This is a genomic window from Amycolatopsis sp. NPDC005961 (assembly GCF_040629235.1).
Taxonomy (GTDB): domain Bacteria; phylum Actinomycetota; class Actinomycetes; order Mycobacteriales; family Pseudonocardiaceae; genus Amycolatopsis; species Amycolatopsis camponoti.
Genome location: NZ_JBEXVF010000038.1, coordinates 1 through 82,634, shown reverse-complemented (window position 1 = coordinate 82,634; position 82,634 = coordinate 1). Strand labels below are relative to the sequence as shown.

87 protein-coding genes and 6 pseudogenes are annotated in these 82,634 nt (G+C 70.0%); 52 read left to right on the top strand and 41 right to left on the bottom strand.

The genetic code is table 11. The features are described 5' to 3' along the window. Positions 1–184: 184 nt before the first annotated feature. Both ABZ342_RS29625 and ABZ342_RS29620 read right to left on the bottom strand, forming a co-directional pair. Complete coding sequence (locus ABZ342_RS29625; protein WP_360479680.1) at positions 185–613, bottom strand: OsmC family peroxiredoxin; 429 nt, start codon at positions 611–613, stop codon at positions 185–187. 93 nt (positions 614–706) lie between these two features. Beyond that, entirely contained in the window at positions 707–1,456 is a 750-nt protein-coding gene (locus ABZ342_RS29620) for an SDR family NAD(P)-dependent oxidoreductase (RefSeq protein WP_360479677.1), read from the bottom strand. A 315-nt stretch (positions 1,457–1,771) separates the two neighbouring features. Between ABZ342_RS29620 and ABZ342_RS29615 the strand changes: the two genes are divergently transcribed. From ABZ342_RS29615 to ABZ342_RS29600, 4 genes are read left to right on the top strand one after another with little or no spacing between them, the layout of a single operon-like run. Next, a complete protein-coding gene (locus tag ABZ342_RS29615; RefSeq protein WP_360479674.1) occupies positions 1,772–1,951 on the top strand; it encodes a hypothetical protein in 180 nt (59 codons plus the stop codon). Positions 1,952–1,960: 9 nt separating this feature from the next. Beyond that, positions 1,961–3,169: an MFS transporter gene (locus ABZ342_RS29610; RefSeq protein WP_360479671.1), complete on the top strand. Its 1,209-nt coding sequence runs from the start codon at positions 1,961–1,963 to the stop codon at positions 3,167–3,169. Next, positions 3,169–3,543, top strand: a complete 375-nt coding sequence (locus tag ABZ342_RS29605; RefSeq protein WP_360479668.1) for a UBP-type zinc finger domain-containing protein — start codon at positions 3,169–3,171, stop codon at positions 3,541–3,543. Before ABZ342_RS29610 ends, ABZ342_RS29605 begins: the two co-directional genes overlap by 1 nt. Before the next feature lie 16 nt (positions 3,544–3,559). Next, complete coding sequence (locus ABZ342_RS29600; RefSeq protein WP_360479665.1) at positions 3,560–4,399, top strand: enoyl-CoA hydratase/isomerase family protein; 840 nt, start codon at positions 3,560–3,562, stop codon at positions 4,397–4,399. Positions 4,400–4,404: 5 nt separating this feature from the next. On the opposite strand, the gene ABZ342_RS29595 is transcribed toward ABZ342_RS29600, so the two are convergent. Next, positions 4,405–5,727, bottom strand: coding sequence for a ParB N-terminal domain-containing protein (locus ABZ342_RS29595; protein ID WP_360479662.1), 1,323 nt, complete (start codon positions 5,725–5,727; stop codon positions 4,405–4,407). Positions 5,728–5,983: 256 nt separating this feature from the next. Here ABZ342_RS29595 and ABZ342_RS29590 point away from each other — a divergent pair, with 256 nt between their 5' ends. Next, positions 5,984–7,654: an FAD-dependent oxidoreductase gene (locus ABZ342_RS29590; RefSeq protein ID WP_360479659.1), complete on the top strand. Its 1,671-nt coding sequence runs from the start codon at positions 5,984–5,986 to the stop codon at positions 7,652–7,654. A gap of 49 nt (positions 7,655–7,703) precedes the next feature. Here the strand turns inward: ABZ342_RS29590 and ABZ342_RS29585 are convergent. After that, positions 7,704–7,879, bottom strand: a pseudogene (locus ABZ342_RS29585) (LLM class F420-dependent oxidoreductase); the annotation flags it as partial. A 149-nt stretch (positions 7,880–8,028) separates the two neighbouring features. Next, the gene (locus tag ABZ342_RS29580; RefSeq protein ID WP_360479656.1) at positions 8,029–8,814 is read right to left on the bottom strand and encodes an isocitrate lyase/phosphoenolpyruvate mutase family protein; all 786 of its coding nucleotides are present in this window, start codon (positions 8,812–8,814) and stop codon (positions 8,029–8,031) included. A 211-nt stretch (positions 8,815–9,025) separates the two neighbouring features. Here ABZ342_RS29580 and ABZ342_RS29575 point away from each other — a divergent pair, with 211 nt between their 5' ends. Both ABZ342_RS29575 and ABZ342_RS29570 read left to right on the top strand, forming a co-directional pair. Beyond that, on the top strand, positions 9,026–9,886 hold the full coding sequence (locus ABZ342_RS29575; protein WP_360479653.1) for an alpha/beta hydrolase: 861 nt from the start codon (positions 9,026–9,028) through the stop codon (positions 9,884–9,886). Next, complete coding sequence (locus tag ABZ342_RS29570) at positions 9,883–10,704, top strand: alpha/beta fold hydrolase (protein ID WP_360479650.1); 822 nt, start codon at positions 9,883–9,885, stop codon at positions 10,702–10,704. The genes ABZ342_RS29575 and ABZ342_RS29570 overlap by 4 nt, the downstream gene beginning before the upstream one ends. 24 nt (positions 10,705–10,728) lie before the next feature. Here the strand turns inward: ABZ342_RS29570 and ABZ342_RS29565 are convergent, their stop codons facing one another. The 6 genes from ABZ342_RS29565 to ABZ342_RS29540 all read right to left on the bottom strand — a co-directional run bounded on the left by ABZ342_RS29565 (position 10,729) and on the right by ABZ342_RS29540 (position 16,131). Further along, positions 10,729–12,624, bottom strand: coding sequence for a Na+/H+ antiporter NhaA (locus tag ABZ342_RS29565; RefSeq protein WP_360479647.1), 1,896 nt, complete (start codon positions 12,622–12,624; stop codon positions 10,729–10,731). 57 nt (positions 12,625–12,681) lie between these two features. Then, a complete protein-coding gene (locus ABZ342_RS29560) occupies positions 12,682–13,734 on the bottom strand; it encodes an aldo/keto reductase (protein ID WP_360479644.1) in 1,053 nt (350 codons plus the stop codon). A 5-nt stretch (positions 13,735–13,739) separates the two neighbouring features. Continuing rightward, the gene (locus ABZ342_RS29555; protein WP_360479641.1) at positions 13,740–14,603 is read right to left on the bottom strand and encodes an enoyl-CoA hydratase/isomerase family protein; all 864 of its coding nucleotides are present in this window, start codon (positions 14,601–14,603) and stop codon (positions 13,740–13,742) included. A gap of 60 nt (positions 14,604–14,663) precedes the next feature. Continuing rightward, a complete protein-coding gene (locus ABZ342_RS29550) occupies positions 14,664–15,128 on the bottom strand; it encodes a helix-turn-helix domain-containing protein (RefSeq protein WP_360479638.1) in 465 nt (154 codons plus the stop codon). Positions 15,129–15,245: 117 nt separating this feature from the next. Continuing rightward, positions 15,246–15,671 carry an OsmC family peroxiredoxin gene (locus tag ABZ342_RS29545; protein ID WP_360479635.1) on the bottom strand — a complete coding sequence of 142 codons (426 nt, stop codon included), beginning with the start codon at positions 15,669–15,671 and terminating at the stop codon, positions 15,246–15,248. 22 nt (positions 15,672–15,693) lie between these two features. Then, positions 15,694–16,131: a TIGR03618 family F420-dependent PPOX class oxidoreductase gene (locus tag ABZ342_RS29540; RefSeq protein ID WP_360479632.1), complete on the bottom strand. Its 438-nt coding sequence runs from the start codon at positions 16,129–16,131 to the stop codon at positions 15,694–15,696. A gap of 127 nt (positions 16,132–16,258) precedes the next feature. On the opposite strand from ABZ342_RS29540, the gene ABZ342_RS29535 reads away from it, so the two are divergent. From ABZ342_RS29535 to ABZ342_RS29515, 5 genes and pseudogenes are all read left to right on the top strand, one after another. After that, a complete protein-coding gene (locus ABZ342_RS29535) occupies positions 16,259–16,960 on the top strand; it encodes an SDR family NAD(P)-dependent oxidoreductase (protein ID WP_360479629.1) in 702 nt (233 codons plus the stop codon). 121 nt (positions 16,961–17,081) lie between these two features. Next, positions 17,082–17,366: pseudogene (locus ABZ342_RS29530) on the top strand (alpha/beta fold hydrolase); the annotation flags it as partial. A 40-nt stretch (positions 17,367–17,406) separates the two neighbouring features. Next, the gene (locus ABZ342_RS29525) at positions 17,407–17,859 is read left to right on the top strand and encodes an alpha/beta hydrolase (protein WP_360479689.1); all 453 of its coding nucleotides are present in this window, start codon (positions 17,407–17,409) and stop codon (positions 17,857–17,859) included. A 51-nt stretch (positions 17,860–17,910) separates the two neighbouring features. Beyond that, positions 17,911–18,369, top strand: a complete 459-nt coding sequence (locus ABZ342_RS29520) for a helix-turn-helix domain-containing protein (RefSeq protein ID WP_360479626.1) — start codon at positions 17,911–17,913, stop codon at positions 18,367–18,369. Between the two features lie 222 nt (positions 18,370–18,591). Further along, entirely contained in the window at positions 18,592–18,972 is a 381-nt protein-coding gene (locus ABZ342_RS29515; RefSeq protein ID WP_360479623.1) for a hypothetical protein, read from the top strand. 47 nt (positions 18,973–19,019) lie between these two features. On the opposite strand, the gene ABZ342_RS29510 is transcribed toward ABZ342_RS29515, so the two are convergent. Beyond that, positions 19,020–19,934: a LysR family transcriptional regulator gene (locus ABZ342_RS29510; RefSeq protein ID WP_360479621.1), complete on the bottom strand. Its 915-nt coding sequence runs from the start codon at positions 19,932–19,934 to the stop codon at positions 19,020–19,022. A 60-nt stretch (positions 19,935–19,994) separates the two neighbouring features. Between ABZ342_RS29510 and ABZ342_RS29505 the strand changes: the two genes are divergently transcribed. Beyond that, positions 19,995–20,885 (top strand): LLM class F420-dependent oxidoreductase, encoded by an 891-nt coding sequence (locus ABZ342_RS29505; protein ID WP_360479618.1) that lies wholly within the window; start codon positions 19,995–19,997, stop codon positions 20,883–20,885. 491 nt (positions 20,886–21,376) lie between these two features. On the opposite strand, the gene ABZ342_RS29500 is transcribed toward ABZ342_RS29505, so the two are convergent. The 3 genes from ABZ342_RS29500 to ABZ342_RS29490 all read right to left on the bottom strand — a co-directional run bounded on the left by ABZ342_RS29500 (position 21,377) and on the right by ABZ342_RS29490 (position 24,740). Next, complete coding sequence (locus tag ABZ342_RS29500) at positions 21,377–22,030, bottom strand: response regulator transcription factor (RefSeq protein WP_360479615.1); 654 nt, start codon at positions 22,028–22,030, stop codon at positions 21,377–21,379. Beyond that, the gene (locus tag ABZ342_RS29495; RefSeq protein WP_360479612.1) at positions 22,027–23,193 is read right to left on the bottom strand and encodes a histidine kinase; all 1,167 of its coding nucleotides are present in this window, start codon (positions 23,191–23,193) and stop codon (positions 22,027–22,029) included. Before ABZ342_RS29495 ends, ABZ342_RS29500 begins: the two co-directional genes overlap by 4 nt. Before the next feature lie 77 nt (positions 23,194–23,270). Further along, on the bottom strand, positions 23,271–24,740 hold the full coding sequence (locus tag ABZ342_RS29490) for an alpha/beta hydrolase (RefSeq protein ID WP_360479609.1): 1,470 nt from the start codon (positions 24,738–24,740) through the stop codon (positions 23,271–23,273). A 239-nt stretch (positions 24,741–24,979) separates the two neighbouring features. On the opposite strand from ABZ342_RS29490, the gene ABZ342_RS29485 reads away from it, so the two are divergent. The 3 genes from ABZ342_RS29485 to ABZ342_RS29475 all read left to right on the top strand — a co-directional run bounded on the left by ABZ342_RS29485 (position 24,980) and on the right by ABZ342_RS29475 (position 26,121). Continuing rightward, positions 24,980–25,285: a hypothetical protein gene (locus tag ABZ342_RS29485; protein ID WP_360479606.1), complete on the top strand. Its 306-nt coding sequence runs from the start codon at positions 24,980–24,982 to the stop codon at positions 25,283–25,285. A gap of 111 nt (positions 25,286–25,396) precedes the next feature. Next, positions 25,397–25,888 carry a nitroreductase family protein gene (locus ABZ342_RS29480; protein ID WP_360479603.1) on the top strand — a complete coding sequence of 164 codons (492 nt, stop codon included), beginning with the start codon at positions 25,397–25,399 and terminating at the stop codon, positions 25,886–25,888. Between the two features lie 83 nt (positions 25,889–25,971). Beyond that, positions 25,972–26,121 (top strand): hypothetical protein, encoded by a 150-nt coding sequence (locus ABZ342_RS29475; protein WP_360479600.1) that lies wholly within the window; start codon positions 25,972–25,974, stop codon positions 26,119–26,121. Between the two features lie 7 nt (positions 26,122–26,128). Here the strand turns inward: ABZ342_RS29475 and ABZ342_RS29470 are convergent, their stop codons facing one another. Next, positions 26,129–26,338 carry a helix-turn-helix domain-containing protein gene (locus ABZ342_RS29470; protein WP_360479686.1) on the bottom strand — a complete coding sequence of 70 codons (210 nt, stop codon included), beginning with the start codon at positions 26,336–26,338 and terminating at the stop codon, positions 26,129–26,131. A 34-nt stretch (positions 26,339–26,372) separates the two neighbouring features. On the opposite strand from ABZ342_RS29470, the gene ABZ342_RS29465 reads away from it, so the two are divergent. Together ABZ342_RS29465 and ABZ342_RS29460 are read left to right on the top strand one after the other, a co-directional pair. Then, positions 26,373–26,621, top strand: coding sequence for a hypothetical protein (locus ABZ342_RS29465; protein ID WP_360479597.1), 249 nt, complete (start codon positions 26,373–26,375; stop codon positions 26,619–26,621). 6 nt (positions 26,622–26,627) lie between these two features. Continuing rightward, positions 26,628–27,434: pseudogene (locus ABZ342_RS29460) on the top strand (P1 family peptidase); the annotation flags it as partial. Positions 27,435–27,560: 126 nt separating this feature from the next. Here the strand turns inward: ABZ342_RS29460 and ABZ342_RS29455 are convergent. Next, positions 27,561–28,184, bottom strand: coding sequence for a nitroreductase family protein (locus ABZ342_RS29455; RefSeq protein ID WP_360479594.1), 624 nt, complete (start codon positions 28,182–28,184; stop codon positions 27,561–27,563). 28 nt (positions 28,185–28,212) lie between these two features. Here ABZ342_RS29455 and ABZ342_RS29450 point away from each other — a divergent pair, with 28 nt between their 5' ends. After that, positions 28,213–28,872 carry a TetR/AcrR family transcriptional regulator C-terminal domain-containing protein gene (locus ABZ342_RS29450; protein WP_360479591.1) on the top strand — a complete coding sequence of 220 codons (660 nt, stop codon included), beginning with the start codon at positions 28,213–28,215 and terminating at the stop codon, positions 28,870–28,872. On the opposite strand, the pseudogene ABZ342_RS29445 reads toward ABZ342_RS29450, so the two are convergent. After that, a pseudogene (locus tag ABZ342_RS29445) lies at positions 28,832–29,032 on the bottom strand (YceI family protein); the annotation flags it as partial. The gene ABZ342_RS29450 and the pseudogene ABZ342_RS29445 sit on opposite strands and share 41 nt — an antisense overlap. 35 nt (positions 29,033–29,067) lie before the next feature. On the opposite strand from ABZ342_RS29445, the gene ABZ342_RS29440 reads away from it, so the two are divergent. Then, the gene (locus ABZ342_RS29440; RefSeq protein ID WP_360479588.1) at positions 29,068–29,217 is read left to right on the top strand and encodes a hypothetical protein; all 150 of its coding nucleotides are present in this window, start codon (positions 29,068–29,070) and stop codon (positions 29,215–29,217) included. 342 nt (positions 29,218–29,559) lie between these two features. On the opposite strand, the gene ABZ342_RS29435 is transcribed toward ABZ342_RS29440, so the two are convergent. Together ABZ342_RS29435 and ABZ342_RS29430 are read right to left on the bottom strand one after the other, a co-directional pair. Then, positions 29,560–30,231, bottom strand: coding sequence for an alpha/beta hydrolase (locus ABZ342_RS29435; RefSeq protein WP_360479585.1), 672 nt, complete (start codon positions 30,229–30,231; stop codon positions 29,560–29,562). Beyond that, positions 30,228–31,391, bottom strand: a complete 1,164-nt coding sequence (locus tag ABZ342_RS29430) for a YbfB/YjiJ family MFS transporter (RefSeq protein ID WP_360479582.1) — start codon at positions 31,389–31,391, stop codon at positions 30,228–30,230. The genes ABZ342_RS29435 and ABZ342_RS29430 overlap by 4 nt, the downstream gene beginning before the upstream one ends. A gap of 78 nt (positions 31,392–31,469) precedes the next feature. Between ABZ342_RS29430 and ABZ342_RS29425 the strand changes: the two genes are divergently transcribed. Beyond that, positions 31,470–32,057, top strand: a complete 588-nt coding sequence (locus ABZ342_RS29425; protein WP_360479579.1) for a TetR/AcrR family transcriptional regulator — start codon at positions 31,470–31,472, stop codon at positions 32,055–32,057. A gap of 33 nt (positions 32,058–32,090) precedes the next feature. On the opposite strand, the gene ABZ342_RS29420 is transcribed toward ABZ342_RS29425, so the two are convergent. Then, a complete protein-coding gene (locus ABZ342_RS29420) occupies positions 32,091–32,339 on the bottom strand; it encodes a hypothetical protein (RefSeq protein ID WP_360479576.1) in 249 nt (82 codons plus the stop codon). Positions 32,340–32,447: 108 nt separating this feature from the next. On the opposite strand from ABZ342_RS29420, the gene ABZ342_RS29415 reads away from it, so the two are divergent. From ABZ342_RS29415 to ABZ342_RS29390, 6 genes are all read left to right on the top strand, one after another. Continuing rightward, on the top strand, positions 32,448–33,047 hold the full coding sequence (locus ABZ342_RS29415; RefSeq protein WP_360479573.1) for a GTP cyclohydrolase II: 600 nt from the start codon (positions 32,448–32,450) through the stop codon (positions 33,045–33,047). A 108-nt stretch (positions 33,048–33,155) separates the two neighbouring features. Further along, positions 33,156–33,983, top strand: coding sequence for an SDR family NAD(P)-dependent oxidoreductase (locus ABZ342_RS29410; RefSeq protein ID WP_360479570.1), 828 nt, complete (start codon positions 33,156–33,158; stop codon positions 33,981–33,983). Positions 33,984–34,069: 86 nt separating this feature from the next. Next, positions 34,070–34,945, top strand: a complete 876-nt coding sequence (locus ABZ342_RS29405; RefSeq protein ID WP_360479567.1) for a helix-turn-helix transcriptional regulator — start codon at positions 34,070–34,072, stop codon at positions 34,943–34,945. After that, positions 34,942–35,841, top strand: a complete 900-nt coding sequence (locus ABZ342_RS29400; protein WP_360479564.1) for an aldo/keto reductase — start codon at positions 34,942–34,944, stop codon at positions 35,839–35,841. The genes ABZ342_RS29405 and ABZ342_RS29400 overlap by 4 nt, the downstream gene beginning before the upstream one ends. Positions 35,842–36,005: 164 nt before the next feature. Further along, the gene (locus ABZ342_RS29395) at positions 36,006–36,491 is read left to right on the top strand and encodes an alpha/beta fold hydrolase (RefSeq protein WP_360479561.1); all 486 of its coding nucleotides are present in this window, start codon (positions 36,006–36,008) and stop codon (positions 36,489–36,491) included. A 96-nt stretch (positions 36,492–36,587) separates the two neighbouring features. Further along, positions 36,588–37,967: an MFS transporter gene (locus ABZ342_RS29390; RefSeq protein ID WP_360479558.1), complete on the top strand. Its 1,380-nt coding sequence runs from the start codon at positions 36,588–36,590 to the stop codon at positions 37,965–37,967. Here the strand turns inward: ABZ342_RS29390 and ABZ342_RS29385 are convergent. Further along, complete coding sequence (locus ABZ342_RS29385; protein ID WP_360479555.1) at positions 37,964–38,566, bottom strand: helix-turn-helix domain-containing protein; 603 nt, start codon at positions 38,564–38,566, stop codon at positions 37,964–37,966. The two genes, ABZ342_RS29390 and ABZ342_RS29385, sit on opposite strands and share 4 nt — an antisense overlap. Positions 38,567–38,654: 88 nt before the next feature. Here ABZ342_RS29385 and ABZ342_RS29380 point away from each other — a divergent pair, with 88 nt between their 5' ends. Beyond that, positions 38,655–39,383: an SDR family NAD(P)-dependent oxidoreductase gene (locus tag ABZ342_RS29380; protein WP_360479552.1), complete on the top strand. Its 729-nt coding sequence runs from the start codon at positions 38,655–38,657 to the stop codon at positions 39,381–39,383. Positions 39,384–39,422: 39 nt separating this feature from the next. Here ABZ342_RS29380 and ABZ342_RS29375 read toward each other — a convergent pair whose 3' ends face one another. Next, entirely contained in the window at positions 39,423–39,683 is a 261-nt protein-coding gene (locus ABZ342_RS29375; RefSeq protein WP_360479549.1) for a DJ-1/PfpI family protein, read from the bottom strand. Positions 39,684–39,754: 71 nt separating this feature from the next. On the opposite strand from ABZ342_RS29375, the pseudogene ABZ342_RS29370 reads away from it, so the two are divergent. Together ABZ342_RS29370 and ABZ342_RS29365 are read left to right on the top strand one after the other, a co-directional pair. Continuing rightward, positions 39,755–39,979: pseudogene (locus ABZ342_RS29370) on the top strand (AMP-binding protein); the annotation flags it as partial. 129 nt (positions 39,980–40,108) lie between these two features. After that, positions 40,109–40,317 (top strand): annotated as a pseudogene (locus ABZ342_RS29365) (3-hydroxyacyl-CoA dehydrogenase family protein); the annotation flags it as partial. Between the two features lie 256 nt (positions 40,318–40,573). Here ABZ342_RS29365 and ABZ342_RS29360 read toward each other — a convergent pair. Next, positions 40,574–41,032, bottom strand: coding sequence for a MarR family transcriptional regulator (locus ABZ342_RS29360; protein WP_360479546.1), 459 nt, complete (start codon positions 41,030–41,032; stop codon positions 40,574–40,576). A gap of 95 nt (positions 41,033–41,127) precedes the next feature. On the opposite strand from ABZ342_RS29360, the gene ABZ342_RS29355 reads away from it, so the two are divergent. Beyond that, on the top strand, positions 41,128–42,195 hold the full coding sequence (locus tag ABZ342_RS29355; protein WP_360479543.1) for an SDR family oxidoreductase: 1,068 nt from the start codon (positions 41,128–41,130) through the stop codon (positions 42,193–42,195). Here the strand turns inward: ABZ342_RS29355 and ABZ342_RS29350 are convergent, their stop codons facing one another. Continuing rightward, positions 42,196–43,185 (bottom strand): adenosine deaminase, encoded by a 990-nt coding sequence (locus ABZ342_RS29350; RefSeq protein ID WP_360479540.1) that lies wholly within the window; start codon positions 43,183–43,185, stop codon positions 42,196–42,198. Positions 43,186–43,742: 557 nt separating this feature from the next. Between ABZ342_RS29350 and ABZ342_RS29345 the strand changes: the two genes are divergently transcribed. The 3 genes from ABZ342_RS29345 (at position 43,743) to ABZ342_RS29335 (ending at position 47,003) form a co-directional block, all read left to right on the top strand. After that, on the top strand, positions 43,743–45,038 hold the full coding sequence (locus ABZ342_RS29345) for a serine hydrolase domain-containing protein (RefSeq protein ID WP_360479537.1): 1,296 nt from the start codon (positions 43,743–43,745) through the stop codon (positions 45,036–45,038). Positions 45,039–45,118: 80 nt separating this feature from the next. Next, complete coding sequence (locus ABZ342_RS29340) at positions 45,119–46,345, top strand: histidine kinase (protein WP_360479534.1); 1,227 nt, start codon at positions 45,119–45,121, stop codon at positions 46,343–46,345. Next, positions 46,338–47,003, top strand: coding sequence for a response regulator transcription factor (locus tag ABZ342_RS29335; RefSeq protein ID WP_360479531.1), 666 nt, complete (start codon positions 46,338–46,340; stop codon positions 47,001–47,003). The genes ABZ342_RS29340 and ABZ342_RS29335 overlap by 8 nt, the downstream gene beginning before the upstream one ends. Before the next feature lie 33 nt (positions 47,004–47,036). On the opposite strand, the gene ABZ342_RS29330 is transcribed toward ABZ342_RS29335, so the two are convergent. Both ABZ342_RS29330 and ABZ342_RS29325 read right to left on the bottom strand, forming a co-directional pair. After that, on the bottom strand, positions 47,037–48,305 hold the full coding sequence (locus tag ABZ342_RS29330; RefSeq protein WP_360479528.1) for an alpha/beta fold hydrolase: 1,269 nt from the start codon (positions 48,303–48,305) through the stop codon (positions 47,037–47,039). Next, positions 48,287–49,189, bottom strand: a complete 903-nt coding sequence (locus tag ABZ342_RS29325) for an EamA family transporter (RefSeq protein WP_360479525.1) — start codon at positions 49,187–49,189, stop codon at positions 48,287–48,289. Before ABZ342_RS29325 ends, ABZ342_RS29330 begins: the two co-directional genes overlap by 19 nt. Before the next feature lie 35 nt (positions 49,190–49,224). Here ABZ342_RS29325 and ABZ342_RS29320 point away from each other — a divergent pair, with 35 nt between their 5' ends. Then, a complete protein-coding gene (locus ABZ342_RS29320) occupies positions 49,225–50,109 on the top strand; it encodes a LysR family transcriptional regulator (protein WP_360479683.1) in 885 nt (294 codons plus the stop codon). A 508-nt stretch (positions 50,110–50,617) separates the two neighbouring features. On the opposite strand, the gene ABZ342_RS29315 is transcribed toward ABZ342_RS29320, so the two are convergent. The 3 genes from ABZ342_RS29315 to ABZ342_RS29305 all read right to left on the bottom strand — a co-directional run bounded on the left by ABZ342_RS29315 (position 50,618) and on the right by ABZ342_RS29305 (position 53,916). Then, positions 50,618–52,483, bottom strand: a complete 1,866-nt coding sequence (locus tag ABZ342_RS29315; RefSeq protein WP_360479522.1) for a hypothetical protein — start codon at positions 52,481–52,483, stop codon at positions 50,618–50,620. Positions 52,484–52,636: 153 nt separating this feature from the next. After that, a complete protein-coding gene (locus ABZ342_RS29310; RefSeq protein WP_360479519.1) occupies positions 52,637–52,996 on the bottom strand; it encodes a hypothetical protein in 360 nt (119 codons plus the stop codon). Further along, a complete protein-coding gene (locus tag ABZ342_RS29305) occupies positions 52,993–53,916 on the bottom strand; it encodes a LysR family transcriptional regulator (RefSeq protein WP_360479516.1) in 924 nt (307 codons plus the stop codon). Before ABZ342_RS29305 ends, ABZ342_RS29310 begins: the two co-directional genes overlap by 4 nt. A gap of 89 nt (positions 53,917–54,005) precedes the next feature. On the opposite strand from ABZ342_RS29305, the gene ABZ342_RS29300 reads away from it, so the two are divergent. Genes ABZ342_RS29300 through ABZ342_RS29280 form a run of 5 tightly spaced genes read left to right on the top strand, consistent with a single transcriptional unit; the run spans position 54,006 to position 58,949 of the window. Further along, positions 54,006–55,160 carry an acyl-CoA dehydrogenase family protein gene (locus tag ABZ342_RS29300; RefSeq protein WP_360479513.1) on the top strand — a complete coding sequence of 385 codons (1,155 nt, stop codon included), beginning with the start codon at positions 54,006–54,008 and terminating at the stop codon, positions 55,158–55,160. Further along, positions 55,157–55,954 carry a CoA ester lyase gene (locus ABZ342_RS29295; RefSeq protein ID WP_360479510.1) on the top strand — a complete coding sequence of 266 codons (798 nt, stop codon included), beginning with the start codon at positions 55,157–55,159 and terminating at the stop codon, positions 55,952–55,954. Before ABZ342_RS29300 ends, ABZ342_RS29295 begins: the two co-directional genes overlap by 4 nt. A gap of 24 nt (positions 55,955–55,978) precedes the next feature. Then, positions 55,979–57,124: a CaiB/BaiF CoA-transferase family protein gene (locus ABZ342_RS29290; RefSeq protein WP_360479507.1), complete on the top strand. Its 1,146-nt coding sequence runs from the start codon at positions 55,979–55,981 to the stop codon at positions 57,122–57,124. After that, positions 57,121–57,927, top strand: coding sequence for a MaoC family dehydratase N-terminal domain-containing protein (locus ABZ342_RS29285; protein ID WP_360479504.1), 807 nt, complete (start codon positions 57,121–57,123; stop codon positions 57,925–57,927). The genes ABZ342_RS29290 and ABZ342_RS29285 overlap by 4 nt, the downstream gene beginning before the upstream one ends. After that, complete coding sequence (locus ABZ342_RS29280) at positions 57,924–58,949, top strand: zinc-binding dehydrogenase (protein WP_360479501.1); 1,026 nt, start codon at positions 57,924–57,926, stop codon at positions 58,947–58,949. The genes ABZ342_RS29285 and ABZ342_RS29280 overlap by 4 nt, the downstream gene beginning before the upstream one ends. A 3-nt stretch (positions 58,950–58,952) precedes the next feature. Here the strand turns inward: ABZ342_RS29280 and ABZ342_RS29275 are convergent, their stop codons facing one another. From ABZ342_RS29275 to ABZ342_RS29260, 4 genes are read right to left on the bottom strand one after another with little or no spacing between them, the layout of a single operon-like run. Further along, complete coding sequence (locus ABZ342_RS29275; RefSeq protein ID WP_360479498.1) at positions 58,953–60,239, bottom strand: MFS transporter; 1,287 nt, start codon at positions 60,237–60,239, stop codon at positions 58,953–58,955. A gap of 12 nt (positions 60,240–60,251) precedes the next feature. Next, positions 60,252–61,394 carry a M20 family metallopeptidase gene (locus ABZ342_RS29270; RefSeq protein WP_360479495.1) on the bottom strand — a complete coding sequence of 381 codons (1,143 nt, stop codon included), beginning with the start codon at positions 61,392–61,394 and terminating at the stop codon, positions 60,252–60,254. Continuing rightward, positions 61,391–62,590 (bottom strand): membrane dipeptidase, encoded by a 1,200-nt coding sequence (locus ABZ342_RS29265; RefSeq protein WP_360479492.1) that lies wholly within the window; start codon positions 62,588–62,590, stop codon positions 61,391–61,393. The genes ABZ342_RS29270 and ABZ342_RS29265 overlap by 4 nt, the downstream gene beginning before the upstream one ends. A gap of 25 nt (positions 62,591–62,615) precedes the next feature. Beyond that, on the bottom strand, positions 62,616–63,734 hold the full coding sequence (locus ABZ342_RS29260) for a CapA family protein (protein WP_360479488.1): 1,119 nt from the start codon (positions 63,732–63,734) through the stop codon (positions 62,616–62,618). 124 nt (positions 63,735–63,858) lie between these two features. Between ABZ342_RS29260 and ABZ342_RS29255 the strand changes: the two genes are divergently transcribed. Then, positions 63,859–64,662, top strand: a complete 804-nt coding sequence (locus ABZ342_RS29255; RefSeq protein ID WP_360479485.1) for an IclR family transcriptional regulator — start codon at positions 63,859–63,861, stop codon at positions 64,660–64,662. On the opposite strand, the gene ABZ342_RS29250 is transcribed toward ABZ342_RS29255, so the two are convergent. Next, positions 64,637–65,464, bottom strand: coding sequence for an alpha/beta hydrolase (locus ABZ342_RS29250; RefSeq protein ID WP_360479482.1), 828 nt, complete (start codon positions 65,462–65,464; stop codon positions 64,637–64,639). The genes ABZ342_RS29255 and ABZ342_RS29250 overlap by 26 nt on opposite strands. Before the next feature lie 101 nt (positions 65,465–65,565). On the opposite strand from ABZ342_RS29250, the gene ABZ342_RS29245 reads away from it, so the two are divergent. Next, positions 65,566–66,750, top strand: coding sequence for an NADH:flavin oxidoreductase/NADH oxidase (locus ABZ342_RS29245; RefSeq protein ID WP_360479479.1), 1,185 nt, complete (start codon positions 65,566–65,568; stop codon positions 66,748–66,750). A 1,625-nt stretch (positions 66,751–68,375) separates the two neighbouring features. Here ABZ342_RS29245 and ABZ342_RS29240 read toward each other — a convergent pair. Next, on the bottom strand, positions 68,376–69,167 hold the full coding sequence (locus tag ABZ342_RS29240; protein ID WP_360479476.1) for a hypothetical protein: 792 nt from the start codon (positions 69,165–69,167) through the stop codon (positions 68,376–68,378). 387 nt (positions 69,168–69,554) lie between these two features. Next, a complete protein-coding gene (locus ABZ342_RS29235) occupies positions 69,555–70,346 on the bottom strand; it encodes an isocitrate lyase/phosphoenolpyruvate mutase family protein (protein WP_360479473.1) in 792 nt (263 codons plus the stop codon). Between the two features lie 59 nt (positions 70,347–70,405). Here ABZ342_RS29235 and ABZ342_RS29230 point away from each other — a divergent pair, with 59 nt between their 5' ends. The 5 genes from ABZ342_RS29230 (at position 70,406) to ABZ342_RS29210 (ending at position 74,930) form a co-directional block, all read left to right on the top strand. Then, complete coding sequence (locus ABZ342_RS29230) at positions 70,406–70,705, top strand: hypothetical protein (RefSeq protein ID WP_360479470.1); 300 nt, start codon at positions 70,406–70,408, stop codon at positions 70,703–70,705. After that, positions 70,702–71,013, top strand: coding sequence for a zinc ribbon domain-containing protein (locus ABZ342_RS29225; RefSeq protein WP_360479467.1), 312 nt, complete (start codon positions 70,702–70,704; stop codon positions 71,011–71,013). The genes ABZ342_RS29230 and ABZ342_RS29225 overlap by 4 nt, the downstream gene beginning before the upstream one ends. Beyond that, positions 71,010–72,602 (top strand): ATP-dependent acyl-CoA ligase, encoded by a 1,593-nt coding sequence (locus ABZ342_RS29220; protein ID WP_360479464.1) that lies wholly within the window; start codon positions 71,010–71,012, stop codon positions 72,600–72,602. The genes ABZ342_RS29225 and ABZ342_RS29220 overlap by 4 nt, the downstream gene beginning before the upstream one ends. 100 nt (positions 72,603–72,702) lie before the next feature. Continuing rightward, positions 72,703–74,052: an MFS transporter gene (locus ABZ342_RS29215; RefSeq protein WP_360479461.1), complete on the top strand. Its 1,350-nt coding sequence runs from the start codon at positions 72,703–72,705 to the stop codon at positions 74,050–74,052. An 80-nt stretch (positions 74,053–74,132) separates the two neighbouring features. Next, entirely contained in the window at positions 74,133–74,930 is a 798-nt protein-coding gene (locus ABZ342_RS29210) for an alpha/beta hydrolase (protein WP_360479458.1), read from the top strand. Between the two features lie 76 nt (positions 74,931–75,006). On the opposite strand, the gene ABZ342_RS29205 is transcribed toward ABZ342_RS29210, so the two are convergent. After that, complete coding sequence (locus ABZ342_RS29205; RefSeq protein WP_360479455.1) at positions 75,007–75,609, bottom strand: TetR/AcrR family transcriptional regulator; 603 nt, start codon at positions 75,607–75,609, stop codon at positions 75,007–75,009. Positions 75,610–75,729: 120 nt separating this feature from the next. Between ABZ342_RS29205 and ABZ342_RS29200 the strand changes: the two genes are divergently transcribed. Beyond that, positions 75,730–76,347 (top strand): stage II sporulation protein M, encoded by a 618-nt coding sequence (locus tag ABZ342_RS29200; RefSeq protein WP_360479452.1) that lies wholly within the window; start codon positions 75,730–75,732, stop codon positions 76,345–76,347. Here ABZ342_RS29200 and ABZ342_RS29195 read toward each other — a convergent pair. Genes ABZ342_RS29195 through ABZ342_RS29185 form a run of 3 tightly spaced genes read right to left on the bottom strand, consistent with a single transcriptional unit; the run spans position 76,314 to position 79,323 of the window. Continuing rightward, positions 76,314–77,243: an MBL fold metallo-hydrolase gene (locus tag ABZ342_RS29195; protein WP_360479449.1), complete on the bottom strand. Its 930-nt coding sequence runs from the start codon at positions 77,241–77,243 to the stop codon at positions 76,314–76,316. The genes ABZ342_RS29200 and ABZ342_RS29195 overlap by 34 nt on opposite strands. Further along, positions 77,240–78,475, bottom strand: coding sequence for an MFS transporter (locus tag ABZ342_RS29190; protein ID WP_360479446.1), 1,236 nt, complete (start codon positions 78,473–78,475; stop codon positions 77,240–77,242). The genes ABZ342_RS29195 and ABZ342_RS29190 overlap by 4 nt, the downstream gene beginning before the upstream one ends. Then, complete coding sequence (locus tag ABZ342_RS29185; protein WP_360479443.1) at positions 78,472–79,323, bottom strand: alpha/beta hydrolase; 852 nt, start codon at positions 79,321–79,323, stop codon at positions 78,472–78,474. Before ABZ342_RS29185 ends, ABZ342_RS29190 begins: the two co-directional genes overlap by 4 nt. A 200-nt stretch (positions 79,324–79,523) precedes the next feature. Between ABZ342_RS29185 and ABZ342_RS29180 the strand changes: the two genes are divergently transcribed. Genes ABZ342_RS29180 through ABZ342_RS29165 form a run of 4 tightly spaced genes read left to right on the top strand, consistent with a single transcriptional unit; the run spans position 79,524 to position 82,613 of the window. Continuing rightward, on the top strand, positions 79,524–81,002 hold the full coding sequence (locus ABZ342_RS29180; protein WP_360479440.1) for a 2-hydroxymuconic semialdehyde dehydrogenase: 1,479 nt from the start codon (positions 79,524–79,526) through the stop codon (positions 81,000–81,002). A gap of 44 nt (positions 81,003–81,046) precedes the next feature. Further along, positions 81,047–81,808 (top strand): fumarylacetoacetate hydrolase family protein, encoded by a 762-nt coding sequence (locus ABZ342_RS29175; protein WP_360479437.1) that lies wholly within the window; start codon positions 81,047–81,049, stop codon positions 81,806–81,808. After that, positions 81,805–82,245 carry a RidA family protein gene (locus ABZ342_RS29170; protein WP_360479434.1) on the top strand — a complete coding sequence of 147 codons (441 nt, stop codon included), beginning with the start codon at positions 81,805–81,807 and terminating at the stop codon, positions 82,243–82,245. The genes ABZ342_RS29175 and ABZ342_RS29170 overlap by 4 nt, the downstream gene beginning before the upstream one ends. After that, positions 82,242–82,613: a hypothetical protein gene (locus ABZ342_RS29165; RefSeq protein WP_360479431.1), complete on the top strand. Its 372-nt coding sequence runs from the start codon at positions 82,242–82,244 to the stop codon at positions 82,611–82,613. The genes ABZ342_RS29170 and ABZ342_RS29165 overlap by 4 nt, the downstream gene beginning before the upstream one ends. The last annotated feature ends 21 nt before the right edge of the window (positions 82,614–82,634 follow it).

The following is an 82,634-nucleotide window of genomic DNA, read 5'->3' as shown; positions in this document are numbered from 1 at the left end:
GTCGTCGCGGGGTCGACCTTCACCTCCGACGGCCGCCGTCCGGTGTTCATCTTCGGCTCCCGCGGCGATGGCCGCCGGAGCCGACAGACTGCTGGTGCCGCCGGGCAGGTGAGTGTGTTCGAGTACTTACCTGCCGGGGCGCATCATGCGCACGCGCGACCGGTCGCTCGGATCGGCTTCTCTGCTACTGAGAAAGTGTTGCCTTCATCGTGATGTCCACCGCCGAAAGAGCCTTTGAGAACGCGCACCACGCACGGGCGCCTTCGGCGATCTGCTGGAACTTCTCCTCGGACGCACCGGGCAGCGTGGCTTCGACGGCGAAGTGGATGGCGGCGATGGAGGGCCCGTGGTCGTCGGTGCCCATCGTGAGCTGGACGGTGGTGTGCACCGCGTCCAGAGTCAGGTCGTTCTGTCCGGAGATGTTGGCCAATGCGTGGTTGAAGCACCCCGCGTGGCCGGCGGCGAGCAGCTCCTCCGGAATCGCGCCGGGTGCACCCTCGAACCTGCTGGCGAAGGTGTAGGGCGCATCCCGGAGGGTATCGGTGGTTGTCGAGACGATTCCGGTCCCTTCCCTGAACGAACCGCTCCAGTCGGAATAAGCATTGACGATCATTCTTTCCCCTTGCTTGGTTTATCGAGGTGGTCGAGACCTCACAGTACCCATCTAAGTTGGCGACCCCAACTCAGATCGGTGATGTCGGAGAAACTACGTTGCGGAGACACCGCCGTCGACGAACAGGACGGTTCCGTGGACGAATGACGCGTCGTCGGAGGCGAGGTAGGCGACCGCGTCGGCGATTTCGTGCGGCTGTCCGATACGGCCTGCGGGAGTTCCTGTGTAGTACAGCGATCGGTCGTCACCCACGACGCGGTCGACGCCTTCCGTCTCGATGATGCCGGGCGATACCGCGTTGACTCGTACGCCGCTGCTTCCGAACTCGGCCGCCCATGACTTCGTCAGCAGGTTGATGGCGGCCTTGCTCGACGAGTAGGCGGCTGCGCCCGCCGTGCCCTTGACCGCGAGCGACGTCGATATGTTCACCACGGCGCCGTTGCCTCGGATTGCCATCTGGGGGGCCAAAGCGGCGACCAGGAAGTACGGCACTTTGACATTGATGTCGTAGGTCGTGTCGAACTCCGCCTCGGTCGTGTCGGCCGTTGCCGAGAAGCCGTAGATGCCCGCGTTGTTCACCAGGATGTCGATCTTGCCGGTGACGGCCGCTGCTGCTGCCGCCAGGGAGCGGGCGCTGGCGGCGTCGGACAGATCCGCTTGGACGAAGTCGGCCTTGCCGCCGGTGGACCGGATTTCGCCGACCGCCTTCGCGCCACGGTTCGCGTCCCTCCCGGACACGATGACGTGGGAGCCGAGCTCGGCCAGCCGGCCGGCGATGGCGCGGCCGAGGCCGCTCGTGGATCCGGTGACCAATGCGGTCGTTCCGGTCAAAGATGCAGACACGGTTTCTTCTTTCTGCTCAGGGATGCCGTCGCGCTGATCACCGACGTGGCGCTGTCTCTTGGGAGTGCAACGGAGGAGGCCCCGCGCAGACGGCTGGGATGCGTTGCTCTACAACGAATAAGCTAGGACGACGTAGGCCGGGGCGCATCCACTTGAGAGGTTGACGACAGCGGATGCCGGGCGATTCCGCAGAATCGCCGCAATTCCCGATAGGAGTGACGCGTCTGCTTGCTGGCCCGTTGTGCCCCTGGGTACTGTCTCCTGAGTTGTGAATGACAACGTAGGCGACGTCGCTGGACCTCGGAGGAGAGCATCGTGCCGGAAGCCCCGAAGCTGAACCTCGGTGCCCTGACGCTGGCGGCGCCTGCTTTCGGCCACGGCGAGCGGATCCCGGACGAGTACGCGGACACGGCATTGTGCGCGGATCTCTTCGCGAAGAGCCGGTCAGCTGGATCACCGCTCTGGGGCGACCGCTCCGGCTCGAGATGTGAATGAGAGGTCCTTGTGGCCATTACTGCCACACGTCAGGCGCTCCAGTCGCCGCGGAGAACGGCCTGGTGGACGGGAATTGCTCTCATCCTCTTCGCCGTCAACCTGCGGGCAGCGGTCGTCGGAGTCGCGCCGTTGCTCGGCGAAATCAAGCTGTCCGAGGGGCTTTCGGGCACCACTGCCGGGATCCTGACCGCTCTTCCGATTCTGTGCTTCGGATTGCTGGCACCGGCCGTTCCGCGGCTGGCCGGTCGAGTCGGCATGGAACGCGCGCTCGTCGTCGCATTGCTGCTGCTGTGTGCGGGTATCGCGGTCAGAGCCCTCGACGGCCGGGTCGCGCTCTTCGCCGGCACGGTCTTGGTGGGTGGCGCGATCACGATCGGCAACGTCCTCCTGCCCGCGATGATCAAGCGCGATTTCGCCGACCGGGCCGGCCTGATGACCGGCCTCTACACCATGGCGATTTCGGCGGGAGCCGCGCTCGCGGCCGGTCTGACGGTCCCGATCGCCCGGGCCGGCGGCATGAACTGGCGCGGGGCGCTCGCGGTGTGGGGTGGCTTGGCAGTCCTCGCCCTGTTCGCGTGGATCCCGCGAGCCCTGCGTGCGGGGCTGCCGGGGCGAGGCGCACGATCGGGCAAGGCCGTGCTGAGCCGGCAGCCGCTGGCCTGGCAGGTCACCGGCTTCATGGCGCTGCAGTCGCTGAGCTACTACTCGCTGGCCTCCTGGGTGCCGCAGATCCTGGCCTCGCGCGGCGTCGATCCGGCGGTCGCCGGGCTCATGCTCTCGATCGCCAGCCTGACGGGTATCGCCGGGGCGCTGGTGGCTCCGGTGCTGGCGACCAAAACGCGGAAGCAGAGCTGGGCGGTACTCGCGATCACCGGGACGACTGCCCTCGGTGTATTCGGCATCCTGGTGTTTCCGGGTCTCGACGTCGTGACGACTGCGGTCATGGGGTTCGGCCAAGGGGCGGCGCTCGCCCTGGCATTGACGCTGATCGTCCTCCGGTCCCCAGACGGCGCCACGGCGTCTCAGCTGTCCGGAATGGCGCAGAGTCTCGGGTACACGTTCGGCGCGACCGGTCCGTTTCTGCTGGGTGTGGTGCACGACGCGAGCGGCGGGTGGACGGTTCCGCTCGTCGTGCTTCTCGTGCTGTTCGTTCCTCAGGCTGTGGTGGGCGCCGTGGCCGGCCGGGATCGGCAAGTCGAGCAGGGAAGAAGTTCTTGATGGTGGAGGAGAGAGAAAACATGCAAACCATTCCCGGGATCGAGCCGGCCGTCGCGCCGTCAGGTACTGGATGCGTCGAGTGCCTCGCGGAAGGGGGGTGGTGGTTCCATCTGCGGCGGTGCGCGGCGTGCGGCCACATCGGCTGCTGCGACAACTCACCGTCGCAGCACGCCACCCGGCATTTCGAAGACACCGGACACCCCTTCATCCAAAGCTTCGAGCCGGGCGAAGAGTGGTTCTGGAACTACGCCGAACAGACGGTGTACGAAGATGGGCCGGCGCTGGCGCCCCCGCGGTCGCACCCGCTTTCCCAGCCCGTGCCAGGGCCGGCGGATCGTGTCCCGCGTGACTGGCAGCAGAAGCTCAACCCCTGATCGGAAGGTGAACGAGATGAATCCCTACACCACACTGCGAACAGATCTGGTCGATGGCGTCTTGACGGTCGATTTCGACTCCCCGCCGCTGAACCTGGTGGGACCGGAACTCGTGCGGGACCTCGTCAGCCTGGTGCTGAGCCTGCCGGAACGGCCGGAAGTGCGAGTAGTGGTCTTCGGCTCGGCCGACCGGGAGTACTTCCTTCCCCACGTCGACCTGACGAAGGTGCCGCAGTACGTCGCTGAGGCGGGCAAAGCGGGCGGCGGTCCCGAAGACGCGTCGCTGGGGGTGCTGTGGCGCCGGTTCAGTGAGGCGGGTGTCGTCACGATCGCGAAGATCCGGGGCCGGGTCGGCGGCGCGGGCAGCGAGTTCGTGCTCGCTTGTGACATGCAATTCGCGTCGCGCGAATCCGCGACGTTCGGGCAGCCGGAGGTCGGCATGGGCGCCCCACCGGGGGCCGGCGCGCTGCAGCACCTGACGCGGTTGCTCGGTCGCAACCGGGCGCTGGAGGTCGTGCTGACCTCGTCGGACTACTCCGCGGAGCACGCCGAGCGGTACGGGTGGATCAACCAGGCGGTTCCGGACGGCGAGCTGGACGACCTCGTCTCCGCCATCGCGAGACGCATCGCTTCCTTCCCCAGGGAGGCGGTGCTGAGCGCCAAGCGGGCGATCAACGCCCTCACGCTCCCGCCGATCGACCAGGTGCGCGCGGACGCGGCGCGCTTTCAGGAGTTCGTGCGGACCGACCAGCTGCAGGGTCGGGTCGCGGCACTCTTCGCGCAGGGGCTGCAGAAGCGTGGCGATCTGGAGTCGAACCTGGGATCGCACCTCGAAGATCTGCCGGGGGAACAGTAATCCCGTCAGCCGTGCATCAGGCTCCGTTCTTCGTCGCTGGGGACGTACCCGTGTTCCCGGGTCAGCGCGCGGAGGTATTCGAGGACGTCCGCGCTCCAGGAGTCGGGGTCCTGGCGCGCCCCGAGTTCGAGCCGTGCCCATCCGTAGGCGACGGCGGCCTGCTCCCTGACGCGCGTGTCCGTGCTGGTCCGGACGGCACGCTCCCACCCTTCCGCGGTGGCCCCGGCGGGTCCGAAGCCGAGAGATCCCAGCCATCGATGCGCCAGCGCGCGGACTTCCGCGTGCTCGGTCTCGCGGAGCACGTGGTCGGCCAGGACCTTGGCGGCCTCCGCGGCGCTCGGCCGTTGCCCGACCAGAAGCCGGCAGATCGACTCCCGCCGACGCGCGGCCACGACCCGCGCATGCGAAGGGCTCGAGGAGGGATGCGCGGGGAGCTGCCGGTGGCGAGTGCGGTCGCGGGCCGCGGGGTCCTCGGTGCCGATTTCCGCGGCGTCGTTCGACGCGGTGCCGGCAACCGGGCGATCGGTCGCCGGTTCGTCTGTCGTCCGGCGGTGCCATGCCAGGTGAGCGATCGCGCCCTTGGCCGTCCACTTGTTCTCACGCATGAGTCGCCAGGCTTCCTCCTGCGCGGCCCAGCGGGCCTCGTCGTCGGCGTCGTCTTCGGGGATCACTGCTTGAGGTGCCTTGACGAGCGCCAGCGCCTGCCCGACTTCCAGCTGGTCGGTGTTGACGGCCGCTTTCAGCGTGTCCGACAGGGCGAGAAGGCTGAGGCGTTTGCTGATGTGGCTCTGGCTGAACGGTGTCGCGGCCTCGATCTGCCGTTGTGACATCCCCAGGTCCACCAGGACCTGGAACTGCACGGCCTGGTCGATCGGGCCGAGATCTTGCCGTTCGGCGTTCTCGATGATGGGGATCAGCGCCGAGGTGAGCTTCCCGCCGTGGTTTTCCCGGAGCACCGCGGAGATCGAACCCAGCCCGGCGATCTGGTGCGCCAGGTGCCGCCGGTTGCCTGCCGATACGACGAAGCCGGTACCGGCCAGGTCGGGGTGCCCGGCGTGGGCCGGGTGCTCGGCGAGCCAGGCGTCGATCGGGACGACGGCGATCGGCTGGATGAGTCCCCAGGTCTGGACGCTGTTCGCCAGGCGGTCGATGTTGCGGTACCGGGACGGCGGGTTGTCGGGGTTTCGGCCCACCTGCGCGAGCGGAAGCTCGACCCCGCCGAGCGTGCCTTCGAACGCCCCGGTGCCTTTCCGGCGGAGCAGGCTGACGACGTCCTGTCCGCCGCTCGGCATCGTCTCGTCGGTGGTCCGGGTAGCGGTGACGCTCATGGTGATCTCCTGCGTGCTGCCGCGGGCTGGAAGGTGCGAAGGGGTGCAGAGCATCTGAATTGGTAAAACCAAGCTAGCAAGACTGCGTTCGGTGGGCAATAGGCGCCCAAGAGCGCACTTCATCTGTTCACTGTGGGCGGACTCATCTGAGTTGGTTTCTGCAACTCACCTTGCTAAGTTGGAAACTCCAGCTCAGAGGGACTTCGGGCGCTGCCCAGCGGCGGCCGGCACCGTCCGACGACGAATCAGGAGCGACATGTCGGCACCACAGGCGAACCCCGCCTCCCCGACCTTCACCCGCACTCAATGGGAGCGGCTGAAGACCTACGGCGAAGCCCACGATGTCCAGGCCGGCGAATGGCTGTTCCGCGCCGGCGAGGTGTCCTGCGACCTGATCCTGGTCGAGCGGGGACGCACCGAAATCCTCCGTCGCGGCCAAGGCGACGATCCGGGCACCGTGGTCGCGAGCTACGGCCCGGGCCAGTTCAGCGGCGAGCTGAACCTGCTGACCGGGCAGGCGACCTATCTGGACTCACGCGTCGCGGAGGCCGGAGCCGTGTATCGCGTCGGCCCGGACGCGTTCCGCAGGCTGATGAGTTCCGATGGCGAACTCTCGGACGTCGTTCTTCGCGCGCTGCTGGCCCGCCGGCAGGTCCTGCGCGCGAACGAGGGCGCGCGGAGTGTCGAGCTCCTGGGCGCGGAGACGTCGGCCGCGGCGCTGGCCCTGCGCACTTACGTCGCCCGCCAGCAGCTCCCGCACACCTGGACGGACATCGAGTCGCCCGCAGGGCGTGCTCTCGCCCTCGCGGCGAACCTGACGGCCGACGATCTCCCCGCGGTGGTGACGGCCACGGCGGTGCTTAAGCGGGCGACTCCCGGTGAGCTGGCCGAGCACCTCGGCTACTCCTACCACCCCAGGCCCGGTCAGCTGCTGGACGTGGTGGTGGTCGGGGGTGGGCCCGCCGGTCTGGCCGCGGCCGTCTACGGCGCGTCCGAGGGGCTGGACACGCTCCTGCTCGACACGGTCGCCACGGGCGGCCAGGCGGCCGCGAGCTCGCGGATCGAGAACTACCTGGGGTTCACCTCGGGCATCAGCGGCGCCGAACTGACCGGGCGCGCGACGATCCAGGCGCAGAAGTTCGGCGCGCGCATCGCGAGCCCCTGCCAGGTCGCCCGCCTGGACACCGAAAGCGGGGACCACCTGCGGGTCGTGCTCGAGGACGGCACGCCGATCGACACCCGCGCGGTGGTGATCGCCAGCGGGGCCCGGTACAAAGCCCTGCCGCTGGAGCGGTGGAGCGAGTTCGAGGGCGCCGGCATCTACTACGCGGCGACGGAACTCGAGGCGCGAGCGTGCGGCCCGAATCCGGCGGCCGTGGTGGGCGGGGCGAACTCGGCCGGCCAGGCCGCGCTCTACCTCGCCGAGCGGGGAAGCCCGGTCACGCTGGTCGTGCGGGGCGCCGACCTCTACGCCGGCATGTCCGCCTACCTGGCCGACCGGATCGTGGACCACCCCCGGGTCAAGGTCCGGACGAGCGCGCAGGTGACCGCTCTGCACGGAGACACCAGCCTGGAGCGCATCGACATCAGCGGCACCGACCCGGACGGCAACGCCTACACCCGGGAGCAAGCCTGCGTCGGCCTGTTCTGTTTCATCGGCGCGACCCCGGCCACGGAATGGATGACCGGCATCGCCGCGGACCGGCGGGGTTTCATCCTGACCGACGCCCGGGTCGACGACACCGAGCTGGGGGAGGCCTGGCAGAAGCTCGGGCGCCGTCCCCTGCCCTTCGAGACGAGCCAGCCGGGGGTGTTCGCCGCCGGAGACGTGCGAGCCGGATCGATGAAGCGCGTCGCGGCCGCCGTCGGCGAAGGGGCCAGTGCCATCAGCTCCGTGCATTCGGCGCTGGGCACGACCGGCGTGTGAACCACCGAGCCGGCGTGGTCCGCCCAGCGGGCCACGCCGGCTCGGTTCGTCAGAGAAGGACCTCTGCCAGCGCTCGAGCGAGGGCCAGGGGGTCTCATCGAGGACCTGGATGTTCACGTGGTCGGCACCGGCGTCGAGGTGCGCGGTGATTCCTCGGGCGATCTTGTCGGTGGTTCCGTGCAGGATCAAGGCGTCCACCAGCCAGTCGCTGCCGTCACCGCCGACCGAGAAGCGGCTCGACGCCGGGGACCCGACGAGCCCGCTGGGAGTGGGGCAGGTACACCACGGCCACCGCGACGGCCGAGGTCGCCGCCAGGGCGATCAAGTCAAGCGGCCAAGCGCGGTCGGTCATGACTGCTCCAGTGGGTGAATCCTCAGTTGAGTGGCCGGGTGCCGGCGGGAATGCGGCCACCGTCGCGAATGGACTCGGTGAGCTCGGCGAGGGCGGTCAGCGCGACTCGCTGGGAAAGGGGTCCGTAGGAGATCCGGGCGACACCAAGTTCGGCGAGACGGTCCTGAGCCGGCAGCCCGGGCAGGCCGACGACGGTCAGCCGCCGGGGACCGAACGCGTCGCTCAGCGTGGCGATCTGGTCGTCGGACAGGTTCCCGGGCACGAAGACGACGGGCGCACCGGCGTCGAGGAACGCCCTGCCGCGCCGGACGGCGTCGGCGAGCACGTCCGCCGGGTCGCGGTCGCCGGCCTTGGCGAACGCGTCGGTGCGGGCGTTGAGGACGAAGTCCGGCACCCCTTCGGCCGTCGCGGCTTTCATGATCGCCTCGACCTGGGCCGCGGCCTCGGCGAGCGGCTTCATCTGGTCCTCGATGTTGGCGCCGGCCACCCCGACGGCGATCGCGCGGCGGACGGTCTCCGGCGCATTGCCGTAACCGCCTTCGAGATCGGCCGTGACCGGCAGCTCGGTCGCGGAGGTGATCCTCCCGACTTCGTCGAGCATCTCGGCCACGGGGATGTTCTCCCCGTCCTCGTACCCGCGGGATGCCGCGATCGAATGGCTCGCGGTCGCGAGCGCCGTGGTGCCGTCGGTTCCACTGACGACTTTCGCGCTGATCACGTCCCAGACGTTGACCACCCTCAGGAGCTGGGGATCGCGGTGCAGCCGGAGCAGCTCGGTGGCTTGGGCCGCAACGTCTTTGCCGGTCATAAGGGCCCTTCTCGGAGTGGGGAAGTGACGTCACGTTAGCCGATAAGTTGTCATTACAAACTTAGCCAGAAGTGGAATCGCAATACTCATGGGTATCGGAATCACGATGCGAGACGCTGACTTGGTTTGACAGAGTCAGCTAGCGATGTTTGTCTGCAAGAGGGAGAACAAACGTTCTTCGTGAAAACGCCCCCTCCCCAGGAGAACCCCGATGTCCCTCTTCCCGATCCGGCCGCGCGTGCGAACCGCCGCGCTCACCGTCGTCGGCCTGGCCGCCGCCGCGGTGGTTGCCAGTGGCCCGGCGAGTGCCGAGCCGTCCGCGTCTCCCGATACGTCGAGTCCTCCCGCAGCCGGCAGGCCGACCGTCGTTCTCGTGCACGGCGCGTGGGCGGACGCGTCGAGCTTCGCGCCGGTGACCGAGCGGCTGCAACGCGACGGCTACACCGTGCTCGCCGCACCCAACCCGGTACGCGGTCTCGTCGGCGACGCCGCGACCGTCGCCGCGTTCGTCAACCAGGCCACCACCGGGCCGGTGGTGCTCGTCGGCCACTCCTACGGCGGCGCGGTGATCACCAACGCGGCCACCCAAGCGCCGCGCGTCCAGGCCTTGGCCTACATCGACGCGTTCGCGCCCGCGGAAGGGGAGTCGACCGCGCAGCTGAGCGCGGCCAAGCCCGGTTCGCGGCTGGCCGGTGACCCGGCCACCGTCTTCGACGTCGTCCAGGACCCCTCGGCGCCCGCGGGCGACCCCGACCTGTACGTCAAGCGCCCGCTGTTCGCCCAGGCCTTCGCCGGCCGGCTGCCGCGGCAGACCGCCCGGCAACTGGCCGCCGCACAGACGCCCGCCGCGGCAGGCGCGCTCGGCGAGCCTTCGGGCGTGCCCGCGTGGAAGACCATCCGCAGCTGGTTCCTCGTCGGCACCGCCGACCAGATCATCCCGCCCGCCGAACAGTTCGCCGAAGCCGCCCGCGCACACGGCGTCGTCGTCACCGCGGCGACCGGGCACCTGGCCATGCTGGAAGTGCCGGCGGCCGTGGCCGCACTCATCGAGCGCGCCGCCTCGGCGCGATGAAGGAGAAAGAGTCCACAGTGGCCATTCCCGTCGTTTTCATCCACGGCCTGTGGGTGCACGCTTCGGCGTGGCAGCCCTGGGTCGACCTGTTCACGGCCGAGGGCTACCAAGCAGAAGCCCCTGCTTGGCCCGGAGAGTCGGACACCGTCGAGCTGACCCGGCGTGACCCGGCGCGAGTGGCGGGCTTCGGCGTCCGCGAGATCACCGAGCACTTCGAGCGGCTCATCAAGGGGCTGCCCGAACTTCCGGTCGTCATCGGACACTCCTTCGGCGGCCTCGTCGCGCAGAAACTGCTCGCCTCGGGCGCGGCCGTGGCGGCGGTCGCGATCGATCCGGCGCCGGTCAAGGGCGTCCGGGCACTGCCGTTCCCGCAGATCCGCTCGGCACTTCCGGTGCTGCGCAAGAAGTCCAACGCGACGGGCGCGGTCACCTTGAGCCGGCGGCAGTTCCGCTACGGCTTCGGCAACGCCCTCGAGCGCGCCGAGTCCGACCGCCTCTACGACCGGTGGATCATCCCCGGACCGGGAAAGCCGGTCTTCGACCTCACCGGGGCGAAGAAGGACCCGCTGTCGCCGACCGAAGTCGACCTCGACGACAGCGGACGCGGGCCGCTGCTGATCCTCGGCGGCGAGCGCGACCACACCATCCCCGAGGTCGTGGCCCGCCAGGCCGCCGAGCTCTACCGGCCCGGCACGAACACCGAATACCGGGCCGTACCGGGACGCGGTCATTCACTGGTGTTCGACAGCGGCTGGGCTGAGGTCGCCCGGATCACGCTCGAGTGGCTCCGGCACACCGAATCCCGGCTGAGGGGCTGAAGAACGCCGGCGGTGGCCGGCCCGCTACCGGCGTCGTCCACTTCGACCGGCCCGGGTGGTCACTTCGGTGGCCACCCGGGCCAGGGCGACGTCCACTTCGGCGGTGAGCGCGGCGATGTCGTAGGCCCCGTGGTGCCGCCGGCCGTTGACGAAGAACGTCGGCGTGCCGGAGACGCTGCTGCGGTCGGCCGAGTCGATGTGCTCCGCGATCACGTCCTGCCCGTGGCGCTGCGCGAGATCTCCGCGGAAGCGCTCGACGTCCAGGCCGGCTTCCCCGGCGTAGCCGACCAGCGCGGGGAACGTGAGGTCGTCCTGGTGGGCCAGCAGCAGGTCGTGCATCGCCCAGAAGGCACCTTGCCGCCCGGCGGCCTCGGCGGCGTAGGCGGCGAGCAAGGCCTGCGGGTGGACCTCGGCCAGGGGGAGGTGGCGCCAGACGTACCGGACGTCGGCACGCTCCGCGAGCAGCTCGCGCACCGCGCCCTCCGCCCGGCCGCAGAACTCGCACTGGAAGTCGCCGTACTCGACGACGGTGACCGGCGCGTCGGCCGGCCCGCGGACGTGGTCACGGCCGGGGTCCACCGGGTCCGTCAGGTCGATCAGCGCCGGAGCGGTGCCCAGCAGCGCCCGCGAGCCGAGCCGGCTCCCGACGGCGAAGACCAGCCTGCTGATCGCGAAGGCGAGCACGGCGGCGGAGAGCACGCCGAGCTTCGCCTCGTCGAGCTCGGGACCGCGGAACGCCAGCGTGGCGATCAGCAACGTGACCGTGAACCCCACGCCGGCGATCGCGCCCAGCCCGGCGACCGCCACCCAGCCGACCGGCGGTCGCAGCCGGCCCCGCGAAACGAAGGTGACCACCGCGGACATCCCGAGCACGCCGAGCGGCTTCCCGGCCACATAGCCGAGCACGATCCCGAGGACGATCGGCGACGTGACGGTCTTGGCCAGCAACTCCGGCGTCACGGTGACGCCCACGTTGGCGAGCGCGAACAGCGGCACCACCACGTAGGTCACCCAGCGGGAGAACTGCCGCAGCATCCGGTCGTTGGGGGAGATGGCCGACCGCAGTCCCAGCCGGGCCGAGCGGGCCAGGTCGGCGGTGGGCTGCTCGCGGAACGCGCGCACCAGGCCGATGGCCTCCTCGAGGTCCGTGCGGGCGGCCGGGTACGCCCAGGTCAGCAACCCGAGTACCAGGCCGGCGGTCACCGGGTCGATGCCCGATTCGAGCAGGCCGATCCACCCGGCGATGCCGATGACGAAGTAGACGACACCGTTGCGGACCCCGGCCGTCCGGACGACGACGAGCACGACCACGACGGCGACGACGAACAGCAGCGCGGTGACCCGGAGCCGGTCGGTGTAGGCGACGGCGATCACGACCAGGGCCACGATGTCGTCGACCACGAGGATGGCGAGCAGGAACGACCGGAGCGGCTTCGAACCGACCCCGGACAGCGCGAGCAGACCCAGCGCCAGCGCGGTATCGGTCGAAATCGCGGCGCCCCAGCCCCGCGCGGCGGGGCCGCCGGCGGTGACCAGCAGGTAGACGAGGGCGGGCACCGCCATCCCGGCGAGCCCGGCCGCGAGGGGCAGGATCAGCCGGCTGCGGTCGCGCAGCTCGCCGAGGTCGAATTCGCGGCGAGCTTCCAGCCCCACCACGAAAAAGAAGAAGGCCATCAGTCCACTGTTGACCCATTCACGCAGGCTCAGGTCGATGCCGTGACCGTCCCACGACACCGACAGCGGGGTGCGCCACACGGCCTCGTAGGTGCCCGGGCCCAGGTTCGCCCACAGGAGCGCGAGCGCGGCACACGCCAGCAGCGCCACCGCGCCACCGGCTTCGGATTCGGCGAAACGCCGCACGCGGCGGGACACGGCGTGCCGCCACGCGGTCTGTCCCGCGGAGTCGGAGACCTGGGACAACGGCCGTCCTCTCTCGATGTCTTGGCCGGCTGTGGGGATTACGTGACAGGATCGTCCTCAGGCGACGGGCGCCGGACGGTCGAAGTCGGCGCCGTGGCCGCCGAGAAGCGCGTCGGCGGTCTGCGTGACGATGTCATGCGGAACGCCGCCGCGCACGGCACTGACCTCGTCCAGCTCGCGGTACTGCTGGTCGGACAGCTCGAGGTCCAGCGCCGCGAGGTAGCTGTCGAGCTGGCCTACGGTCCTCGGGCCGATGATCGGCAGCACCGTGGTCGCGGCCCGCCGGCCGCGTTCGCGCACCCAGGCGGTGGCGACCTCGGCCGGCGGCCTGCCGAGATCGGCCGCGACCTTCAGGAGCGTGTCCACGACGGACACCTTCTGCGCGTCGTCTTCGACGTGGATGACCGACTTCCAGGTGGTGAGCCTGCCCTCGGCGCCCGAGCGGTACTTGCCGGTGAGCAGGCCACCCGCGAGCGGGGAGTAGAGCACGACGCCGAGCCCGAGGCCTTCGGCCATCGGCAGCAGATCGCGTTCGGCGGTCCGCTCGGCCAGGCTGTACTCGGCCTGGACACCGACCAGGGGTGCGATGCCGCGCAGCTCGGTGATCGTCGCGGCCCGCGCGACACGCCAGGCGGGGAAGTTGGACAGCCCGCCGTGCAGGATCTTTCCCGCGCGGACGAGGTCGTCGAACCCCCTGACGATCTCCTCGGTGGGCGTCACGGAATCGGGAGCGTGCACCCAGTACAGGTCGAGGTAATCCGTCTGTAGCCGCTCGAGACTCGCTTCCACGGCACGCACCATCTTACGCCGGCTGTTGCCGGTGCCCGAGATCCCGGGATCCGCCTCGGCGCCGAAGCCGAACTTGCTGGCGAGGACGAAGTGCTCCCGGTCGGCGCGAAGCAGGTCGCCGAGGAACTTCTCGGACTCGCCGGCCTGGTAGTTCTCCGCGGTGTCGAGGAAGTTCCCGCCGGCTTCGGCGTAGCGGTCGAGCATCCGCTTGGACTCGGCGGTGTTGGCCCCCGAACCCCAGCCGGTGCCGAAGTTCGCCGTGCCCAGCGCGAACTCCGACACCCGGAGACCGGTGCGCCGCCCGAACGTCGAGTAGCGCACGTCCGCTACTTCCCTTCCGCCGCGGCCTTGGCCGAGATCTCGGCGATGTCGTCGCCCAGGTTGTACTCGAGCGGGCTGCGCTGCTGCAGGCCCGCCTCGAACAGCCGCGCCGCGATCGTCTGGAACCCGGGAAGGGCCGCGGCTTCCCAGAACTTGTCCGAGTGCAGCGGGTACTCCTCGTCGGGCAGGCGGGTGTACTTGTTGATGAAGTCCTTGAGCTCACCGAGGACGCGGTGGTCCCACTTCGACACGCGCGTGGCGTAGGCGTCGACGAAGGCGACGAACTCGTCGTCGGGGATCGCGCGGTTCACGTAGCCGTACTCGGCGGCCTGGACGCCGTCGAAGTCACCGCCGCCGAGCAGGATCTCGAACGCCCGGCCGCGACCGACCAGTGCGGGGAGCCGGCCGGCGGCGCCACCTCCGGGAACGGCCGTGAACCCGACCTCCATCTGGCCCAGGATCGCCTTTTCCCGGCTGGCGAAACGGATGTCGGTCGCGAGGACGAACTCGCTGCCCGCGCCCCGGGCGATCCCGCGGATGGCGCTGATCGTGACGGCGGCGAGCTTGCTGATGCGGACGGTGATGTCCACCCAGGCCGGGTAGCCGGTGGGGCTGGGCAGCGCCTCGGCGATCGCGGGATCCGGTGCGAGGTCGTAGTGCGCCAGGTAGAAGTCCGGGTCGGCGCTGTCGAAGACGACGACGTTGACCGTGTCGTTGGTCTCGAGCTCGGTGAGCAGCTGCTTGAGGTCGCTCATCAGGTCGGGCCCGATGACGTTGACGGGCGGGTTGTCGAACGTGACGCGCCAGAACGTGTCGGATTCGGCGGTGAGCCGGAAGTGCTTGGGAGTGAAGTCGTCGAGGAAGGTCATGGCCTCAGGCTACCTATCTGAGTTGGCAATAACTACTCAGATGGTTTTCGCGATCCGGATTCAGCCACGCGAGGGGTAGCCGTTCGTGTGGAGGGTGCGAACCTCGTCGAGGGGCACCGCCCGGCCCTTCTGATCGACGAACGCGACGCGCAGGGCCTCGCCAGTGCGGGCCGATCGGCGGAACGTGCTCGGGCCACCGGGCCAGGGAAGGTGGGAGTCTCCCCACAGCTGGAGGCCGCCGACGATCACGTGCAGCTCTCGTCCGGCGTCGGTCAGGTGGTACTCGTGACGTGCTCGGTGACCTGGTTCCCGATAGGAGACGCGGGTCATCAGCCCGTACTCGACCAGCGTGCTCAGCCGGTCACTGAGCACGTCGGCCGCGAGCCCCAGGGAACCGCGGAACTCCTCGAAGCGGGTGAAGCCCTCCAAGGCGTCCCGGAGAATGAGCACGGTCCACCGCTCGCCCAGGATCGCCAGACTTCGTGAGACCGAACAGCTGGTGTTCTGCAGTTTCGCGATCGGCATGCGGTGTCCGCCTTCGGGTGTGGGAGCGGCGCGGCGACGGAAGCTGAATCCTGTTCACCAACTCTACTCCGCGATCGACCCGGAGGGCAGAGCGGCAAAGCTGCCGAAGGCTCCGGTTCAGTTCTCGAGCACGGAGTCGAGGGTGACGGGCACGGACAGGGCCTTCGAGATCGCGCAGGTGCGCAAGGCGCGTTCGGCGATCTCCTGGAACTGCTCCGCGGTCACTCCGGGCAGTACCGCGTGGACGATGAGATGCACACCACGGATGCCGGGTGTCACCGCGTCGGAGCCCATGTCGACCTGCGCGATCGTCGTCAGAAACCCGGCCGGCAGTTCACGCTTGAGCAGGATGTTGGCGACCGTGTGGTTGTAGCAGGCCGCGTGCGCGGCGGCGAGCAGCTCTTCCGGATTTCCGCCTTCGGCTCCCTCGAATCGGCTCGCGAAGGTGTAGGGGTGATTCCGCAATGTCGTCGACGACGTCGAGATGGTGCCGTCGCCCTGGTGGAAGGTGCCTTGCCAGGATGCTGTCGCGCTGGCGATCACGGTCGTTCCCTCGATTCCCGGGTCAGTTGCTGTAGATCCGCGTCGGGCGGACCAGGACGACGGTGCGACGCTGTTCCGCCATGACGCGGTCGTACTCGTCCCAGTCGTCGTGCTCGCCGCCGGCCGCGGTGAAGACATCGCGGAACAGCCGGCGAAGTCCTTCCGGGTCGAGCCAATCCTGCGGCGAGTCGGCGCCGGCGAGCTCCGCGGTCCCGTCCACCGTCGCCCAGGTCCCGCCCGTGCGGAAGGTGACCGCGATCTGGGGACGGGCGCGGAGGTTGGCGATCTTCACCCGGCCGTAGGTGACGAACGCCAGCACCTTCTCGGCGGTCGAAGGGTGGGCGAGCACACCGGCGTTCACCAGAGACGATTGAATGGTCGAATCCGCCCTCAGGGTGGCTGCCACGGCGATGCCGTTCTCGCCTTCGGCGATGCTCACCGCTTCTTCCAGAGTCAGCATTCCAGGCTCCTTTCCGGCCGCCCGGCGAACGCTACAACAGCATTTCTTGCGGTGCGGCCGATCCGGCGTCCTGCTGGGCCGGAATCGTGAGTTCTGTGCTGTGCTGTTTCACCGGATCCGTACTTCCTTGGCCCAGAAAGGCCCCTTTCCCATGACATCGAACCTCGCAGGAAAAACGGCCGCGGTGACCGGCGCCACCCGCGAGGTCGGCCGGACGGTGGCGGGAAAGGGACGCCGGGTCAGCACTCACGTCGCCGATCTCGCTGTCGCCGCCCAGGTGCAGTGGGTCGCGGGCAAGCTGCGCCACGAAGACGCCGACATCCTGATCAACAACGCCGCGACGGTCGCGCCGCTGGGGCCGACGGCCGACCTCTCGCCGGCGGATGTCCTCGACGCGTTCACGATCAACGCCGTCGCCGTCGTGGCGCTGAGCGCGGCGGCGATCCCCCCGATGGTCGAACGAGGGTGGGGTCGCATCGTCAACGTGTCGTCCGGCCTGGCAGTGCGTCCGGCCGACATGATCGGCGGAACCACCTACGTGGCAACCAAAGCCGCGCTCGAGGCGCACACGATCAATCTCGCCGCCGAGCTCGTGGGTACCGGCGTCACCGTCAACGCGTACCGGCCGGGGGTGGTCGACACCGGCATGCAGGCCTGGATCCGCGATCAGGCGCCGGAAGCCATCGGTCCGGAGCTGCACGCGCGCTTCATGCACTCCTACGAGTCCGGCCGGTTGATCTCCGAGGAGCGAGCGGCCGCCGGCTTGCTCGCCCGGCTGGAGTCGGGGACAAGCGGACAACTGTGGACTGTGGACGGTCTTGCGGCCTGACCGCGTCGGCTTCGGTATTCCACGGAATCAGCGACCGCCGGCCGGGGTCTGGATCGTGAATTGACCTGCCTGAGTTTGACACTTCGCCACCGAAGCGTAGGAATGGCTCAGCTGGATCCTGATGGGCGATGCAGCCCGGTTCGTTCGTCATGGTTGCCCGCCGCCAGGAGCGGCTCGGAAGAAGAGGTCCCGGATGTCGCCGATAGTTCTCCTCGTTCACGGTGCCTTCGCCGACGGATCTGCCTGGTCCGGCGTCATCGCCCGGCTCGGCGTGGCCGGGGTGCAAGCCCGCGCGGTGGCCAACCCGCTGCGAGGGTTGACCGCCGACGGTGAATACGTCGCCTCTCAGGCGGCGCAGACCGGCGGAGACGTCGTCCTCGTCGGCCACAGCTACGGCGGCCCGGTGATCACCTACGCGGGCACCAAGGCCCCCCAACGTCAAGGGACTGGTCTTCCTCGCCGCCTTCGGACTCGGCGAAGGCGAGAACGCGCAGAACGCGACGGCGGACTACCCGGACACCGGACTGGGGGAGGCGCTTCGGCCGTGGACCTACCCCGGAGCCGATCTTCCCGAGTTCACCCTGGCTCCGGACAAGTACCGTGAGCTCTTCGCGGCCGACCTGACCGAAGAGCAAGCAGCGGTCGGGGCCGCGACCCAGCGCCCCGCCTCGGCGCTCGCCTTCGGTGAACCACTCTCGGTCGAACCGGCCTGGAAGAGCCTGCCCAGCTGGTGGATCATTCCCACCGCGGACCGCACCATCCACCCCGGCTACCAGCGTGATCGGGCCAAGGCGATCGGTGCCAGGGTCACCGAACTCGACGGCGGGTCCCACTCGAGCGCCGTGTCCCGGCCGGACGACGTCGCGTCGGTCATCGTCGAGGCCGCGCGGTCGCTGTAGCGTCGTGTCCCAACTGGGACCGGAACACCGACCTAGGTGTATCTTCGAGGTATGGCTGACGTCAGGATGCAGGAGTCGACGTGCTCCGTCAGCAGGAGCCTGGGGGTCCTCGGCGAGAAGTGGACGTTGCTGATCATCCGGGACGCACTGGTCGGGATCACCAGGTTCGCGGACTTCCGGCAGTCACTCGGTGTAGCAGCCGACGTCCTGAGCGACCGGTTGACCACCCTTGTCGAGTTCGGGGTGATGACCCGCACGCCGTACCAGGAGCCGGGCAGCCGGATCAGGCACGAGTACCACCTCACCGACGCGGGCCGTGCCCTCCACGTCGTGGTCGGCGCGTTGCAGCAGTGGGGTGACGCTCATCTGCCGTGGTCCGACGGGCCGAGCATCGAGCGCCGGGCCCGTCGGACGGGCCGGCCGGTGCACGTGGCGTTCATCGACGACCTGGGCTACGAGGTTCCCGCGGACGACGTCGACACGATCCAGACAGACGTGTACCCACAGTAAGCGGGCACGTGATGTCTGGGCAGACGGCCTGGGTGCCGGCCCAGACGGCCGATGAGTTCTCGGTCGTCTGTCGCGCCCACTGGCAAGGGCTGGTTGTCGAACTGCGCCTCGGTTGCTATATCCAACTCACTCCGCCGCGATAGCCGACGATGGTGGCGCCGATCACCGGGGCTTGTTCACGGTGGCGGTGCCCGGCTCGGCGAACGCCGGAAGCACTCGGCCGTGCACGTCGCCCAAGCGAATCCGTCCTCGCGTGCCGGGCGCGGTCGCGCGCAGGACGACACCGTCACCGTCCCCGAGGAAGAAACGCTGTTCATCGCCGATGCTGATCGGGTCGCGTCCACCCCGGCCCAGTTCGACCTGCGCCAGAAGCAATGGAGACTTCCTCTGGTGGGCAGCGGCCGGTGGTGGACCGGGCAAGCTCTGCAGGCGCTCAGCCCGGCGCACGTCGACGACGCGGTATTGGTGGTGACCGAATTGGTCAGCAACGCTTACGAGGTTCATGGCGACGAACGTGGCGTCGTCGACTCGCTTCAGCGGATGTTCGAACACGCGAACGCCCGGAATGGCGCCTTCGAGTATGTGCATCACCCCGGCGGATGACAGACGCTGGGTGGAATCTGCAGCCGGCGGGGCCAGCGGCGGTCTCGCTACCCGGCGGAAGAGGTGGTGTCCGATTCGCCGCAGAGGCATCGTGTGCACGCTTCGACAACGACATGCACGGCGCGACGGTCGTCCTTGGCTCGCCAGGCCACAGCGAGTTCGCAACGGCTGAGCCCGGTCACGGGGCGGCACACGATGTCGTCGCGCTGATAGATCTCGGCGTTGCCGGCGGACAGCAGCACCACCCCGAGTCCTGAGGCGACCGCTTCGAGGGATTCCTCGGCGGTTTCGGCCTCGGCGACGATCCGGGCCGGTGCCGGGCGCTGGTCGTTTCCCAGCCAGAACTCGCGAAGCGGTCCTGCCGTGCGGGGGAGCGCGACGAAGGGCTCGTCGGCGAGCTCACCCAGCGGGACGACCGCTCGGGGCGCGAGCCGGTGACCGGCGGGCAGGGCCACCCAGCGCTCCTCGCTGGCGACGACCTTCCACGAGTACTCGCCGTCGTCCGGGATCGGTAGCCAGGCGATGGCGACGTCCACCTCGCCGCTGGAGAGTCCGACGGTGGGGTCACTCCAGGGGACTTGCCGGAACAGTAGCTTCCAGCCCGGCAGCGATGTCGCCATCCCGGCCGTGACGTGGGGGATGAGACCACGGCCGATTCTCGTGTGAAAGCCGACTGTCAGGGTGGTGTGCTGTGCGGTGACCGCGTCGAAGACCGCGCTCTGCGCAACCGCCCATTGCTCGATGATCCGCTGGGCCTGCGGCAGCAGCGCCGCGCCCGCGGCGGTCAGCGCGACGGCGCGGTGGTCCCGTTCGAACAGCGCGACCTGCAACGAGGTTTCCAGCCGGCGGATCTGCTTGCTCAGCGACGGCTGGGCGATGAACAGCCGGTGGGCTGCCCTGGTGAAGCTGAGCTCTTCGGCCACCGCGACGAAGTAGCGCAGATCCCGGACGTGGACATCCATAGCCACAGGCTATAGCCGCAAGTCTTGGACGGCCGGTCCCGGGCTGCCCGACGATGGGAAGTGATCATCGACGGCAGGAGGGCACGGGTAATGGAACTGGGAGTGTCGGGACTGAACGCGAAAGCCACGCTGGGCCCGGCCGAGACGGTCAAGCTGGCGCGGCTGGCCGAGGATCTCGGCTATTCGTCGTGGTGGGCCGGTGACCATGTGGTGCTGCCCAGCCCCCGGGTGGCGGCGGCGCCGATGGAGCCGACCGACCCGATTCTCGACCCCCTGGTCCACTTGTCCTACGTCGCGGCCGTCACCCGGCGGCTGGAGCTCGGGACCGGGATCGTGATCTTGCCGCAACGCAACCCGCTTGTCCTCGCCAAGCAGGCCGCGAGCCTGGACGTGCTCAGCGGTGGCCGCTTGCTGCTCGGCGTCGGCGCCGGATACCTCGAACCCGAGATGCGCGCGGTCGGCGTCGCGATGTCCGAACGAGGCCGCCGTACCGATGAATACCTCGATGCGATGACGACGTTGTGGACCGACCCGGCTCCCGCGTACCAGGGCCGGTTCGTCGAGTTTCGGAACGTCGACGCGCATCCCCGCCCGGCCCGGCGAGGCGGGCCGCGCATCGTGATCGGCGGTCACAGCCGGGCCGCCTTCCGCCGCGCGATCACCCGCGGCCACGGCTGGTTCGGCAACGGCACGCTCGATGACCTGCCCCGGCACCTGGCCGGCCTACGGCAGGCCGCGAGCGAGGTCGAGCGCCCGGAGCGGCTGGGAAAGCTGGAGATCAGTTACCTGCCACTGGATCCGGTGGTGGTGGAACCTCGTTCTGCGCAGCGCTACGCCGAGCTTGGAGTGGACCGCCTGGTGATCTACCCGCTGCCGCTCGAGGATGCGTCGGAGGTCGCGCGGTTCCTGGAACACCACGCCGGCTTGCCGCACAGTCCGGGTTCACCGTGACCGGCTCGGCGAGTTCGTTACTGAGTCCATCCGCGCGTCGGCATATCCGGACGTTCGGGTCGCCGTCGCCATGATCGGTCCACCGGCGGATCTGGAACATGTTCTGTCGGTGGACCAGCTTCTGCCGCCGGTCCCATCACTGGCAACGCGGTGGTCCCACGGCTGGAGTTGCCCCTGGGGCCGGACACGGTGCTGCGGCGAAAGAGCCGCTGTTGTTCCAGGACTCGACTCAACGCGCGACCCCACCGGTGGGGGTCACCGAACGGAAGTGCAGGGTGAACCCCGCACTGCGGGAGCGGTGCGGCGCGATGGTGGCCGCAGCCGAGTGGACCGTCGCCGTCTGGGTCGTCCGGCGACTACCATCGTGCCACCGCGAGGACGCGGCATGAGTGCCCTCAACGGGTGAGACCCACTGGCCGGTCGGCCCGACGTGCCAGGACAAGACGCGGGCGGCGATCATCCGCCGCGCCGTACCAGACGATGCTGTCGGTTTAGCGCACCAGGCCGGATTCCCATGCCCAGACCGCAATTTCGGTGCGGTTGCGAGCCGCGATCTTGCGCTGGATCGAGGCGAGGTGCGTCTTGACCGTCGACAGCGAGATCATCAGCTGCTCGGTGATCTCGGCGTTCGTCCGGCCCCGGGCGATGGCCTGGGTGACCTCGAGCTCCCGCTGACTCAGGGGCGGATCGGCGCGGCGGGCGTTGCGGCGGGCCGGGGACGCGGTGAAGTGAGCGAGCAGCCGAGTGGTGATCGACGGTGAGACGAGTGCTTCGCCGTTCGCAGCCGCATTCACCGCCTCGACCAGCAGACCTGGGCCGGCGTCCTTCAGCAGGAAGCCGCAGGCGCCGGCGCAGAGGGCCTCGTGGACCAGCTCGTCGAGGTCGAAGGTGGTGACGACCAGGACGCGCAGCGGATCCTCGACGTCTGGGCCGGCCAGCTGACGGGTGGCATCCAAGCCGTCGAGGACGGGCATGCGGATGTCCATGAGCGTGACGTCGGGCCGCAGCTCCTGGGCCAGCTGGACCGCCTGCCGGCCGTCGCCGGCCTCGCCGACCACCTCGACGCCAGGCACCCGCTCCAAGATCAGCCGGAACCCGGTGCGCACCATGGCCTGGTCGTCGGCCAGCAGGACTCGCAGGGTCACCGTGACGTTCCCCCTTCGGGCAGCGGTAGTTCGGCGAGGACCCGCCAGCCGCGATCCCCGTGCTGCCCGGCGGTCAGCCTGCCATCCAGCGCTGCGATCCGCTCGCCCATCCCGATCAGGCCGTAGCCGCCCGGCGCGCGGCGCACCCGGCCCGGGCGGAGCCCGTCGTTGCACACCTCGACGCGTAGGTGCCGGCCATCTTCAGCAGGTTCGACCACGACGGTGACGTGTCGGGCGTCGTGGGCGTGCTTGCCGACGTTGGTCAGTGATTCGAGCACCACGCGATGAACGGTCGACACGGTTTCCGGCGTGACCACCAGGTCGGCCAGCCGCGGCGCGAGCCGCACTGTGACGTTGTCGCCGTGAGCGGCCGCGGCTTCGACGGTCTCGACCAGGTTGCTCGCGGGAACGATCGTGTCGTGCCCGGGGCTGCGCAGCATCATGACCAGCCGTCGTACCGCGCCGAGGGCCGCTGCTCCCGCCTCCTCGATCTCCTTGATCAATTCCTGCTCCGGGCCCCGGGCGAGGATCACGCCCGCGGCCTGCGTGCGTACTACGACGCCGGTGATGTGATGGGCGACCAGGTCGTGCAGCTCACGAGCCAGCTCAAGCCGTTCCCGGTCGCGCGCGGCTGCCTGCGCGGCCGCGCGGCGGGCGTCGCCGTCGCGCAAGATCAGCCCGACCATGACGCTGCAGCCCCACAGCAAGGCCCACATGACCGCGACGGCCAGCGTCGCGGACGTGCCTCCGTACCGCAGCACCGGCCCAGACGCCATCGCGAGCCCGCCGAGCACCGCAAGAGCGGCGGCGAACCCTCGTGGCAGCCGGTGGCAAGCCGCTCCGACCAGGAGCATCGTCGCTGCGACCTCCGGATCGCCGCCGACGTCGGCCAGCGGTGTCGCGAAGAAGCCGACCGCGCTGCAGGCCAGCGAAAGCGCGATCGCCGAGGCAGCCAGGGCCGCCGTTCGATCGGGGAACCGCCGCCGTAGCAGAGCGAGCCCACCGATCACCACGCCTACCGCGAAGTAGAGGATCTCGCCCGCCGGGGCCGGGGCGTGCACGATCAGTCGCCGCACGAGTAGTTCGAGGTTCAGCCCGGCCAGGACCACGACCTCGGTGATCACGAGGCCGCGGACCGGCTGCGGCGCGGTGGTCGGAAGCACGGCCGTCCTTCCTGCGGGGTGCCGGGGTGATCATCATGAAGGCTGCCGGACAACCTGGCACCCCGGCACCCCGACGATCATCGGGATTTCGCCGCGCAGCTGAGGTCGTGCTCCGGCCGGGTTCCCGTGGTGAGGAACGCGGTCGCCGCCGCGTCGGCGCACGGGTTGGCGACGTAGGGGTACACACCGTGGCCGCCGGCGTCGACGGTGACCAGGCGAGCCCGGTCACCGAGCGCACGCCGCATCTGCAGGGCGCCTGCCAGCGGGGTCGCCGGATCCCGCAGGTTCTGCACCATCAGCACGTTTGAAGGACCACGATCCCCGACGCGCACCGGCGCCTCGGCCGGCTTCGACCAGAACGCGCAAGGCTGGACGTTCGCCCCGGCTGCGCCGAACATCGGGTGACGCAACCGGTCGAGCGCCACGGCAGCCTGGTAGGTGCCGACTGACCGCGGCCACTGGGAGTCGTTGCACACCAGGTAGTAGCGGCCGGAGATCAGGTTGTCCACATCCGAGGAAGCGCCACCGCCGGGAAGTTGCGGGAGCGGCTGGCCGGTGTCCAGTGCCTGCCACACCTCGGCCACCAGTGGCATCGCCACGTCGTTGAAGAGGAAACCGTAGGTGAGCATCCGGAAGGTCGGCCCGTCGATGTCCTGCGCTGGCGTCTTGTCCAGTCGCGTGGCGAGGTCGAAGTACTTCGCGGTGACCTGCGCCGGTGTGCTGCCCAGGTGGTACGTGTCGTCGCGGGCGGCGGCGAACTTCGCGAAGTCCGGGAAGCGGTCGTCCATGCCCTGGGCGAAGAGCCGGTCGTTCGCGAAGTCCCAGCCGGTCGCGTGCAGGTTGCTGTCGAGCAGGATCCGGTCGCTGCGCTCGGGGAACAACGTGGTGTACACCGCGCCGAGATAGGTGCCCCACGAGTAGCCGGCGAAGGACGTCTTCTCCTCGCCCAACGCGGCCCGGATTCGATCCATGTCCCGCGCGACAGCGGCGGTGCTGAAGTACGGCAGCATCGACGCGGTCGTCGACGTGGCGCACTGGCGGGCGATCGCCCTCGACTGCTCGGCCCGCTTCGCCACGTCGGCAGCGTTGCGGGCGTAGGGCGGGACGTTGCCCACCGCCTGCTGCTCCGGAGTCAGATCGCAGGTCACCGGCGTGCTGTGCCCGATCCCGCGCGGGTCGAAGCCGATCAGGTCATAGCTGTCCACCACACTCTGCGGCAGCTTCGCGGTGACCAGTTCGGTCGGGAACTTCAGCCCGGATGAAGGCCCGCCCGGGTTGGTCAGCAGCACCCCGCGGCGCTGCGCCGGGTTCTTGCTCGCCAGCCGGGAGATCGCCAGGTCGATCTGCGTGCCGCCGGGGTTGCGGTAGTCGAGCGGGACCTTGATCGTCGAGCACTCCAGCCCGGGCGCGGTGGCGTCGGCTGGACAGGGGCCCCATCGCACGCCGCCCGGCGACACTCCGGCCGGGCTCGCCCCGGCGGGCACCCCCGCCAGCGCGCCCGCCCCCAGAACGCCGATCGCGAGCGCGATGGACCACGTCTTCCTCATCCGGTACCCCTCCGTGAAACGACGCGAAAGCGTCAAGAACGTTGCCTGCCACACGATTCCGGCTGACGGTGAGCGAATTTCATTCTGCTCAGGACCGGCGGCGTGCGCATCGGGCGCGCGAATGGTTCCGAGGTGGCCGGGTATCGGCCGAAAGGACTAGAAGTCAGAGAGCTTCGCGTGAGGCTTCGATCGGAGTTCCGGCCCAGGCATGGGCGGACGCCGAGGCGAAGGTCGAGGCGATGGCGAAGGGCGCTGTCGCCCGCGACCCCGACCGGTTCACCGCGACCGGCCAGCAACGGCTGCTCGAGTCGGCCGCGCGGGGCGACGTGCTGGACGACAACCTCTACACCGCGCCGGGCCGCCACGGTGGCGGTGGTGCCGGTACCACCTGGCTGGTCGGTTCGGCCGAGGACGTGGCGAAATCCCTTGGCCGGTACCGGGCACTCGGGATCACGCACTTCGTCCTGTCCGACACCCCGTACCTGCCGGAGATCCACTGCCAGGGTGCGCGGTTGCTGCCGTTGCTGCGGGAGGCGGTCCGATGACGCGGGATTCCTACCACCGCCGGTACGGCGACGGCGCACCGGAGACCGAGCCGGCCGCATGGAACGACCTGATCGCCGCCCAGCTCACGCACCGCCTACCTACCGGATCCGGTGCCGGAATCGACGCTGACGGCGTTGATCGGGGCCGCGCAGTCGGCGCCCACGTCGAGCAACCTGCAGCTGTGGAGCGTCGTCGCGGTGCGCGATCCGGACCGGCGGGCGCGGCTCGCGGAGATCGCCGGCGGGCAGCAGCATGTCGTGGAGGCACCGCTGGTGCTGGTGTGGCTCGCGGACCGGGCCCGGGCCGGGCGGATCGCCGCGGAGGCGGACGCGCCGGGCGACGGGGCCGACTACCTGGAAGCCGGTGTCGTGGCCGTGGTGGATGTCGCGTTGGCCGCCCAGAACGCGTCGCCGGCCGCGGAATCGCTCGGGCTGGGCACGGTGTTCCTCGGTGCACTGTGCGACGACCCACTCGCCGTCGCCGCCGAGCTGCGGTTGCGGACGCACGTGTTCCCGGTGTTCGGACTCGTCGTCGGCGACCCTCCCCAGGCCGCGATGACGGTGACCGCCAGTGCCGGTGCGAGGGCGGCCGCGGCGAGGTAGCGCAGGAACGACAACGCGCAGGCCGGCGCCAGGCGTTTCGACCGGAGGCTTCGCCACGACGGCGTTCCCGTGCCCCGGCGCGGATGCTCGCCGAAGCCCGTGGCCTCGGCGTGGACCACGTGATCCTCGGCTGCGCGGCCGGCAACGTCGCCTCGGCGAACACGATCGAACGCCGCGGCGGGGTGCTCGAAACCGCCGGCCGGACGTGGCGGTACCGCATTCCGCTCCGGTGAGCCCCGCTCAGACCACGCTGACCGGGGCGGCGCTTTCGAAGCGGTAGCCGACTCCGCGGACGGTGGTGATCGGATCGAGGTGCGGCTCGAGCTTGGCTCGCAGTTTCCGGACGTGCACGTCGACGGTCCGGTCGTTGCCGTCACGTCGTGGCCAGAGCGCGTTCTTCAGCGCGGTGCGCGTGAACACGCGGTCCGGGTTCGTGCCGAGGAAGTGCAGCAGGTCGAACTCCAGCCGCGGCAGGGTGAGCGGCTTGCCCAGCAGCAGCGCGCGTCGTGATTTTCGTCTCGATGCGCAGGAGCGGCGCCGGCACGAGTCTCAGCCGGGGGCTCGGCTCCGCCGGATCATGCTGGGGACCGGTGTCGACGACGTCGATGCGCGCGAGGCCGTCGAGCGCCGCGGCCAGCCGAGTGGCGATGATGGCGGCGTCGCCGGCCCGGCTGAGCAGGTCGATCCGGAGGTGGACTTGCTGTGGTCCAGGGAAACGCGGAGGTGCGGCTGAGTCGTCATGGCGCCGATTCTGAGTGCCGGCGGCCGGGCCGCGGTAGCGCGGCCCGGCGGGCGGAACGACTTGAAGTCGTACCCCGCGGCCTGCTGCCCGCGATGTGGGAACGCACCGACGGTCGGCGCGATCACCCTCACCGGCGGCAGCGCGTACGGGCTGGCAGCGGCCGGGAGCGTCTTGGACTGGCTGGCCGAACACCGGCCGGAGGCGACGGCGGTCGTCCCCGCGGCCGCGTTGTTCGACCTCGGCCGCGGCGGTGACTTCCACGCCCGCCCGCACGCGGAACTCGGCGCCGAGGCCGTTCGCGCGGCCGCCGACGGGCCGGTCGAACAGGGCAACGTCGGCGCCGGTACCGGTGCGGTGAGCGCGGAGATGAAGGGCGGCGTCGGCACCGCGAGCACGGTGCTGCCGGACGGAACGGTCGTGGCCGCGTTGGCCGTGCTGAATTCGCACTACCCGGCGGTGGACCCGGCTTCGGGGTTGCCTTACGGGTGCTCGCTGGGGCTGGAGGCGGACGAGTTTCCGCCGACCGCCCCGGCCGAAGCTGCTCGCGCGGCGGCGCGGGAGCGGCTCGCGGCGTCGACGCGCGATCGCGAGACCCGCACTCCGCTCAACACGGTGATCGGCGTGGTCGCGACGAGCGCGTCCCTCGACCCGGGGCAGACGTACCGCCTGGCGGGCGCGGGCCAGGACGGGCTCGCGGTGGCAGTCCGCCCGGCCCACGGCGTCGCGGACGGCGACACGGTCTTCGCGGTGGCGACCGGAACGACCGGCTCGGGGGCCGGGCCGGAGTTGTTCGCGGCCGCGTCGGACGCCTTCGCCCGGGCGATCGTCCACGCGGTGCTGTCGGCGGAGTCGATGACGACGGACTGGGGCACATCGCCGCCTACCGCGAGCTCTACCCCTGACCGTCGGCGCGGCGCCCATCGACGAGGTTCAGGACATTGCTGTCGTGTGCTCCCAGGCATCGAAGTAGACGGTGGTCGCCAGGTCCGGGCGGGCGGCGGGCCGGAAGTCGCGCTGGGTGGTGTAAGCGATCGCGAGCAGGCTGATCTGCTGCACGTCGCCGGGGATCCCGAGCACGGCGGCGACGTCGGCTTCGTGGTCTTGGAGGTGGTAGCCGCAGATCGAGCTGCCGAGGCCGCGGGAACGCAGGGCGAGCTGGAAGCTCCAGATTGCCGGATACGCGGACCCGAAGTACGCGGACTGGGAGAACGCGTCGGCGGGTGGGCGGCCGATCATGCAGGGAATGGCCAGCACGGGCACGCGCTCGAGGTTGCGGACGAGGTGCTGGGCCGAGTCGAGTGCGCGCTTCTCCACCAGGTGTCCGTACTTTGCCCACGACGCTTCGGCGGTCGCGCGGTTGTACCGGGCGATCTCGGCTTTCGCGTCGGCGTCGCGCACGAGCAGCCAGCGGAACTGGGCGGCCATGCTGCCGGCCGCCGGTGCCTGCTGGGCGATGCGCAGGCAATCGTCGAGCACGTCCTGCGGGACTTCGCGGTCGAAGTCGAGCTTCCGGCGGACCGATCGGGTGGTGGTGAGCACGGTGTCGGCGTCCATACTTACAGCGTATGCGTACACTGTAAGTATGTCGCTGACTCGCGAGAAAATTTTCGACGCGGCGCTCCGGCTGGCCGACGAGCAGGGCATGGCGGCGTTGTCGATGCGCAAGGTCGCGGCCGCGGTCGGAGTCGAGGCCATGTCGCTGTACAACCACGTCGAGAACAAAGGTGACCTGCTCGACGGGCTCACCGCGCGGGTCTTCGAAGAAGTCGCCCTCCCGGATCCCGGACTGGCGTGGGACGACCGCCTGCGGTGGCTGGCCGAACGGCTGCACGCGAGCTTCGCCCGGCACCCGGTCGTGGTCCGGGCTCTCGCCGCACAGGACGCGAATCCCCGTTCTCCGGGCGCCCTCCGCGTGATCGACGCACTGCTGAAGACACTTCTGGACGCGGGTCTGCCCGACGAAGCCGCGGCTCGGAGCTACCGGTCCTTGCTGGGAATGCTGTTCGGCTCGGTGCTCACCGGCACAGCCGCGCCCGGCGCCGGTGTGGCGCGGGCAGAGCCGGTGGGGGCCTGGTTCCGCCGGATGGTGACGGCCGAGGAGCTGCCGAGCCTCCACCGCCTTCTGCCCGCGCTGGAGGCCGGCGACTGTGTCCAGGACTTCGAATACCAGCTCGAGCTGCTCATCACCGGCCTGCGGCCGGTCAAGCCCGCAGGACCGCCCCGACGTCCAGCTCGATCCTGATCTTGTCGGACACCACGGCCACCGGGACGGACGCGCCGACTTCGAACGCCGCGCGGCTGATCTCGGTGTACGCCGAGACGCCGATCACCTTGTTGCCCGGGGTGAGACCGTCACCGAAGCCGCCGATCTCGGCCGTCAGCGTGACCGGCTTCGTCACGCCGCCCGCGCGCTTCTCCCGGGCTGCTTCCGTCAGCGGTGGTTGTCGCGGACGTCCTCGCCGCCGACGACCCGCCGCTGCGGTACCCGACGTCGCCGAGCGCCCGGGTGTTCGTGGCGGCGAAGCTCGCGGACGTCGACGGGACCCTGTTCGCGGGCTGGCTCACCCCGGAAAGCCCGGCGGAATAGGGGTTGTGAGGGGAGAGGACGCGCCCCGCCCGCCGGTAGCGCCCGTGGCATGCCGGAGAAACTCGACGAGAAGACCAGGGCCTTCGTGGACGGGAAGAACTTCCCGCCGTGAACGCCGACGGCAGCCCGCACTCCTCGATCGTGCTGATCAAGCGTGACGTGCACGACTCGCTGCCGTTCGTGACCCACGCGGGGCGGGCACCCCGCACCTGTCCACCGTGGCCCAGCACCGGGATCCGGCGGAACGCGGGGTGCGGATCAGCACGACCGCGGACCGGCTGAAGGTCCGGCTGGCGCGCCGGAGGCCGATCCGCGCGCTGCTCGCCGTCTCGTAGCGGGTGGCTACCTCGTCGCGACGTCGAGCAGGATCTGCAGCAGTTCGCCGGGCGCGTCCCGCATGAGGTTGTGCCCGCCGTCGAGGCTGTGCGTGGTCCACGTGGGATCGTCGCGCAGGCGCTGGTAGACGAGGGTGAAGGGTGACTCGCCCTCCCAGCCGGCGGCGTAGACGTAGTCCCGCCGCCGGACCGGGGCGGGGTCGCCGGTCAGGCGGAGCGGCTGCAGCACCGAGGCGAGCGGGTGCGGGGTGGCCCGCGGGTCGAAGAACGGCAGCGGGCGGACGGCGTACCCGCTGTCGACGACGTCGAGGTACCACCGGCGTTCCTGCTCGGAGACCAGCGACCAGCAGGAGTCACCGTGCTCGGGAACGACGGCGTCGAGGTAGACGAGGCTGTCCACCCGTCCGGGCAGGCGGTCGGCGGCGCCGGTGATGACCATCCCGCCGTAGCTGTGGCCGACCAGCACGGCGTCGCGGACGTCCTCGGCCGCCAGCAGCGCCGTCACGTCCTCGATGTGGGTGTCGAGGTTGACTCCGCCGGACAGGAGGTGGCTGCGTTCGCCGATCCCGGTCGGCGTCACCGGGTGGACGAGGTGTCCGTGTCCGCGCAACTGTGCGGTCAGGTCGGCGAAGCACCAGCCTCCGTGGCACATGCCGGGAACGAGGACGAAAGTGGTCATGATCGGGCTCCGGTTTCTTCCGTGTGGTCGGCGGTCGGTTCAAGGTGTGGCCGAGTGCCGGCCAGGACCGCCGCCGCGGCGCACAGGCCGGCGGTCCACGCCAGGGGCGCGGCCGGCGAGGTGTGGTCGGCGAGGAGGCCGGCGAGCCAGGGGCCTGCCGTCTGCCCGGCGGCGAACAGCGCGGTGAACGCGGCGAGGGTGGCGGTCCAGTCGGCGGGTGCGACGACGGTCCGCAGGTGCGCGGTGACCGCGGCGGGCACCGCCATGAAGGTTGCTCCGTAGGCGACGGCGGAGGCGATCACCGCCGCGGGCGACGGCGACAGCAGCGCCAGCGCCGCGCCGGCCGCCAGCACGGCGAGCACGAGAGCCAGCGCGCGCGTGCCCGGCCAGCGCGTGATCGGGCGGCTCCACACCGCCGGGGCCGCCACGACGGCCGCGCCCAGCAGCGTCCAGGTGAGCGCCACCTGCACGACCGGCGCGTGCCTGTCCTGCAGGTACACGGACAGGAAGGTGATGTAGGTGATGTAGCCCGCCGCGAAGAGGAAGTATGCCGCGGCGACCGGCCACAGTGGACGGACTCGTGCGCGGCCCGCTGCGCCGGCCGGTTTCTCCTCGCCGGGTTCCACCGCCGTCCAGCAGGCGAGGGTCGCCGCCCCGGCGGCGGCGCCCAGCCCGATCCACGCCACCTGCCAGTGGCCGGCCAGTCCGGGAATCGTGAGGCCGCTGAGGACGATGCCCAGGCCGGTACCGGCGAAGTACACCGTGATCGGCGTGCTGGAGCCGGTTCGCGCGGCGGCCCGGGCCGCGATCACCCCACCCGCGACGAACACCACCGCTCCGCTGATCCCGGCCACTACCCGGACCGCCAGCAGCACCACGAAAACGTCGCCGGCCGCCGTGCCGGCCAGTGCCACCGCGGTGACGGCCAGGCCCCAGCGGAACGCCGCGGCCGCACCCCACCGGCGAACCACGGCCGCCGTCGCCACGGCGCCGGCCAGGTAGCCGAGCCCGTTCGCGGTGCTGACCGCGCCCGCCTCGGCCAGGGTCCACCGCAGGTCGTCTCGCATGGCCGGAACGAGCAGGCCGTAGGAGAAGCGCGCGAGACCCAGTGCGGACGCTGTTCCCAGCGCCAGCCGCGCGGCCCGCCGGATCTCCGTCACGCCCACCTCCGAGATCGAACCGATCGGTACGATCCGGACGCTAGCACACTGATCGAACCGATCGGTACGATCGTGGTCATGCCGGTACCCAAAGGCTCGACCATCGACCCGGAGCGCACTCGCGCCGCGATCCTGCGCGAGGCGACGCGGGTGCTGTACGAACGCGGGCTCGACGGCATCGGGGTGGCCGCGCTCTGCGCCCGCCTCGGGGTGTCGAAGGAAACGCTCTACCGGCACTTCGGCACCAAGGACGGACTCGTCCACGCGGTACTCGAAGCACGAAGCGACCGGATCGTCCAGTGGCTCACCGGCATCGTCCGGCAGGCCGGGAACGACGATCCCGTCGGCCAGCTCGCCGCCCTGTTCGACGCCCTCCAGAGGTGGTATAAGGAGCCGGCGTTCCGCGGCTGCGGTCTGCTCAACGCGGCCGCCCAGCACCACACCGACCCGGTCCGGGCCATCGCCGCACGCCATCTCGGCCGCTACGCCGACCTGCTCACCGAGATCGCCGTCCGGGCCGGTGCCGCCGACCCCCACCGGCTGGCCCGGCAGCTGCTCATCCTCGTCGAGGGCGCCACCGCCGTGGCCGACCACCACGACCGGCATGCGGGTGACGACGCACGCGAGGCCGCCCTCACCCTGCTGGCCGCGGCCCGCCGGCCTTGAGGGATCGGGACGATCCACGCTGATACCAGTGCCTCACGCCGGGGCCGGGAGCCGCACGGCCCGTTCCGGGTGGACGCCGACGTCGAGGAGCGCACCGCCGCCGACGTCCGGCTGGTAGCGGATGTCTCCGGCGGTGGGAGCGGGGATCGCGAACTCGGCCGTGAGTGACCGCGGGATGCCGATGACGCCGTCCGCGACGAGATCGCGCACCGCCGCGTGCTGCGAGTGGCACAGGAGCATGAAGTTCTCGAGCAGCGCCAGCCCGCGCTCACCGGCCGACATCGCGAGGTGCTCAGCGTCTTTTGCCGTGGTGGCAGGGGGTTTCTCGGTGAGCACGGGATCGCGTATCGCCGGAGGCATCCCTTGCCGGCCGCGGAGGAGCCGCGTGTCGTGCGGACCGCGGAGACCGTCCTGCCGACCCGGCACGGCCGCTTCCGGGCGCTGGGCTACCTCGACCTGAGCACCGGCGCCGACCATCTCGTGCTCGTCCGCGGCCGTCCGCGCGACGAGGTCACGGTGCGGGTGCATTCCGAGTGTCTCACCGGTGAATCGTTCGGCTCTTGCCGGTGCGACTGCGGCCCGCAGCTCGATGCCGGTTTGGAACGGATCGGCCGTGACGGCGGCGCGCTGGTCTACCTGCGTGGGCATGAGGGGCGGGCCATCGGCCTCCGCAAGAAGCCGGCGGCGTACGAACTCCAGGACGGGGGACTGGACACAGTGGACGCGAATCTCCGGCTCGGCACACCGCCCGACGCGCGCGAGTACGGCGCCGCCGCGGCCATCCTGCGTGACCTCGGCATCACCCGCGTCCGGCTGCTGACCAAGAACCCGGACAAGATCCGGGACCTGGAAGCAAACGGAGTCACGGTCACCCGGCGGCTCCCGATCACGATCGCCGGCAGCGTGGTCGTCGGCCCGGACACGGCGAGCAGTGCGGCCGGGTGCGCGGTTGCGGCCTTCTTCGACGAGGACGTCCCGCACCGTCCATAGTGGACGAATTCGGTCACCCCGCGAAGACGCTCGCGCCGCGAGCGGTGATTCCGTGGTGGGCGTATCACTCCCTCCCACGCCGGTCGAAGCGCCCATACCGTCGAGCTCATGATCAGTCACCAGCACCGCACGAACTCGGCAGGAGAAGCCGGCCCTTCGGAACGGCCTTGGGGCGATGGTCCCCTCACCGGCACCATCGCCCTGGTCACCGGAGCCAGCAGTGGCATCGGTGAAGGCACCGCGCTGACGCTGGCCGCTCTCGGCGCACGGGTGACCGTCGTCGCCCGTCGAGCAGACCGTCTCGACGCACTCGTCGAGAAAATCACGAGCGCCGGCGGTCACGCGCTCGCCGTGAGCGCCGACATCACGGACGAGGGGCAAGCTCACTCCGCCGTCGCCCGCGCCGTCGAGGCGTACGGCCGCCTCGACACCGTGGTGGCCGACGCGGGCGTCATGATCCTCGGGCCGATCACCGGCGCCGACACGACCGACTGGCGCCGGATGATCGAGCTCAACACGCTCGGGCTCATGTACACGGCCCACGCGGCTGCTCCGCACCTGCTCGAGGCAGCGGCCGACAGCCCGCGCAGGGTCGCCGATCTCGTCCTGGTCAGCAGCACCGCGGGACGGGTGGTCCGCGGCGGCGGCGGTGTCTACAACGCCAGCAAGTACGCGGTGACCGCGTTCGGTGAAGCACTCCGCCGCGAAGTCACCCGACGCCATCTGCGCGTTTCGCTCGTCGAACCCGGCTCGGTGGAGACCGAGCTGCCTCTCCAAAACCGCCCCGCCGTGCAGGAGCGGATGTACGAGCGATACTCCACTATGGAGCGGCTACGTCCCGCGGACGTGGCCGAGACCATCGCCTTCATCGTCACCAGGCCGCGTCACGTCGCCGTGAACGAGGTCCTGGTCCGGCCGACGGAGCAGCAGGATTGAGCGCCGCGACGCCGGGGCACCGGCTCGGCCAACGTGGGTGCGTTGCACCCACGCTCCGGGATCCGGCCCTCATTACTGTCGTCGTTGTGGACAGTGAGAACAAGCTCGGTGACTATCTGCGAGCGCGACGGGCCCTGCTTCAGGCGCGGGACGTCGGTTTGCCCGACGACGGCCCGCGGCGGGTGCCGGGGCTCCGGCGCGACGAGGTGGCGCTGCTCGCCGGAGTGAGCACCGACTACTACATCCGGCTGGAGCAGGGCCGCGAGCGGCACCCGTCCGACCAGGTGCTCCAGTCGATCGCCCGCGCACTGCAACTGGACGACGCCGCCGCGGCGCACCTGTTCCGGCTCGCCCTGCCGGTGTTCGGGGCGACTGCGGCTACGTCGCTGACTGTCTCCCCGGAGTTGATCCGGCTGATGGACGGCATGTCAGACGTGCCCGCCTTCCTGGTCGGTGCGGCGCAGGACATCCTCGCCGCGAACGCGATGGCCCGGGAGCTCTACCGTGGCTTCGCCCGGTACGACAACTTGCTGCGCATGATCTTCCTGGACCCGTACGCGAGGTCTTTCTACGCTGACTGGGATGCTGCGTCGCGGCTTGCGGTGAGCAACCTGCGGGCGTCGTCCTCACAGTTCCCCGCGGACGAGTACATCGAGCGGGTCGTCGGCGAACTGACCTTGCGCAGCCCGGCGTTCGCGAACCTGTGGGCCCGCTACGAAGTGCGCCCGCGGACCACCGAGGTGAAGCACTTCGTGCACCCGCAGGTGGGGGAACTGTGGCTGCACTTCGAGACGCTGGCCGTCGCGAGCGCCCCCGGACAGCACCTGTCCGTCTACAGCGCCGAGCCCGGTAGCGCCAGCCATGACGGCCTGGTCCTCCTACGCCGGCTGGCCGAACAAGCAGCCCGCTCCGACAACGCCGACGAGGACGAGGCCCTGGAGAAAGGTGACACCCGATCATGACCACCTTGCTCGCGGACGGCGTGGGCACCCACGAGATAGCCGGGAAGAAGGTCGCACGCCTCGGCTTCGGCGCCATGCGGCTGACCGGCCTCGGGATCTGGGGCGAGCCGGAGGATCGCGCCGAGTGCGTGCGTGTCGTGCGGCGTGCCGTTGAACTCGGCGTTCAGTTCATCGACACCGCCGACTCGTACGGTCCCCACATCAGTGAGGAGATCATCCGGGAGGCGATCCACCCCTACCCGGACGACGTCGTGATCGCGACCAAGGCCGGCCTGACGCGCAACGGTCCGGACACGGTCAGGCGAGGAGACGAGCTGGTGCGGCTCGGTCCTCGAGCCTGGCCACCGGTCGGTCGCCCCGAGTACCTCCGCCAGCAGGCTCTGTTGAGCATGCGCCGGCTCGGTCTCGACCGGATCGACCTGTTCCAGCTCCACCGCGTCGACCCGGCGGTTCCGCTGGAGGACCAGGTCGGCGAGTTGAAGAACCTCCAGGACGAGGGCAAGATCGTGGCGATCGGACTGTCGCAGGTCACGGTCGGCCAGATCGAGCAGGCACGGCTGATCGCCGACATCGCCACCGTCCAGAACCGGTACAACGTCGCGGACCGAAGCTCCGCCGACGTCCTGGACTACTGCACGCGGCACGGCATCGGGTTCATCCCCTGGGCGCCCGTCGCCGCCGGGCAGCTGGCGCGCCCCGGCGGGCCGGTCGACCACATCGCCGCGGCGCACGGCTCTACTCCCTCCAACGTGGCTCTGTCTTGGCTGTTGCACCGCTCCGACGTCGTCCTGCCCATTCCCGGCACGTCCAAGGTTCCCCACCTGGAGGAAAACCTCGCCGTGTCCCAGCTCCGCCTCACCGAAGCGGAGCTGGCCGAACTCGACGTGGCCGCATAACCGACGCTCGCCCTGATACATCGGCCACCGCGGGCACGAGCACGCTCGGTGGCGCTGCGGCCTGTGACCGCCTACGCCTCTGCGACTACGCGGGGCGTTTCTGCCGACGCGATCCGCTGCCGGACTGCCGCTACCTCCACAGTTTTCGAGAGATCCGAGTAGCCGTGATACTTCCGTCCGACGAGGCCGGCCAGGGCCGGCCGGTCGTCCTGCTGCACGCCCGGCCCGTCGACCGCACGATGTGGCGGGGACACCTTCCCCTCCTCGCCCAGGCCGGCGTCCGCGCCATCGCCCTCGATCTGCCCGGCCACGGCGACGTCGCCGCCGCCCAACGTGCCGAGGTGGCCCCCTGGGCCGACGTGCTGGACACGCTGGACCACCTCGGTGCCGACCGTTTCACCTTGGCCGGCGTGGCGGCAGACCCCCTGACCAAGGACGGCGGTGCCTTGCGCACCCTGCCCACGCCGACGCTGGTCGGCGTCGGTGAATTCGACATGCCGGATTTCTTCGAAGGCGGAGCAGTCCTGAGCAACGAGCTGGGGTCCGGAGAGGTCGCTGTTCTCGCGGACGCGGGACACCTCGCTCCGCTGGAACAACCCGAAGCTTTTTGCGCTCCGCTGCTCGACTTCGTGGGTCGCCTGCCCGCCTAGCCGTCCCACCTACTGACGAACGCTGCACAATGTTGCCGAAAGCGGGACCGAACAATGACTTCGACATCCAGAACGGCCGCCCGGACGTGGGTCGGCGTGGCCACCCTGCTGGCCGGCACGCTGCTGCCGCCCCTGGACTTCTTCATCGTCAACCTCGCCATCCCGTCGATTCAAGACGACCTCGGCGGCGGCGACATCCTGGGGCAGCAGATCGTGGCCGGCTACGCCGCCACCTACGCCGTGACGCTCACGCTCGGTGGAAGGCTCGGCGATCTGTACGGGCGGCGGCGAGCCTTCCTCATCGGCCTCCTCGGATTCGCTTTCGCCTCGCTGCTGTGCGGCTCGGCCGGCGAACCCTGGCTGCTCCTCGCCGGGCGCGTCCTGCAAGGCCTGACGGCCGCGCTGATGGCGCCGCAGTCCCTGGCCCTCATCCGCGCGAGCCTCGACGGCCGTGACCAGACGGTCGCCCTCGGCTTCCACGGTGCGACCCTCGGCCTCGCCGCGGTCATCGGCCAATCCCTGGGCGGCCTCCTCGTCACCGCCGACGTCTGGGGCCTGGGCTGGCGGGCGATCTTTCTCATCAACCTGCCCGTCGCGGCCTTGGGTCTCCTCGGCAGCCTGTTCCTGCGCGACCCGCACACCCGTGGCGCAGAAAGGCTCGACTGGATCGGCGCCATTCTGCTCTTTGCAGGTCTGGCCGGAATCGTCATCCCGCTGGTCGAGGGGCGCGCCCTGGACTGGCCTTGGTGGTGCTTCGTCCTGGTCGCCGCCGCCGTCATCCTGCTGCGCGGGTTCTGGCGTTACGAGTCATCGCTCGGCAGCGGCCGGCGCGGTCGCGTCATGGCCCTGGTGCCGCCCGGAGCGATCATCGCGCCCGGGGTGCGGATCGCGCTCGTTTCGGTCGCCCTGTTCTACTCGATCGCCGCCTTCTTCCTCGTCTTCTCCGAACACGAGCAGACGGTCGGCCGCACACCGCTGCAGGCGAGCCTGGACATCCTGCCGCTGGGTATCGGTTTCCTGATCGGCCCGCTGACCGTGTCCTACCTCGTGCGGGTGATGGGGCGCCGGATCGCCGCGCTCGGCCTGTGCTTGGAGACCATCGGTTTCCTCGCGTTCGCCGGGCTCGTCGCCGCCTTCGACCACACGGCGTGGACCGCGGCGCCGTTGGCGCTCATCGGCTTCGGTCAGGGGCTCGCGCTGCCGTCGCTGATCCGCATCACGGTCACGCACCTTCCGCGCGCGTTCGCCGGCCTGGCCAGCGGCCTGGTCAACGCGACCTTGCAGATCAGCGCCGCCCTGTCGGTCGCGATCATCGGCGGTCTTTTCTACACCTTCGCCGACGCGTACGGGTCGACCGCTGCCATCACCGCGGTGTCGCTCCTCATCGCCGCGCTGCTGTTCGGCTCCGCGCTCTTGTCGCTGCGGGCTGAACGCGTCTCGTCCGCGGATATGCCCTCGAAGGTGCCGGCCGGCTAGGTCCAGTCCGGTGCCGGACGGGGGAGTGGGCTGGCGCCCTCCGGCCGGAGGCCGTCGAAGATGATCGTGAGGTAGCGCAGCCACAGATCCGAAGGGGCGCCGGGCAGGTTCTCGACGACGTGCACCGGGGCGCAGATCAGCAAGAACACGTCGGTGCCCGTGATGTCGTGGCGGATGGCGCCGCAGGCACGTGCCCGGTCGACCAGCCCGCTCACGTCCGCGTGCAGGCTGTTCCGGATTTCCGTGACCGTGGCGTCGCCGGCGCCGGCCGAGATGAGGAACGTCAGGTCGCGTTGCCGGCGGCGGTCTCCCGCCACCATCAAGAATTCCAGCAGCGCCGCGCCCGGGTCCGGGGCTTCCGCCAGCCGCTCCGCGACCTCCCTCAGTTCCGCGAAGTGGTTCGCCACGACCGCGACGATCAGCTCCTCCTTCGTCGCGAAATGACTGAACACGGTCCCTTTGGCGACCCCGGCGCGCCGGGCGATGTCCGAGACCGACGCGTCGATGCCCTTTTCGGCGAACTCGTCCTCGGCCGCGGCCAGGACGCGTTCACGGTTGCGCATCGCGTCGGAGCGCAGGCGGCGGGCGGTGGACGGCATCGCGTCATCCTAGCAACTTGACCCGCCGGTCATTTTATGTGTAGCGTCGCCCTTAACTTGACCGACCGGTCATTTTATGGAGGACACCATGAAGCTGCACGGCGCGACCGCGCTCGTCACCGGCGCGAACCGCGGACTCGGCCACCACCTCGCGAAGGAACTGCTGCGGCGGGGCGCAAAGGTCTATGCCACCGCACGCCGCCCCGAGCTGGTCGACCTCCCGGGCGCCGAGGTGCTGCGCCTCGACATCACCGATCAGGCGAGCGTGGACGCGGCGGCGTCGGCCGCCACGGATGTGGATGTCCTGATCAACAACGCGGCCTTCACGGCCGGGGGCAACCTCACGACCGGCGATCTCGGTGCGATCAGGCAGGTGATGGACTCGAACTTCTACGGCACCCTGTCGATGATCCGGGCGTTCGCCCCGATCCTCGCCCGCAACGGCGGCGGCGCCATCCTCAACGTCCTCTCCGCGGTGGCGTGGACGACGGTCGACGGCAACACGTCCTATGCCGCCGCGAAGTCCGCCCAGTGGGGGTTGACCAACGGTGTCCGCGTGGAGCTCGAGCCGCAGGGCACCCTGGTGGCCGCGCTGGTTCCGGGCCTGATCGCGACCGAGACGCTGCGCGACTACGTGCGGGCGGCCGGGCTCGAGCTTCCCGAAGAGGTCATGATCGACCCGGCCGACCTCGCCCGGACGGCGCTCGACGGGCTCGAAGCCGGCGACATCGAGATCTTGGACCGCCTCGGCGCCGAGGCGAAAGCGACCCTCACCGGTGCACCGCAGACTTTCGATCTCGCCGCACTCGCCGGGTGACGACGGCATGACAAAGGTGACCCGCGCCGACCGGCTGGGTCACGGACGTCGCCACACCGCTCCGCGTTGCTCGTACTCCAGCACGGATTCCACGCCGAGGGCGGCATCGGCGCCGAGTTTCCGGGTCACCGGCCAGAGAGCGAGGTCCAGGCCGGACGTGACCCCGCCCGCGGTGACGAGGTCGCCGTCGTCGACGACCCGGGCGTCGATCACCCGCGCCTGCTGGGCGGCGAGGTCGGCCTTCGCGAGGTGGTGCGTGGTGCACGGGCGGCCCTCGGTCAAGCCGGCGGCGGCGAGCACCGTGACACCGCGCCGGGGCGGTGGCCGCCGGCTACGGCCTGCCGGACATCGGCCTGGCGACGGCGACCGAGATGGCCGACCGCGCGGCGCTCGTGGTCGAGGGCGCGGTGTTCGAGGGGTACGGGCTCTCGGAGACCTCGCCGGTGGCCTCGTTCAACCAGCCCGGGTCTCCGCGCAAGCCCGGCACGATCGGCTTTCCGGTTCGCGGCTGCGAAATGCGCGTGGTGGACGACAACGGCGAAGACGTCGCCGCCGGTGCGCCCGGCGAGATCGCGATCCGCGGCGAGAACGTGATGAAGGGTTACTGGAACCGGCCCGAGGCCACCGCCGAAGCGATCCCCGACGGTTGGTTCCGCACCGGCGACATCGCCACCGTGGACGCCGATGTGACCGACGCGGCCCAGCTGGCCGCGGTGGCGAAGGACCTCGGCAAGACCAACCTCGTTGTCCGCGACTCGCCGGGTTCGCCAGCAGCCGCCTCGGCGTCCTGCTGGGCTTGGAGGCGATTGGGATGCTCGAAGAAGGCGTCGCGGACGCCGAAGCGATCGATAGTGCGATGGAGCCGGGCTATTGGCACCCGACGGGGCCGTTGCTCTCGACGCACCTCGTGTGCCTCGGCGTGCGGCTGGCGGTCGTCGTGAACGCCGCGGGCCGCGGCGCCTGGTCGCTGGTGTCGGACGATTGCACGCCAGGCCTTGCGCTGACCGGCAAGCGTCGGATTCACGCGGACATCCCCACGTGATCGGCCTCTCGGACTCGGCCAGAGGCTGCAACGCGGTCAGAATCCGCTGCCGGACACTCGCGCGGCTAGGCGGACGAGTCGCCCTACTCCACCTTCTGGGCGCTGATCGCGGCGTGGCAGCCGTGGCCGGATTTGTGACCCGGTCATGTCACGCTGGTTGCTGTGCGTGACCGTCCAGGAGCTTGGCGAGCAACGCCTGCAGCTGCCGGCGTTCGGACGCGGTCAAAGCGCTCAGCAACTCGTCCTGAACGGCGTCCGCGTGCTGCTGAATCTCGGCCAGGTATGCCAGGCCGGTGTCCGTGAGGACCACGATGTTGCGGCGCCGGTCGGCGGGATCGGTCTCTCGCCGGATCCGGCCGGTCTTGTCGAGCCGGTTGACGATGCCGTTGACGTCGTTGCGGTCCATGCTCAGGTGCCGGCCGATGTCGGCCTGGCTCAGCGGCCCGCGTTCGTCGAGAGCGGCCAGGACCGAGTAGTCGGCCCGGGCGGTCAGTGGCAGCCCTCGCGCGAACAGTCGCGCGCCCAGCGTCGAGACCTTGCTCACCTGCCAGCTGACCAGCGCCTGCAGTCTCGCCGGAACTCGCGTGCCGTCGTTCGTCTCTTCCACCCCGTCAGCATAACCGTTGGGCTACCCAACGGTTCGTGTATGGTCGGCTGGTACTCGTTGGGAAGCCCAACGAACTGGCGCGAGGAGTCCGCGTGATGTCCACGAATCACGGCAAGCCTGACGGTCACGACCTGTCCGGCCGGCGGGTGCTGGTCCCGGGCGGAACCGGCGGAGTGGGAGAAGGTGTGGTCCGGAGCTACCTGGCCGCCGGTGCCGACGTGGTCGTGCCGACCCGGACCGAACAGCGGGCCGAGGAGTTCCGCAAGGTGCTCGGCGACGCCGCGACGGACCGCCTGCACCTGGTCGTGCACGACTACACGTCCTTCACCGGCGCCGAGAGGCTGGCCGCCGAGATGGAGCGCAACCTCGGCGGCATCGACGACGTCATCGCCCCGATCGGCGGCTTCTGGTCGGGTCGCCGTCTGTGGGAGATCGGTGCGTCCGATTGGCAAACGGCGTTCGTCGGGCCGGCGACCGCGCACGCGGCCGTCATGCGGGCGTGCGTGCCGCACCTGAGTCCCTCTGGCGCCTACTGCCTGATCGTGGGGGAGTCGGCGGTGACGCCGGTGCCCACGGCCGGCCTGGTCAGCATGGAACAGTCGGCGCTGCTGATGATGCAGCGAGTGCTGACGGCCGAGCTCGGCGGCGATCGCCGGGTGTTCGCCTTGGTGCTCGGTCCTGTCCGCACTCGCTTCGCGGCCGACGCCGACCCGGGCTGGGTCGGCGCGGACGAGGTCGGCGACGTCGCTGTCGCGGCGTCTGCCGGAAGCCTGCCGGGGCGAGAGATCCAGCTGCGCGACCGGGGGGACGTCGGCCGGGCGATCGCCGTGCTCGGGGACGGCGCGTCGCGCGCTGAGGCCGTGGTCACGATATCCACCATGCGCCCGAAACCGGGCCGGGAGAGCGAGCTCCTGGATCTGTTGCGGGAACTGGCCACGCAGATCCGCGCCGAGCCGGGTTGCCTGCGCTACTCGGCGCACCTGACGCGTGATGCCGACCACCCGACGGTGCTGATCCTGATGGAATTCGAGTCGAGGGCGGCGTTCGAAGCGCACAGTGCCCGCATCGCCGAGCAGGTCCCGAGAATCGGTGCGCTTCTTGAGACGCCGCCCGCGCCGCCCGCATTGTTCGGATCCGACGTGGCCGCTGTTTCGGGTGTGTGATCACCTTTCGAGTGGGCCCTCTTCATCGGAATCGGTGAGGAGCAGTTCCTCAGGCTGTGCGAAAGAACCGGTGAAGCTGTTGCGCGCCAGCGTCTTCACCTCGGCTTCGGTCAGGCCGAGTGCGTCGGTGACGGCCGTGTAGTTCTCGTTGACGTAGCCGCCGAAGTACGACGGGTCGTCGGAGTTGACCGTCACCGGGACGCCGGCGTCCATCAGTGCCTTCAGCGGGTACTTGGTGAGGTCGTCGGTGACGTGCAGGCGCAGGTTGGACAGCGGGCACATCGTGAGCGTCACCTGTTCGTCGGCCAGGCGGGTGACGAGGTCGGGGACTTCGGCAGCGGCGTGGCCGTGGTCGATCCGCTCCACCCGGCAGACGTCCAGTGCCTCTCGGACGTAGGAAGCGGGTCCGTCCTCACCCGCGTGGCACGTGGTGCGGTAGCCCTCACCGCGGGCGGCGGCGAAGTAGCGCGCGAACTTCGACGGCGGGTTCCCGCGCTCGGCGCTGCCCAGGCCGACGCCGAGGATCCGGTTCCGCCACGGCCGGACCAGGTCGAGCAGCTCCAAGGCGTCGGCCTCGGTGCGGTGGCGATGTGCGCTGATCAGCAGGGCGCCCTGGATGCCCCGCGATTCACGAGCCTCGTCTATTGCGTCGGTGATCCCACCGAGCTGGTCGTCGATCGGGACACCGTGGTCGAGGAACGCCTGCGGGCCGAACGACATTTCCGCGCGTCGCACTCCCTGCGCGGCTGCGCGATCGAGGTAGGCGGTGGTCAGGTCGCGGAAGTCCCCGCGTGTGCGCAGCACGCGGCAACCCTCGAAGTACACCGAGAGGAAGTTCTCCAGCCCGGTGAACGTGTACGCGGCCCGCAGGTCGTCGGGACTCTGCCACGGGAGCTCGAGGCCGTTGCGCGCGGCGAAGCGGACCATGTCCTCGGGTTCCAGCGTGCCCTCGAGGTGGACGTGCAGCTCGGCCTTCGGCAGCGTGGTCATGAGGTGCCTCCCGCCGCAGCAAGTGAACTGAACGAGTCACTTTTGCGCCGAGCCTACCCAGCCGGGCGGGAGGGCGGAAACGGCGTGCTCGTGCGCTGCCTCTACGGTCGCCGGTTCCGCGCCGCCGGTCAGCGCCGTTCGCAGTCCGCGCCACCGTGCGACCACAGGGCGTCGAGTGAGCCGATCGGCCCTGGCGTTGACCGTGAGCCGATCAAGCGGAGTTCCGGCACGAGCACGCAACCGTATACATTGGACAGAGAAAGGGCCTGTCGATCGTTGTCGCGATTCACTCGACCGCGTCGGGGGATGCGGTCGACGACTGCCGTCTCTGATCCTATGTGGACTGGCGAGACGGCCTGGCCGACGCCCTCGCGCTGTCCGAGGCGACTCCGTGCGTCACTCCTTGGGATGACGCGTGCCGGTTTCCCTCCCCCGGGAGAGCGACCCACGTCGCGCGAACAGGGCGACAAAGAGTGACGATTCCGCGTGCCGCCCCTGGCTGAATGAGTCGGGACAAGCCGTTGCCTCGCAACGGGAACCAGCTCAGGAGGACAACCATGGGTCACCGATTCGCCGGACCGCACCGGCCCACCCGACGGGCGGGCGTGGCCGCCACGCTCGCCGCGGCAGCCGCTCTGATGGCCTGCGCGGCTCCCGGCGACGCCGCGCCACGGATCGTCAACGCCGCGGACACCAGCGCGCAGGAGTTCGGAACCGACTCGGCGACGCGGCAGCTGGCCGCGGTAATGCAGCAGGATCTCGACGCGGGCGTGCCGGGCGTGGTGGTGCGGGTGCGCACCGGCGACGGCCGGACGATCTCCCTCGCGAAGCAGGCCGCATGGACCCGGGCCGACCACCGGCTCTCCGCCGACGACCAGTACCGGATGGGGTCGAACACCAAGACCATGGTCGGGGTCCTGGTGTTGCAACTGGTCGCCGAGCACCGGCTGTCGCTGCAGGACCCGGTGGAGAGGTGGCTGCCGGGCCTGGTGCCGGGCGGGCGGAACATCACGCTGCGGATGCTGCTGAACCACACCAGTGGCCTGTTCGACTACATCAACGACCCCACCGTCCTGGCCCGGGAAATCGGGGCGGACCCGTCGGCGGTGACGCCGCGGGAGCTGCTGGCCGTCGCGGCGCAGTACCCGCCGGTGGCCGCGCCGGGTGCGCGGTACGGCTACAGCAACACCAACTACGTGGCCCTCGGCCTGGTGTTGGAGAAGGCGACCCACGAGGGCTTGGCGAGCCTGCTGCAGCAGCGCATCATCGGGCCGCTCCGCCTGCACGACACCTACTTCGCCGCTGACGGCCGGTCCCGCGACGGCGCCAAGCTGGCCGCAGCCTACGAGCCGGACGCCGAGCACCTGGCGCCACTGCTGCCGCCGGGCGCTCCCGAAGGCACCTCGTTCGCCGGCCCGGCCCGAGGTGACCACGTGCTGGTGACCTCGGTCAACCCGGCCTGGAGCTGGGCCGCCGCGGCCATCGTGGCGACCCCGGCCGACGAGCAGCGGTTCCTCCGCGCGCTGGCCTCCGGTGCCTTGCTGCCCCCGGCCCAGCTCGCCGAGATGAAGAAGACCGTGGCCGAGACCCCCGGAGACCCGCACAGCTCGCGGTACGGGCTCGGCATAGAGGAGTACGCCAGCCCGTGCGGACCGGTCTGGGGGCACACCGGCGGGATGGCCGGCTACTCCAGCCAGAACTACACGGACGCGACCGGCGAGCGCGCGGTCAGCGTGGTGACCACGACGCTGTTCGGGCTGCACGCCCCGGCCACCGGCGCCGCGGACCAGAAGGTGGTCGACGCCGCGGTCTGCACCATGCTGGGCAAGCCGGTTCCGGGCGGCTCCCGCTGACCGCAGCCCTTCGAACTGTGTACCCGATCTCGCTCCAAGGGATGACGATGCCCAGCCCGGACCCCGTTACAGTCGGCGGAATGACGCGTGAAGCGAGCCACAGGCGGACCGGGTGGCGCCCGCGAGCCGCCGACGCCGGGCTCGTCGTCCTGACCCTGTGCCCGCCGGTGTTGCTACAGCCCAGCGCGGACAGCTCGGCGCGAGCCTGGTGGTTGCTGGCTGCCTTCGAGGTGGTGGCGGCAATCGCGCTGCTGGTGCGGCGCCGGTGGCCGCTGGCCGCGTTCCTGGTCCTCACGGGCGCGCTGGTGGCCGCCGTCACCGGAGGCGCGGCCGCGGGCACGAAGCTGACCCCCTTGGTCTGCTTGTCGCTCGCGGTCGCGCTCTACGGGGTCGGCAGCCTCTGCGACAGCTGGCGGCGCGCGGCGCTGACCGCGCTCGGCGGCAGCGCGCTGGTCGCCGCCGGGGTGCTGATCAACCACCTGACCACCACCGACGGCGACTTCCGCGGCGGCGCGGATGTGCTCGCCATCCTGGCCCCGATGCCGCTGGCCTGGGCCACCGGCTTCGCCGCGCGCAACCACCGCGCGAACCTCGCCGCCACCGAACAACGCGTCGAAGACGTGGTGCGGGAGCAGCGGTTGCGCGAACACCAGGCTGCGCAACGGGAACGGGTGCGGATCGCCGGTGAGATGCACGACGTGGTCGCGCATTCGCTGACGCTTCTGGTGGTGCAGGCGGAGACTCTGCGCGCTCGCCGTGGCGAACTGCCGGACTGGGCCCGCGGCCCGGTCGACGGCCTCGCCGGCGCCGGCAGGCAGGCCGGCGGCGAACTGCGCGACCTGCTGCGGATCCTGCGGGACCCCGACGACCCGGCGCCCCTGAAGCCTGTGCCCGGCCTCGCTGAGCTACCCGGCCTGCTGGAGCGCAGCCGAGCCGCGGGCACGCCCGTCGACGCGCGGATCGTGGCCGAAGTGGACGTACTTCCCCGGCCGACACAGCTCGCCGTCTACCGCATCGTGCAGGAATCCCTCACCAACGCGCGCCGCCACTCGCCGGGAGCGCCGGTGCACGTCACCATCGCCGAGGAGCGCGGGCGGTTGCGCTGCGAGGTCGTCAACGCGCGACCGGCCGCGCCCGGTGCGCCGAGCTGGGGGACCGGGCTCGGGCTGGTCAGCATGCGCGAACGCGTGGAAGTACTGGACGGCGAGCTGCGCACCGGGCCCACCGCCGACGGCGGCTTCCGGGTGGTGGCCACGCTGCCGCCGAGCGCCGTGGCGCCGGCCGCATGGGACGCCGCCGGTGCCTGAGCCGATCACCGTGCTCGTCGTCGACGACGAGCGGATCATTCGCGAAGGCCTGGCCGCGATCCTCGGCAGCCAGGAGGGAATCGCCGTGTCCGGCACGGTCGGCGACGGAGAAGAAGCCGTCGAGGTGTGCAGCCGGAGGAAGCCCGACGTCGTGCTGCTGGACATCCGGATGCCCCGCCGGGACGGGTTGTGGGCCTTGGCGGAGCTGGGCCGGCGAGGCCTGCTGGGGCCCGGCCGCACCCGGGCGCTCATGCTCACCACGTTCGACGCCGACGAGTACGTCGACCAGGCGCTCGCCGCCGGCGCAACGGGCTTCCTGCTGAAGAACAGCTCGTACGAGGAACTGACCGCCGCCGTGCGTGCTGCGGCGGCCGGGCACAGCACGTTGAGCCCCGCGGTCACCCAGCGGATCATCGCGAGCCACCTGACCACCCGGCGGCGACCGGACAACGCCGAGCTGGCCCGCCTGGCCGACCTCACGCCGCGAGAACGCGACGTGCTGCGCCTCGTGGGCGAAGGCCTGAGCAATGCCGAGATCGCCGCCCGGCTCGTGGTCAGCCTGCACACGGTGAAGACGCACGTCAGCCGCATGCTCACCAAGACCGGCTGCCAAAGCCGGGCGCAGGCGGCATTGCTGGCCCGTCATGCGTTCAGCTGAGGGGTGGCCGGCGAGATCGTGTTGCGGCGTACGTCAGATCTGGCCGCGCAGCATGCGCAGCAGGTGGTCGAGGACGCGTCCGCCACTGACGCGAAGCCCGTCGTGCTCGTACTCGTTGGTCGCCCACAGCCGCAGGCCCCTGATCGTCTCGGCGGTCTGCAGCGAGTAAGTGGCATCGACGTACATGTCGTCGAGGTAGACGGCGGCCGCCACGGGGACCTCGTTCGCGGCCAGGCGCTGAGGATCGTAGAGGTCGGGCCAATCCTGGCGGGCGAACAGCACCTCGGCGGGCTCGCGCAGGGGCGCGAGACCGGGTTGGTCGAACAGGGACGGGTAGGTCGTCTCGCCGGTGAACAGCACCGGGTCGTCGCCGGCCACCGCCCTGCGCGCGTCGAACTGGGGAAACTCGCCGCGTACCCGCTGAGCCGCCCAGCTCGGCGCGCCGGTGCCGCGCTGGGCGTAGGTGAGTTCGAGCATGAGTGATTTCAGCGGCATTTGGGCGTAGCTGAGGAAAGCCGCGGCGCGGTCGAGGAAGCTGTCGGACAGTTCCGCTCCGGCCCAGGTGTTTTCGAGCAGGTGGTGCAGCACGTCCGCGCCGTCGCCTGTGCCGAGCATCATCCCGAGCGACTGGAAGGCCTCGACGGTGAGCAGGGATCCGTCCGGCATCGGCGCGGGGCGCTCGATCAGGTGCGCGGCGATGCGGCGGACCGAGGCTGCGTCCTGCGGGTAGCGGCGGTAGTACGCGGTGTTCTTGCGGTGCACGCGCGGATAGGCGGCGCGGTAGACCTCGTCGGGAGTGACGCGCAACCCGGGGAGACCGCCGGTGATGATCCCCTCGCGCAGGCCTTCGGGCGCGAACGAGAGGTAGGTGACGGTGCACATGCCGCCGAAGCTCTGGCCGAGCACCGACCATGGTTCGCCGGTCAGTTCGCGCCTGATCAGTTCGGCGTCGCGGACGATGGAGTCGGCGCGGAAATGGGTGAGGTAGTCGGCCTGCGCGGCGGAATCGCCGCGGGCCGGGAGCGTTTGCCGGGTGATCGGGCTGGAGCGGCCCGTGCCGCGCTGGTCGAGCAGCAGGACGCGGTAGTCGTCGAGGGCGCGATCGAGCCAGGAGTCCCGGCCGGCCGGGCGCGGCGGCACCATGCCGGGGCCGCCTTGTAGGAACAGCAGCCAGGGCAGCTGCGCGCGCTCGCGTCCGGCGGCCACCACCTCGCGTGCGTAGACCTCGATGTGCTCGCCCTCCGGCCGATCATGGTCGAGGGGGACGGAGAAGAAGTGGTCGGTCAGCGTGGCACCGGGCATGGCAAGGCTCCTTTGCGGCGTTGGGGTGTGAGGATGCTGATGGTGTTGGCCGCGATGATCGCCGCGATGCTCGACCAGGCGGCCACGTCGAGCTTCTGGCCCAGGACGAGCGCACCGACGGCTGCGGCGAACACCGGGTTGACGCTCATGAACAACCCGAAGGCCCCGGGGGGAACGCGGCGCAGCGTGAACAGGTCCGCGAGGAAGGGCAAGGCGGAGGCCAGGAGTCCGGCCGCGACAGCCGCACCGACCGCCCCGGCGGAAGGCGGGTGGTGCACCATGACGCCGGCTCCGACGGGCAGGTAGACCAAGGCGGACAGCCCCGCCGCGGCGGCCGTGCCCTGTGCCCCGGGGATGCGCTGCCCGATGGACCGGTTGAGGAGGATGTAAGCGGCCCAGCAGGCAGCGGCGAGCAGCGCGAGTCCCATGCCGAGGTAATCAGCACTGGGGCGAGGACGCGTCAGGACGCCCACTCCCGCCATGGCGAGTACGGCGCAGCCCAGATCCACGCGTCTGCGCGAGCCGGCCAGCGCGATCGTGAGGGGACCGAGGAATTCCAGGGTCACCGCCAGGCCGAGACCGATCCGGTCGATCGCGGTGTAGAGCGACAGGTTCACCACCCCGAAGACTGCCGTGAGCAGCAACACCGGTGCCCACTGGCGCCGTGTGAAGGACCGGAGGCGGGGCCTGCCGACCGCGAGCAGCACCGCCGCCGCGACGCACTGGCGGACCGCGACGACGCCGGCCGGGCCGAGCACCGGGAAGGCCAGCGACCCGATCGCGGCGCCGAGCTGGGTCGAAAGGCCGCTGGCGAGCATCGCGGCGACTCCGTGCTGCGCGAGCAGGGTGGCGCGATCGGCGGGGCGAGTGGGGGTTGCCGGCACCCAGTGATCCTGTGCCGGGGCGGGCTGTGCGCAAAATGCGTGGCGCGTGGCGACTATACGATTTGGTTATGGATGTCGAAGTGCGTCAGTTGCGCTGCCTCGTGGCGATCGTGGACGAGGGCACGTTCACCGACGCCGCGATCGCACTGGGCGTCTCCCAGGCCGCGGTCTCCCGCACGATTTCGGTGCTCGAGAAGCGCCTTGGCGCGCGGCTGCTGCGACGTACCTCCCGCGAAACCTCGCCGACGGCGATCGGGTCACGGGTCGTGGCGCACGCCCGGCGCGTGCTGGCCGAGGTCGACAACCTGGTCCAGGAAGCGACGTCCGGCCAGGTCGAACTGCGTATCGGCCACACCTGGTCGGCACTCGGCCGACGCACACCCGCCTTCCAACACCGGTGGCGGGAGTCGCACCCGGAAACACAACTGCACCTGCTCCGCATCAACTCCCCGAGCGCCGGCCTGGCCGAGGGCGCCGCGGACCTCGGGATCGTCCGCAGGCCGACGGCGGACCGCCGCTTCGAGAGCGCCACGGTGGGTCACGAACCACGCTGGTGCGCGATGGCTGCCTCCGACCCCCTGGCGCGGCGCCGCTCGGTGCGCCTGGCCGACCTCAGTAGCCGCGTCCTGCTCGTCGATCGGCGCACCGGAACGACCACCGCGGATTTGTGGCCCGCGAACGCGCGCCCCGAGGAGCAGGAAAGCCGCGACATCGACGACTGGCTCACGGTCATCGCCACCGGGAGCTGCGTGGGGGTCACCGCGCAGTCCGTTGTGGACCAGTATCCCCGGCCCGGCATCGTCTACCGGCCGGTACGCGACGCCGAGCCGGTCGCCGTGCGACTGGTCTGGTGGCGCGACGACCCGCACCCGGCCACCCACACCGTGATCGAGCTGCTCACCGGGCTTTACCGCGCATGACCGGTCAAAGCCGAGTTTCGACCATGCGGTCCCGTCACCCCAGTGGGGAGTGCCGGTCGGCGTGCTCGGCGGTCGCGTTGGAAGCGCCGAGGCGCCGGATCAGGCCCTGTTGTTGCTGCTCGACCAAAGCCGAGCAGCTCGTGGAAGCTCCTGCGCGTCCCTCGAGGTGTCCGCCTCGGATGCGGAGGGACGCCAGCGGTCCGCGCTTCGGGTCAGGCCGGCACCACCGTCATGATGACCTGGACGCGCCTGACCGGGATGGCTGTTCGACTGCCGGTGATCGGTGGATTGGACTTGCGAGCCATGTCGCTGGTCGACGACCCCGGCTCACTTCCGGGCCGGCTGCCTGGGCGGCCAACAACGCCTTCGGCGCTCATGGAATCGAGGTTGGCGAGATCGATCCGAACCTCCTGTCTCAAGCAGCCACAGCTGGACGCCGAATTGCACCTTCGCGATGATGCCAGGCCGACCAGCTCGACATCCTGATCGTTAGTTGCCCCGGTAACCGCTACTTGCTGGCGAACACCAGCAACTCGGCCCCGGCTTTGACCACGGATGAGTATGCCAGGTTCAGCAGCAATTCCAGCCGCCGGAACCGCAGCAGCTCGGCGCTCATGTCCTTCTGCTCCTCGGAAGCGCGGAGCTGCTGGTACACAGCCTCGGTGAGATGGGGCTGAACGATGATGACTTCCCGCCTGTCGGACTCACCGAGAATCTGCAGGCACTCGATGAAGTCGTCGCGACCGTTGACCGGCCTCCCGTCGACCCAGCTGGCTTTGCCGGGCGCGGAGGCCGTCAACCGGCTGATGAGCACTTCCTTGTCAAAGAAGAGCAGGTTCTTCGACGCTTGTGCCGCCACAGCTTCATAGGCGGACGTCGAGACGCGTCGTCCCGGAGCGTGGCTTTCGGCGCCTTTGACGTGGATGAGACGAAGAGTTCCGTCCGGTCCGATGTGGAGGAAATCGGCGATCTCGCCACTGCCGTCGTCGCAAATCAGCCATCCGTCGCTCCAGTACCGGGCAACCCAACGGAAGAGGGAGTCGTCGCCCTCGACGTTGATGCAGCGATGAATCTCGGTGCTGGACAACAGGTCGAAGGGCTTTTCCCGGCTCACCTTGGTGCCTTGGAAGTCCTTGAAGCGCCAATTTCGGAAGGGTGCCACCCGGGACTTCCGCTTGGAGATGCGCCCACCGGAGTAGACGTGGCCGGACTGGTAGTACACGGACAGCAGGTCGCTCGAGTCGATGGCGTCGAGGATTCGGCGCGCGGTGGCGGGGATGGCCGGCTCGCCACTGAACCCGGCGTTGAGCCGAAACCCGTGCGTTGTGGGTTCGGGCCTGATGCCCAAAGTGCCGCTGGCAGTCCCGTCCAGCCCGATGTCGAGCTTGAACTTAGCGCCGGGGCCTCCTTCGGCAACGCGGAGAACGGCGTTCTGCAGGAGCTCGGCCGCGATCTGGACATCCTCGCCTTCGGCCCTCGTGGACGGAAGCTGGTCGAGATCGGCGACGGAGACGTCGTATGCACCGTGCACTTCCGAGAGGTCGGAGACTTCTCGGGCCAGCTGCGGGAAGGCTTCGATGACGGCATCCGGGTCAGCTTCCGCCGCCTCGATAAGGTCGAAGATCTCCCCGACGGCGTGCAGGAAGAATTCGAAGTTCTCCATGGGTTTCAGCCATAGCTGAGAAGTGCTCAAGGTGGACCCGATCCGCCCGGTCAGCGCGACCAGCCCGGGCGCCCGAGGTAGCTCACAGCGTGCGGAGGACAGGGAGTAGGCGCCATCGTCAAAGTCGTCGAGCGTGTCCTGCAGCCGGATGCCGACGCTCGTCTTGGCGTCGGGCCTGCGGGTGGTCCGTCCACTCGCGCCGTGGAGCCACAATCCTTTCGCTTCTCCCTGGAGGAAGGTGTACTCGAGGATCAGTGGCTTGATTCGTTCCACGGTCGATGCGCCATTGCGATCGATCCATTTCTGGAACCGGTCCGCACCGCCGTTGTCCGGCTTCACCGCGATGAGGCCACCTCGGCGGACGACGAGGTTAAGGTCGTAGGTGGTGTTGAAGAACTCGAGGCCCTCGCCGGCCCACGCTGGTTGCGACGTGGACTCCCGAACGAAGGCGGCTACCTGGTCCATTCCGGTTGACACCAGCAACGGGTCCGGCCCAGCCGCGTCTTCGCCGTGAGGCGGCGACTCGGCCGTCGCCACGATTCGGACGTGTTTACGCGTCCGCGACGACGCGTCGGTGTGGAGCTGGCGCCAGACGGCGTCGTAACAGTGGCGGGGATCCACTTGCGGCCGGCATTTGAGAACCGCCACGGACAAGTACGGGTAGAGCTCGGTCCAGAGCAGTTCCGTCAGGTCGCCTGCGATCGTCGTCATCTACTCAAACCCCGCCATCGTTCCGCGGGGTGACGAGTTCGGCCGCGGAAATCGAAGATCCGGATGATGTGCGGGCAAAGTCAGCGAGCGGTATGTCGATGCAACACCAAGTGGCGGATATTCACCCGAATGGAGCGTTCCGCGGATCGCGCCTCATGGGTGTTCTTGGTGGCCTCCGGATAACTCCTTCGAGAGGTTTATCCAACCGAGTCGCACGGCCGGGTCTTCGCAGGTCTGGCGCCACTGCAGAGCAACCCGCCAAATTTCGATCAAGGTCTCGTCGGCGGCGAACCTGGGCGCGGCGCCAAGCGGCACCCAGGTCTGCCCCACCGGCTGGCCATCCTCCACCCACACGACACAGATCCCGGGTTGGCGCAGCACTTCACTGCCCGGCTCTGCGGACGCGGCCGAGCCTTTCTGGTGTCCGGCCGGCTGATGGGTGGATATGACCGACGGCATCGAGCATGCGTCGGCCGCGACCGGGTCGTCGCGACCGTCAACGGCAGCGGTCACCAGGCCTGAGCCACGCTGGCGGTCGGCCAGGTGCCGGCCTCGACCAGGCGGTGGGTCACCCGGACGATCTCGGTGGCGGCGACCTCGGCAGCGGGCGGGATGCGGCCGGCTCGTGGCAACGCCAGGACGATCGTGCGGGAGATCGCGGGATCGACGATCGGGCCGCCTCGCAGCCGCCCGGCTGCCACGTCTTCGGCGACGCCGGCCGCGGGAAGGACACTCCACCCGGTGCCGGCGGCCACCAGCCTCTTCTGCACCGGCATCGAGTTGGTCTGGCACACGATCGTGGGCGCGGTGCCGAGCGCTTCGTCCACGAGGGTGCGCAGGCCGTGTCCCGCGACCGGCAGGATCAGCGGGTTCTCGCACACCCTGTCCCAGGTGAGTGCTTCGCGGCCGAAGTCCGCGCCGGGGGGAGCGATCGCCCACAACGCCTCGCGCAGCAACGGGGTGACGGCGATCGACGGCGTCGAGTTCACGTTGTACAGCAGGCTCATGTCCACCGCGCCGTCGTCGAGCCACTGCTTCAGGTGACCAGAAAACGCGCTCAGGATCCGCACGTCGATGCCCGGGTGCCGGCGCCCCAGTACCTCCACCAACGGCGCGGCCACGAGTTCGACGGTGCTTTCCAGCAGCCCGATCGTCACGATGCCTCGCACGTGCTCGCGGTCCGGGCGGATCTCGGCGCGGGCCCGGTCCAGCTCGAGCAGCGCGCGTCTCGCGCGCTCGGCGAGGACTTCGCCCGCCGGGGTGAGGGTCATCCCCTGGCGGCTGCGCTCGAAGAGCGGAACCCCGACCTCGTCCTCCAGGGCGCGGATGTACCGGCTGACGGCGGGCTGCACGACGTGGAGCAAGCGCGCCGCTTTGGTGACGCTCCCGGTGTCGCCGACGGTCACCAAGGCCAAGAGCTGCTTGAGTTCCACGCGTCCTCCTGCCGTTATGCCGGACGCGTCTAGGGATATCACGAATCGGTATTTCTCTCGACTCGTCATAGCGATTCATGATGACAGCCATGTACGAACTCAGCGCAGACGAGACAGCGATCGTCGACGTCGTCCGCGAGTGGGTCGACCGGGAGGTCGAGCCCGTGGTGCAGGAACTGGAACACGCCGACACCTACCCCGAAGCCCTGATCGAGCAGATGAAGCGCATGGGCATCTTCGGGCTCGCCGTTCCGGAGCCCTGGAACGACGCCGGGGTGTCCACCCCGTGCTACGCCGCCGTGACCGAAGAGCTCGCCCGCGGGTGGATGAGTCTCGCCGGCGCGATGGGCGGGCACAGCGTCGTCGCCAAGCTCCTGCTCCACTACGGAACCCAGGCGCAGCGGGACCACTACCTGCCGAAGCTGGCCACCGGGGAGATCCGGGCGACCATGGCGCTCACCGAACCCGGCGGCGGCTCCGACCTGCAGGCCATCCGCACTGTGGCCCGGAAGGACGGGGACGACTACGTCATCAACGGCTCCAAGACGTGGATCACCAACGCCCGCCGCGCCCAGCTGGTCGCGCTGCTGTGCCGCACTGACCGGACCGCCGAGCCGAAGCACCGCGGGATCAGCATCCTGCTGGTCGAGAAGGGGCCTGGCTTCGACGTGTCCCGCGACCTGCCGAAGCTCGGCTACAAGGGCGTCGAAAGCTGCGAGCTGTCCTTCACCGACTTCCGCGTGCCGTGCCATTCGTTGCTGGGCACGGTCGAAGGCGAGGGGTTCGCGCAGATGATGCGGGGGCTCGAGATCGGCCGCATTCAGGTGGCGGCGCGAGCGCTCGGCGTCGGAGCCGCCGCGCTCTCGCGCGCGATCCGCTACAGCCAGGAACGCGAAAGCTTCGGGCAGCCGATCTGGCAGCACCAGTCGATCGGCAACTACCTGGCCGACATGGCGACCGGGCTGACCGCGGCCCGGCAGCTCGTCCAGTACGCCGCCCGGCGCTACGACTCCGGTGACCGCGCGGACATGGAAGCGGGGATGGCAAAGCTGTTCGCCTCGGAGACGGCCATGAAGATCGCGCTCGACGCGGTGCGGATCCACGGCGGCTACGGCTACTCGACGGAGTTCGACGTCGAGCGGTACTTCCGCGACGCGCCGCTGATGATCGTCGGCGAGGGCACCAACGAGATCCAGCGGACCGTCATCGCGCGTCAGCTCGTCAAGCGGAACCCGATCCGATGAGGCCCGAGGCCACCTGGCTCTTCGTGCCCGGCAACGTCCCCGGACGCTTCGCCAAGGCGGCGGCCGCGGGCGCCGACGCCGTCGTCGTCGACCTCGAAGACGCGGTGCGCCCCGAGGACAAGAACACCGCCCGAGCCGAAACGCTCTGCTGGCTGTCCGAAGGCGGCCAGGCCTGGGTCCGCCTCAACGCCTCCGGCACCCTGTGGTTCGACGCGGACGTCGACGCCGTCGCCGGCGCGAGCGGGCTGCTCGGCGTGCTCGTGCCGAAGGCCGAGGACCCGGCGGCCTTGGCCGCGTTGGCGGCGCGGCTGGGACCGGACACCGCGGTGGTCGCGCTGATCGAGACCGCGGCCGGACTGCACCGCGTGCACGACGTCGCCACCACGCTCGGGGTGACCCGGCTGGCGTTCGGTGCGCTCGACCTGGCCGCCGAGCTCGGAGCCGACGACACCGCCGAAGCGATGCTGTTCGCGCGAAGCACGATCGTGCTCGCCTCCCGGGTCGCCGGTCTGCCGGCGCCGATCGACGGCGTCACGACAGTCGTCCACGACGCCGACGCCGTGACCACGGCGGCCCGTCGCGCCCGAAGCCTCGGCTTCCGCGGCAAGCTCTGCATCCACCCGGCCCAGATCGAGCCCACGGCCCGGGGCCTTGCCCCAAGCGCGGCCGATATCGCGTGGGCACGGGACGTGCTTCAGGCGGCTGATGGATCGGCGGGCGCCGTCACCGGTCCCGACGGGCGAATGATCGACAAACCGGTGCTCGACCGGGCCCACGCGATCCTCCGGCCCTGAAGCGCCGGCAACGAAAGGCTTTCCATGCTCCCTCTCGAAGGCACGACCGTCGTCGCGTTGGAACAGGCGGTCGCCGCTCCCTTCGCGACCCGGCAGCTCGCTGACCTCGGCGCGCGCGTCATCAAGGTCGAACGCCCCGGTGCCGGGGACTTTTCCCGCGGCTACGACCGGACAGTCCACGGCGACTCCAGCTACTTCGTCTGGCTCAACCGCGGCAAGGAGTCGATCGAGCTGGACATCAAGGACCCGGCCGACCGCCGCGTGCTCGACGCGATGATCGCGGCCGCCGACGTGGTGGTCCAGAACCTCGCCCCGGGTGCGGCGGGCCGCCTCGGCCTCGACGCCGCGACCCTGCGCGCGACCCGTCCCGGCCTCGTCCACTGCTCGATCTCGGGGTACGGCCCCGGCGGCCCGTACCAGGCGAAGAAGGCCTACGACCTGCTGATCCAGTGCGAGGCCGGGCTCGTCACCGCCACCGGCACACCGGAACAGCCGAGCAAGGCCGGGATTTCCATCGCGGACATCGCGACGGGCATGTACGCCTACTCGGGCATCCTCACCGCGCTGCTGCGCCGAGCCACTACGGGCGTCGGCGCGACCATCGAGGTCGCCATGCTCGACGCGCTGGCGGAATGGATGGTGCAACCGGCGTACCACGCGGTCTACGGCGGCACGGAGACCCGCCGGACCGGGGCGAAGCACGCGTCGATCGCGCCTTACGGTCCTTATCGGACAGGAGACGGCAACCAGGTCTTCCTGGCCGTCCAAAGCGACCGCGAATGGGTTCGGCTGTGCCGGGAGGTGCTCCGGCGCCCGGACCTGGCGGACGACCCGCGGTTCGTCCACAACCCGGAACGCGTCGCCCACGACCACCTGATCGGGCCGCTGATCGAGTCGGCGTTCGCCGAGTTCCACGCCGACCGGGTCGTCGAACTGCTCGGCGCGGCCGGGATCGCGTGCGCCCGCCTGCGGCGGCCGGGTGAGCTCCTCGACCATCCGCAGCTCGCCGGGCGTGATCGCTGGCAGCGGATCCAGGCCCCTGGTGGTGTCGTCCGGGCGTTGCTGCCTCCGGTCGACATCGGCGAAGTGGAGCCGGTGCTGGGCCCGGTGCCCCGGCTCGGCGAGCACAACGACGTCCTCCGCACCGAATTCGAGGAGGTCACCCCGTGACGGAGCGCACCGAAGTGCTGCAACCGGAACCGGCCGTGGCGCTGGCCCGCCTGCTCGGCGTCGATCCGCCGGACCGGGAGGACGACGGACTGCCCCTGCTGTGGCACTGGGTCTACCTGCTCGATCGGCCGCACCAGGCCGATCTCGGGCCGGACGGTCATCCCGTGCGCGGTGTGGTCCCGGCTCCTCCCGCGCCCGGACGCCGGCGCATGGCGGCCGGCGGCCGGGTCACTCGGACCGGGCCGCTGGTCGTCGGCCGGGCCGCGACCCGGCGCACCGAAGTCGTGTCGACGACGGACAAGGCGGGCCGTTCGGGCCCGCTGACCTTCGTCGTCGTGCGACACACCATCAGCCAGGACGGCGAGGTGAAGGTCGTCGAGGAGCAGGACATCGTCTACCGCGACGCCGCGGCCGCGCCCACCCCGGCGACGGCTGCCACTCCGGCGCCACCGGAGGCGGACGAGCGGGTGTTCCCGGTCGACCCGACCGTCCTGTTCCGCTTCTCGGCGTTGACCTACAACGCCCACCGCATCCACTACGACCGCGACTACGCCCGCGACGTCGAGGGCTATCCGGGACTGGTCGTCCACGGCCCGCTGCAGGCGCTGGCCATGGCGGAAGCCGTCCGCGGAACCGGGGCCGCGGTCACCGCGATCGATTACCGCGTCGTCGCGCCGCTGTTCGACCACCAAGGTCTGGTGGTGCGCGCCACCAGCGGTGGTGTTTCCGTTCGTGACCACAGTGGCCGGGTCACCGCGACCGGGCAGGTCGAAACGCTTACTGGAGAGAGGAAAGCACGATGAAGGCCGCAATCGTCAGGCAAGCCGGAGTCGTCGAGATCGACGACGTGCCGCGTCCCCCGATCGGCAAGGGAGAGGTCCTGGTCCGCATCCGGGCCGCCGGGCTCAACCGCGCCGACGTGCTCGTCCGAGACGGCCGGTTCGCCGAGCAGCCGCCGTTCCCGATCATCCTCGGTGTCGAAGGGGCCGGAGACGTCGAGGCGGTCGGCAGCGCGGTCACGAACGTCGAGGTGGGACAACGCGTCGTCGTGCTGCCTATGCTCGGCTGCGGGGCGTGTGACGCGTGCCGGTCCGATGTGGACAGTCGGTGCCGTGAGCTGAAGTTCTTCGGCGAGCACACGGACGGCACGTACGCCGAATACCTCGCCGTACCGGCACGCAACGCCGTCCCCGCGCCGGAGTCCCTGAGCTACGTCGACCTGGCAGCGAGTCTGCTCGCGTACCTGACGGCCTGGCACATGCTGGTCACCCGCGGCGACCTGCGGCCCGGCGAAACCGCGTTGGTCGTCGGCGCCGGAAGCGGCGTGGGCACAGCCGCGGTGCAACTCGCCCACGCCCTCGGCGCGCGGGTCATCGCCACCACCGGCACTGACGACAAGCTGGACCTGCTCCGGGGAATCGGCGCCGACGAAGTCGTGAACTACCGGAAGGTGCCTGGATTCGGCGCCGCGGTCCGCTCGCTGACGGACGGGCGGGGCGTCGACCTCGTCCACAACTCCGCGGGCGGCGCGACCATCCAGGAGTCCATCCGGGCGCTGCGCCCCGGTGGCCGGCTGATCGGCATGGGCTCGCACTCCGGTCCGCGCGCCGACATCGACCTGTACAGCCTCTACCGCCACGAGATCGACTTCCGAGGGGCGCACGCCGGTGACCTCCGTGAGGTCCCCGACGTCCTCGCCTGGCTCGCCGCGGGGAAGGTACGCCCCGTGGTCGACTCGGTGTTCCCCTTGGCCGACCTGGCCCGGGCTCACGAACGGCTGGTGAGCCCGGACCGCTTCGGCAAGGTGGTGCTGACGATCGACTGACCGTCAGCCGATGGCCTTGTCCTTCGTCTCGGGCATGGTCAGGTAGACGGCCAGGCCGATCGCGGCGGCGATCGCGCAGTACAGCCACACCCACGTGCCGAGGCCGTGGGTGGTCAGCCACGTCGAGAGGTACGGGACGGTGCCGCCGAACACCGCGACCGCCACCGCGTAGGGGAGACCGATGCCGGTCGCCCGGACCTCCGGCGGGAACTGCTCCGCCATGACGGCCGCGACGTTGGCCGAGTAACCCAGCAGCAGGACCAGCCCGGCGACCTGGACGAGCAGCAGCAGCCGGAAATCGCCGTTCAGCAGCCGGAACGCGGGCCACGCGAGCAGCAGGAACCCGCCGGCGAACGCGATCAGGGTGGGCTTGCGGCCGATCCGGTCGGACAGCATTCCGGCGAACGGCAGCAGGACCACGAAGGTGACGAGCCCGATGACGTTGGCCAGCAGCGCCTGGTTGAGCGGGATGTGCGTGGACACGGTCGCGTAGGTGGGCAGGTAGGTCAGCCACATGTTGTAGAGCACGACGCCGGCGATGTTGAGGCCGAAGACGCGCAACGCCGCCTTCGGGTGCTCGCGAAGCATCGTCACGAGGACGTTGCGCCGGTCGCCGCGAACGTGGCGGAACGAAGCCGTTTCCTCCACCGAGCGGCGCAGCCAGAGCCCGATGAGCCCGAACAGCGAGGCGACCACGAACGCCAGGCGCCAGCCCCAGCTGTCCACCGCCTGCCGGGGCAGCGCCGACGTCACGATCGCGCCCATGCCCGAGGCGATGAGGATGCCTACTCCGACCGACACCTGCTGCCACGAGCCCGCGAACGCGCGGCGGCCGGGGCCGGCGGACTCCACGAGGAAGGCCGACGCCGAACCGAACTCGCCCCCGGCGGCGAAGCCCTGCGCCATGCGCGCGAGCACCAGGATGACCGGCGCCGCGAGGCCGACCTGGGCGTAGGACGGCGACACCCCGATGACGAACGTCGCCGCCGCCATCAGGCCGATCGTGAGCACGAGGCCCTTTTTGCGGCCGTGCCGGTCGGCGTAGGCGCCCATGATCGCGGCGCCGATCGGCCGCACGACGAAACCGACGGCGAAGATGGCCAAAGTGGACAGCAGGGCCGCGCTGTCGTTGCCCGGTGGGAAGAAGTGGTGCGCGAACACGGACGAGAACGTCGTGTACACCGCCCAGTCGATGAACTCGACGGCGTTGCCGATGCTGCCGGCGACGAGCGCCCGGCGGTTGCCGCGTCCGGTCGCTGCCGCCACCGCGGCGAGCCGAGTGGATTCCATGGTCGTTCTCCTTCAGTTCCCGGAGGCCGTCAGCCGGGCCCGGATCGGTGCGGACCGAGCGACGTCCGCGATCGTCAGCGCCATCGCCAGGCCGCCGTCGCGGACGAACCGGTCGCCTTCCGCGCTGCCGGCCGCGGCCGCGAAGGCGGCGGTGTGGTTCCCGTCCTCCGCCGGGAGGTCGAACGACAACATGGGGTGCAGCGCGGGGAGCACCTGCGAGACGTTCCCCATGTCGGTCGAGCCGAAGAGCTTGTCCGGGTAGTCCGGGAACGTGCGGCCCAGGGACTTCGAGTGGGCCTCGAACAGCGCGGCCAGGTCCGGGTCGTGCCGGAACTCGCGGTACAGCGACGGCTGGGTGGTGAAGTCCACGGTGGTCCCGGCCGCGAGCGCGCCGGCTTCGAAGCACCGGCGGACCCGCGCCCACACCTCGTCGACTTCGGCGATGGTGTCGCAGCGGATCATGCACTCGGCCACGACCCGGTCGGGGATGACGTTCACCGCCGACCCGGCCTCCGGCACCACGCAATGGACCCGGACCCCGTCGCGCAGTTGCTGACGCAGCAGTCCGATGGCGGTCTGCGCGACCACCACCGCGTCCGCGGCGTTCAGCGCGTTCCACGGGCGCGACGCGTGACCGCCCCGGCCGGTGTACTCGATCCGCCACGACCGCGAGGCCCGGAACTGGGGACTGACGACGTCCTTCAGCGACGGGTGCACCATCATGGCCGCGTGCGTCCCGGTGAAGACACCGCGGTTGACCATGATCTCCTTGCCGGTGCCGCGTTCCTCCGCCGGCGTGCCGAACACCTTGAGCGTCAACCCCAGCTCGTCGGCGAACGGCGCCAAGGCCAGGGCCGCGCCCACGGCCGCGGCGGCGATCGTGTTGTGGCCGCAGCCGTGCCCGATGCCGGGGAGCGCGTCCATCTCGGCGCAGATGCCGAACACCAGCTCACCGGAACCCACCGAGGCCACGAACGCCGTGGGCAGGTCCGCCACCGGCTTCTCGACGGCGAACCCGTGCCGGGCCAGGATGTCGGTGATCGCGGCCGAGGTCCGGCGTTCCTCGAAGGCGAGCTCCGGGTCGGCGTTGATGGCGTGCGACAGCGCCAAGACGTCGTCGAGGTGCTTCGCGAAAGCGCTTTCGATTCCGGTCATCGCCACACCTCGGTCAGCAGTCGCAGGATGTTGCCGCCGAGCACGGCGGTGATCTCGTCGTCGCGATACCCGTGCTCGACGAGCCAGCCGGCGATGTTGCGGAAGTTCTCGGTCGGGTTCTCGAGCCCGTCGACGTGGCTGACCCGCTCCCACTCGAGGTCGCCCGCGTCGAACACGGTGGACGAGCCGATCACGTCGCCGATGGCCTTCTGGAAGGCGGCGTGGTCGCCGTAGAGCGTGTCCGGGCCGAACGCGACGTGCTCGATGCCCATCACCTCGACGGCGTGGGTGAAGTGGTCCATCACCGACTCGATGGACTGCGCCCGGTGGTCGTAGGACACGGTCGTGTGCGGCGCCGCTTCGATCCCCAGCACACCACCGCGCTCCGCGCACGCCTCGAGAACTTCGTCCGGTTTCATCCGGGCGATGGGCCAGACCGCCCGCGCGCCGGCGTGCGTGATCGCGACGGGCTTGGCCGAAGTCTCGATCGCGTCCAGGCTCGTCCGGTCGCTCGCGTGGGAGACGTCGATGAGCATGCCCACGGCGTTCATGCGCTCCACCGCGCGCCTGCCGAAGGCGGTCAGGCCGCCGTCGAGCTGTTCCTTCTGGCCGCTGCCGAGCGTGTTGGCCTCCGCGTAGACCAGGCCCATCTGCCGGATGCCCAGTCCGTAGAGGACGTCGATGCGGTCCAGCTCGTTCTCGATCATCCCGGCGGACTCGGTGCCCATGACGAAGGCGACGTGCCCGTCGCGCTGGGCGCCGAGGATGTCTCCGACGGTCCGGGCGACGACGACACCGTCCTGGTGGGCGAGGTCGGCGAGCCGCAGGCCCAGCGTCGTGATCAGGTCGTCCCACTTCCAGCCCGCCCGGCGCGTGCTGCCGATGACGCCGAACCAGTTGTCGAAGACAGCGGTCAGGCCGGCGCGGCGCAGCTCGGCGTACGCGGTGAACTCGTGCTTGGCGCGCAGGAAGGCGGGCGTGTCCGCGAAGTCGGCCGGCAGCAGCTGGGGGTGGTCGTGGAAGCTGATGGTGACGTTGTCGGCGAGCAGGCGGTCGATCCGGTCGTCGGCCGAACCGGCGGTGAAGCGGCTTCGGTGGGCGCCCGGATCGGACAGTTCGACGGCGGGGAAGTCGACTCCACGCCGGAGGTAGGGGAATGACTCGTAGTCGTCGGGTTTGGCGGCGGGGCTGTACATCGAGACGCTCCTTGGTGGTCGGTGGCTAGGTGGTGGCGGCGCGCCGGACGGTGCCGTCGTCGTCCACGACGACGGCCGGGTCGAGGTCCTTCGACGCGTCGGCGACCTGCGCGAGGATCGACGCGGCGACCTCCGGCCGGGGGAGGACCGGCTGGCTGTCCGGGTCGAGTTCGATCGGGTCGAGGCGAAGGGTGGGTCCGTCGGCGCCGCCCAGCCCGACGCGGAACACGGCGCTCTCGAACCAGGGGCCGCGCACCAGGGCGGGCTGGTAGGGGGCCGACGGGTGGGCGTCTTCCTTCGGCACCATTGCTTCGGCGTTCCAGCCGTCGCACCAGTCGAAGACGAAGTTGCCGGTGGAGTACAGGATCAGCCCGTTCCGGTAGAACTCCACGGGGTGCAGGCAGTGGGGGTGGTGCCCGATGACGAGGTCGGCACCCGCGTCGATCAACCGCCGGGCCAGGGGTTGCTGGTACTGGGCCAGCGGCCCCTGCGCCGCGGGCAGGTAGCAGTGCGGAACGCCCCAGTGCAGCGCGACGACGACGAAATCGTTGTGCCGCTTCGCTTCCCGGACCAGGGCTTCGGCCGCCCGCACGTCGGGTTCGTGGGCGTCGGAATGGACGAAGGGCGGCGTGCCCGGCGTCTCGTCCAGGAAGCCGCTGTCGTACTCGAAGGACTGACGCACCCGGATGGCGCCGATACCCGCGCGGTCCGCGGTCGCGTCGAAGCCCCGCGGTAGCGCGCAGCAGAAGCTGAAGAACGCGAGGCTCTCGCCGCCGGCCGAGACGACGCGGGCGCGCGTCGCTTCGGCGCGCGTCTCGCCGAAGCCGGCATGGCCGACTCCCGCGGCGTCCAGCGCGCGGACGGTGTCGCGCATTCCGTCGGCGCCGTAGTCCAGCGCGTGGTTCATCGCCAGGGACACCAGGTCGAAGCCGAAGGCGGCCAGCTCCGTGGCCCCCGACGTCGGGGCCCGCATGGCGACCAGCTTTTCCGCGCGCTGCCCGCGCCCGGTGAGCGGGACTTCGAGGTTGCCGATCGTCAGGTCGCCGCCGCGCAGGAGCCCGAACGCCGAAGCGCCGGGGTCCGCGCCATCGGGGCGGCGCGGCCACCCCGAGACGACGACATCGCCCACAACAGTCAGATCCACGGGAACTCCGTTCCATAATGCGGCACGCTGTGCCGCAGAGTAGACCGACGCCGTCGACGTTGTAAAGAAGCCGCTGTGCCGGGATGAGGTACGGCAGTGCGTCCAGTGGTACGGTCGGGGCCTCATGAGCACCCCAGGTGACGGCGGCGAACCGGACAAGCCGACCAGCAGCATCCGGTCGATGAACAGCGTGCTGAGCACGCTTCGCGTCTTCGAAGAAGTCGCCGTGCGCCAGCCGATCGGCGTCTCGGAACTGGCCCGGGTGACGGGCATCCCCAAGAGCTCGGTCCAGCGCTGCCTGGTCACCCTCGAGCAGGCCCGCTGGCTCCGGATCGTGGATCGGGAACACGCGCGGTGGGGCGTCACGATGAAGGCGCTCGTGCTGGGTCTGCGCAGCGCCGGCGAGCAGGACCTGCGCGAAGTGGCGACGCCGGTCATCAAGGGACTGGCCACCGAGACCGGCGAGACGGTGCTCCTCGGCCTGCGCGACGGCGACGAGTACCTGATCGTCGCGCGCGAGGACAGCTCGCAGCTCGTCCGCGTGTTCATGGAGATCGGCACCCGGGTGCCGCTCGGGGCGAGCTCGGGCGGCGTCGCGATCCTCGCCCGCCTCGAACCCGGCGAGGTCGGCGAACTCCTGCGGGCCGAGCCCCGGGAGTTCGAGGGCGCGCCGCTGCTCGGGCCCGACGAGCTGCGGGAGGAGATCGCGCGGACCGCCGCGCGCGGCTACGCCGTGAACATGTCGTCGTGGTACCGCCCGCACGTCGCTTCCCTCGGCGCGGCGGTCACCAACGCGGCCGGACGACCCATCGCGGCGGTCACGCTGAGCATCCCGGAAATGCGGTACCAGCCCGCACAGGAAGAGCAGCTGGCGAAGAAGGTCGTCGCGGCCGCGGACGAGATCAGCCGCCTGCTGGCGTCCCCGTGACGGCCCGCGCGCTCACGACGCCGGCGATGAGCTCGGCCGTCCCCTGCGGTGACTCCACCGGGAAGTGGTGACTGCCGAGGTCGACGAGCACCACGTCGGCCCGGCCCGCCAGCCGGTCGAGGGCTTCCGGGGTGACCAGGTCGCGTACGCCGAACACGGTGATCGGCTGCCGTACGGCGGCGAGCGCCGCGTCCATGTCCCAGGCGACCAGGCCTTCGAACGCCCGGGTTCCCGCCGGCTGCCGCACCGCGGCCATCTTGGCGAAGTGCGCGTCCTTGAGCGCCGGGTCGGTGCCCGGAGGTGAACCGGCCTCGACCATGGCGCGGACCAGCCCGGTGAAGTCGTCCCGCAGCGGTCGCAGCAACCCTTCGGCCTCTTCGTCGTTCACGGCGCCGAAGAGGAAGAGGTAGTGCAGGGCGTCGAGCGCGACGATGTGCCGGACCCGCTCGGGACGCAGCCGGCCGGTCTCGACCGCCACCGCGCCGCCGAGTGAGTGCCCGGCGACGACGGCGTCGGTCACCCCTTCGGCGTCGAGGACCGCGGCGACGTCGCGCGCGAACTCCTCGATCGTCCAGGTGCCGCGCGCCGAGCGCGATTCGCCGTGCTCGGCGAGGTCGACCGCGAGCACGCGGAACTCGTCCGGCAAGAACCGGGTCAGCGCGTCGAAGTCCGTCCGGTTGCACGCCCAGCCGTGGACGAAGACGACCGTGGGGCCCTCGTCCGGTCCGCTGATCGAGTACCGGATGGAGGTCTCGTCCGGTCGGTGGACTTCGCGGCTGTCCGTCACCCGGTGCGTCGCCATGCCTGCTCCTTGTGCCACTATGCGATACGACGTTTCGTCAAGTAGCATGACGGTAAGTGCGCCGTGGGGGCATGTCAATCGTCGAGTGAAGGAGCAGCGGGATGCCGCCGACCCTGTTCAGCCCGATCGAGATCCGCGGGGTGCGCCTACCGAACCGGGTGGTCGTGTCGCCGATGTGGCAGTACTCCGGAGTGGACGGTCGCCCGACGCCGACGCACACCGTCCACTACGGACGACTCGCCGAAGGTGGCGCGGGGCTGGTCATCCAGGAAGGCACGACGGTGGACCGGCGCGGCCGCGGCACCGTGGGCGACCTCGGTCTGTGGGAGGACGACGTGGTTCCGCTCTACGCGCAGCTCGTGGAGGTCGTCAAAGCCGGTGGTGCCGTGCCGGGCATCCAGCTCATCCACGCCGGCCGGAAAGGGCGCCGGAACGCGCCGTGGATCCCCGGCACGCCACCGCCGTCCGCGGACTGGCCACTGTTCGCGCCCAGCGCGGTCCCCATGGGACTCGCCGGGGCCGAGACCCCGGTCGAAATGACGCTGCGCGACATCGAAGACACCGTGGCGGCTTTCGCGGACGCCGCTCGACGGGCGGATGAAGCCGGGTACGAGGTGCTCGAACTGCAGGCGGCCCACGGCTACCTGATCCACAGCTTCCTCTCGCCGCTGGCGAACCGGCGCACTGACCACTACGGCGGGTCGACGGAGAACCGGTTCCGGTTCCTCGTGGAGATCGTCGACCGCATCCGGACGATCTGGCCGGACGGCAAGGCGCTGTTCGTCCGCCTTTCGTGCGTCGATGTCGAGTGGACGATCGACCAGACCGTCGAGCTGGTGGGGGAGTTGCGGACCCACGGTGTCGACGTCATCGACTGCAGCTCCGGAGGGATCACCGGGCTGCCGTACCCGGGCTTGAAAACCGGCTACGGCTACCAGGTGCCCTACGCGCACCAGATCCGCGAACGGACCGGAAGCACGACGATGGCCGTGGGGCACATCGTCCAAGCCGCCCAAGCCCAGTCCATCGTCGAGCACGGCCGGTCGGACCTGGTCGCGCTCGGCCGGGAGTTGCTCTACAACCCGAACTGGCCGCTGGACGCCGCGCGCAAACTGGGCGTGCCCGATCCGTACGTCCGCGCCCCGGCGCGCATTTCGTACTGGCTGGGCAAACGGGAGCAGAGCTTCCCGGGGTTCGTGCCGTCCACCGGGGGTGAGGATCGGGATGTCGTCTCAACAGGATCCACCTCTCGGAGCAGGGCCAGAACACGGCGGGCGCCAAGGTGATCGCGGCGACGTACTGCGTCGAGCACTTCGACGACATGGTCATGGACGATTTGATCAGCCTGCTGACGCTCGGTGCGATGGGGCCGGCTCCGCCGCGGAGCGGCGTCGGGAACGGAGACGGCGGCGGGAGAGGAAGCCGCCGGGGCCCTGCCCGGCTGCCCGAACAGTTTCGCTGGCTGTCGCCGGGCTGATTTCCGGGTGGCCTGCGGCACGGTATCGGTTGCGGGTTCGACCGCCCTGGCTCCCGCGTTGCTCGCCGAAGCGAATCACCAGGCCGAAGTCGACAGTCCAATCCGCAGGTCAGGGCAATGGCAAAGGAGCGCTTTTGTCTTCGCGAAAAGCGTCAGGTCGTCCTCGAGCAGGAGGTCGCGGGGTCGCTCGGCGACCCGGCAGCACTGGAGGTGCGACTCACCGCGCAACGGCTGCTCGGGCGAGATCCTCCCGGCCACCACCGTCACGTTCTGACGGCCCCTGGCGCAGAAATGAGGCGGCCATGCTGTCCGCGATCGACGCCCGTCGCTCCACTCGACGGCTGGTCGAGCCGGTGCCGAACGGTGCCTCTCAGCCGGCCGCGAAGACTCGCGCGGAGTCAGCATCGAGCAGCTGAGTGCTTCTTGCGCGTACACGCCGGTGATCGCGAAGACGTGCCCGGTCGTCAGTCGCGAGGCGACTTTTGCGCCGCGCGCAACTCGTCGCCCAGCGTGAGTCGCCCGACGACGTCCCAGCCTGCGGCTCCGCCGACGTGGACGTCTCGGCCAGCACGATCAGCATGCCTGGACGCTCGGCCTCCGCCGCGCTAGCCACGTCAAGCGCATCTCAGCGACGAATTGGCGGATCAATGACCTGGTGGGCGACGCTCTCGGACTCGACGATTGCGGTCAGGCAGAACGGCTGTCCGAAGCGTGTTCAACTCGTCGCTCGAGCCGTTGACGTCAGTTGCCGGGACGCACCTGATGCCACCGGCACCGGTGTCCGCTTATCCGCTGGTGGCTCGATATCAGCCTAGCCACGACGACCGCTGATGAGACTGTGGATGACTGTCCGGTTGCGGAGCACCGAAGGCGTAAGTCCTGCGAGGAAGGCGACAGATTGCGTCGGGCTACCCGGCTGCGTCAGGGTTGATGCTCAACTCGCCGTTGACTGTCCTGATCCACCGCCGGTTGTTTGCATCTCTGAATTTCGTGGCTACCCCGGCGCTTCCTGCGATGTAGTTCTGTTCGGACATCTCGACTTCGAGCGGAATGGAGCGGAACAGGCTGTCGCCCTGCCGTGCGCGTTCGTCGAGGTTGCTTAAGGGAAGCTTGTTGGTCTATTGCATCCGCGCGGAGGCCGTACTGTGCTCCTGTGGCTCGGTCGTAGGCCCGGGTCGTCGCCGACGCGATTATTGCAGGCCCAGGTACAATTTCGCTCAGTGGTGTCGCATGCTGCTGGTCCATTCGCGTGGTCGACAGACCGAGTCGGCAAGCTTGGAATCACTGCCCGTACAGCATTCAGCAGCCCATGAAATATGTGCTCAAGTTGCGAGGTGCCTACTAGGAGCTCCCCTTCAAGTCTAACAGGCTCGGCCAGCAACAGAGCCGACCATCCAACGCTGCGTCCTCATTCCTGGGACAATCTTGAAGAGATCATCTCAGTGATTCAATTGCGGCGAGAAGGTCGGCGTTGTCACTCGCATCCCGCCATGAGGTTAGGATCACCGGCTGATCGGGTTGGGAAATGCGGTCGAATTGATCCTGGATATGCGGCGTGATCCGTGAGCTGATGACAATGAGGAATGGTATGCCCATGCGGTTGGCCGTGTCAAAATTGGCCCCTAGCTGCGCAACGTGATTCGATTCTAAGGAATGGTATTTCACGACACACGCAATCATCGGAACGCGTGCATTACCCTTCGGCATCAGAACAAAATCGTAGCCGTCATCGGAACCCCGGTTGTCGAATACTCCGACTACGTGTCCAGCGACAGTCCGTATGGCGGCTTTTACTGCCGATAGGTACGACAGGGAGTCGCGGATGGATGCCTGTACATCCTGGATCACCGATGACTGCGCCAGTTTGGGGTCAACCAAGGCTGCACCCTCGATGAACGCACCGGCTTCATATGGCCCCTCGGTGGCCAAGATCTGCTTCGCCTCTCGAACGATTTCGCGCGGCGATGCGCGGCGCTCAAGTTCAACTGATTCCTTGTTTGCGCGACGGACCGCAGTTCCCTGGATGGCAATGAGCAGAAACACTGCGGATATCAGAATCAGGACCGGAGGGCCGGCTTCCGATTCTGTCACGAACACTGCCAGGACACCCAAACCGGCCATGGAGACGCCGACAACTGCCGCGGCCGATCGTTCCCACCGATTGAGGTTGGACACTGGGTGATCGTCATGCCGCTGAGGCGGCGGAGAACCGGCCGGATCTGTCACGAGCGCGAAGTTACCGCACCGCCACCTTTTACGCGATCCTGAGGCCCTCAGATCGACATCCGGCCCGTCGCCGGCCCTGCAGAGGGTGAGATCACCTCACTGGGATCGGGTCGGTTACTTCGGCGCCGACCAGACGCGACTTGGCTGATCTTCGCGGTCACCCGCGCGGCCCGCTGGAAGAAAGCACCCGATCGGCCTGACTATCGGCTCTGACCTGCGCTCACGCGAATCCGCTCGGGCCTACCTGCGCCGGGGCTCACGGGGTGCCTGAAGTGAACGACCGGTCAGCCGACGCTGCGGTCCCGCTGGTGACGTCGCCGCCGGACGTGCGGGCGCGTCGGGCTTTCTTACCCCGCTGTGGTCAACGCTTGTGACATGGGTGCATTGTCAGTGCGGCGGGCGGGATCCGTTGATGTTCCGGCTGGCGTAGCGGACAAGGCGCTGCTGGGCTTCGGGGTATGGGGTGGCGGAGGTCGGCTGGATTCCGTCGCGGACAGCGGTCGCGACGCCGACCGCCGCGTCCAGGGCCGCGCGGTAGGGAAGTGATCCGGTGCTCACGCGGCGGATGCCCGTTTCGGCCAGCCGGTCGAGTGTGACGCCGGGGACTACGAGCACGTTGACCGGAAGCGGGATGGCTTTGGCGAACGCGCGTAGTTCGGCCAGGTCGGTGGCCCCGGGAACGAAGATGCCGTCCGCGCCTGCGTTCGTGTAGGTCTCGGCCCGGCGCAGGACCGCGTCGACGGTGGCGTCTTGGCCCAGCCAGTAGTTGTCGATGCGGGCGTTGACGAACACGGCCGGCGTGGCCCGTTTGACGGCGGCGATCTTGGCCGCGTGGGCGGCCGGATCGATCAGGTGCTCGTCGGTGCTGTCTTCGATGTTGATGCCCGAGGCGCCGAGGTCGGCGACGTAGGCGGCGACCTCGCCCGGGTCGTCGGCGTAGCCGTCTTCGACGTCGGCGGAGACGAACGCGGGCAGGGCGGCGAGTGCGTGCACCAGTGCGGTGGTGGCGTCCCGGCTGCTGCGGGCGCCGTCGGGGTGCCCGGCCGCGGCGCCGACGCCGAAGCTGGTGGTGCCGACGGCGGGGAAGCCGGCGTCGGCGAAGGAGACGGCGGACGCGACGTCCCAGGCGTTGGGCAGCAGCAGCGGGGTGTCCCCGTGGTGCAGGTCGTGGAAGTTCATCGGGTGCTCCGAGGGTCGGCTGGTCGTGGTCTGCTCAGGGACTGCGTGGCAACCCGGCCATGGCGCTGGCCCAGCTCAAGGATCTCGGTCTGGTCGCCGGGGGTGAGCTGCCGGCCTTCATCGCCGAGCGGCTCGCCACCCGCGAGCTCCCGGTCAACACCTCGGGCGGACAGCTCTCGGCGGGCCAGCCGGGTTCTGCGGGAGGCATGCACGGACTGGTGGAGGTCGTCCGGCAGGTGCGCGGCCAGGCGGGGGAGCGGCAGGTCGATGCCCGGCTCGGCCTGTTCAGCGGATACGGGATGGTGCTCTACCGCTACGGCGCGTGTGCCACCGCCGGGCTCCTGGAGGCAGCCGGATGAGTGTGACCGTGCAGAACTGCCGGACGTGCGGGGGCCGATGGTTCCCCGCCCGGCTGATGTGCCCCCGCTGCGGGGGCGCCGATCTGGCGCCCGTGAGCGTCGAGCGCGGGGTGGTCGAGCAGCTGACCCACCTCGGCGACGTCGTCATCGCGTCGGTCGCCTGTGACCCCGAACCGCTGCTCGTGGCCAGATTGCACGGCCCGGTCGAGCCCGGGGACGTCGTGGAACTCACCGACGACCCCGGTGCGTCCGGCCGTCCCGTCGCCTTCGTACCGCCGATCAGCCTGCCCCGAGAGGAGTTGTCATGAGCGCCGAGCTCGACCTTTCCCGTGCGAGCGTCTCCGGACTGCTGCGATGGCGCGCGGAGACCACCCCGCACAGCGTGCTGCTGCGCTGCGGGGACACGCAAAGGACCGCCGCCGAGATGCTGGACCGGGTCGTCGTCGCGGCCGGCCTGCTGAGCGAACACGGGGTGGAGCGGGGAGACCGGGTGGCGCTGATGGCGTCCAACCGGGTCGAGCTGCTGGACCTCATCCTGGGCTGCGCGTGGATCGGTGCCGTCGCGGTGCCGATCAACACCGCCGCGCGGGGCGAGCAGCTCCACCACATCCTGAGCAACTCTCAAGCGGAACTGCTGGTGCTGGAAAACCCCTTCCTCGCCCAGGTGGAGGCGCTGCCGAGCACCGCCGAGCTGCGCCAGATCTGGCTGCTGGACAAGGGAGAGGTCGCGTCGGTGCTGCCGGTTCCCGTCGACCTGATCCCGGACGGCGGCCGCGCCGTGGAGCCGGCGGCGGTCGGCCCGGGCGATCCCGCGGTGATCCTCTACACCTCGGGCACCACCGGGGTCTCCAAGGGAGTCGTCTGCCCGCACGCCCAGTTCTCCTGGTGGGGCCGCAACGTCACGGCCCAGCTGGGTATCACCTCGGCCGACGTCCTGCACACCTGCCTGCCGCTGTTCCACACGAACGCGCTCAACGCCTTCAGCCAGGCGCTGGTCAGCGGAGCCCAGTACGTCATCGGCCCGCGGTTCTCCGCCTCCGCCTTCTGGTCGGACGTGGCGGCCAGCGGGGCGACCTTCACCTACCTGCTGGGCGCCATGATCAGCATCCTGGCCGGCCGCCCGCCCGGAGCGCACGACCGGGCGCACCGGGTGACCGCGGCACTGGCGCCGGCCACCCCCGCCGGGCTGCTCCGGGAGTTCGAGGAGCGGTTCGGTGTCGTCCTCATCGACGGCTACGGCTCGACCGAAACCAACGCGGTGATCTCCGCGAGCCGGACCGAACAGCGGCCGGGATTCATCGGACGCCTTCAAGAGGGGTTCTCCGCCCGGATCGTCGACGAGAACGGACTCGACGTTCCTCCTGGCACACCGGGCGAACTGCTGCTGCGCAGCGAGCAGCCCTTCGCCTTCGCCTCCGGCTACTACCGCATGCCCGACGCCACCGTCGCCGCGTGGCAGGACCTGTGGTTCCACACCGGCGACCGGATGGTGCTCGAAGCGGACGGGTGGATCAGGTTCGTCGACCGCATCAAGGACGTGATCCGCCGTCGCGGCGAGAACATCTCCTCCGTCGAGGTCGAAAGCGTTCTCGCGCAGCACCCTGGTGTCCGTGACGTCGCGGTGTACGCGGTGGACTCCGAACTCGGTGAGGACGAGGTGATGGCCGCCGTGGTCCCGGTCGAGGGGCAAGAGATCGACTTCGTCGAGTTGGTGTCCTTCTGCGAACCCCGGCTGGCCTACTACGCGATTCCCCGCTTCGTGGCGCTGTGCCCGGAACTGCCGCTGACCGAGAACGGCAAGGTGCGCAAGACCTTGCTGAGGGAGTGGGGAGCCGAGCGCGCCGACTGGGACCGCGAGGCGGCCGGCGTAGTCCTGCGGCGAAACCGGTCCGCCTGACCGTCGGTGGCAATCACCGAACCTGAACCGCTTTGGCACATTCCCTTCCCCGGCCACCGGGACGTCCCGATGGCCACCGTCCTCATCCAGAGGTGACGAGATGAGCCCCACCGCACCGCACCAACCGGCAGCCGGACCGCAGTCGATCCGCAAGATCGCCATCGCCAGCCTGACCGGAACCGCACTCGAGTGGTACGACTTCTTCCTCTACGGCACCGCATCCGCCCTGGTGCTCGGCACCCTCTTCTTCCCTCACGCCAGCCCGCTCGCCGGCACCTTGGCCTCCTTCGGCACCTTCGCCGTCGGCTTCGCGGCCCGCCCTCTAGGCGGGATCATCTTCGGTCACTTCGGAGACCGGCTGGGCCGCAAGCCCATGCTCGTGATCACGTTGATGGTCATGGGTTTCACCACTTTCCTCATCGGCCTCCTGCCCACCTACGCGCAGATCGGTGTGTGGGCGCCGGTCCTGCTCATCGTGCTGCGCGTGCTGCAGGGCATCGCGGTCGGTGGCGAGTGGGGCGGAAGCGTCCTCATGATCACCGAGCACGCCCCCGCGGGACGACGCGGCTTCTACTCGGCCTGGAGCCAGGTCGGCATCAACCTCGGCTTCGTCACCTCCGCCGCGGTCTTCGCCGCGGTCCAGAGCCTGTCCGACGAGGCGTTCCTGTCCTGGGGATGGCGGGTGCCCTTCCTCCTCGGCGCCGTTCCCGCGCTGGCCGGCCTCGTCATCCGCCTGAAGATCGAGGAAACACCGGAGTTCCGGAGCGTCCAGCACAAGGGCGGCAAGCAACGGCTGCCGATCCTGCACGCCCTGCGCACCCATCCCCGTGCCATCCTGATCACGATGGGCGCCCGCCTGGCGGAGAACGGCTCTTCGTACATCTTCCTGGTCTTCTCCCTCGCCTACGGCAAGCACATCGGGGTCGGCAACGGCCTGCTGCTGACCGGGATCATCGTCGCGAACGTCGTGGAAGCCGCCTCGATGGTGGGATTCGGTGCCCTGTCCGACCGCATCGGCCGTCGCCCGGTCTACATGGCCGGAGCGGCCACCCTCGTCGTGGTGGCGTTCCCCTTCTTCTGGCTGCTGGACACCGGAACCCCCGCGCTCGTCTGGCTCGCCTTCATCATCGCCATCGGCATCGGCCACGGAGCCATGATCGGCACCCAGCCGAGCTTCTTCACCGAGCTGTTCGGCAAGACGTCGCGCTACAGCGCCATCGCCCTCGGCCACGAGTTCGCCTCGGTGTTCGCGGGCGGCCTCTCGCCGCTCATCGCGACCGCGCTGTTGGCGGCCACCGGCGCCTCCTGGCCCATTTCGCTGTACCTCGTTTTCCTGGGCTGTGTCACGCTTATCTCGGTTTACTTCGCCCGCGAGACGGTGCAGCGCGACGCCGTGTCCACGCCGGACCTGGAGCTGCCGCCCGCCGGAGTACGCGAATTTACCGACTGAGGAGGCGAACGCTATGTCACCGATTTCGCTGCTAGCGCAACAGATTCCCAGTACGCTGCCGCAGACGTTACCGTGGCCGCATGCGTTCACCGATCACGGGCATTGCCGCCGGCGTGCCGTTCACCGCTCTGCCGCCGGCCGACGGCGGCCCCGCGCCGCTGATCGTCACTTGGCACATGCTCGACGCGCCGCGGTCGGACGCTGCGTTCGCTGCCGCGGTGCCGATGAACGGCTTGCCCGCGTGGCGGGTGCACCTGGGAATGCCGATGTGCGGGGCGCGCATGGTCGACGGCACCATGGACGCGGGCTTGGAGCTTCTCCGCAAGGACGTCCTGATGGCCGCTCTGTACCCCATTCTCGTGCAGGCGACCGAGGAGTTCCCCGCCGCGCTGGAGTCGATCCGTGCGCAACTGCCGGTCGGTGACGGTCCGGTCGGCGTGCTCGGTGGCTCGCTGGGTGGGGCCGTCGCGCTGCGGATCCTTGCCGACAACGACATCCCGGTCTTCGCGGGCGCCGTCGTGAACGCCGCCATCCGGATGCGGTCCGTCGTCGGCCTGTTCCCGGGCGAGTATCCCTATGACGCCGAGTCCGAGAAGGTCGCCGACAGCGTGGACTTTGTCGCCCAGGCTGCGACCCTCGCCGGTCGCGCGCCGCTGCTGGTCGTCAGCGGCGAGCTGGATCACCCGTCGCTGCGCGCCGATGCGCTGGACCTCGTCAACGCGGTAGGGGATGGAACCGAACTGCTGTCGATCCCCGGGCTGGCTCACGCGCTCGCCGACGAGCCCGGCATCGAGCCCGCACCCCAGCTGCCGTCGGCTCGCGAGGTGGACGCCGGCTTGACCACGTGGTTCAGGCGCCACCTCGCGGACGCGGGCTAGGCGACGTCGGCGACTTGCTTGGTTGCGACATCGTTCCTGACTCGTAGCACCACACTTAGGCGTATGAGCCCCGGCGTCAGAATCGGGAGTTCAGGACGTGGTCGACGGCAGCGTGCAGCGTCTCGGTTTCGGTGGCCAGGAGCGATTCTTCGGAGGGCAGGGCTCTCGCGATCGACAGTCCGTTGAGGACGGTCACGAGAAACCTGGCGCGCCGGCCGTTGTCCCCGTCGGCGAGGGCGCCTTCGTCCCGCAGGACGGTCAGCCAGTACTCGACCCGGCGGTGCGCTTCCCGCTCGATCGCGAGATAGGCCGCCCGGCTCTCGTCGGTCGGCTCGGGCTCGATGTAGGTCTTGAAGATCTCGCTCCAGCCCGCTCGCGCTTGCGCGCCCACGCCGGCGAGAGCGAGCACCTGCCGGAGGCAATCGATCAGCCGGTCCCGTGCGGGCGCCGAACGGTCGTGGATCCGGTCGTCCGGGGCGACGACGTCGTAGATGCCGGCGAGCACGGCGTCCTGCAGCGCGCGCTGCGTCGGGAAGTGATACCGGAGCGAGCCGGTGCTCACGCCGGCCCGCGCGGCGACCGCCCGCACGCTGAGCCGCGCACCCAGATCCTCTCCGAACATCGCCATCGCCGCCTGAAGGACCTTGTCCCGGCTGCTGGGCTCCCTCTCCCGCGTCACTGTCGCCACCTCCGTTGACACACTGTACTAACACACCGTACTAACACACTGTGCTACTGTCGCGCCGGACCCCACTAGCACAGTGTGTTAGAAGCTTCGCTCCGCATTGGAAGTGAACCCATGGACCGCCTCCGCAGGCCGTTTCAGATCATCCGCGGCGACCTCCGCGCGTACCTCCTCGTCAACGTCTTCGTCTACGGCGTGCTGCTCCTCGGCATGGCTCTGGGCATGCTCTTCCCGGACCTGCACGCCGCGCGGTCCGCATCGTTCGCGGAAGGCGGCCAGGGAGCGCTCGTCAACGCGGTGGTCGGCAACGGATGGGTGTTCGGCACGGTCATCTTCCTCGTCAACGTGTTCCCTACCGCGTTGCTGCTCATCACCCTCCCGTCGTTGGCGGTGCCCTTCGCAGGACTCGCGGTCTTCGCGATCAAGACCATCGGCCTGGGCGTCACACTCGCCCCCGTGGACGCGATCTCGCGCCTGACCCTCATCCCGCACTCCGCCACGCTGCTCATCGAGTTCCAGGCTTACGCGCTCGTGATGTTCGGCGCGTACCTGCTGGGCAGGTCCTGGCTCCGGCCCGAGACAGTCGACGCCACCACGCGCCGGCAGGGATACGCGCGCGGTTTGCGCCGGCTTGCCTGGCTTTGGCTTCCGGCGCTCGCGCTCTTCGTCATCGGTGCGGTGTACGAGGCGATCGAGATCTACTTCCTCGTGCCGCTGGTGCTCGGAAGCTGATCGTCGGGTGGCCAGGCTTCGCGGCGGTGGAGATCGACCGCGGGGGCGAAGGTGAACCCGGAGCCGTGGCGGTCGACGCGGCCGGCGGAAGGGGCGGCGAAGTGCGCGGGGATCATCGCGGTTCCGGTGCCGGCCAGCCAGTCCAGCGTCCGTCTGCGGGTGCGTGCCGAGAGCTCGGGGTCGACGCAGTACCGGGTGCTGGTGTCCGGGTCCATCAGCTGGAGCGGGTGGTGCAGGATGTCGCCGGTGAGCAGCAGCCGGGCGCGCGAGCCGGAGACCAGGACGGCCGTGTTGCCCGGGGTGTGGCCCGGTGCCGGGCACAGCCGCACGTGGGGGCCGAGCTCGGCGTCCGGGGGCGTCAGATCCAGCAGTCCCGCCTCGGCGACCGGTTCGATGCTGTCGGCCAGGTAGTCGCCGGTCCGGGTCATCGCCGCGGCGCCCGCCGGGGATCGCCAATAGTCGTACTCCGGCGTGGTCAGAACGTGCCGGGCGTTCGGGAAGGCGGGTCGCCAGTGCCCGTCCGACCACCGCGTCGCCCAGCCGACGTGGTCCACGTGCAGGTGGCTGAAGACCACTGTGGACACGTCGCCGGCGGACAGTCCGGTCGCCGAGAACCGTTGCCACCATCCACTGTCCAGGCGGTCGAACTCCGGCCTGGCCCGGTGCTTCCCATCGCCGACGCAGGCGTCGACGAGGATCCGCTCGTGCGGCGTGACGACCAGGAACGCCTGCATGGTGAAGACCAGCCACCCTGACTCGGACCACGGCGGCTCGGCTGCCCAGCCGGAGGGCACGCCGGGGTGTCCGGGGAAGAACTCCGCCGGATCGATGAGCAGCCGCGGGGTCTCCACGATCGGAACCACCGCGACGTCACCGAGATCGAACCAGCCGCTCATCGCCGCGCCACGACCTCGGCTTCGACGGCCGCGCGGGGCAGGCGCCACAGCACCGCCGCGCTCACGGCCGCCACCACCACCGGAATGGCGGTCAGCAACACGATGTCGTCGCCGGGGAGCGAGAGCGCGAGCAGCACACCCGCCGTGGCCGGGCCCACGATCGAGCCGACCCGGCCCAGGGCCGCGGCCCAGCCCACTCCGGCCGTCCTGGTGGCCGGCGGGTACATCGCCACCGCGAGGGTCAGCTGACCGATCTGACCGGCCGTGACGCCCGCACCGGAACCGGCGAGGGCGAGCAGCAGCGCGGTGTGGTCCGTCCCGACCGTGGCCGCGACGACCATCGACACCGCGCCGATCGCCGGCAGCACCATCAAGGCGAACGTGATTCCCTTGCGGGCGGCCAGCAGGAGGAGCACGACGCCACCGATGACTCCGCCGAAGCTCAGGAAGGCGAGGCCGATCGGGGCCTGCGACGGGGAGAAGCCGTACCCGGTCAGCAAAGTGGGCACCCAGGACTGGAGGGTGTAGCTGGCGATGAAGACCAGGAACGCGAAGGTCCACAGCAGCAGGGTGGCGGCGCGCAGTCCGGGAGCGAACAGCGCGCCGACGCGCGCCGCGGCCGCCGTGCTGCCCGTGGACGTGGGCGCGGCGGGCAGCCACCGGCCCATCACCACGGCCAGCAGCAGCGGCAGTCCGCCGCCGATCCAGAACACCCCGGTGGCCCCGACCGACGCCAGCAGGCCGCCGCCGAAAACACCGGCGACCGTGCCCCCGAAGGCGAGTCCGAGGGTGACCGTGACGGAGACCGTCTGCCGTTGCCCGGCCGGGTGGTGCGCGGTGGCGAGGGAGACGGCGCCGGGCAGGACCACGCCGAGCCCGAGCCCGGTGCTCAGCCGGACCGCGCTCAGGGCGGTCAGTGACTGCAGGGGAAGCACCAGGGCGGTGGCCAGCGAGCCCGCGGCGAACAGCACGGTCCCGGTGATCAGCATCCGCCGCAGGCCCAGCCGCACGGCGAGCCGGCCCGAAGCGAGGTAGCCGAGCACCACGCCGATGTTGGTCAGCACCACCGCCGGGGTGAAGCCGGCCGAGGCGACGCCCCACTGCCGCGCCAGGGAGGGCAGGACGAAGGAGAGCGACGCGGAGTCGAAACCGTCGAGCAGCACCGCGAGGAAGGCGAGGCCCACCACGCCGAACCGTATCCCGCGAAAACCCGTGTTCTCGTGGCTGGTCATCGGGTGCCTCCGAAAACCACCTGGTGCGCGGCTGCGAACAGCTCCGACGTCGGGTCGGCGAAGGCGGTGGCGGTGCCGATGTGGTCGGTCCCGGTCATCGTCACGGTCACCGGTGGCCTGCCCGCGTCGGTCAGGGCGCCGGCGAGCAGCCGTCCCTGCTGGGTCAGCCAGAAGTCGTCGTCCGCCATGCGGTTGGGCTCGGGATCCCCGAAGGAGATCACCACCCGCTCGGGGGCGCGGCTCACCCGCAGTGCGGGGCTGAGCCGTAAGGCCTGCGCCGGGTCTTCGACGATGCCCCGCAGATCGGTGGGCGCACTCATGCACACGGTGCCCGCCACCGGGCCGGGGGAGCTGTCGGTCAGCGTGACCATCGCGGCGAGATGACCGCCCGCGGAGTGCCCGGCCACGGTGATGCGGTCCGGGTCGCCCCCGTACCGGGTGACGTTCGCGCGGGCCCACTCCACCGCCGCGGCCGCGTCCGCGACGGCGTCGGCGATGGTGTGGCGCGGTTCGAGCCGGTAGCCGCAGGACAGGAAGACCGCGCCGGCGTCCACCCAGGGCCCGGCGAGGTGGTCGTAGTAGGCCGGGTGGCCCTCGCGCCAGCGGCCGCCGTGGAAGTACACGATGACCGGGCGGTCGCCGGATCCGTGGTGGTAGACGTTCACCAGCTGGTGGGCGTCGGATCCGTACTTCAGGTCGACCTCATGGGGCACCCGTGAACGCAATTCCTGCCGGGCGCTTGCGGCTTGCCGGTAGAAGCCCGGCCAGTCGGGGTGGTAGTCCTCCGGGTGCTGACAAGTGAAGAACTCACTGGTGTCCGCCGGACGGACGGCAGGGCCTACGGCCATGGGGTCCTCCTCGTCATCGCCGTCGCCGTCGCGGCTCCGGTCGTGCAGCGATCTTCACCAGCCCCGCGGCACCTCGGGTAATGCCTACTTCGCCGGCACCTATGGCCGTCCGGTCATACCGGAGGCTATGCCCGTTCGGCTATGACCCGGCCCCGGATCGGCATTGGACGGGCATGGAAAGCCGACCGTACGGTGCCTTCATGAGTGCCGATCCGCCCACCGAAGTCGTTCAGCTCCGGAACTTCGTCGACGGAAGCTTCGTCGACGGTGCGGACACGTTCGACAAGATCAGCCCGGTCGACGGGGCCCGCGTCGCCGTGGTGCACGAGGCCGGGCGGGAGACGGTGGACGCCGCCGTCCGGGCCGCGTGCCGGGCCTTCGACGGCCGCTGGGGCCTCAGCACCGACCGGGACCGAGCCGCCCTGCTGAGGCGGATCGCCGACGGGATCGAGGCGCGTTTCGAAGAGTTCGTGACCGCCGAGATCCGGGACACCGGCAAGCCGGTGGCGCTGGCCCGCGAACTGGACGTGGCCCGTGCGGCGGCGAACTTCCGGTCCTTCGCCGACACGATCTCCTCCGCCGGTCTCGATTCGTACCTGACCGACACGGGCGGGGGCCGCAGTGCGCTCAACTACGCGGTGCGCCGGCCGCTGGGCGTCGTGGCCGTCATCGTGCCCTGGAACCTTCCGCTGCTGCTGCTGACCTGGAAGGTCGCCCCGGCGCTGGCCTGTGGCAACGCCGTGGTGGTCAAGCCGTCCGAGGAGACTCCGTCGACGGCGACCCTGCTGGCGGAGGTCATCGCGGAGGCGGGCGCGCCGAACGGCGTGTACAACGTCGTCCACGGCTTCGGCCCGGGCTCGGCGGGGGAGTTCCTCACCCAGCACCCGGGGATCGACGGGGTCACCTTCACCGGTGAGTCCTCGACGGGCGCGACGATCATGAAGGAGGTCGCCCCGCGCGTGGTGCCCGTCTCCTTCGAACTGGGCGGCAAGAACGCGGCCGTCGTCTTCGACGACTCCCCGGTGGAGCGGACCCTCGACGGGCTGACCCGGTCGCTGTTCCTGAACACCGGCCAGGTCTGCCTGTGCACCGAGCGGGTCTACGTCCAGCGCGGCCTCTTCGACGAGCTCGCGGCCGGGATCGCCGAGCGGGCCCGGGGACTGAGCCTCGGCCGCCCGCACGACCCCGGCACGACGACCGGCCCGCTGATCTCCCGGGGACACCGGGCCAAGGTGCTCTCCTACCTCGACCTCGCCGTTCAGGAAGGCGCCGAAGTCCTCGCCGGGGGCGGCATCCCCGATCTCGGCGAGGACCTGGCGCGCGGCGCCTGGATCGAACCGACGGTGTGGACCGGCCTGGACAATTCCTGTCGTACCGTGCGCGAGGAAGTCTTCGGTCCGGTCGCCGCGCTGATCCCCTTCGACACCGAAGAGGAGGCGATCGGTTTGGCGAACGACACCGAATACGGGCTGGCCGCTTCGGTGTGGACCAGCGATCTGACCCGGGCCCACCGGGTGGCGCAGGCGATGAACGTCGGCCTTTCCTGGGTCAACACCTGGTACCTGCGCGACCTGCGCGCTCCCTTCGGCGGGACGGGCCGCTCCGGCATCGGGCGCGAGGGCGGGAAGCACTCGCTGCACTTCTACACCGAGACGACGAATGTGTGCGTGGCCCTATGACCGGATCGACTCTCTCCCGGTACGCCGCGGCTCTCGATGAGGCCGTGACCTCCAGGCGGGCCATCGCGCAGCTGAGCCGGACCGCCGCCCTCACCCTGGACGACGCCTACCGCGTGCAGGCACTCGGCTCCGAGCTGCGGGCGGCTCGCGGTGACTGCCTCGTCGGTGCGAAGCTCGGGTTCACCAGCGAGGCCAAGGCACTGCAGATGGGCGTCTCCGACGTCATCTTCGGCCGGCTGCACGCGCGCTGCGAATACGCCGACGGTGGCAGCGTCGCGCTGGCGGACTACATCCACCCGCGCGTCGAGCCGGAGGTGGCCTTCCGTCTCGGTGCGCGGTTCGACGCGCGCGCCTCGGCCGACCCCGAGGCCGAACTGCGCGCCGCCGTCGACGCGGTTGCCCCCGGGCTGGAGATCATCGACAGCCGCTACGCGGACTTCCGGTTCTCCCTCACCGACGTCGTCGCCGACAACACCTCGGCGGCCGGGTTCGTGACCGGAGCCTGGCAGCCGGCCGATCTCACCGCCACCGGCGTCCGGTTCGACGAGCGGCCGGTGACCCTGGAGATCGACGGCGCGGTCGCGGCGACCGGGAACACCAGTGACATCCTCGGCGACCCGGTGCTCGCCCTGCCGGCGATCGCCCGCATGGCCGCCGCCCAGGGAGTCGTCCTGCCCGCCGGTTCCGTGCTGCTGGCCGGGGCGGCGACCGCCGCGGTCGCCCTCCCGGGCGGGGTCACGGTCCGCGCGACCATCCCGGGGCTCGGCACCGTCCACGTCACCACCACCCCCGCGGAGGAGCGATGACCGACAAGTCCCTCGTGGTCGAGGGGAAGGCCACGCCCCGCGGCCGGTTCCCGCACGTCAAGGTCGTCGGTGACCTGGTGTTCGTCTCCGGGACCAGCAGCCGCCGCCCCGACAACACCTTCGCCGGGGCCGGCGCCGACGCGATGGGGGTGACCGACCTCGACATCGAGGCGCAGACCCGGGCCGTGCTCGACAACATCAGCGACGTCCTCGCCGCCGTGGACTGCACGCTCGACGATCTGGTCCAGGTCACCGCCTATCTCGTCAGCATGAACGACTTCGGCGGCTACAACCGCGTATGGGACGAGTACTTCGACGCTTCCGGCCCCACGCGGACCACCGTCGCGGTCCACCAGCTTCCCCACCCGCACCTGCTCATCGAGATCCAGGCCGTCGCCGTGCGCCGGCCCGGCCGCACCGCCAAGGAGAAGTCATGACGTCGTCACTGCCTCCGGTCTTCAACTTCCCGCAGTGGCTCGCCGAACACGAGCACCTGCTGAAGCCACCGGTCAACAACAAGGCGATGTGGGACACCAGCGGTGACTTCATCGTGCAGATCGTCGGCGGTCCCAACCAGCGGCTCGACTTCCACTTCGAGCCGTTCGAGGAGTACTTCTACCAGGTCAAGGGGACTATGCACGTCAACGTGATCACCGAGGACGGTCCGCGGCGCGTGGACATCGGTGAAGGCGACATGTGGCTGCTGCCCGGCAGCACCTGGCACTCACCGCGGGACTGTTCCAAGATCGGTGTTTCCGGCCCGACACGCCGGGCTGAGGTCCGGCGGGATGGGCACTGTGAGTGATGACATCGGAGCTTGTGAGTC

Excerpts from the sequence above, each read along its gene's own strand:
- ABZ342_RS29625 (WP_360479680.1), bottom strand. The coding sequence starts at position 613 with ATGATCGTCAATGCTTATTCCGACTGGAGCGGTTCGTTCAGGGAAGGG.
- ABZ342_RS29605 (WP_360479668.1), top strand. The coding sequence starts at position 3,169 with ATGGTGGAGGAGAGAGAAAACATGCAAACCATTCCCGGGATCGAGCCG.
- ABZ342_RS29600 (WP_360479665.1), top strand. The coding sequence starts at position 3,560 with ATGAATCCCTACACCACACTGCGAACAGATCTGGTCGATGGCGTCTTG.
- ABZ342_RS29595 (WP_360479662.1), bottom strand. The coding sequence starts at position 5,727 with ATGAGCGTCACCGCTACCCGGACCACCGACGAGACGATGCCGAGCGGC.
- ABZ342_RS29590 (WP_360479659.1), top strand. The coding sequence starts at position 5,984 with ATGTCGGCACCACAGGCGAACCCCGCCTCCCCGACCTTCACCCGCACT.
- ABZ342_RS29580 (WP_360479656.1), bottom strand. The coding sequence starts at position 8,814 with ATGACCGGCAAAGACGTTGCGGCCCAAGCCACCGAGCTGCTCCGGCTG.
- ABZ342_RS29575 (WP_360479653.1), top strand. The coding sequence starts at position 9,026 with ATGTCCCTCTTCCCGATCCGGCCGCGCGTGCGAACCGCCGCGCTCACC.
- ABZ342_RS29570 (WP_360479650.1), top strand. The coding sequence starts at position 9,883 with ATGAAGGAGAAAGAGTCCACAGTGGCCATTCCCGTCGTTTTCATCCAC.
- ABZ342_RS29555 (WP_360479641.1), bottom strand. The coding sequence starts at position 14,603 with ATGACCTTCCTCGACGACTTCACTCCCAAGCACTTCCGGCTCACCGCC.
- ABZ342_RS29550 (WP_360479638.1), bottom strand. The coding sequence starts at position 15,128 with ATGCCGATCGCGAAACTGCAGAACACCAGCTGTTCGGTCTCACGAAGT.
- ABZ342_RS29540 (WP_360479632.1), bottom strand. The coding sequence starts at position 16,131 with ATGCTGACTCTGGAAGAAGCGGTGAGCATCGCCGAAGGCGAGAACGGC.
- ABZ342_RS29520 (WP_360479626.1), top strand. The coding sequence starts at position 17,911 with ATGGCTGACGTCAGGATGCAGGAGTCGACGTGCTCCGTCAGCAGGAGC.
- ABZ342_RS29510 (WP_360479621.1), bottom strand. The coding sequence starts at position 19,934 with ATGGATGTCCACGTCCGGGATCTGCGCTACTTCGTCGCGGTGGCCGAA.
- ABZ342_RS29490 (WP_360479609.1), bottom strand. The coding sequence starts at position 24,740 with ATGAGGAAGACGTGGTCCATCGCGCTCGCGATCGGCGTTCTGGGGGCG.
- ABZ342_RS29485 (WP_360479606.1), top strand. The coding sequence starts at position 24,980 with ATGGCGAAGGGCGCTGTCGCCCGCGACCCCGACCGGTTCACCGCGACC.
- ABZ342_RS29475 (WP_360479600.1), top strand. The coding sequence starts at position 25,972 with ATGCTCGCCGAAGCCCGTGGCCTCGGCGTGGACCACGTGATCCTCGGC.
- ABZ342_RS29455 (WP_360479594.1), bottom strand. The coding sequence starts at position 28,184 with ATGGACGCCGACACCGTGCTCACCACCACCCGATCGGTCCGCCGGAAG.
- ABZ342_RS29450 (WP_360479591.1), top strand. The coding sequence starts at position 28,213 with ATGTCGCTGACTCGCGAGAAAATTTTCGACGCGGCGCTCCGGCTGGCC.
- ABZ342_RS29435 (WP_360479585.1), bottom strand. The coding sequence starts at position 30,231 with ATGACCACTTTCGTCCTCGTTCCCGGCATGTGCCACGGAGGCTGGTGC.
- ABZ342_RS29425 (WP_360479579.1), top strand. The coding sequence starts at position 31,470 with ATGCCGGTACCCAAAGGCTCGACCATCGACCCGGAGCGCACTCGCGCC.
- ABZ342_RS29420 (WP_360479576.1), bottom strand. The coding sequence starts at position 32,339 with ATGTCGGCCGGTGAGCGCGGGCTGGCGCTGCTCGAGAACTTCATGCTC.
- ABZ342_RS29410 (WP_360479570.1), top strand. The coding sequence starts at position 33,156 with ATGATCAGTCACCAGCACCGCACGAACTCGGCAGGAGAAGCCGGCCCT.
- ABZ342_RS29400 (WP_360479564.1), top strand. The coding sequence starts at position 34,942 with ATGACCACCTTGCTCGCGGACGGCGTGGGCACCCACGAGATAGCCGGG.
- ABZ342_RS29385 (WP_360479555.1), bottom strand. The coding sequence starts at position 38,566 with ATGCCGTCCACCGCCCGCCGCCTGCGCTCCGACGCGATGCGCAACCGT.
- ABZ342_RS29380 (WP_360479552.1), top strand. The coding sequence starts at position 38,655 with ATGAAGCTGCACGGCGCGACCGCGCTCGTCACCGGCGCGAACCGCGGA.
- ABZ342_RS29355 (WP_360479543.1), top strand. The coding sequence starts at position 41,128 with ATGTCCACGAATCACGGCAAGCCTGACGGTCACGACCTGTCCGGCCGG.
- ABZ342_RS29350 (WP_360479540.1), bottom strand. The coding sequence starts at position 43,185 with ATGACCACGCTGCCGAAGGCCGAGCTGCACGTCCACCTCGAGGGCACG.
- ABZ342_RS29345 (WP_360479537.1), top strand. The coding sequence starts at position 43,743 with ATGGGTCACCGATTCGCCGGACCGCACCGGCCCACCCGACGGGCGGGC.
- ABZ342_RS29340 (WP_360479534.1), top strand. The coding sequence starts at position 45,119 with ATGACGCGTGAAGCGAGCCACAGGCGGACCGGGTGGCGCCCGCGAGCC.
- ABZ342_RS29330 (WP_360479528.1), bottom strand. The coding sequence starts at position 48,305 with ATGCCCGGTGCCACGCTGACCGACCACTTCTTCTCCGTCCCCCTCGAC.
- ABZ342_RS29320 (WP_360479683.1), top strand. The coding sequence starts at position 49,225 with ATGCGTGGCGCGTGGCGACTATACGATTTGGTTATGGATGTCGAAGTG.
- ABZ342_RS29315 (WP_360479522.1), bottom strand. The coding sequence starts at position 52,483 with ATGACGACGATCGCAGGCGACCTGACGGAACTGCTCTGGACCGAGCTC.
- ABZ342_RS29300 (WP_360479513.1), top strand. The coding sequence starts at position 54,006 with ATGTACGAACTCAGCGCAGACGAGACAGCGATCGTCGACGTCGTCCGC.
- ABZ342_RS29295 (WP_360479510.1), top strand. The coding sequence starts at position 55,157 with ATGAGGCCCGAGGCCACCTGGCTCTTCGTGCCCGGCAACGTCCCCGGA.
- ABZ342_RS29290 (WP_360479507.1), top strand. The coding sequence starts at position 55,979 with ATGCTCCCTCTCGAAGGCACGACCGTCGTCGCGTTGGAACAGGCGGTC.
- ABZ342_RS29280 (WP_360479501.1), top strand. The coding sequence starts at position 57,924 with ATGAAGGCCGCAATCGTCAGGCAAGCCGGAGTCGTCGAGATCGACGAC.
- ABZ342_RS29275 (WP_360479498.1), bottom strand. The coding sequence starts at position 60,239 with ATGGAATCCACTCGGCTCGCCGCGGTGGCGGCAGCGACCGGACGCGGC.
- ABZ342_RS29270 (WP_360479495.1), bottom strand. The coding sequence starts at position 61,394 with ATGACCGGAATCGAAAGCGCTTTCGCGAAGCACCTCGACGACGTCTTG.
- ABZ342_RS29265 (WP_360479492.1), bottom strand. The coding sequence starts at position 62,590 with ATGTACAGCCCCGCCGCCAAACCCGACGACTACGAGTCATTCCCCTAC.
- ABZ342_RS29255 (WP_360479485.1), top strand. The coding sequence starts at position 63,859 with ATGAGCACCCCAGGTGACGGCGGCGAACCGGACAAGCCGACCAGCAGC.
- ABZ342_RS29250 (WP_360479482.1), bottom strand. The coding sequence starts at position 65,464 with ATGGCGACGCACCGGGTGACGGACAGCCGCGAAGTCCACCGACCGGAC.
- ABZ342_RS29245 (WP_360479479.1), top strand. The coding sequence starts at position 65,566 with ATGCCGCCGACCCTGTTCAGCCCGATCGAGATCCGCGGGGTGCGCCTA.
- ABZ342_RS29235 (WP_360479473.1), bottom strand. The coding sequence starts at position 70,346 with ATGAACTTCCACGACCTGCACCACGGGGACACCCCGCTGCTGCTGCCC.
- ABZ342_RS29230 (WP_360479470.1), top strand. The coding sequence starts at position 70,406 with ATGGCGCTGGCCCAGCTCAAGGATCTCGGTCTGGTCGCCGGGGGTGAG.
- ABZ342_RS29225 (WP_360479467.1), top strand. The coding sequence starts at position 70,702 with ATGAGTGTGACCGTGCAGAACTGCCGGACGTGCGGGGGCCGATGGTTC.
- ABZ342_RS29220 (WP_360479464.1), top strand. The coding sequence starts at position 71,010 with ATGAGCGCCGAGCTCGACCTTTCCCGTGCGAGCGTCTCCGGACTGCTG.
- ABZ342_RS29215 (WP_360479461.1), top strand. The coding sequence starts at position 72,703 with ATGAGCCCCACCGCACCGCACCAACCGGCAGCCGGACCGCAGTCGATC.
- ABZ342_RS29210 (WP_360479458.1), top strand. The coding sequence starts at position 74,133 with ATGCGTTCACCGATCACGGGCATTGCCGCCGGCGTGCCGTTCACCGCT.
- ABZ342_RS29200 (WP_360479452.1), top strand. The coding sequence starts at position 75,730 with ATGGACCGCCTCCGCAGGCCGTTTCAGATCATCCGCGGCGACCTCCGC.
- ABZ342_RS29195 (WP_360479449.1), bottom strand. The coding sequence starts at position 77,243 with ATGAGCGGCTGGTTCGATCTCGGTGACGTCGCGGTGGTTCCGATCGTG.
- ABZ342_RS29190 (WP_360479446.1), bottom strand. The coding sequence starts at position 78,475 with ATGACCAGCCACGAGAACACGGGTTTTCGCGGGATACGGTTCGGCGTG.
- ABZ342_RS29185 (WP_360479443.1), bottom strand. The coding sequence starts at position 79,323 with ATGGCCGTAGGCCCTGCCGTCCGTCCGGCGGACACCAGTGAGTTCTTC.
- ABZ342_RS29180 (WP_360479440.1), top strand. The coding sequence starts at position 79,524 with ATGAGTGCCGATCCGCCCACCGAAGTCGTTCAGCTCCGGAACTTCGTC.
- ABZ342_RS29170 (WP_360479434.1), top strand. The coding sequence starts at position 81,805 with ATGACCGACAAGTCCCTCGTGGTCGAGGGGAAGGCCACGCCCCGCGGC.
- ABZ342_RS29165 (WP_360479431.1), top strand. The coding sequence starts at position 82,242 with ATGACGTCGTCACTGCCTCCGGTCTTCAACTTCCCGCAGTGGCTCGCC.